This is a genomic window from Pollutimonas bauzanensis (genome assembly GCF_900129885.1).
Taxonomy (GTDB): Bacteria; Pseudomonadota; Gammaproteobacteria; order Burkholderiales; family Burkholderiaceae_B; genus Pollutimonas; species Pollutimonas bauzanensis.
In genome coordinates this window covers 230,687-342,749 of the sequence record NZ_FQXE01000003.1, presented here as the reverse complement: position 1 = coordinate 342,749, position 112,063 = coordinate 230,687, and the positions used below count along the sequence as shown (strand labels likewise).

Here is a 112,063-nt window from a genome sequence, read left to right as displayed (position 1 = left end):
GCCAGGGTGCTGGCCGCCAATCCGAATATCGCCGTCATCATATTGGACATCGTCATGGAGACCGACGATGCGGGCTTGCGGCTGGTGCGCAGCGTGCGGGAGGTATTGGGCAATGCCGAGGTACGGATAGTCCTGGTCACGGGGCAGCCCGGCATGGCGCCCATGAAGAAATCCCTGGGCCAGCTCGACATCAGCGATTATTGGCTCAAGACCGATCTGACTTTCGAGCGCTTGCATGGCGTGGTGACAAGCAATCTCAGGACCTGGCAGCAGATCCGCGCCCTCAGCCAGGCGCGCCGGGGGCTGCAGACCATCGTCGAGGCCAGCAACTGCCTGACGCGCGCCCGCAGCCTGGCGGATTTCTCGCAGCGCATGATCCTCGAATTGTCCCGCCTGCTCGGGCTGGACCCCGAAGGCCTGGTATGCGTCCAGGAAGACGGAATCGCGCACGACCCGCTGGCGGCGCGCGTCGTGGCGGCGGCGGGCCAGCTTGCGCACGCGGTCGACCGGCCGCTGGGCGCCCTCGAAAACAGCCCGATCCGCGACTCGCTGCTGCAGGCCCTGACGCAGCGGGCCAATATCGAAACCGGAACGAGCCAGGTGCTGTTCTTCCACGGCAGCGACCAGGGGCCGCACGCGGCAACCTACATCGCCACGGAAAGGGCCCTGGACCCGACCGAGCGGGAACTGCTGCACGTCTTCGCTTCCAATATCAATTCCGGCCTCATCAATGTCTCGCTCACGAGCCGCCTGGACCGCATCGCCTACGAGGACAGCCTGCTGTCCATGCCCAATGCCAATGCGCTGCTGCGCGCCCTGGCGGCGATTCTCGAAGCCGAGGCGCCGCGCGGCCGTTCCCTGCTCTTTATCGAGCTGGACCAGTATTCCGCCAGCTGCCTGTCCCTGGGGATAGAACAGGGCGATCTCATGCTGCAGAAGATGGCGAAGCGGCTGCGCGCGGTGTTTCCCGCGCCGACGATGGTGGCGCGCCTGCATGGCGACACCTTCGCCATACTCGGCCAGAGCGCGCTGCTGCGGCAAGACCACATCAACGAACTGGAGTCGCTGGACGCCGAAGACCCGACACATCCGCCCTTCATCAGCGTGCGCGCGGCCAGCCTCGATCTCGACAGCTATGCCGGGTCCGCGCGCGGCGCCATGGAAATCGGCGCCTTGCTGCTGCGCCGCGCCCAGTCCCGGGGCGCCATTGAAATACTCGCCTATGAGCCGGAACTCGAAGCCGAGACCAGCCAGCGCTTCACCCGCTCCCGCGACCTCTATCGCGCCCTGCACGGCAACGAAATCAGCATCGAGCTGCAAGCCCAGGTGGACCTGCGCAGCGGCCGCATCATCGGCGCCGAGGCCCTGGCCCGATGGACGCGCCCCGACGGCACCCGCATCCCGCCCGGCGAATTCATCCCCATGGCCGAAGCCAATGGCCTCATCGTCCCGATAGGCAGGCAGGTACTGCATCTGGCCTGCCAGGCGCTGGAGCGGCTCAGGGCTGGCGGCTTCCCCGATATTTCCGTTGCCGTGAACGTTTCCCCCCTTCAACTGGGGCAGCGCAATTTCATGCAGGAGTTCATCGCGACCGCCCGGGACTATCGCATTTCCCCCGAGCTGCTGGAAGTCGAGATCACCGAGACAGCCGCCATGGGCGACTACGAAGCCAAGGGGCAATTGCTGCGGGGACTGCGCGATGCCGGCTTCCCGATTGCAATAGACGATTTCGGCACGGGCTATTCCTCGCTGGCCCATTTGCGGTCCATGCCCGCCACCACCCTCAAGATAGACCGCCACTTCGTCAGCGAGATCAGCGCCAATTCCGGCGAGCACATGATTGCCGACATGATTATCGGCCTGGGGCGCGGCCTCGACATGCAGGTGCTCGCCGAAGGCGTCGAATCCCAGGAACAGGCGCAGTGGCTGCTGGAGCATTCCTGCATGCAGGCGCAGGGCTATTTCTTCGCCCGGCCGGAGCCGCTCGACGCTTTCATACAGCGCCTTTCCATCGTGCATGCTTAGCCGGCCAGCGCAGACATTGCTGCAGCGCGGCCGGGCCTTCGCCGCCCTGCCGGCGCCCGTGCGGCGGCGCTTCCTCATCATGGCGGCTCCGTGGCTGCTGACCTTCCTGGTCGGCTTCCCGCTGCTGTGGATCGAGTTCAACGCCGTGGCTCAGGCGCCGTTGTGGCGGGCCCGCGATAGCCTGCTCAATGAATCGGCCGAGATCCTGCGCAGAACGCTGGACAGCCTGGAGCATGATGTAACGTTCCTGAGCGAGCTCTCCTCGCAATTGGACCGCGCGGACATTTCCGAAGAATCGGCATTGGCCAAACTCTTCCTCAACTTCGCCAAGAGCGCGGGCGCCTTCGACCAGGTCCGATGGCTGGACGGCAAGGGCAACGAGCGGCTGCGCGTCAACATGCAAGCCGGCGCGCCTGTGCTGGTCAAACACGCGGAACTGCAGAACCAGCGCAGCCAGCCTTTCTTCAGGGATACCGCCAGCCTGCCGCCCGGCGCGATCTACTTGTCGGAAATCAATCTCAACACGGAGCATGGCGCGCTCCAGCGGCCTATCACCCCGACCTTGCGTATTGCCACGCCGCTATACGAAGCCGGCCAGGCGCGCGGGGTCATCGCCATCAACTACCGCGCCTCCCGCCTGCTGAACAGGCTCGCCGGGCTAAGCGGGCGGCAGGGCATCGGCGTGTACCTCGTCAACGAACAGGGCTATTGGCTGCAAGGGCCGACGCCGCAGGAAAGCTGGGCATGGCAGCTGGATGCGCCGCAGTCTGCTTTCAAACGCAGCAATCCCGCCTTGTGGCGGGCCATGCAGCAAAGCGACGCCGGCCGCTACAGCGATGCGTCGGGGGACTGGGCCTTTCGCCGCTACACGCTGGCGGACGAAACGCTCGTCGACCAGAACACCGCGGTCCCGCGGGTCAGCAGGCTGGACCTCAGGATAGTGGTGCACAGCAGCCTGGAGCAGGCGACGCTGTCCAGCCCCCGCTGGCAGTTCCTGCTGGCCGCGCTGATGGCGGTGGTCATGTTCCTGGCCATCCGTTATGGCTGGCAGACATTGATCAGTCTCATAGAAGAAGACAGGCAGACGCGCGAACTGCACGCCGCCAACCGCGCCCTGCTGCAGGCCAATGACAATCTGCGCAGCGTGCAGGCCGATCTCGCTCGCGCCGAACGCCTTTCCTCGCTGGGGCTCATGGTCGCCGGGGTGGCCCATGAGCTGAACACACCTTTGGGCAGCGCCAATCTTTCGCTCAGCACCTTGCAGCAGGCCCTCGCCACCCTGCTGGCGCAATTGGACAGCGGTTTGCGCCGGTCGGATCTGGACCGATTCCTGTCCAGCGTCCAGCAGGCAGTCGAATTGACGCAAGCCGCGATCCAGCGCGCCGCCCGCCTGGTGCAGCGCTTCAAGCAGGTGGCGGTGGACCGCACAACGATGGAGCGGCGCCAGTTCGAGCTTGCCGAAATCATCCTGGACGCGGACCCGCGCCTGCGCAATTGGGATGCCGGTCTGACCATCGCGCTGCGGCTGGACCTGCAGGCCGGATTATGGATGAACAGCTATCCCGGCCCCCTGGAGCAGGTGATCGCCAATCTGCTGGGCAATGCGCTGGCCCATGCCTTCCAGGGACGCGACGGCGGCACCATCACCATCCGGGCCGCCGCCGACGGCCCGGACCATGCCATCGTCACCATCTCGGATAATGGCGTCGGCATCGACAGCGATAACCTGGGCCGCGTCTTCGATCCCTTCTTCACCACCAGCCGCCATGCCGGGGGTACGGGCCTGGGCCTGCACATCTCTTCCCAGTTGGTCGCCGAAGTGCTGGGCGGCACGATCAAAGTCCAGAATATCGCCGTCGACGGCGGCACGGGCGCGATGTTCACGCTGCGGCTGCCGCGGGACGCGCCCGCGCACCATCCCGCGCCGCAGCCCGCGCCCGCCGCCGCAAAAGCCGGGCCGCCGCCTTAAAACCGGTAGCTTGTGCTGGCCACGATGCTGCGCTTGGCGCCATACCAGCAATCGCCGCGGTCCAGGCAAGTGCTGACGTAGGTCTTGTCGAACAGGTTATTGGCGTTCAATGCATAGCGCCACGACGGCGTTTCGTAGGCGATCATGGCATCGACCAATGTCACGGAAGAGGTTTGCGGCGCGCCGCCGTCGCGGAATGAACTGAACCAGCGCGCTCCGGCCCCGACCGAAAAGCCGTGGGCCTGCCCGATGGAGAAACGATACTTGCCCCATACCGACGCCTGGTGCCGCGGAATGCCTTCGAGCTTTTCGTCCAGGTTGATATAGTTGTAGTTGGCGATCACATCGAACTGCCGCGCCAACTCCGCCTTGAGCTCCAGCTCGATGCCGGTGGTTTTGGTTTTCCCGACCTGGATCTGATTGCTCGGATTGGCGGGGTCGTTGACCTGCTGGTTCTCCTCGCGCAGGGAATACGTGGCCACATTGAAGTTGGTCTTGCCGTCCTGCGATTCATATTTGACGCCCGCCTCGACCTGCTTGCCGCGCAATGGCACGAAGCGCTGGTTGTAATCGTCCAGTCCCGGAATGGGGGTAAACGATTCGCTATAGCTGAGGTAGGGCGAAAAGCCGCTGTCGGCGGCATACATCAGCCCGAGCCGCTTGGTGGTGGCGGTGCTCACAGAATCGTCCTGGTCTTCCACGCCATTGACCGAACGATCGTAGCGCAGGCCTGCGACTACTATCCAGTTCTGGCCGAATTTCAATTGATCCTGGATATAGACGCCCGTATCGCGCTGGCGCGAAAGCGGGTCGTCGCTCATGGCGGGCGGCGTGAAGCGCCCATAGACGGGGTTGTAGACGTCGATCAGCGGCACGGTCCCGCCTTCCATATACACCGGCAAATCCAGGCCGGATTGCTTTTCCTCGCGCGCATAGGCCGCGTCGAACCCGAGCAATACCTGGTGCTTGACGGCGCCCGTCTGGAATTTCCCCTCCAGGTGCTGGTCGGCGGTCAGCATATTGACTTTGGTGATGGTGGCGTCGGCATAGCGCCCGAGCAGCCGCTTGTTGACCGGGTCGCCCGCCCAGCCGCCGGGCAAGGTGAAGGAATCGCCATACACGCTGCGATAGTCGACCTCGTTCTTCGCCCAGCGGAAATTCTGGCGCACCGTCCAGTTGTCGTTGAAGCTGTGTTCGAACAGCCAGCCGAAGGAGGACCGCTTGGAATTGTAGCGGTCCCAGTCGGGTTCGCCGATGAAGCGCGAGACCGGGATGTCGCCGTTGGGATTGTCCAGGGCCACGCCTTCCCAGGGGAAGAACTGCGCGGTCGATCCCGATTTATCGTCCTGCCACAAGCCTTGCAAGGTCAGGGAGGTGCTCGCGCTGGGGCGCCAGGTCAGCGACGGCGCCACCAGCAGGCGGTCGTCCGGCACATGGTCCACCTGGGTATCCGCCTTCCTGCCGACCGCCACCAGGCGGTACAGCCATGTCCCGTCCTCCGTCAAAGGCCCCGTCAGGTCCGTCTGTATCTGCTTGCGGTTGTTGCTGCCATATGAAATCCCGATTTCGCGCTGCGCCTCCGGCAGCGGCCGCTTGCTCACCATGTTCACCACCCCGGCGGTGCTGCCCTGGCCATACAGCATGGACGCCGGCCCGCGCAGGACTTCGACGCGTTCCAGCGTGTAGGGCTCCGTGCGCGTCGTGCTGGTGTACCAGTTATAGTTTTGCCGCAGGCCGTCCAGGTAAACGCTGGGCTCCGAGCCGCGGGTCCGGAAAGAGTCGCTGCGCGAATCCAGGCCGTATGCGTCGGAGCGCACGCCTGCCGCGTAGTTCAGGGCATCCTGCAGGCCTTGCGCGCCCTGGTCGGCCATTTCGTCGCGCGTGACTATCGTGACGGACTGGGGCGTTTCCAGCAGCGGCGTGTCGGTTTTGCTGGCCGTGACCGCATTCCTGGCGATATAGCCATCCACCGGGGTGGCTGCCGTTTCGCGCCCTGGCTGGGCGGTCACGGTAATGGTTTCCAGCGTGGACGGGCGGGCCGCGGCCCCTGGGCTGCCGCCCTGCGCAGGCGCCTGCGATTGCGCGGCGGCGGGCGGGCCGGACAGGGCCAGCATTGAAAAAACACCGGCAAGCGCCAGGATAGGCGGCTTGGCGCGGACGATCGCTATGATTTGCATGTAATCTCCCTTTTTTGAATTCATTGCGGCGGCGTGCCTGCCTACTGCCGGGGGGCGAGCCAATAGCGCAAGGACACCGCAATGGGAATGGCCAGGCTGAACCAGGCGGCCCAATGCCACCACCCGGTGCCGAGCAGGGCGGCGAGCAAGCCGAAAGCCGTCAGCAGGCCCAGAACGATAGGCGCGCCCCACAGCCGCATGAAAGCCGAACGCCCGCTCATATCGCCTCCCGCGCTTGCCGCAGGGCATCGTCCGACTGCCGCGCCAAGGCGGCGATGCGCGCATCGGCCGCCTTGCGCCGCGCCACCCACAAATACAGGCCGCTGGCCAACACCACGATGGTCAGCAGGTCCAGCAGCGCCCAGAGAATCTTCAAAGGCATCCCGCCGTAATCGCCAAAATGCAGCGGCCGCGACAGCTCCAGCGCCGTCAGGTACCAGGGGGGATGGGCGACCGTCGTGACCTGGCCCGTGCCGGCGTCGACCAGCACGGGCGTGAACAAGTGCGACGTCAAAGGCGTCGCGCCTTTGGTCCACACCATATAGTGATGCGGAGTCGCAAACCGGTTGCCGGGAAAATTCATGCTGATCACCGTGTTGCCGGGCAAGGCCTTGGCGGCCGCCTCGGTGGCGCCCTGGACGGAGGCGAGCCTCGCAGGGACGGCATCGTTCTTGTATGGCGCCATGATTTCGGCCACTTCGGTCGCCTGCCACAAGCCGAACAGCGGCGTGGCCAGCTCGTTGATCACGCCCGTCAGGCCCACCACACTGCCCCACACCAGTGTGACGACGCCCAGCAAATTGTGCAGGTCCAGCCACTTCAGGCGCCTCGACCGCGAGGCGCGCACGGCGCCAAAGGGCAGCTTCTTCATGAAGGGGCCGTACAACACCACGCCCGAGACAATGGCCACGACGAACAGCAGCCCCATGAAACCGATGAAAAGTTCGCCGGGCAGGCCGGCGAACCAGTCGACGTGCAAGGCCAGCATGATCCCCATGAAGGTCAGCTTTTCCTCCGAGGCGAGGCGCCCGTCCTTCAACAGCTCGCCCGTGTGCGCGTCGAACTTCACGAAGTGGCTGAGCCCCGGATCGGCACCGTAGGACGGCGCCATGCCCACCAGCACCTGCGGCTCGTCGTCGTCCATGAAAACGAAATCGATGACCTCGCGCGGGTACATGGCGCGCGCCTTTTCCACGATCAGATCGAGGCTGGCGGGCGGCGTGCCGTCGGGAACCGCCGCATACGGCTTGCCGTCATCGAGCCAATGCTCGATTTCCTCGTGGAATACCAGGGGCAAGCCGGTCAGACAGATGACCAGCAAAAACAGGGTGCAAACGAGGCTGGTCCATTTGTGGATCCAATACCAGCTCTTCAAGGTGGAAGCAACAGTCATAAACTCGCCCGGCCGGCCATTCCTGATAAAAAACGAAAACGAATGATAATGGTTATCATTAGAATCGGCAAAAATAAAGTGTATCCAGACGAGAACCGGGCGCGCCAGCCATCATAAAAAAAACATTCGTTTCTTGTTTTCCACTGTGGTAAATTCCAGCGAGATAGACGGCACCTCAAAACCGGGCCGCTGAAATTGATAATCAAAAATAAACCTTATGCGGCTATGTTTATCGTCGGTCGGACTTCGTACCCGCTTGCTGCTGCTGATTCTGGCGGCGTCGCTGCCGGCCATCGCCATGCTGGCTTTCCTCGAGTACCGCGGCGCCCGCGATTTCCTGGTGGTCGCCGCGGGGTCGCTATCGGCCCTCGCCGCGTTGTGGTCGCTGGGCAACTGGCTGGTATTGAGGCCGATAGGCGAGCTCAACAGCAAGGCGGCGCAATTGGGCCAGAGCGACCTGAGCGTCCGCACGGGCCTGGGCGGCAGCGGCGGCGAAGTGGGCGTCCTGGCGCGCCGGCTGGACAACATGGCCGAACAGCTGCAGCACCAGCGCGAAGCCCTGCTGCGGATAGGGCGTGTGCAGGCCGTGCGCAGCGCCACCAGCAGCGCCATGCTGCGCGCGTACACCGAAGAAGGCCTCTTGCAGGACATCTGCCGCGTGGTCCGGGAAATTGGCGGCTACGAGCTGGCATGGGTAGGCTACGCTCCCGGCGAACCATCCGGCGCCCTGCTCGCCCAGGCGGATTCCGGCGCCGGCGGCGAACTCCTGTCCAGCTTCGGCCCCGCGGACTGGGATAGCCCCCATCCCGACGCGGGGCCGGTCGCCAAGGCGATCCGCCTGGGCAGTCCGCAGGTTTTCCAGGACCTTGCGGCCGATAGCGGCCGGTCGCCGTGGCGCACAGAGGCCGCTGCGCGGGGCTGCGCTTCGGCCATCGGGCTGCCGCTACAGGTGGAGAACAGAATCATCGGGGCGCTGGGCATCTTTTCCACCGATCCGCAGGCATTCGGTTCCGCGGAAATCCGGCTATTGACCGAAATCGCCAATGACGTGTCATTTGCCATTGCGGCCCTGCGCACGACCAGCGAAGTGCGCCGCAGCCAGGAATTCCTGGAGCTGATCGTCAGCCACATGCCCAGCATGGTGTTCATCAAAGAAGCGCAGAGCCTGCGCTTTGCCAGCCTGAACCCGGCCGGCGAGGCGCTTACCGGCTTCAGGGAGGAAGACATCATAGGCAAGACCGATTATGACCTTTTCCCTCCCGAGCAGGCCGACCACTTCGTCGCCAAGGATCGCGAAGCCCTGCAGGGACTGGGCGCATTGGTGGCGCGGGACGAATCCATCGTCATCAAATCGGGCGAGGAAAGGATATTGCACACCAAAAAACTCGCCTTGCTGGACGCCGACGGACAGCCGAAATACCTGCTGGGGATATCCGAGGACATCACCGAGCAAAAGAAAATCGATGAGCGGCTGATCTATCTGGCGACGCGTGACGCGCTGACCGGCCTTCCCAACCGCGGTCTGTTGTTGGACAAGCTGGCGCAAGCCTTATTGCAGGCCAACGACAACGCGCGGTCCCTGGCGCTGCTCTACCTCGAGCTCGACGGGTTCAAGGAAATCAACGATACGCTGGGCCACCGGACCGGCGACGAAGCGCTCAGGACCGTGGCCCTGTTATTGAAAGACGCCATGCCGGATGTCGATATCATTGCCCGCGTGGGCGGCGACGAGTTCGTGCTGGTGCTGGAAAACATATCGGCCAGGTCAGAGATCACCGCCGCCGCGGACCGGCTGAAGGGCTGCTTCCAGGCGCCGGTCAATGCGGCGGGCAGGGAAATCTTCCTTACGGCCAGCATAGGCATCAGCGTCTATCCCGACGACAGCGACGACGGCGAGACACTGTTGCGGATCGCCGACATCGCCATGTACCAGGCCAAGTCCGTAGGACGCAACACTTACGCGCACTACTCGCCGGCGCTGGAGGCGCGGGCCTCCGAGAGGCTGGAAATGCGCAATCAGCTGCACCACGCCATCGCCAGGAACGAACTGATACTGCACTACCAGCCCAAGGTATCGATGCGGACCGGGGAAATCATCGGCGCCGAGGCGCTGATCCGCTGGAACAGCGCCGAGCGCGGCATGATTTCGCCCGCGCAATTCATACCCCTGGCCGAAGAAAGCGGCCTGATCGTCCCGATAGGCGAATGGGTCTTGCGCAGCGCATGCGCCCAGGCGATGCGCTGGCAACGGCTGGGGTTGCCGCCGATGATCATGGCCGTCAATTTATCGCCGCGCCAGTTCCGCCAGGGCGACCTGCGCGAACGCCTGCGGCAAATCCTGGCCGACACCGGGCTGCGCCCGGAACACCTGGAACTGGAAGTCACGGAAAGCGCCATCATGGAAAACGCCGCCAGCGCGATCCGCCTGCTTGGCGACATACACGACATGGGCGTGCATCTGGCCATCGACGACTTCGGCACCGGCTACTCCAGCCTGGCCTATCTGAAGCAATTGCCGGTAAGCATATTGAAGGTCGACCAGTCGTTCGTGAAGGGGCTTACATCGGAAGCCGATGACGCCGCCATTGTGACCGCGATCATCGCCATGGCCAAGTCATTGCGTCTCGCCGTGACCGCCGAAGGCGTCGAAACCCTGGAACAGCTCGAGGCCCTGAAAAAACTGGGCTGCGACAACTACCAGGGCTATTTCTTCAGCAGGCCCGTGCCGGCAGGCGAGTTCACCGCCCTGCTGCGGCACACCGCCAGCCCTGCGGACCCGCCGTAGCGCTCAGTTCAAGGCGTCCAGCTTCTTTTGCAAGGCATCCAGCGGCAACGCGCCATTGACCCGGCTGCCGTCGGCGAAAATGATCGCGGGCGTTCCCTGCACCATCAGCTTCTTGCCCAGGGCCAGCACGGTTTCGACAGGCGTTTCGCAATCGGCGTCGGGCGGCGTCCTGCCGTCCAGCATCCAGCCGCGCCAGGCGGCCGCCTGGTCCTTGGCGCACCAGATATTGCGCGCCTTCACCTCCGAATCGGGCGACAGGATGGGGAACAGGAAGGTATAAATAGTGGTGTCGTCGATGCCTTTCAAGGTCTGGTGCAGGCGTTTGCAATAGCCGCAATTCGGATCCTCGAATATCGCCATTTTACGGGCGCCGCTGCCTTTTACCTGCTTGACGGCGAGCTGCAGCGGCAAGGCCGAGAAAGAAACCTGGGCCAGCTGTTCCAGGCGCTGCGCGGTCAAATCAGTGCGCGACCTGGCGTCCACCAGCGAGCCCTGCAGTATGTAGTCCACCTTGGCATCGGTATACAGCAGGTCCATGCCTATCTGCACTTCGAACAGGCCGGGGAACGGGGTGGGCTTCACATCGGTGATATCTATGCCCGGAAAGCGCTGCGCAAAGCCCTTGCGTATGCTTTCGGTGGACAGCACCTCGGCGGGCGGCGCCGCGTCGCTGCCGCGGGTCGACAGCACCCGGGCGTCGGCATGCGCAGGGCCGCCGACGAAGGGCAGGCTGGCAAGCAAGGCTGTGGCCAGCAGGCCGGTGAAACTCGAACGCATAAAAAAAACTCCTGATTAATTCGCCATTGATGCCGGACTGCGCGCCTGCGGCGCCAATCCGGCTGCTTCATTGCCCCGACGCGCCGCCGATGAGAAAGCGCTTGATGAACGGCAGGCGGTCGGCGCACTGCATGCCTGCGTTGCGGGCCCAGGCCACTGGCGCGGCTTGCGCCGCAAACAGGCGATGCAAACCATCGGTAGCGACACGCATGGCCAACAGGGGTTCGGCGCGCGCCCGCCGATAGCGGTGCAATACGCGCAGGTCGCCCGCTTTCCGGTACGCTTCTTTGGCGCCCAGGACGCGCAATAGTTCCTCCACGTCGGCCAGGCCGAGATTCAGGCCCTGCCCGGCCAGGGGATGGACGCGATGCGCGGCATCGCTGACCAGCGCCACGCCGGGCGCGACCATGCCGCTATGTTCCAGGAACAGCGGAAAGCCAAACAGCGGACTGCGCACCCGCAAGCGCCCCAGCCGCCCGCCGCTGGCCGCCGCCAGCCGGGTTTCCAGGACGCCGTCGCGCCGCGCTTCAGGCAGCGCCATCAATTCCTTGGCCATGGACTCGGGCATGGACCACACCATGGACACCTGATGCCCCTCGGCGGTATCCGGCAGCGGCAGCAGCGCCAGGATGGAGTCGCCGGTAAACCACTGCAGCGCCACGTTCTGATGCGGCAACTCGGCGTTCAGATGCACCACCAGCCCCATGTCGCCATACGGCCTGGACTCATGCGGGATGCCCGCGGCCGAGCGCACCGGGGACTGGGCGCCATCGGCCCCGACCAGCAGATCGGCTTTCAGCGCGCGGCCCGTATCGGTGAAGACCATGCCGGACTCCAGGCGCTGGAACTTTTCCGCATGCCAGGTAACGCCGAATACCTGCACCGCCTGCCGCAGCGCATATTCCATCGCGCTGGACTCGACTATCCATGCCAGGGCGGGCTGGGCGGCCTGCCAGGCGTGCAGGTTCAGCGCGCCGCCGCCATCGCCATGGATTTCCATAGCCTCCACGGCCGTCAGGCGGCGGGCGTCCATCATGTCCCATACGCCCAGCCTGGCCAGGAAGGCCTGGCTAGCGCAGGAAATGGCATATACCCTGGGACAATAGACATCGTCCGGCGCGGGCGCGGGCGCCGCCCGCGGACCGATCAGCGCCGTGTCGAAGCCCCCCCTGGCCAGCCCGAGCGCCGCGGCCAGGCCGGCGATCCCGCTGCCGCATACCAGTACAGATGCTTTACTCATCGCGCCGACGGGACCCCCGCCTGCTTGGGCCACAACAGCCACATTTCGCCGCGCTGCTTCATGCGCCCGGCCATTGCCCCGGCCTCGTCGCCGGAGCCCCAGTAAAAATCAGTGCGCGCCGCGCCCTTGATGGCCGCGCCGGTGTCCTGCGCGAATACAAGGCGTTCAAGCCGCTGGCTGGACGCCGGATAATCGGTGGCCAGATACACTGGCGTGCCCAGCGGCACGAAAGTCGTATCGACCGCCACGGCCCGCTGCCCGAGCAGGGGGATGCCGTAAGCGCCCTTGGGCCCGAGCTCGGGGTCGGTGATGGCCTCTTCGTTGAAGAACACCATGGCGGGGTTGGCGTTGAGCATCTGCTGGACGCGGTCCGGATTGCGCTTGGCCCAGGCCTTGATGTTCTGCATGGAGGTCTGGGCCAAAGGCAGCTCGCCCTGTTTGGCCAGCCACTGGCCTATGGACGCATAAGGCCGCCCATTGTGATCGGCATAGGCCAGCCGTATCGTTTCGCCGTTATCGAGCAAGGCGCGGCCCGAACCCTGGACCTGCAGGAAGAAGGCCTCGACAGGGTCGTCGACCCAGACGATGGCCGGCGGCTGGCGCTCGGCCGACGCGGCGATCTCGGCGCGGGTGTCATAGGGTATGACGCGCTTGCCCGCCAGTTTGCCGCGCACCCGCTTGCCGGCAAGCTCGGGGTAGACCGTTCCCAGGTCTATGGTAAGCAGATCGGCGGGAGCGGCATACAAAGGCCATTGATAGGCGCCCTGGCGCTTGCGCGAAGCGCACACCAGCGGTTCGTAGTAGCCCGTCACGGTATTCTGCGCGGGCTTGCCGCCCGCATCGAGCAGACGCCAGGGCTGCAGCTGGGCCTGCAGAAACTGGCGAACGGCGGGCCCTGTGGCGGTATCGGCGGCCAGCCCGGACTGGGCCGCGGCCGCGCACACCGGCTGCCACGCGCGCGGCGTAGCGCGCGCCTGCATGGCAAGAGACCCGGAGACCGGCCGCATGAGGCCCTTGCAATTATTGATGAACGCTTTCCAGACATGATCCAGGCCGTCATTCTGCCAGCCGGGCAAACCGGCCCAGGATGCCTGCTGGAACTTGCCCGCCAGCGCGCGGGGCGTGGTGTCGCGCATGGATTCCAGCGCCGGCACGCGCAGCGGCTGTTCGGCGATGTTTTCGGCGGGGGCGGCGGTTTCGGGCGAAGGCGCCCGCGGCGCGGTGCCGCAAGCCGCCAGAAGCGCGAGCAGCAATGAAGAAAGCAGGATTCTTTTCATAAAATGGCCAGGCTACGGATTAATGCAGAGTGCGCGGCATTGCAAGGACGAATTCCTGGATGGGCACCTCGAACGGAACGCCATTTTCGCCGACGCAGTGATAAGTGCCGCGCATGGTGCCCACCGGCGTGGGCAGGGGACAGCCGCTGGTGTATTCGAAGGTTTCCCCCGGGCCCAGCAAAGGCTGCTGCCCGACCACGCCCAGGCCGCGCACCTCCTGGGTATGCTGCTGGCCGTCGGTGATGATCCAGTGGCGGCTGATCACCTGCGCGGCATGCTCGCCCTTGTTGGTGATGCGCACGGTATAGGCGAACACGAACTGCTGCTCATTGGGTTCGGATTGCTCGGGCAGGTACTGCGGGGTGACGGTGACTGCAATGTCGTAAGGTTTCATGTCCAGGTTCCAGATGAGATGGCCGCCGCGATATCCGGGAACGGGCCGGACGAGCCCGCGCGGGGCGCATTCAGGCCACCCTTGAAAGGAAAGTCGGCGCTAACCTGCAATAATGGCATATTCGCTGCTTTGGTTCTTGTTTAACAACCGGTGTACTCCCATGCCATTGACTCAACCTACCCGTATCGCCCCCAGCCTGCTGGCGGCCGACTTCGCCCGATTGGGCGAAGAAGTAAAGAACGTCGTTGCCAGCGGCGCCGACTGGATCCATTTCGATGTAATGGACAACCACTACGTGCCGAATCTGACGATGGGCCCCATGGTCTGCTCCGCCTTGCGGCCCCATACCGAAGCGCCCATAGACGTGCATCTGATGATCGAGCCCGTTGACGCCATTATCCCGCAATTTGCCAAGGCAGGCGCCAATATTATTACTTTCCATCCGGAAGCGTCGCGCCACCCCGACCGGACCTTGTCGCTGATCAGGGACCACGGCTGCCAGGCGGGGCTGGTGTTCAACCCCGCCACGTCGCTGGACTGGATGGACTATGTCATGGACAAGCTGGATGTGGTGCTGATCATGTCGATCAACCCCGGCTTCGGCGGGCAGCAATTCATACCGGGCACGCTGCCCAAGCTTGCGCAGGCGCGCCGCAAGATCGACGCCTGGGTCAACGCCGGGGGGCAAAGCATCGCGCTGGAAGTGGACGGCGGGGTCAAGGTCGACAATATCGCCGCCATACGCGCGGCCGGCGCCGACACCTTTGTCGCCGGAACCGCCATCTTCGGCCATCCCGACTACAAAGCCGTCATCGATGCGCTGCGCGCCGGGATCGCCAAGGGCGAATCCCTTTCCGTTTAGGCGCGCCGGCCGGCCAGCCCGCTTGCTTCAGCCATCCTGCGCCGGCAGGGCTCCCAACAGCGAGCGCCGTTCGACAAACAGCGAATTGCCGGAAATCTTCTTGGCTTCGCTCTTGGCCAGGGCGGCGAACTCGGCGATGTGATGGCTGGAATACGGCAAGGCCATGTTGACTTCGACGACGCCCAGCGAAATGCTGATCAGCCCGTGAAAGACCTCGATGCCCTGCCGGTTTTCGGCGATGTAGCCGCCTTGCGCCAGATGGACGGGCTTGTACAGGTGCGACATGGCCGCGTAGTAGCAGTCCAGTATCCGCTGGCAGCGCTCGCGCCAGTTCCTGCTTTTGAACACCACGATGAAGTCGTCGCCGCCTATGTGGCCGACGAAGTCCGAATTGGGATCTATGTGCTCGCGCAACAGGTTGGCGGTTATCTGTATGGCCTCGTCGCCCTTGCGATAGCTGTACAAGTCGTTGAAGGCCTTGAAATGATCCAGGTCGCAATAACATACGGCGAAGGGCTCTTCGCGCGCCAGCAAGGCCTCGATATGTTCGTTGATGGGAACATTGCCCGGCAGCTGCGTCAAGGGGTTGGCATAGCGCGCGGCATGGATCTGCATCTGGGTGATTTCGCGTATCAGGTCAAAGCCCGTTCCCACGCCTATGAACCGCCCCTCCTCGGTAATGATGAAACCGTCTGACAGATGATGCGGGTTCGCCTCGGTGAACAGGTATCCCAGGTCCTGCAGGCTGGTCTGGTGGTCGACGATGAGCGGCTGATTCTCGATGAACTGATCGCAGGGCTTATTGCCATAGAGCTCGCGATGATAAGGGCGCGCCAGGCGATCGAGCATGCGCAGCCGGTGTATCAGGCCCACCGGCAGCCCCTCGCGCAAGACCGCCAGCACCTGCAGCTCGGGCTGCTTCTTGAAGATGTCGTAGACGTCATTGGTCAGGATCGTATCGGCGACGGCGGGCACCGGACGCAGGATCTTGCGCGCCGTCGCCACGCTTTTGTAGGCGTCATTCATCAGCGGCCGCTTGCTGGGAGCCGGCGCCAGCAGCCGCAGCGTTGCCTGCGGCAACACGGCCATGGGGGCCGCGGCGGGCCGGGCCAGCAAATAGCCCTGGCCATACTGGATGCCCAGGCTAAGCACCGCCGCGAGTTCCGCCTCGGTTTCTATGCCTTCGGCGATGACCTCGGACCTGGATTGCTGCGCCATCTCGAAAATCGACCGCACGAACTGCCGCTTGACCGCGTCGTTGTCGATGCCCTGCACGAAGTATTTGTCTATCTTGACGTATTCCGGGCGCAGCTCGGACCAGCGCCGCAAGCTGGAAAAACCCTCGCCCAGGTCGTCGATGGCGATTTGCAGGCCGAATCCGCGGTAATCCGAGGCGGCCTGGCGCAGCAGGGAGTAATTCGACGTCGCCTCGGACTCGGTCAGCTCGATGACGATATTCTCGGCGGGCATGCCCACTATCTGCGAATACATCAAGGATGCGCCGACGTCGCCGGCGGGCATCATCAAGGCGTCGGGACTCATGTTCAGGAACAGTTTGCCCGCCAGGCCCAGCGCCAGGAATTGGTCTATGTGTATCCGGCGGCACAGGCGTTCGAGCTCTATCGTCTTCCCATCCAGGCGGGCCACGCTGAAGAGCTTGGTGGGGGCATGCAAAGGGGAATCCGAAGGGCCCCGGATCAGTCCTTCATAGCCTATGATCTGGCCCGACTGCAGATTCACAATAGGTTGGTATAAGGGAGTCAAGGCCTTGTCCAGCAAAACCTTGCGAAAACTTGCCAGCATTTGCACGCTCTCATCGTGTTGTGTCTCGCTATGCGAACTTACCACCTTGCACCCTGTCAGTGTTGCCATCATTCATGCTCGAGTTCGGGTCAGCGCAAAATTTAACAGTCCGATATTACAAGAAGGTGTCGCCGTACGCTCTACAATTCCATGTTTTATTCAAGCAAGGGACGCCATATGCCGTTTGCCGCCGTACTCCTAGACCTCGATGGCACGCTGCTCGACACCATACCCGACCTGGCCAACGCCTCCAATGGCATGCGCCTGGAACTGGGCCTGCCGCCGCTATCGCGGGAAACCATCGCGAGCTATGTCGGCAAGGGCACGGAAAACCTGGTGCTGCGCACGCTTTCGAACAATCCCGACGGGTCGACGCCCGATGCCGGCGATGTCAGGCAGGGCCTGGAAATCTTCGGCCGCCACTATCACGCGGTAAACGGCGATCAGGCCGTCCTGTACCCTGGCGTCGTGGAAGGGCTGAATGCATTCAAGGCGGCGGGCCTGAGAATGGCCGTCGTCACCAACAAGCCCACCGAATTCACACTGCCTTTGCTGGCGCGCTCGGGCATTGCCGGCTTTTTCGAACACATTGTGTGCGGCGACACCTGCGAGCGGAAAAAACCCGATCCCATGCCCCTGCTGCATGCCTGCGAACTGCTGCGGGTGGATCCGGCGCAGGTCCTGGCCATAGGCGATTCGGTCAATGACGCGCTGGCGGCGCGCGCGGCCAACATGGCCGTGCTGGCCGTCCCTTACGGCTACAACGAAGGAATGGACGTGCGAACTCTGGAAGTAGATGATATAGTTATGTCCATTAAGGAAGCCGCCCGGTGGGCGCTACGCAACCACACGAACAACGAGCCATGATCGCTGCCGCCTATTACCGCATTACGCCCTGCGCCAACTGGCGCTGGTGGCGTTTGTGTTCTGGGTAGCGGTAATCCACTCCCGGCACCAAAGACCTCGTCTTTCACGTGTCGTCGGCATTACTAAAAAGCACAGCCCGGAACCGACTAATGGCCGGGCTTTTTTGATTCCTGTCCCGGCCTCTATGTAAACATCTCACAGAGACCACTATGACGGAAATCGAATTCAACGCCCTGGCGGCACAAGGCTACAACCGCATCCCCCTGATCGCGGAAACCTACGCCGACCTGGACACCCCCCTGGCGATCTACCTGAAGCTGGCGCACAACGGCCCCGAGGGCGGACGCAACAGCTGCCTGCTTGAATCCGTCGTCGGCGGGGAACGCTTCGGCCGCTATTCCTTCATCGGCCTGCCCGCCAAGACCGTCATCCGCTCCAGCGGCTCCACCACCGAAGTCGTGCATCTGGGCAAAGTGGTCGAAACGCACGAAGGCGACCCTTTAAGCTTCATCGAATCCTACCAGCGGCGCTTCAAGGTCGCCATACGGCCCGGCATGCCGCGCTTCGCGGGCGGCCTGGCCGGCTATTTCGGCTACGACACCGTGCGCAACATCGAGCCGCGCCTGGGGCCCGCCGTCAAGCCCTTTCCCGCCGGCCAGGACGAGGGCACGCCCGATATCATGCTGCTGCAGGTCGACGAACTGGTGATCGTCGACAACCTCGCCGGCCGCACCTATCTATTGGTGTACGCCGATCCCGCGCAGGCCGAAAGCTACGCCCTGGCCAAGCGCCGCCTGAAAATACTGCGCGAAAAACTGCGCACGCCGGTCGTGATTCCCTACGCCTATGCCAGCATGCAAACCGCCAGCCGCCGCGATTTCGCCAAGGAAGACTACATCGCCGCGGTGCTCAAGGCCAAGGAATACATCGCCGCGGGAGACCTGATGCAGGTGCAGATCGGCCAGGTCATTACCAAGCCATTCCGCGATTCGCCCCTGTCGCTCTACCGCTCCCTGCGCTCGCTGAACCCCTCCCCCTACATGTACTACTGGAATTTCGACAACTTCCAGGTGGTCGGCTCCTCACCCGAGATCCTGGTCCGCCAGGAAATCGTCACCGAAGCCCAGAAGCAGAAAACCATGGTCACGATCCGCCCGCTGGCTGGCACCCGCAAGCGCGGCGCCACCCCGGAAGAAGACGCGCAGCTGGCCGAGGAGCTGCTGGCCGATCCCAAGGAGCGCGCCGAGCATGTCATGCTTATCGACCTGGCCCGCAACGACGTGGGCCGCGTCGCCAAGACCGGGACGGTCAAGGTCACCGACACGATGACCATAGAACGCTATTCCCACGTCATGCACCTGGTGTCCAATGTCTGCGGCGAACTGCACGACGGCATGAGCAATATGGACGTGCTGCGCGCCGCCTTCCCGGCCGGCACCCTGACCGGCGCCCCGAAGGTGCGCGCCATGGAAATCATCGACGAACTGGAACCCGTGCGCCGCGGCATCTACGGCGGCGCGGCCGGCTACCTCAGCTATGGGGGCGAAATGGATGTCGCCATTGCGATACGCACCGGCATCATCAAGGACGGCATGCTCTACGTGCAGGCCGCGGCCGGCATCGTGGCCGACTCCGACCCTGAAAAAGAATGGCAGGAAACCGAAGCCAAGGCGCGCGCGGTGTTGCGCGCCGCCGAGCAGGTACAGTTCGGCCTGGACGAACCCATCTGACGCATAGCATCAACCCAAGGAGAAAGGCATGTTATTGATGCTAGACAATTACGACTCGTTTACCTACAACCTGGTCCAGTACTTCGGCGAGCTGGGGCAGGAGGTCGAAGTCCGCCGCAACGACCAGGTCAGCGTGGCCGATATCGCGGCAATGAAGCCGGAGCGCATATGCGTGTCGCCCGGGCCCTGCTCGCCCGCCGAGGCGGGCATATCGGTCGAGCTGATCCGGCACTTCGCCGGCAAAGTGCCCATACTGGGCGTATGCCTGGGCCACCAGGCCATAGGCGCCGCCTACGGCGGCGACATCGTCCGCGCCCGGCAAATCATGCATGGCAAGGTGTCCGACGTGACCCACAGCGGCAGCGACGTCTTCAGCGGCCTGCCCTCGCCCTTCGTGGTCACGCGCTATCATTCGCTCGCCGTCAGGCGCGACACGCTGCCCGATTGCCTGGAAATCACCGCCGAGACCGCGGACGGCGAGATCATGGGATTGCGCCACAAAACCCTGCCCGTATACGGCGTGCAGTTCCATCCCGAATCGGTATTGAGCGAGCACGGCCACGCTTTATTGAAAAATTTCCTGAATATATAAAAAGCAGAGGAACAATAATGACCATCACACCGACCGAAGCGCTGTCGCGCTGCATCGAGCACCGCGAGATATTCCACGACGAGATGCTGCACCTGATGCGCATGCTGATGCGCGGCGAAGTGTCGCCGCAGATCGCCAGCGCGCTGATCATGGGCTTGCGGGTCAAAAAGGAAACCGTCGGCGAAATCACCGCGGCAGCCCAGGTCATGCGCGAATTCGCCCTGCCGGTGCACACATCCGGCAGCGATGATTTGCTCGATATGTGCGGCACCGGCGGCGATGGCTCCAACACCTTCAACATTTCAACCGCGTCCATGTTCGTGGCCGCCGCGGCGGGCGTGAAAATCGCCAAGCACGGCAATCGCAGCGCATCGTCTTCATCCGGCAGCGCCGACGTGCTCGAAGCGCTGGGGGCCAATGTCATGCTCAACCCTGAACAGGTCGCCGAAAGCATAGACCGCATCGGCATAGGCTTCATGTTCGCCCCTTCGCACCATGGGGCCATGAAAAACGTCGCCGCCGTGCGCAAGGAACTGGCCGTGCGGACCATATTCAATATTCTCGGCCCGCTCACCAACCCGGCCAATGCCGCCAACCAGCTGATGGGCGTATTCCACCCCGATCTGGTCGGCATACAGGTGCGGGTGCTGCAGCGCCTGGGCTCGAAGCATGTGCTGATCGTGCACGGCAAGGACGGCATGGACGAGGCATCGCTGGGCGCGGCCACCCTGGTGGGCGAATTGAAAGACGGCCAGGTGCGCGAATACGAAATCCACCCCGAGGACTATGGCATGGCCATGGTGTCCAACCGCTCCATCAAGGTCGGCAACCGCGAGGAATCGGCCAGGATGGTGCTGGCCGCGCTCGATGATGCCGACGGCCCCGCCCGCGATATCGTCGGCTTCAACGCGGGCCTGGCCATCTATGCGGGCAACAAGGCCGGCTCTATCGAAGATGGCCTGAAGCTGGCTTTCGAATCCCTGGCCAGCGGCGCCGCGCGGGCCAAGCTCGATGAATTCTGCGCCTACACCCGGACGCTTTCCGCATGAGCGGCGTCCCCCCGCAAGGGGTGTCGCGCCATACCGGCCTGCAGTAATATGGCAGCTTCGATGAATTCGCCCGGCGATCCCCGCCTCGTATGTTCATGTCCACCAACGACTCCGATCATCACTATCCCGCGATACAGAACGCCTTCCAGGGCGGCCTGGGCGCCCACCTGCAGGCCCTGCCGCAAGCCTGGCAAGACGCGCTGGCCGACGAGCCCACGCGGCGGGTCCTCCAGGAAATGGACGCTTTCCTCGACGAACGTCTGGCCCAGGGCCTGCGGATATTCCCCCTGCGTCCTTTTCGCGCCTTGCTGGAAGTCGCCCCCCAGGATGTGCAGGTCGTGATCCTGGGGCAGGATCCCTACCACGGTCCCAACCAGGCGCAGGGCCTGGCGTTCTCGGTGCCGGATCGCTGCCCCGCTCCGCCCAGCCTGCTCAATATGTTCGCCGAACTTTCCCGCGAGTACCCGGACACGTTCACCCGCCAGCGCAACAGCCTGATCCGCTGGGCGCGGCGGGGAGCGCTGCTGCTGAACACGTCGCTGACGGTCGAGGCCCACAAGCCGGCATCCCATGCCAAGCGCGGCTGGGAAGCCGTAACCGACGCCATTCTGGCGCGGGTGCTGCGCGAACCGCGCCCCAAGGCATTCCTGCTGTGGGGCTCGCATGCGCAATCGAAGCAGGCCCTGCTGGACAGCCATCCGCCCCAAGGGCCTTTGCTGGTGCTCAAAGCCAATCATCCCTCGCCGCTGTCGGCGCTGCGCCCGCCAAGGCCCTTCATAGGCTGCGGCCATTTCCTGAAGGCCAACGAATGGCTGCGGGAACACGGGGAAACAGGCATAGACTGGCTGGAAAACCGCGTGCCGCCCGAGCCGCCTCCCGTCAGCCAGGATTGCCCGCCCGCTCCCGCTCCCGCCCCGGCCCCGGCCCCGGCCCCGGCCGCTCCGGACCAGCCGGCCGCGCGGGCGGAACAGGCTGGCCCCTTGCCCGAGCCCAGGCAGGGTGCCCTTTGGTGAAATGGTGTCTAATCGCCCTATCAAGGTCAACAACCGCGAAAAGCCCCGGATGCCGCGACGCCCCGGCAATGCCAACAGCCTTCCTCATGAGATCTTGGGGCACGGCGCGGGCTGGCCGCCTGGCTTGACTAACTCTGCACCCTATACCCGGACACTTTCCGCATGAACGACATTCTGGCAAAAATACTGGATATCAAGAAAATCGAGATCGCCACGGCGCGGCAGATGCGCAGTGAATCCGATATGCTGCGCGAGGCCAAAAGCCGCAAGGACCTGCGCGGCTTCGCCCGCGCCATAGAAGAAAAAATCGCCCAGGGCAAGCCCGGCGTCATTGCCGAGATCAAGAAGGCATCCCCTTCCAAGGGCGTCATCCGCGAAAATTTCAACGCGGTTGAAATCGCCACTTCCTATGCCGCGCATGGCGCGGCCTGCCTTTCCGTCCTGACCGACGTGCAGTTTTTCCAGGGCTCGTACGACTATCTGCGCCAGGCGCGCGCCGCCTGCACCTTGCCGGTATTGCGCAAGGACTTCATGATCGACCCCTACCAGATCGTCCATGCCCGCGCCATCGGCGCCGATTGCATCCTGCTGATCGTGGCCGCTCTCGCGCCCCAGCAACTGCGCGAATTCGAAGGCATCGCCGCCGAACTGGGCATGGACGTCCTGGTCGAAGTGCACGACCGCGCCGAACTGGATATCGCGCTCGAGCTGAACACCTCGCTGGTGGGCATCAACAACCGCAATCTGCGCAGCTTCGAAACCTCTTTGCAGACCACCCTGGACCTGCTGGCCGCCGTTCCCGAGGGCAAGCGCGTCATCACCGAAAGCGGCATCCTGACCCAGGACGACGTCAAGCTGATGCGCGACAACAATGTCGATGCCTTCCTGGTGGGCGAAGCCTTTATGCGGGCGCCCGAGCCCGGCGCAGCGCTGCAAAAGCTGTTCTTTGGCGCCTGATGCGGGCCGCGGCGCCCGGCTTTCCCCGTAAACCCGCTGGAAAATCTTGCGACAAGGCCTATGTTCGACACTGCTGAATCCGACCCCCGGCTCACTAAAGAGCAAGCCAGGCCGCTGGAGGCCAAGCTGCGCGCGGCCCTGCTCAAAGCGCAATATGCGCGGCTGAAAAAGGCGCAGCGGTCCTTGCTGATCGTCGTCGCCGGCATTGACGGCGCCGGCAAGGGCGCCTCCGTCAGCCTGCTGAACGAATGGATGGACGCGCGCCATATCCGGACCATGGCCTTCGGCGCGCCCACGGCCGAGGAAAAGGATCACCCTTTCCTCTGGCGCTACTGGCGGCAACTGCCGGCCGGCGGCAAGATAGGCATAGTCTTCGGCTCCTGGTACCAGCCCCTGTTCCAGGAAGCCGCCAGGAAAAGGCCCGACCAGGCGGCCATCCAGGCCCACGCCCAGGATATCCGCCACTTCGAAAACCTGCTGTCGAACGACGGCGTCCAGATCATCAAGCTCTGGTATCACCTGTCGCAGGATGCCCAGCGGGCGCGCATAGACCAGTTGCTGTCCGACCCCAGGACCGCATGGCAGGTGCGCCCCGAGGAAATCAAGGCAAGGAAAAAATTCTCCCGCTTGCGCGACGCCGGGGCGCTGGGCATTTCCCTGACTCATAGCGATCATGCGCCATGGCAGGTCATACCCAGCGCCGACGAGCAGATGCGCTCCATCGCCACCGGCCAGGCGGTGCTTGCCGCCTTGCGGCGCGCGGCGCACAAGCCTGTCGCCGATTTGCCCGACAGCGGCGCCATGGAGGCCAGCGGCCAGGCATTGAGAGCCGCCGAAATAAAAGCCGCCTTGCGCGGCGCGGCGCAGCGCAAGGCGGTCAGGCTGGAAGACCTGGACTATCGCGCCACCCTGAGCGACAAGGAATACGAAGAGCAGCTCGCCATGTGGCAAGGCCGCCTGGCCGAACTGGCCCGTAGCAAGAAGTTCAGCAGGCTGCCGCTGATCCTGGTTTTCGAAGGCAATGACGCCGCCGGAAAAGGCGGGGCGATACGGCGCATCACCCATGCGCTGGACGCCAGGCAATTCCACGCCATCCCGATTTCCGCTCCCAGTCCTGAAGAATCGGCGCACCCTTATTTATGGCGCTTCTGGCGCGACCTGCCGCGCCCGGGAAACGTGGCCATCTATGATCGCTCCTGGTACGGGCGGGTCCTGGTCGAGCGCGTGGAAAACTATGCCAAGGCGGCGGAATGGCAGCGCGCCTATGCCGAGATCAACCAGTTCGAAGCCCAGTTGCGCGGCAGCGGCGCCCTGGTCGTCAAGTTCTGGCTGGCCATCACCAAGGAAGAGCAGCTCAAGCGCTTCCGCGAACGCGAAGCGTCGCCGTTCAAATCGTTCAAAATCACCGCCGACGACTGGCGCAACCGCAAGAAATGGGACGCCTACCAACTGGCGGCCAACGACATGTTCGCCCGCAGCGACACGGCCGATTGCCCGTGGCTCGTGCTGCCGGCCAACGACAAGCAGCACGCCCGCGTCGCCGTACTGGAACACATCGTGCAGGCGGTGGAAAAAGCGCTATGACATCATCCGGCAATTGCCCCTTGTGCGCCAACCCGGGCGGCGACGTGCTTTGGCGCAACAGCCGGCTGCGGGTCGTCAAGGTGGACGACGCCTCGCATCCCGGCTTCACCCGCGTCATCTGGCAGGACCACGTCGGCGAAATGAGCGAGCTGCGGGCCGCTGAACGCGATGAAATCATGTCCGTCGTCTGGCAGGTCGAGCAGGCGCAGCGCCAGGTCCTGCGGCCCGGCAAAATCAATCTCGCGCAACTGGGCAATATGGTGCCCCACCTGCACTGGCATGTCATCCCGCGCTGGGCCGACGACAGCCATTTCCCGCAAGCCATCTGGGCGCCCGCGCCCCCGCGTCCGCCCGCGGCCGAGCAGGCCTGGCAGGCGCACAAGGCGCGGATCCTGGCGCTGCTGCCGGACTTCCACACTGAACTGGCCGCGGCGCTATCGCGGCGCTGACCCTGGACCACCAACATGCCAACCAAGCCCATCGCGCAAGACAGCCTGTTTTCCGCGGCCGACAACACCCTGCTCGAACCGCCCCAGGCGCAACTGGCGCGCCTGTCGCCCGCCTGGCGGCAAACGCTGCAGGAAACCGGCACGCAGGAGACCTTGAAAAGCCTGTCGGCCTTCCTGGCCGGCAGGCTGGCAAGCGGTGCCGTCATCTACCCGCGCCTGGTCTTTCGCGCGCTGGAGTACGTGGAACCCGATAGCGTGCGCGTCGTCATCCTGGGCCAGGATCCCTACCACGGCCCCAACCAGGCGCAGGGTCTGGCTTTTTCCGTGCCCGACGCCTGCCCCTGCCCGCCCAGCCTGCGCAATATCTTCAAAGAACTGGCGCTGGAATATCCCGGCGCGCCGCGCCGCAAAGCCCACTACCTGGGCGACTGGGCCAGGCAGGGCGTGCTGCTCTTGAACACCTCGCTGACTGTCGAGGCCGGCAGCCCCGGATCGCATGCCAAGAGGGGCTGGGAAGAAATCACCGACGCCATCATCCGGCGCGTGGCGCAATCGCCGCAGGCCAAAGTCTTCATGCTGTGGGGCGCGCATGCGCAGAGCAAGCAAGCCTTGCTGGCTGATACCCGCGGCGGCCCCCTGAAGGTATTGACCGCGAATCACCCATCGCCGCTGTCGGCGCAGCGGCCGCCCAAGCCTTTCATAGGCTGCGGGCACTTCGCCCAGGCCAACGCCTGGCTGGAGCAGCAGCGGGAGGCAGCCATAGACTGGATAGGCGGCGCAAGCGCGCCATGAAAGCGTCATGGCGCGTGAACGGCATAAATATTCGGCGCCCGTTGCAATGCAACAACGATAGGGGTTTCCCCGGATGCGGAAATAAGGTTATACTCCTGGCACTGCATTAATCAATGCGTCGACATTTTCATACAGCGCATGCTGTATACAGCAGTTGACTGACTTCTCAGCACCCATGTCGAACGCCATCGCTCCCTGACCCCCGAGCCTTACGCTGCGTCTTCCAAGACACTACGCTGCACTTTAGGTTGATTCGGTCGGCACGATGCTCCAATCAACCAGCGCCTCGGGCTCACATATCTGCCCTCGCTAGTGTATGCCGTTAGCACGGCAAAGGATCACGCATGTCTTTTGATACTTTAGGTCTCACCCCCTCCCTGTTGTCCGCCGTCCTGAAAGCCGGCTTTACCGAGCCGACTCCCGTCCAGGCAGCCGCCATTCCCAAGGCGCTGGCGGGTAGCGACCTGATGGTTTCCGCACAAACCGGCAGCGGCAAGACCGCCGCCTTCATGCTTCCCGCCCTGAACCGCATTTCAAGCATGCCGGCCAACAAGGGTACGGGCGTGCAAGTGCTGGTATTGACCCCCACCCGCGAACTCGCGATGCAAGTTGCCGAAGCCACCAAGCTCTATGGCGCGCATCTCAAGGACTTGCGCATTGCCGTCGTGGTTGGCGGCATGCCTTACGGCGCCCAGCTCAAGGCCCTGTCACGCCGCGTAGACGTGCTGGTCGCCACGCCCGGCCGCCTGATTGACCACCTGCAAGCCAAGCGCGTCAACCTGTCGACGGTTCACACCCTCGTCCTGGACGAAGCCGACCGCATGCTGGACATGGGCTTCATCGAAGACATCGAAACGATAGTCGGCAGCACGCCCAAAGAACGCCAGACACTGCTGTTCTCGGCCACCCTGGACGGCACCATCGCCCGCCTCGCCTCCAAGATGATGCGCAATCCCGAGCAGATCCAGCTGTCCAGCCAGAAAGAAAAGCACTCCAACATTACGCAGAGCCTGCTGTACGCCGATGACAACGGCCACAAAATGCGCTTGCTCGACCACGTGTTGCGCGATGCCAATCTGGACCAGGCCATTGTATTCACCTCGACCAAGCGCGGCGCCGACGATCTGGCCGACCGCCTGAACGATCAAGGCTTCGCAGCCGCCGCCTTGCATGGCGACATGAATCAGCGCCAGCGCACCCGCACGCTGGGCATGCTGCAGAAAGGCCAGTTGCGCATCCTGGTGGCCACCGACGTGGCCTCCCGCGGCATCGACGTGCAGGGCATCAGCCACGCCGTCAACTACGACCTGCCCATGCAGGCCGAAGACTACGTTCACCGTATCGGCCGCACCGGCCGCGCCGGACGCAACGGCCAGGCCTTCACGCTGGCTACGCATTCGGAACGCCATAAAGTGCGCCGCATCGAACATTTCATCGGCCAGCCTATTCCGTCGCAGGAAATCGAAGGCCTGGAGCCCAAGAAAACGGCGCGTCCCACTTATACGGACCGCAAGGGCAGCGGCAAGAGTTTTGCGCCTCGCGCCGGCTTCGGCGGCGGCAAGCCCAGCTATGCACGCAAGCCAGGCGCCGATCGCGGCGGTTTCGGCGACAAGCCCGCCTACGAAGGCAAGCCGCGCTTCGGCGACAAGCCTGCCTTCGGCGACAAGCCGCGCTTTGGCGACAAGCCTGCCTACGAAGGCCGTCCTGCGCGCAGCAGCGATCGCCCAGCCTACGAAGGCCGCCCGTCATATGACCGCGCCGCCGACAGCCGCAAGAGCTTTGGCGGTGAAGAGCGCAGCGGCGGCTATAAAGGCCGCAGCGAGCACGCAGGCGCCGATACCCGTCCAGTGCGCAGCGAACGCCCCCAGTCCGACCGGCCCGCGTTCAGCGACCGTCCGGCATTCGGCGACCGCCCGGTCCGCGCCGCCCGCCCCGACTTCGCCCACAAGGGTCCGGGCGCCAAGCCCGGCGCGCGCCCCGGCTTTGCCGGCAAGCCGACTTCGACCCGCGGCAAAAGCGCGGCACGCCGCGACTTCGCATCGTAAGCAGCCCACGCAGCATGTGGCCGGGCCGGCTTTGCCGGCCTGACCAGCGAACCCCGCCTTGCGCGGGATTTTTTTTGCACTTCCCGACCAAGGTGGACATGATGCTCACTGCGCATAAGACCGCAGCGATATTCCTGCGTTATGTTCTTACCGAGGATGCCTCGGGGCGCCAGGTGGCTGAAGCAATGGCGAACCGCCGCAAGGCAATCTCTGGAACAGAGCGCAGCCAAGAGACCACGGCATGAACAAGCGCGCTGCCGTCTGCGCAATTAACCTACTTGCCTAATTTAACCTATTGGGTTAGCATTTACATGGAAAAAAGCACGCCCCCATTGCAGACTATGGGTGCTCAAAGCGCTGATCGAGGCTGGCCAAGTCAGAGCCACTTTCTCGGCGCTGTCCGGCGGTGCTGCCCTGGGGCTGGATTTCAGCGGAATGATTGAAGTCATCATGGCGCTGACGCCTCGAGACTTCTACAAAAGCATGGCCACGCACGCCGACCACCGTATTTGGCAAGACGTATACCGAACCAGGACGGTCGCGGGCACGATCTACCTGAAACTGACGGTCATCGATGACGTACTCATCGTGTCCTTCAAGGAGCTGTGAACATGAAATGCCCCATTTGCGCCGCAGCCGAGCTGGTGCATGACACACGCGACCTGCCATATATCTACAAGGGCCAGACAAGCACCATACAGGCTGTGGCCGGCAACTACTGCCCGGCCTGCGGTGAAAGCGTCCTGGATGCCGCTGAGTCCGCACGCGCCACTGCCGCGATGCTGGAATTCAATAAACAGGTGAATGCCTCTATCATCGATCCCGGCTTCATCGCCGCCGTACGCAAGAAGCTGGCGCTGGATCAGCGCGAGGCAGCGGAGATTTTCGGTGGCGGAGTCAATGCATTCTCGCGCTACGAGAACGGCAAGACCAAGCCACCATTGGCGCTGATCAAGCTGCTCAAGGTGCTGGATCGTCATCCGGAATTGCTGATCGAAGTCAGGGCAGCCTAAAGGTCCTTTCTGCAAAGATCTTCAGGCCTTGCACCCGGCGCACTGCCTTGCGCCATACAGCATTTTTCCGCTTGGCCAGAATGGCTACAATGAGGCCTTGCCCTTATCCCGCGCGCCCGCCAGGCGATGCCTGACACCATGAAACAGCTTCTGCGCAAGCCACTTGCGTTCGCCTTGCTACTCTCGCTGCCTCTATGGGTAGTCTTCAACAACTATCTTGTCGCAATCATGGTTGCGCTGCTGGTCGCCTTCCTGCTGTCCATGTGCTACGCCCTTTATATACTGAAAAAACGCAAGCCGGACTGAGGCCTGCCCGCCGCGGGGCGCCCCGCCTTGAAACCGCTGATCCAGGCCATCGGCACCCGCTTTCGTAATATACAATCAAATATAACGTGTTCTCCCGGATCATGGTCCATGACGATAGCCAAGATAGATTTTGCCGAGCTTTACCGCCAGCATATGCGCCGCGGCAATCGGGCGCCCAAGCCCGCCAGCGCCTGGGATGCGCGCGCCAAGGACATGAGCCGCAAGGTCCTGCACAGCAACTATGTGGATGACTTCATCAAGCGCATGGATCTGCGCGGGGCCAGCACGCTGCTGGACGTCGGCTGCGGGCCCGGCACGGTCTGCCTGCCCCTTGCCGCCGGAATGCAGCGCGTCTATGGGCTGGACTACAGCAAGAAGATGCTGGACTGCCTGATGGCGAACGCCAAGGCCCGCCATCTGGATAATGTGGTGCCGCTGCGCTGCGCCTGGGAGGACGATTGGTCGCAGGTCCCCGTGTGCGACATTGCCATTGCCTCGCGCTCCACGGCGGTGGACGATATCGAGCAAGCCATAATCAAGCTCAATTCGCATGCCCGCAAGCGCGTCTACATGACCCATCTGGTAGGCGGATACTTCGTGGACAAGCAGATCGCAACCTTGCTGGGCAGGCACCACCAGACTGTTCCCGATTACATCTATGTCGTCAACATCCTGCACGCGCTGGGCATCCATCCGCGACTGGACTACATCGAAACCCCCAGCCGCCTGGCCGGCGCCAAGGATTTCGCCACCTTCGCCGAAAAAGTGGCCTGGTCCTTCGGCACCCTGAAAACATCCGAACTCGACGCCCTGCGCACATGGTACGAGGACGACCCGCAGCGCGCATGCGAAGGCGGCGGCCCCATGCGCTGGGCCTTCATGTCATGGGAACCAAGGCCATGAAGCGGGCGGCGCCGTGCCCGCCCACGAGGACGGATTCATAGGCCCGCCCGCGGCAGGAGCCGCCGCGGCTCCGGACGCGTTATGCTATCGGCTGGCACTGATCAGCGATCAGGCCGATGGCACTATGAACGATATCCTTTCCATCCGGAGGTGGAATATGAAAACCAGCGCGCGCAATCAATTCTTTGGCAAAATAAGCGCCATGAAAAAAGGGGCGGTCAACGACGAAATCCAGCTGGAAACCGCCGAGGGCCATCGCCTGACCGCCATCATTACCCGCGAGAGCTCCGAAGACCTCGGCCTGCAGGTGGGCGGCTCGGCCTTCGCCCTGATCAAGGCGTCCTGGATCATTATCGTATCCGAGGATGATAACGTGCGCTTCTCGGCGCGCAACCGGATGAGGGGGCAAATTTCCCGCCTGCAGCCGGGCGCGGTCAACACAGAGGTCGTGGTGGACCTCGAAGGCGGCGGCAGCATCGCGGCCATCGTCACGAATGAAAGCGCCAGGACGCTGGAACTGGCCGAAGGCGGCCGCGTCGGCGCAATCTTCAAGGCATCCAGCGTGATTATCGGCGCGCCCGCCTGAGGCCCGCGGCGCAACATGTCTTCCCCGATTCAAACTCTTGCCCCTTCCGGCCTGCCCGGCCTGGACCGCGATTCCGCCGCCCACAAGCAGGCGATGGAATCTTTCCTGGTCCGGCAGATCGTCGGCATGGAGCAGGGCTTCATGCCTTTCGAGCAATGGATGAACCTGACGCTTTATGCGCCAGGCCTGGGCTATTACGCCGCGGGCAACACCAAATTCGGCGCGGCCCTGCCTACCGGCGACTTCACCACGGCGCCCGAAATGACGCCGCTGTTCGGCCAGACCCTGGCGCGGCAGGTCGCGCAGGTGCTCGAGGCCAGCAATGACACCCATGTGCTGGAGTTCGGCGCCGGATCGGGCGCGCTGGCGGAGGCCATGATTCCAGCCCTGCGCGGGCTGGGCATCGAGCCCGTCTACCAAATACTCGAAGTATCGGCCGATTTGCGGGCGCGGCAGCGGCAGCGGCTTGCCGGCTTCGGCGCAAGCGTAAGCTGGCTCGACGCCCTGCCGGAAGCCTTTTGCGGCTGTGTACTGGCCAACGAAGTCCTGGACGCCATGCCGGCCACCCTGTTTCGCTGGAGCGATGACGGCCGGGTCATGGAGATCGGCGTTCGCGCCGGGCCAGGCCTGCCTGCAAGAGGCCTCGCCGGATACGGCGCGGGCTCCGGGAGCGAGGGATCCCCCTTTGAACTGGCGCAGCGCCTGGCCAGCCAGCCGCTGCAGGACGCCATCGCCGGCCGCATGCCGCCGCTGCCCGGCTATCAGTCGGAAATCAACCGCCAGGCCGAAACCTGGGTGGCGCAGATGGGCTCCTGGCTGAAGCGGGGGGCGGCCTTGCTGATCGATTACGGCTTTCCGCAACGCGAGTATTATCACCCTCAACGCAACGAGGGCACGCTGATGTGCCATTTTCGCCACCACGCCCATAGCCAGCCCCTGGTTTACGCGGGCCTGCAGGACATCACCACCCATGTCGACTTCACCGCGATGGCCGATGCCGCCCTGGAAGGCGGCCTGGATGTGCTGGGCTATACCTCGCAGGCGCGCTTCCTGATGAACGCCGGCATGCCCGAGCTGCTGGCGCAAGCCGATACGGCGGCCCAGGCGCGGACCTTGTCCGCGGCGCAGAAATTGCTGTCCGAAGCCGAGATGGGCGAATTGTTCAAGGTGCTGGCCATAGGCCGCGGCATCGACGGGCCGCTGGTCGGCTTTGTCCGCGGCGACAGGCGCGACCGCCTGTAGGACCGGTGTCCCGCAGGCTTACGGCGCGGCCCCGGATAAGGATTCCAGCGCGCGCAAACGGGCGCCGTGCAATGCTTCCTTGATGCGCAGCGGCTCGCCCTGCATGCGCCTGGCAATGGCGCCGGCGTCTATGGACCGGATGGCGGCTACCCGCGCGCGCCATGCCCCCTGGTCAGCCTCGCGCGCGCAGGCGGCGGCCGCGATCAGGTCGAGAAAGCGCTCGGGCTTGCGCAAGGCGTCGCAGCGCTCCATCAGGTCCAGGCAGGCTTGCGCGCAGTGCCGGGCATCCCGCGCCGCGCCGCGGCGCTGCGCTTCGATACCGGCCAGCACCATGGGCAAAAGCCGGGCGTAGTCCTGGCAGTCGCCGGGAGCGCGCACGTGCCTGCCTATGCTCTCTGGCGCGTCCGACAAGCGGCACAGCAATGCAAAGCGCGCGGGCAGGCCCAGCCCGGCCCGCGCCGCAATCGCCAGTTCGTCGGCTATCGGCGCCTCGAACCGCAGGCCCGGCAGGACGCGCGGCAGCGCGCCGGTGGCCGCCAGCACATCGAACATGCGGCCGGGCCTGTCGGCCATCAGGCCTTTGGCCATTTCGCGCCAGACACGCTCGGGAACCAGCGCATCGACCTCGCCCTGGTCCACCAGCCGGCACGCCAGTTCCAGCGTTTCGGGCGCAATGGAAAAATCGTGGAAGCGCGCGGCGAAGCGGGCCAGGCGCAGCAAGCGCACCGGGTCCTCGGCAAAGGCCTGCCCGACATGCCTGAGCACCTTGTGCCTGATATCGGCCTGGCCATCCAGCGGGTCGACCAGGCGCCCGTCGGGCGCCTGGGCAATCGCGTTGATCGTCAGGTCCCGCCGCTGCAGGTCGGCTTCCAGGCTGACATCAGGGCCGGTATAGAAGGTGAAGCCCTTGTAGCCCCGCCCCGATTTGCGCTCGGTGCGCGCCAGCGCGTATTCCTCCTTGTTGCCGGGATGCAGGAAGACTGGAAAATCGCCGCCCACCGGAATGAAGCCGCGCCTGGCCATTTGCTCGGGAGTCGCGCCCACGACCACCCAGTCGCGGTCCCCGGCGGGCAGGCCAAGCAGCGCGTCCCGGACCGCTCCGCCCACGATATATACATCCAGCCCCTGGATGGCGGGGTCGCTCATGGCAGATCGATACGCTTCTGCGGCAGGGGCGACACCGTGCCCAGGCGCTCTTTCAGCGAATGCGGCTTGCCTGTGAACAGCATGGCGTAATACGTGGCGTTGGACATGACGTTCTTGACGTACAAGCGCGTTTCGGTAAACGGTATGGTCTCGGCGAAGATCGCGCCTTCCACCGGCGCGGCAAGCTTGGAGCGCCACTGCACCGGGCGCCCGGGGCCCGCGTTATAACCCGCCGTGGCCAGTACCTGGGAACCGTTGAGGTTGCTGAGCACCATGCTGAGATAATTGGTGCCCAGCACGGTGTTGGTGTCGAAGTCGTTGACCGAGGACGGTGAGAAGTCCTTCATGCCTATCTTCTTGGCGACCCAGCGCGCGGTGGCCGGCATCAACTGCATCAGGCCCGATGCGCCGACGCGCGAGCGCGCATCGGTAATGAAGCGCGACTCCTGGCGGATCAGGCCGTACACCCACGCGGGATCCAGGTTGATCAGGCGCGCTTTCTCGGCGACCCGGCCTTCGAACGGCGCGATGAAGCGCTGCGTGAAGTCGATTTCCTTCTCGGTGCGCAGCGACGTGTTGACCACGCGGTCGTAGATGTGTTCCTGGCGCGCAAGCTCGGCGGCGGCAAGCAGCTGGCGGTCGCTCATATCCTTGATGGCGAAATTCCATTCGGGCACGGCCTCGGGGCGCCAGCCCAGGTCGAACAATTGAATGGCGCGCTGCAGGCCAGGATTGGACTTGGCCGCCTGCAATTCAGCGGCGCTGACCACCGCGGGCGCTGGCGGCAAGACCGGGGTTTTGCCGAGCTCCTCGCTGGCCAGCTGGCCATAAAAGCTGAGTTCGCCGGCGATCGATTCATAGTGCTGGGCGGCCGCCTTTTGATTGCCTTGCGCCGCCAGGGCGCGGGCGTACCAATAGACCCACACCGGCTCCGCGGCCTGGCCGGCCGACATCCTGCGTATCGACTTGGCCACCCAGTCCCAGTCTATGCGCGGCTGGCGCAGTTCCGCGCGGACCTGCCAGGCGTGGTTGTAATCGGTCAGCCGGGCATTGCCGGAGCGACGGTACCAGGCCGCGGCGTCCTGCTCGACATTCAGGGCGGCAACCAGGCCGAACTGGCTCCATACCCATTCGATATTCGGCTTCGGGATGGACTTGGACCACGCGCTTTCCACATAGGCCGCGTTCTCGCTGCGCTCTTTGCCGTAGGCCAGCCGCGACAGGGCAATGGTGACCAGCTCGATATCGGCGCGCGACCGGGGAGGCTTGCGGCCGGCCAGCCACTTCTTGGGGTTCTTCATCAGGGCGGCGTAGGCCACCATGTCTGTCGTGTCGAACATGACGGCGGCCAGGCGCTGGGCGTCGCCCGTCTTGTTGGTCTCCAGCGTGGCGCGCAGCAGCGGCTCCAGTTCTTTCCAGCCCACCACCTTGCTGCTTTCCATCTGGTCCAGCATGCTCCAGCAGGCGCGGTTGGGCTGGAACGCCGCCATGACCTGGACCGATTTCACGCGCTCCCCGGCCATGTGCTGGGACAGCAGGCGCGAACACTCCACATGGGCATTGCTGTTGACCACAGGCCCCAATCGATTGACCAGCGCATAGTTGCCGGAGCGCGCCGCGGCCACGATCCAGTCGGCCTTGAGCTTGTCGGCCAGATAGGCGTCCTGATTGACCGCCATGAACCGCTGCAGCCGGGCGTCCGGCACCGGCTGGCTGCTGTCTTGCAGCTGCTGGCGCAACAGCCAGTACTCGGCGTATGCGCCCAGCACCGGGTCGGCCTGGGCGAGCGGCGCCAGGCCTTCCAGGCGGGACCATTGTTTCTTTTGCATGGCCTCGCGCGCATCGAGCACGGCCTGGCGCGCCACGGGTGGCGTAATCAAGGTGACGGTGGCTGGGGCCGCGCCACCCTCGGCAGCCGGCAGGCCGGCCTGTTGCGGCGGGCCAGGGGCAAGCAGAGACTGCCGCAGCTCGGCATTGGCCAGGCCTGGCGCGGCCGTTGCGCTTGAGGCGTCGGCCGCCGTGGCCGAATGGACCGGCCGCTCGGCGCCGGCACAGCCCACCAGGCCGACCGAAAGCGCCAGCCAAAGGGCGGCCCGCGAACAATGGGCGGGAGCCATAGCAGAAAAGTTCCTGGTTTTCTGATACCGTTGCCTATTGTCTACCATCTTGTCTTGACCCCACATAACACCGCCATGAATAACAGCACAGAGAATAACGCAGTCCCGCTACGCGTGCGACTAAAACAGCTGCGGGCAGCCCAGAGCCCCATAGACCGCAACCGCGGCGGGCTGCTGATACGGGGCCGGTTGTTTACCTGGCTGGCGACCAACCGCAGCAAATTGCTGGAAGCCGGCAAGCCCCTGCCGCGCCACATCGCGGCATTCTGGTCGACAGAGGATGAACCCCAGTTGCAGCCGCTGCTGCGGCAATGGGTGGAAGAAGAAGGATACCGCGTATCGCTGCCCGTCGTGGCAAGCCCGAACGCCCCTCTCGAATTCAGGCTGTGGCAACCGGACGCCCCCATGCAGGAAGGCGCCTACGGCATACGCGAACCGATAGGCGAACCCGCGCCGCTGCCCGACATCATCCTGGTGCCCACGCTGGGCTACACCCGCCAGGGCGACCGCGTCGGCTACGGCAAAGGATACTATGACCGCACCCTGGCGGCCATGAAGGAACAGAACCATTCCTATATCAGCATAGGCATAGCCTGGGCCACCGGGGACTTGTCCGGCGAACCGCATACGCCCGCCCCCCACGACGTAAAGCTCGACGGCATCCTGACCGACAAGGGCTGGGCTGTGCCCGCGCCGGTGTTGGCGTAATGGCGGCGCCGGCGGGCCAGGCCCCCGGCGCGGGCCGGACCGGCGCGCGTCAATCCAGGCGCAGTTGCCGCCATATCGCCATGGTCACTTCGGCGTTGTTGAGCGTATAGAAATGCAGCCCCGGCGCGCCGTTGTCGAGCAGGTCCTGCGACAGGCGCGAAATGACTTCCACGCCAAACGCCTTGATCGAAGCCTTGTCGTCGCCGAAATCGGCCAGCCGCAAGCGTATCCAGCGCGGGATCTCCGCGCCGCACATATTCGAAAAGCGCGCCAGCTGCGCATAGTTGGTGATGGGCATGATGCCCGGCACGATAGGAATATCGACGCCCTTGGCGCGGCTGCGGTCGACAAAGTCGAAATACGCGTCGGCGTTGAAGAAGTACTGGGTGATCGCGCTATTGGCGCCCGCCCGGACCTTGTTCACGAAGTGGTCGAGATCCGCGGCGGCGCCCGGCGCCTGCGGGTGCATCTCGGGATAGCCGGCCACTTCGATGTGGAACCAGTCGCCGCTGTGCTGGCGGATGAACGCCACCAGTTCGCTCGCGTAGTGCAATTCGCCCTGGTCGCCGCCCATGCCCGAAGGCAAATCGCCGCGCAGCGCCACTATGCGCCTGATGCCCTGCTCGCGATAGCTATCCAGTATATCGGCCAGCACCGCGCGGGTCGCCCCTATGCACGACAAATGCGGCGCGGCGTCGCAGCCCAGGTTCTGCAGCAGGCGCACCGTATCGGCAGTGCCGGTGCGGGTCGAGCCGCCGGCGCCGAAGGTTACGCTGACGTAGGCCGGATGCAGGGCCAGCAACTGCTTGGCCGATCGCACCAGCTTTTCCTGGGCCGCAATGTCGCGGGGCGGGAAAAACTCCAGACTGATCGCCTTCGTGGAGCTCATTGGACCAACAGCCTCGACAAAAGCCCGGACACCACGCTATAGACAAAAGCGCCCAGCAAGGCCCACCAGAATCCGCTGACCTGGAAGCCCTTGAGCACCGAGCCGGCGAACCAGAACACCAGCGCATTGAGCACCAGCAGGAACAGGCCCAGCGTAACGATGGTGATAGGCAGGGTCAGCAAGATGAGCAGCGGCTTGACCAGGGTGTTGAGCAAGCCGAGCACCAGGGCCGCGATCAGCGCCGACCCGAACGATGCCACCGTGATGCCGGGCAATATATAAGCCACGACCAGCAAGGCCACGGCATTCAAAATCCAGACAAGTATCAGTTCCATAGCGTAATGCTCCTTTGGTAAGCCCTGCAGGCTGGATTAATAACGGTAGTGTTCGGGTTTGTAGGGTCCGGCCACCGGCACGTTGATGTAGTCGGCCTGGTCCTGGCGCAGCTCGGTCAAGCGCACGCCCAGCTTCTTCAGGTGCAGGCGCGCCACTTTTTCGTCCAGATGCTTGGGCAGCACATAGACCTGGCCTTTCTCGTAGGCTTCGCCGCGCGTGTAGAGCTCGATTTGCGCAATGGTCTGGTTGGTGAACGATGCCGACATGACGAATGAAGGATGGCCGGTGGCGCAGCCCAGGTTCACCAGGCGGCCCTTGGCCAGCAGGATGATGCGCTTGCCGTCGGGGAAAATCACATGGTCGACCTGGGGCTTGACTTCTTCCCATTGCAGGCCCTCGATGGAGGCGACGTCGATTTCATTGTCGAAGTGGCCGATATTGCAAACGATGGCCTGGTCTTTCATCAGGTCCATGTGTTCGCGCGTGATCACATGGTAGTTGCCGGTGGCGGTGACGAAGATATCCGCCTTGTCGGCGGCTTCCTCGATGGTGACGACTTTATAGCCTTCCATGGAGGCCTGCAGGGCGCAAATGGGGTCGACTTCCGTGACCCAGACCTGGGCGCGCAAGGCCGACAGCGCCTGGGCGCAACCCTTGCCGACATCGCCAAAACCGCAAACCACGGCAACCTTGCCGGCGACCATGACGTCGGTCGCGCGCTTGATGCCGTCGACCAGGGATTCGCGGCAGCCATACAGGTTGTCGAATTTGGATTTGGTCACCGAATCGTTGACGTTGATGCCGGGGAAGGCCAGCTCGCCCTTCTTGGACATTTGATACAGGCGATGCACGCCGGTGGTGGTTTCCTCGGTAACGCCCTTGACCTGCGCCAGGCGAGTGGAATACCACTTGGGATCGCGCGCCAGCTGCGCCTTGATGGCGGCGAACAGCACGCGCTCTTCTTCGCTCGTGGGCTTGTCCAGCACCGATATGTCGCCTTCGGCCTTGGCGCCCAGGTGCAGCAGCACCGTGGCGTCGCCGCCGTCGTCGAGGATCATGTTGGCATGCTGGCCATTGGGCCACTGGAAAATCTGGTGAGTGTATTTCCAGTAGTCCTCGAGCGTTTCGCCCTTGATGGCGAACACCGGAGTCCCGGTGGCGGCGATGGCCGCCGCGGCATGGTCCTGGGTGGAAAAAATATTGCACGATGCCCAGCGCACCTCGGCGCCCAGCGCTTGCAGGGTTTCGATCAGCACGGCCGTCTGGATCGTCATGTGCAGGCTGCCCGCAATGCGCGCGCCTTTCAAGGGTTGAGATGCGGCGTATTCTTCGCGCGTGGACATCAGGCCGGGCATTTCGGTTTCGGCGATCGCGATTTCGCGACGACCCCAGCCGGCCAGGCCGATATCGGCAATCTTGTAATCGGTAAATGCAGCGTCAGCGACAGTGTTCATGGTTTTATCCCAATAAACCTGCACCAGCGCAAGCCTCGCAACAACAACAGCTCATCTTCGCCCGTACAGGAAATGATGAGCGCCGTTGAAACAAAAGATGATCCTGAGCCTAGCGGGTGTTACTGAAAAGCCTGTCGGCCCAATCCCAGCCCCGTCGCAGCGCCCCTCAGGAAGGAGCAATTGTAGCGCAATTATGCGCCCGCCCGCCGAGAACGGCCCCGGCCGGCGCCGCTAGCCTTTGCGGCGCGGATAGCCCTGCGCGGTGATGCGCTGCCATATCTGTCTTTTTTGCTCGTCGTCGAAAAAGACCCAATTGGCCACTTCCATGGCGGTGCGCCCGCAGCCCCGGCAGATATCGTCGTACAGCGTAGAGCAAACCGCCACGCAAGGGGAGTCGGTGACCCGCAAGGCGTGGCTGTCGTCGCGTTCGGAAACTGGATTATCCATAGGCGTGCATGGTAGCACTGCGCGGCGCGGGCATGGGAATAGCCCCTATCGCAAGCAGGCTCTTGCGCATGCCCGCGCCGCGCCCGCAGTATGTATTGATCGCCATCAAGGCCATATGGTCATATATTATCTAATATATGAAACCGGCTTGCTCATCGCTGCAGCCCAGTTTCGCCCCCCTCCGCGGCAAAATCCCGGCCAGGCCCTGCGCCGTACCGGGGAATACAGACAAAAGCGGCCTTTCGGAAGCAAGCCACCATGACCATCCCCAGCGACACGCCATCCCTCCTCGCCGACCTGCATCAGCACATATGCGCAAGGCTGGGCCCCGCAATAGAAGACCTGTTCCTCGAAAGAGTCGTGGTCGGCATTTTCTTTACCGGCGTCAAGCTCAACAATGGCCATGGCGGAATGAGCGCCACGCCGATCAAGAGCGTGCCGTATGCGGTTTGCTGCCCCAGCTCGGCCATGGCATTGCCCTCGTCGGGCAAACTGCGCGGCAAGCCCGTCACCCAGGCGCTCGAAGACCTGTATCGGCCCCAGGACATGCGCCGCGCGCTGGCCATCGCCACGCTCAACGCCCTGGCCGAAACCCTCTGGCTGCGCGATGGGCCGCCGCAGGATGCGGTGCTCAGCCATGGCGACGCCTTCCAGCAAATTCCCATGCATCCCGGCGACCGGGTCGTCCTGGTCGGCGCATTCCCTCCCTTCATGCGCGAACTGCGCAAGCGCGGCGTGGAGTTCAAAGTGCTGGAGCTCGACCCCGCCACGCTCAAGCCCGATGAAATGCCCTACTACGCCCCCGCCGATAGCGCCGCGGCTGTCATTCCCTGGGCCAATATACTGATCTCGACCGGCACCACCCTGATCAACGGCAGCGTGGACGACCTGCTGGCGCTCGTCGCCCCCGGCGCGCAAGTGGCCCTGATAGGCCCCACCGCGACGCTGGCGGCGCAGCCTTATGCAAGGCACGGCGTCACGCTGATCGGGGGCACGCGGGTCAGGCAGCCCGACCCTTTGCTGGACCTCCTGGCCGAAGGCGGCTCGGGCTATCATTTTTTTGAAAAGACCGTCGAACGCGTAACATTGCATCTGCCGCAGGCCCCGCTCGAAGCCTCGCAGTTCCAATCCGGAATCCGCCTACATGAACGATGAATACACCGGCATTCCCGCCGCCGCCATCCTCCACGACAGCCAGGACCACAGCGATGAACTGCTGCTGCGCTTCGCAATGCAGCTCAAGCGCCAGGGCTTGAGGGTCCATGGCGTCGTACAGGCGCCGCAGACCCTCAGCGCCACCGGCGCGCGGCAAATGGGCATCATAGACCTGGCCGACGGCTCGCGCCTGTCCATCTCCCAGGACCGCGGCGCCGGCGCGCGGGGCTGCTGCGTCGATCCGGGCGCGCTGGCAGAAGCCAGCATCATATTGCGCCGGGCGTGCGAGCAGGGCGCGGACCTGGTGGTGGTCAACCGTTTTGGCACGCTGGAAACCGAGGGCGGCGGCTTTGCAAGCGACCTGCTGGCCCTCATGAGCGCCGATATCCCCGTGCTGACTGTGGTCGAACGGAAATACCTGGCCGGCTGGCGCCGCTTTACCGGCGGCATGGCGGCGGAATTGCCGCCCAGCGCGGAATCACTGCGGGAATGGTATGCCAGCCTGCCCCGCGAATGCGAGGCAGGCCTGGAACAGGCCGGCGAACCGTCGATCAGGCCGCTTTCTTGAGGACCTGCACCTTGTCGGTGGCTTCCCAGCTGAACTCGGGTTCGCTGCGGCCGAAATGCCCGTAAGCGGCGGTTTTGGCGTAGATGGGACGCAGCAGGTCCAGCATGTTGATGATGCCCTTGGGACGCAGGTCGAAATGCTCGCGCACCAGGCGGGCGATCTGGTCATCCGGGATGACGCCCGTGCCTTCCGTGTACACCGTGATATTGATCGGGTCGGCTACGCCGATGGCATAGCTGACCTGCAGCTGGCATTGGCGCGCCAGCCCGGAGGCCACGATGTTCTTGGCCACGTAGCGCGCGGCATAGGCGGCCGAGCGGTCCACTTTGGAAGGATCCTTGCCCGAAAAAGCCCCGCCGCCATGGGGGCAGGCGCCGCCGTAGGTATCGACAATGATCTTGCGGCCGGTAAGCCCGCAATCGCCCTGCGGGCCGCCGATGACGAACACCCCCGTGGGGTTGACCATGAATTTGGTCTGGGGCGTGAGCAGGCCGTCGGGGAAGCTGGGCCTGATGATGTGCTCGATCACCGCTTCCCTGATGTCGCTCTGGGAAATTTCCGGGGCATGCTGGGTCGACAGCACGACGGTGTCGACTTCCACGGGCTTGCCGTTGACATAGCGGAAGGTGACCTGCGACTTGGCGTCGGGACGCAGCCATGGCAGGCGGCCGTCTTTGCGCAGTTCGCTTTGGCGCTGCACCAGGCGGTGCGCATACCAGATCGGGGCGGGCATGAGGTCCGGGGTTTCGTCGCACGCGTAGCCGAACATCAGGCCCTGGTCGCCGGCGCCCTGGTTGAGGATTTCCTCTTGGCTGCGGTCCACGCCCTGCGCAATATCGGGCGACTGCTTGTCGTAGGCCACCAGTACGGCGCAGCCTTTGTAATCAATGCCGTATTCGGTGTTGTCGTAGCCTATGCGCTTGATCGTGTCGCGCGCGACCTGGATGTAATCGACATTGGCTGTCGTGGTGATTTCACCCGCCAGGACGACCAGGCCGGTGTTGCACAGCGTTTCGGCGGCGACACGGGCGTTGGGGTCCTGGGTGAAAATGGCATCCAGAATGGAATCGGAGATCTGGTCGGCGACTTTGTCGGGATGACCTTCGGATACGGATTCGGATGTGAACAGAAAATCGTTATTTGCCACGGCGATACGTCCTGTAAAAGCACTGGTTGCCCAGCATGGAGGTTGAACGAAACGCGTTGCACCTCGGATGCCTGCAGAGCAGTGTTGATCAGGGCGCGACGCTTTAGCGGGTTTTGTACACCCCGTTCCTGGAAACGGCGTGCGATCGCTCCGCAAGTTGTCGGTTAACTCAGCGATGAACAGTATTTTAAGCGAAAATACGCCAGCGCATCTTTTTACACTTCTTGCATAAGGGTTATGACCGCCTCATGTTCCTGGTTTTCTTCCGTTTTCTGGCATGGCTGCCGCTGCCGATACTGCATGGCGTGGGCAATCTCGCGGGGCGCGCCGTCTACGCCTGGCCAGGCAAGTATCGCCAGCGCCTGCGCGCCAATGCCAGCCAGGCCGGCTACGCCGGCGCGGCCTTCGCGCGCAAATCGGCCGGCCAGGCCGGCAAGATGATCCTCGAAATGCCCAAGGTCTGGCTGCGGAACGAACAATGCCTGCAAAAGGTGCAAAGCGACGACAATGCCGTCGTGCACGAGGCGCTGGCCGAAGGCCGCGGCATTCTCTACCTCACGCCCCACCTGGGCTGCTTTGAAATCACCGCGCGCTACCTGATCCAGCACGGCCCCATCACGGTGATGTACCGGCCGCCGCGCCAGGCTTTCCTGGAGCCCGTCATGGAACAGGCGCGCAATACTTCGGGGCTCAAGGCCGTGCCCGCCAATATGCAGGGGGTGCGCGAATTCGTGCGTGCCTTGAAACGCGGCGAAGCCGTGGGCATGCTGCCCGACCAAGTCCCCGGCAGCGGCGATGGCGTCTGGGCGCCTTTCTTCGGCAGGCAGGCCTACACCATGACCCTGGCGGGCAAGCTGGCCGCGCAGACCGGCGTCGCGGTGATCCTGACGGCGGGCGAGCGCCTGCCCGCCGGCAAGGGCTGGCGCATCCACTATGTCAGGCTGCCCGAACCGCTGCCCGCCGAGCCGCAGGCCCAGGCCAGCGCCATCAACAGCGCCATGGAAACGCTGATCCGGCGCTTTCCCCAGCAGTATCTATGGAGCTACAACCGCTACAAAACCCCACCAGGAGCGCCGCCTCGTCCCGCGGATACGCTGTAATGACGTCCAATAAAAAATTATCCCTGCTTCGTTCCCTTTTTTCCTACTTCGGCCGCAGTTCCCTGCCCACCCGGCAGCGCTGGGCGCGCGCCCTGGGCTGGCTGGCGGCCAGGCTGATGCGATCACGCGCCCATATCGTGCGCACCAACCTGGCGCTGTGCTTTCCCGAACGCTCGCCCCAGGAGCGCGAAGCCTGGCTCCGGCGGCATTTTGACTTGCTGGCGCTGTCCATCGTCGACCGCGGGCTGTTCTGGTTCGGCGCGCCCTCGGCCATACTCGCCGCCACGCCCATCACGGGGCTGGAGCACCTGGACGGGCTGCTCAAGGCCAGGCGCAGAATCATCCTGCTGGCGCCGCATTTCATCGGACTGGATGCCGCCGCCACCCGGCTGACCATGTTCCTGCACGAGTCGGCCACCATGTACACGCGCCAGAGCAGTCCCGCCATCGACCAGTTGGTGAGGGAAGGACGCGGCCGCTTCAACCGGGTCAACCTGGTGAGCCGCCACGACGGCGTCCGCGGGCTGATCCGGCATCTGCGCAACGGCATACCCGTGTACTACCTGCCCGACATGGATTTCGGCGTCGCCGGCGCCGCCTTCATACCGTTTTTCAATGTGCCGGCGGCCACCCTGCTGGCCACCGCCCAGATCGCCAAAGCCTGGGATGCCGCCGTCGTGCCCATCATCAGCCAGCTCGATGCCGCCACCGGCCAGTACCACGTGAGCGTATTGCCGCCTCTGGATGACTTCCCGGGAGAACAGACGCCGGAGCAGGCCACCTTGCGCCTGAATCGGCTGATAGAAGACTGGGTGCGCAGCGATCCGCCCCAATACTACTGGGTGCACCGCCGCTTCAAGTCGCGGCCCGAAGGCGAGGCCCGGCTTTATTAGCGGCCCGCCGCAACAAAGTGTGCGGACAAATTCCCCGTTATCCGGGATAATTGGCACCATGATCTGGAACTTCGCAAAAATGCATGGCGCCGGCAACGATTTCGTTGTGCTGGACGGCGTGCGGCAATCGATAGAAATGACGCCCGAGCGGGCGCGCGCGCTGGCGGACCGCCACTTCGGCATAGGCGCCGACCAGTTGCTGCTGGTCGAAACGCCGCTGCATCCGGAAGCCGATTTCCGCTATCGTATTTTCAACGCCGATGGCGGCGAAGTCGAACACTGCGGCAACGGCGCCCGCTGCTTCATGCAGTTTGTGCAGGAACAGGGCCTGTCCGGGCGCAATCCCCTGCGTGCCGAAATATGCAGCGGCCTGATCACCCTGACCCGCTCCGACACCGGAGAAGTCTCGGTCGAAATGGGCCAGACCCGCTACGAACCCGAGGCGCTGGCCTTCGACACCCGCGGCCTGCAGTCGGCCCCCTGCGGCGCCGACACCCTCTGGACGCTGCCCCTGCCGGGCCACGCCGACGCGCAGCTTTCGCTGGTGGCCATTTCCAACCCCCATGCCGTGCAAGTGCTTGCCGATGTCGACGGCGCGGCCGTCGCCGAAACCGGCCCCCTGATCGAATCGCATCCGCGTTTCGCGCAACGCGTCAACGCCGGGTTCATGCAAGTCGTCGACCGGCACACCATCAAGCTGCGCGTCTACGAGCGCGGGGCGGGCGAAACCCTGGCCTGCGGCACGGGAGCCTGCGCCGCGGTCGTCGCCGGCATACGGCGCGGCCTGCTCGACAGCCCCGTGCGCGTGCATACCCGCGGCGGCCTGCTTACGGTGGCATGGGACGACAATATCCTGCGCATGAGCGGCCCGGCTGTCACGGTATACACCGGCCAGGTCGACATCGACGCGCTTACCCGCCAGTTCAACTCCAAGGATTCACCACACCCATGACCGCAAGCAGCCTTTCCGCCGACGATATCGCGCATTTCCTGAAAGACCACCCCGCGTTTTTCCAGGAGCATGCCGAGTTGTTTGCCAATCTGCGTGTGCCTCATCCCAACGAAACACGCGCCATTTCGCTGGGCGAGCGGCAGATCATGACCTTGCGCGCACGCGCCAAAGACCTGGAATGGAAGCTTTCCGGCCTGGTTCACAACGCCAGCGGCAATGAAAAAATCAGCACCGCCCTTACCAAATGGTGCTGCCGCATGCTGGCCGAGGACGATGCCTTGCAGATCCCGGCGCATATCGTGCGCAGCCTGGGCGACCTGTTCGACCTCCCCACGATAGCCTTGCGCGTCTGGGACTTGTCCCGGCTGGGAGACAGCGAATTCGCCCAGGACGTCACCGACTCCATCCGCAGCTATGCCCGCGACCTGGTCAAACCGTACTGCGGTCCGCTGAAAGACCAGGAAGCCGCATCCTGGCTGGGCACGCCGCCCGCCACGCTGGCCATCATCGCGCTGCGCCCCGCCGGCCGCGTCGAGCCCATAGGCCTGCTGGTGCTGGGCTCGGACGACGCCGAGCGCTTCACCTCGGACATGGGCACCGCCTTTCTCGACACGATCAACGAACTGGCCAGCGCCAGCCTGCTGCGCCTGCAAGGGCCGGCCGCTCAAGAATACGCTTAGGCCCCGCCATGCACGCCTTGCCCGAGCCCATGGAGCAATGGCTGGCCCACCTGCGGGCCAATCGCCGCTATTCGCCGCACACGCTGGCGGGCTACCGCCAGGATCTGCGGCACTTGCTCGAATGCCATCCCGGGACGGCGCTGGACAGCCTGGCTGAAAGCCACATACGCCATGCCATCGCCCGCATGCACGGCCAGGGGCTCAAGCCGCGCAGCCTGGCGCGGGCCCTGGCGGCCTGGCGCGGGTTTTTCCAGTGGTGGGCGCCGGCCGCGGGCCTGGCCGCCAATCCCGCCGCCGGCGTGCGCGCGCCCAAGGCGCCGCGCGGCCTGCCCAAGGCCCTGTCGGTCGAGCAGGCGCAAGTCCTGCTGGACCGCCCCGGCCTGCCCGAGCCGCGCGGCGCCATCGATTGCCGCGACCAGGCCATGTTCGAGGTCCTGTATTCCAGCGGCCTGCGGCTGGCCGAACTGGTCAGCCTGGACTGGCGCTACAGCCGTCAAGGCGGGTACGAATCGCAAAGCTGGATACAACTGCCCGAACAGGAAGCCATCGTCAAAGGCAAGGGCAATAAAACCCGCAGCGTGCCGCTGGGCGGCAAGGCGATAGCCGCCATAGAGCGCTGGCTGGCGCTAAGGCACCAACTGCTGTCGGGCGGCCAGGCCCAGGACGCGGATACGGCCGCGGCGCTGTTCCTGGGCGCGCGCGGCAAGCGCATCAGCCCGCGCGTCGTGCAGTTGCAGTTGAACAGGCTGGCCGCCCTGGTGGGGCTGCCGGTCCATGTGCACCCGCACAGCCTGCGCCACAGCTTCGCCAGCCATATGCTGCAATCGGCCCAGGACCTGCGGGCCGTGCAGGAACTGCTGGGCCACGCCAATATTTCCACCACGCAAATCTATACCCGGCTCGACTTCCAGCACCTGGCCCAGGCCTATGACCAGGCCCATCCACGCGCCACCCGCAAACGCTGAGGAGGCGCCGCCCGGCCCGCCGGCGCATGCGCCGGCGCGGCCTCAGCGGCCTGGCTCGAGCACATAGATCAATTGCCCGGCGTTCCAGCTGAACATGCCCAGGTAGGTCGCCGCAGGCTGGTCCGGCGGCGCGAGCGCGTCGGAATACAAGGTTCCGCCCACCCTGGCCTTGGTTTCCCGGGCGATCTGCTGGATCACTTTCGAATTCGTCGTGTTCTCGATGAACACTCCGGAAATATGCTCCTTTCTGGCCCGGTCTATGATCGCCGCCACTTCCCTGGCCGAGGGCTCGGCCTCGTTGGAAAAGCCGGCCACCGACAGGAACTGTATGCCGTAGGCCTGCGCGAAGTAGCCGAAAGCGTCGTGCGAAGTGATCACTTTGCGCCTGCTCTCGGGAATGTCCGCGAAGGCCTGCTTGATCTCGCTGTCCAGCTTTTTCATCTGGGCGATATAGCCCTGCGCACGCTCCTGATAATAGGCCCGGCGCTTGGGGTCGGCCAGCGACAGGCCGTCGGCGATATTCTTCGCATAGATCATGCCATTGCTCAGGCTTTGCCACGCATGCGGATCGACATCGCCGTGATCATGCCCGGCATGCGCCGCGCCCTGGTCCTGCGCGCCATGCCCGGCGCCCGGCCCGGGTTCATGCCCATGCCCGCCCAGCACTTCGCCGGCCCGTTCGGCGTCGCTCAGATGGCGCAGCGCGACGCCCCGCGAAGCAAGCACTTGCGCGCCGCTGAAGCCCGAGGCCTGTATGAGGCGCGGCAGCCATCCTTCGAAGTCCAGGCCGTTTATCACCAGCACCTGAGCCTGCTCCAGGGCTTTTGCATCCTTGGGAGCCGGCTCGAACGAGTGCGCATCCCCGTTGGGGCCCACTATCGTCGTCAAGGACACGTGCTCTCCGCCGATTTCCCTGACCATGTCGCCCAGGATAGAGAAACTGGCCACCACCCGCAAAGGCGGCGCGGCCGCCGCAAACCCTGAAGGCGCCGCCATGACCAGTACGCCGCCGGCAAGCAAGGCAAGCAGATTGCGGCGGGAAAATCGAAAAGCATGCTCAACGCTACGGGCTTTCAACATTAAAGTCGCTCCGAAATTTGAGATAAACGCTGATGGCGGGCATGCGCCTGTCTTGCGGCCTGCAACAGCCCGCCCAGCGGACCAAAGAACACCGATAGAAAATACACTGCTCCCGCTGACAAGATGATGGAAGGCGAAGCCGGCACGTTCGCATAATACGAGAACAGCAGCCCCACATATGAAGAGAAACTGCCGATGGCGGCGGCCAGCACCATCTGGCGCCCCACGGACCGGACCCAGAAGCGCGCCGCCGTGGCGGGCAGCATCATGATGCCCACCACCATGAGCGTGCCCAGCACCTGGAAGCCCGCCACCAGGGTCATGACCAGCAGCACCAGGAAGACCATGTGGATGACGGAGCCCGCCTTGCCCTCGCCCCGCAGGAACAAGGGGTCCAGGCATTCCAGCACCAGCGGCCGGAAGATCAGGGCCAGCGCCAGCAAGGTGACGGTGGAAGTCGCGCTGACCAGCAGCAGCGAGCCATCGTCCAGCCCCAGGACGGTGCCGAACAGGACGTGGATCAAGTCCATGTTCGAGCCGCGCAAGGACACCAGCAGCACGCCCAGCCCCAGCGAAACCAGGTAGAACGCCGCGAAGCTCGCGTCTTCGCGCTGCGGCGTCAGGCGCGCGACCGCGCCCGCCAGCATGGCCACGACCAGCCCGGTGACCATGCCGCCTATCGTCATGGCGCTCAAGGACAGCCCGGCCGTCAGGAAACCCACGGCCACGCCCGGCAGAATTGCATGGGCCATGGCGTCGCCCATCAGGCTCATGCGGCGCAGCACCAGGAATACGCCCAGGGGGCCCGCCGCGAATGCCAGGGCCAGAGCGCCGGCCAGCGCGCGGCGCATGAAGCCGTAGTCGATGAAGGGCGCGAACAGCCAGTCGAAAAGCCAGGTCACAGGTAGTCTCCTGCGCACAGGTGGCGCGCCAGATGCAGATTCTCGGGCGTCAGGACTTCGGCGGTGGGCCCCCACGCAACGGCTTGCCCGGCCAGCAGCAAGGCCTGCGGAAAATAGGCGCGCACCATTTCCAGATCGTGCAGCACGGCAATCACCGTGCGCCCCTCGCGGTGCCAATCCCGCAGCAGCGCCATCAAGTCCTCGGTCGTGTGCCGGTCCACCGCCGCAAAGGGCTCGTCCAGCAGGAGGGTGTGCGCGTCATGCAGCAGCAGCCGCGCGAAAAGCGCGCGCTGCATCTGGCCGCCGGACAGCGTGCCTATGATGCGCGGCCCGAAATCGGCCAGCCCCACCATGGCCAGGGCCGCCTGCACCCGTTCGTGTTCGGACTGGTCGAAACGCCTCCAGGCGCCGACCCGCCGCCACGCCCCCATGGCGACCAGGTCATAGGTGCTGATCGGGAAGCTGCGATCGAGCTCGCCGAGCTGGGGCAGGCAGGCCATCTGGCGGCGCGAATCGCCCGCCAGCCGGATTTGCCCGCGCAAGGGGCTGACCAGGCCCATGATGCCCTTGACCAGAGTCGATTTTCCGGCGCCGTTGGGGCCCACTATGGCCGTCAGCGAACCCCGCGCAAAAGCGCCGGTGACATCGCGCACCGCGATGCGATCGCGCCAGCCCAGCGAAAGCTGGTCCAGTTCTATGACGGCGCTCGTCATGCCGCGGGCCCTACCACCATCCCATGGCCCATCCGGTAAGCGCCCACAGAAAGGCCACGGCGAACAATACGTGAGCCAGCCGCCTGGCGCAGGACGCAAGCAGGGCGGAACCGCGATAGGGCCGTGGCCCGCGGGAAGAGGCGAAAAAGACTGGGCGCATGAGTCCGGGAAGGGGGCAGGAATGTGAAAACGGGGCTGGTATGTTATAACATACAGAAGGTGTCTGCACAGCCTAGCCTGCAAGATAGACACAATCGTGTACCCATAGCCAGGACCGCCCCGCGCCATGCCAGCCAAACATTCGTCCTCGCCGCCGGCCATCGCGGCAACGCTACGCACCGCCGAATCGCTGTGCTCGCAGCGCGGCAAGCGCCTTACGCCCATACGGCGCAAGGTGCTGGAAATCCTGCTTGCGCAGCGGCGCAGCCTGAAAGCCTATGAATTGCTCGATCTGATACGCGACGACCAGCAGGGCGCGGCGCCGCCGACCGTCTACCGCGCGCTGGACTTCCTCGTCGACGAAGGCCTGGTGCACAGGCTGGATGCGATCAACGCCTGGACAGCATGCCTGGACGCGGCGGGCGAGCCCCACGACCTGCTGGTGGTTTGCACGCAATGCGGCGCCGTCGCCGAATTGAGCGATCCCGCCCTGAGCCGCCAACTGGCCAGCAAGGTGGCCGCCGCCGGGTTCGTGCTCTCCGGCCACGAAACCGAGCTCCGGGCGCTTTGCGGCAAATGCCGCCTGTCCGCCGCGCCCCAAGCCCATAGCCATTCCCACGCCCACAGCGCCTGAGCGCCCAGGCGATATATTCGCCCGTCTGCGCCTATTCCCCCCCGCGAAGACAAGTTTTTCACTTCATGTTTGCTCTAAAGCGTATGCTGTGATGTAATCGCACGTTATGTTTTTCTGCGCGGTATGAACTATGGTATGGCCGCCATCCTTGCGGCGGCCTGCATATTTGACCCGCGCCATGCGAGGCCTACGATGAAACCCGCTATTAGCCCAGACAAAATGGTGCCGGTGACAATACTTACCGGATTCCTCGGGGCAGGCAAGACCACCCTGCTCAAACGCATTCTTTCCGAATACCACGGACGCCGGATTGCAGTCATCGAAAATGAATTCGGGCCGGAAAGCATAGACAACGAATTGCTGGTCCAGGACAGCGAAGAAGAAATCGTCGAACTGAGCAATGGCTGCGTCTGCTGCACGATACGCGGCGACCTGATGCGCACGCTGAACGATCTGCGCGTCAAGCGCCAGGCTGGCCAATTGAACTTCGAGCGCATCATCATCGAGACCACCGGCATGGCCAACCCGGGGCCCGTCTGCCAGACCTTCTTCATGGACGACGAAATCGCCGACTACTACCGGCTCGACGCCGTCATCACCGTGGTCGACGCCAAGCACGGCATGGAAACCCTGGACAAGCAGGAAGAAGCGCAAAAGCAGGTGGGTTTCGCCGACCGCATCCTGATATCCAAGAAAGACCTCGTCAACGATGTCGACTATCAGGGCCTGCGCGCCCGCCTCGTGCGCATCAATCCGCGCGCGTCGATCACGCCGGTCGACTTCGGTGAAACCGACCTGAAAGTGCTGCTGGATATCAGCGGCTTCAACCTGAATACCATCCTGGACATCGACCCGGATTTCCTGGATGAGGAACACCCGGACGCCGCGCATGGCCACGATCACGGCCATGATCACGGCCACGATCATGATCATGATCATGAGCACGAAGGCGCGTGCGATGACCATTGCGGCCACCATCACCACGATCATCATCACGCGCATCACGATGACGAAATCGGCGCTTTCGTATTCCGCTCCAAAAAGGCCTTCGACCCCGAAAGGCTGGAAGAATTCCTGGGCGGGATAGTGCAGGTGTACGGGCCCGACCTGCTGCGCTATAAGGGGATTTTGTATCTGAAAGGAGTCAACCGCCGAATGCTTTTCCAGGGCGTGCACATGATGATGGGCGCTGAACCCGGAAAACCTTGGCTATCCGGTGAAAAGCCTAATACCAAAATGGTGTTCATTGGCCGTAAACTCCCCCAGGAAATTTTCACCCGGGGCCTGGAACAATGCTTGGTCTGATAGCGAACCCAGTCGCGTAAAGAACGCCACTTCGGTTCCAAGCACCAACACGACAATAAAAGGACATATCATGGCAAGCAAATCAGCAGCCGCAAAGAGTCAGACCCATTTGCCGACAGAAAAAGAACTGTTGGCGATGCCGGAATCCGACTACATGAACGACATCCAGCTGGCCTTCTTCAGGAATCGCCTGAAGGAGCTCGAGCAGGAAATCCTGACCAACGCCGGCACCACGACCGAGAATCTGCGCGAGACCCAGTTCGTGCCCGATCCGGCCGATCGCGCCACCATCGAAGAAGAGCATGCGCTGGAACTGCGCACGCGCGACCGCGAGCGCAAGCTGCTCAAGAAAGTGCAGCAGTCCATCACGCGCATCGATTCGGGCGATTACGGCTGGTGCGAAGAAACCGGCGAGCCCATCGGGATTCCGCGGCTTCTGGCGCGTCCGACGGCGACCTTGTCGCTGGAGGCGCAGGAACGCCGCGAAATGCGCCAGAAACTGTACGGGGACTAGGGCGGCCCCGCTCCATGGGCTTCCTCTTGAACTTTCTGGCATTGCCCCCAGCTACTGAGTTCAAAGGAAGAATCCATGGAACAATTTCACGCCACTACCATTATCTGCGTCCGCCGCGGCGACCAGGTCGCCCTGGGCGGCGACGGCCAGGTCACCCTGGGCAACATCGTCATCAAGGCCACCGCGCGTAAAATCCGGCGCCTCTACAACGACAGGATCCTCGCCGGCTTTGCCGGCGCCACGGCCGATGCCTTCACGCTGCAGGAACGCTTCGAGGCGAAGCTGGAAAAGTACCAGGGCAACCTGATGCGCTCGGCGGTCGAGCTGACCAAGGACTGGCGCACCGATCGCATTCTGCGCCGCCTGGAAGCCATGCTGATCGTGGCCGATCGCGAACATACCCTGGTCCTTACCGGCAACGGCGATGTGCTCGAGCCCGAGCACGGCCTGGCCGCCATCGGTTCCGGCGGCGCGTATGCGCAGTCCGCCGCGCTGGCGCTATTGCAGAACACCGATATGGCGCCGGACGACATCGTCAAGAAGTCGCTGGAAATCGCCGGCGGCCTGTGCATTTACACCAACCAGAATCACATCGTCGAAACGCTGTAGGCACAGCGCGCGCCCATTCCCGCACCCAATACATAGACCATCATGTCCGCTACCAATATGACTCCCGGGGAAATTGTTTCCGAGCTCGACAAGAACATCGTCGGGCAGAATCGCGCCAAGCGCTCCGTGGCCGTGGCCCTGCGCAATCGCTGGCGCCGCCAGCAAGTGCCCGAGCCTTTGCGCACCGAAATCGTGCCCAAGAACATTCTGATGATAGGCCCCACCGGCGTGGGAAAAACCGAGATCGCGCGCCGCCTGGCCAAGCTGGCCCATGCGCCGTTCATCAAGATCGAGGCCACCAAGTTCACGGAAGTCGGCTATGTGGGCCGCGATGTCGACACCATTATCCGCGACCTGGTCGAAATCTCGGTCAAGCAGACGCGCGACGTGGAAATGCGGCGCGTCAGGACACAGGCCGAAGACGCCGCCGAAGACCGCATACTGGATGTCCTGGTATCGCCCGCGCGCAACGCCCAGGGCGAGCCCGCCCGCGAAGAGAACAGCGCGCGCCAGACCTTCCGCAAGCGGCTGCGCGAGGGCAAGATCGACGACCTGCAGATCGAGGTCGAGGTCGCCCAGGCGGCGCCCCAGATGGAAATCATGGCGCCCCCTGGCATGGAAGAAATGACCGAGCAGCTCAAAGGCATGTTCGCCGGGCTGGGGCGCGACAAGAAAAAGACGCGCAAAATGTCGGTCAAGGAAGCCTTCAAGCTGCTGACCGAAGAAGAAGCCGGCCGCCGCATCAACGAGGAAGACCTGCGCACGGCCGCGGTATTCAACGCCGAGCAGAACGGCATCGTTTTCCTGGACGAGATCGACAAGATAGCCACCCGCCAGGAACACCAGGGCGGCGATGTATCGCGCCAGGGGGTCCAGCGCGACCTGCTGCCCCTGGTGGAAGGCACCACCGTCAATACCAAGTACGGCGTCGTGCGCACCGACCATATCCTGTTCATCGCCTCGGGCGCTTTCCACCTGTCGCGGCCATCGGACCTGATTCCCGAACTGCAAGGGCGCTTCCCGATACGCGTCGAGCTGGATTCGCTGACCGCCGAAGATTTCGTGCGCATCCTGTGCGACACGGATTCGTCGCTGACCAAGCAGTACCGGGCCTTGCTGGCCACCGAAGACGTCACGCTCGACTTCACCGAAGAAGGCATACAGCGCATGGCCGAGCTGGCCTTCGAAGTCAACGAGCGCACTGAAAACATCGGCGCGCGCCGTCTTTACACAGTAATGGAAAAACTGCTGGAAGACCTGTCGTTCGATGCATCGGCCAGCAGCGGGCAGACCATCATCATCGACGCGGCATATGTCAATGCCAAGCTCGAGGAAGCCGCGGGCAACCAGGACCTTTCCCGCTACGTCCTCTAGGCGGCCCGGGCGCCGGCGCGGCATGCGCCGGCGGGTGCCGCGCTACTTCGAGATCGCGGTCACGACATATTGGCCGGCTTCCCGCCTGGCGGTGAACCTCACCTGATCCCCGGGCTTGACGTCCTTGAGCAGCGCGGGATCTATCCGGTACACCAGCGTCATGGCCGGCAGTTGCAGGTCGGAAATGGCGCCGTGCTTGATGGTTATCTTGCCGGCCGCCGCATCCACGCGGCGCACCTCGCCGGAAGCGCTCGCTTCCTGCGCAATGGCGCCCGCGGAATAGCAGGCGGTCAAGGCCAGCATGGCCGCAAGGGCCGGCAATGATCGCTGGTTGGCACTGGCCATAAGCTAAACTCCCTATATCGGATTCACCTTCCCAGCATAACGCCAAACCAGGGAACAAGCTTGAGCGACGCCAGAAAACCTTACCACTTGCGCCCGGCAAGCGCGCAGGATATTCCGCAAATACTCGGCCTGATGCGCGAAATGGCCGAGTTCGAAAAGCTGACGGACATCTTCCAGGCCACCGAAGCCAGCCTGCGCGAGAGCTTTTTCGGCGCCCGGCCGGCGGCCAATTGCCTGGTGGCGCATACCGAAGACCAGCCACAATTGCCCGTGGCCTATATCATGTGGTTCCACAACTACTCCAGCTTCCTGGACAAGCGCGGGCTGTACCTCGAGGATATCTACGTCCAGCCCGGGCATCGCGGCAAGGGCCTGGGCAAAATGGCGCTCAAGCACCTGGCCAGGCTGGCCGTCGAACTGGATTGCGGCCGCTTCGAATGGACGGTGCTGGACTGGAACCAGAGCGCCATCGACTTCTATGAACACCACGGCGCGGAAGTCCTGCCGCAATGGCGTATCGTGCGCCTTACCGGCGACGCGCTGCAGCGGCTCGCTTCGTCCATGCCCCCGTCGTCCTGCACCTGAATCGCTTGTCGGACCCGTGTTTCCTGCGGGGCCTCCATCCTCGCGCTCAGGCGGGCAATACCTGGCTTACCGTGGCGGCAAAGCGCGCGACGATTTCGCTGATGTCGGCATCGGTGCAAATGAAGGGCGGCGCCAGCAGGACATGATCGCCGCGCACGCCGTCGATAGTGCCGCCCATGGGGTACATCAGCAGGCCGTTATGCATGGCCTGCGTCTTGAGCCTGGCGTGGGTTTTTTGCGCGGGGTCCAGCGCGGCCTTGCCCGCCCTGTCCTGCACGAACTCGACGCCCACGAACAAGCCCCGCCCGCGTATGTCGCCGACATTGCGATGCTGGCCCAGCGCGCTGCGCAATTCGCCGCGCAATTGTTCGCCGCGTGCCAGCACGTTGGCCAGCAGATGGTCCCGCTCGATGACTTCTTGCACCGCCAGGGCGGCGGCGCACGCCGTGGCATGCCCCATATAGGTATGGCCGTGCTGGAAGAAGCCGCTGCCGGCCACTATGGCGTCGTAGATCCTGCCGCTGGCCAGCATCGCGCCTATGGGCTGATAACCGGCTCCCAGCCCCTTGGCGATGGCGATGATATCGGGAACGACATCGTCTTCGGCGCAGGCGAACAGATGCCCGCTGCGGCCCATGCCCGACATGACTTCGTCCAGTATCAAAAGCACGCCATGGCGGTCGCATACCTCGCGCATGCGCCGCCAATAGGTTTTTACGGGGGCCAGCGCCCCCGCCGTTGCCCCGACCACGGTTTCCGCCACGAAGGCGGCGACATTGCCGGCGCCCAGTTCCAGGATTTTCTGCTCGAGCTCCTGCGCCAGGCGCTCGGCGTACTGTTCCTCGCTTTCACCGGGCAATTGATCGCGGTACGCGTAGCAAGGCGCGACATGATGGGCCGGCACCAGCAGGGGCAGGAAGGGTTCGCGCCGCCAGGCATTGCCGCCTATCGCGAGGGCGCCCAGGGTATTGCCATGGTAGCTCTGGCGGCGCGCTATGAAGTGCCGGCGCGCGGGCTGGCCGGTCTCCACGAAGTATTGGCGCGCCAGCTTCAGGGCGGCCTCCACCGCTTCGGAGCCGCCCGACAGGAAATATACGTGATCCAGATCGCCCGGCGCGCGTTCGGCCAGGAAATCGGCGAGGTCCTCGGCGGCTTGCGTGGTAAAAAACGAGGAATGGGCGTATGCGATCCGGTCGAGCTGATCTTTGATGGCCTGGATGACGACGGGGTGGCCATGCCCGAGGCACGACACCGCCGCCCCGCCCGATGCATCGATATAGCCCTTGCCGTTCTGGTCGAACAGTTCGATTCCCTGGCCGCGCATGGCAAAATCGAGATGCTGGCGGGGATTGCGGTGGAATACGTGTGTCATGGCGCTCTTGTATCGCAAGTTTCAACAAATGGTTCCTGTATCATATACCATGCAACAAATAAATCAATGCGCCGCCCGGGCCGTGGTCCCCGCGCCCGTGTATGCGCCCACGGTGGATCGCAGCGGACGGGCGCCTGTTTATATAGCCGATAGGATGGGTCATGTTGTCATTGATTGAATTGTCCGGCTCGCCATTTGAAATGGGACGGGCCCTGGGCAGGTTTGGCGCGCAAGCCGCGCATTCCCACCTGCTGTCTTCATCGTCCTGGAATAGCGTCATGGCGTGGCGCGGCAGCGACGCCGCCAGCGCCATGCAGATGCTGGTCGAACGGCATTTTCCGCTGATCCACCAGGAATTGCTGGGCCTGGCCGCCGGGCTCGAGCTTCCCGCCCAGGAGGTGTTTCTGTGGAACTGCCGGGGCGATGTCTGGTCCATGGCGCCTGATGGATGCACCACGGTGCAGCTGCCGCTGGCCGCCGGCCCGCGCATCGCGCACAATGAAGACGGCGACCCCGGCTTTGCGGGCTATTGCGGCATCGGCCAGTTCGCCCCCGACGACGGTCCGCGCTTTGCGTCCTTTGTATATCCGGCTTCCATCCCGGGCCATACCTTCGCCGTCAATGAGCATGGTCTCGCCATGACGGTCAATAACCTGCGCGCACGCCAGGCCGCCGCGGGCGTGCCGCGCATGGTGCTGGCGCGCGCGCTGCTGAACCAGTCCGGGCTGCCGCAGGCGGTGGAACTGCTGCGCAGCATGCCGCGGGCCGGAGGCTTTCACCTGAGCCTGGCCCAGCGCGGCCACCCGGAGCTGTTGAGCGTGGAATTCACCGCGATGGGGGTGTCGGCCCAGGCCGTACGGGCGCCGGCCCTGCATGCGAACCATGCCGTGCATGACTCCATGCTCGGCTTCCCTCAGGTGATCACCGATTCCTCGCTGCACCGCCAGCGCCGCGGCAATGACTTGCTGCGCGCCCGGACGGCCGGCGGCGCAGACCCCGCCGATATCGATCCCTTTTCCATCCTGGCCGACCAGGGCGACAAGCCATATCCGATATACCGCGACGCGCCCGACGACAGCGATGCCGAGAACACCATGGCCACGGCCGACATCCATGTGGGCGCCCGCCGCGTGGCCTGGGATGTCTATGAACGCCCCATCCAATCAGCGCGCTACCGTCTGATCGACGCGCGCCTGGTCTGAGGCGCCACGGGTCAGATCAGCGACTTCACGAAGTCGGCCACCCTGGCGCTCAACTGCGCCAGGTCCTTCTGCAGCGATGCGAAATTGGCCGACTTCTCGTAGCTTTCCTCGTCCATGTACAGCGCCCGGTTGACTTCGATCTGCAGGCTATGGCGATTTTCCTCGGGGCGGCCGATGCGGGCGATCAAGGCGACTCCCTTGAACGGATCATTGCGCGCCACCGTGTACCCGCACTCGAGCAGGAAATCCTCGATGATGCCCGTCAATGTCGGATCGCAGGTCGTGCCATCGCGGTCTCCGAGCACGAAATCCGCCAGCGGCTTGTCCGTCTCGATTTCCAGCGCCTCGTAGGAGTCCGACGGCATCGAATGCAGGTTCAGGTGCCACACGCCGCCGAAGCGCTCATAGGCCGCCTCGATCTGCCGGTTCAACGCGGCGTGGTAAGGCTGATGATACGTGCCTATGCGGTTCTCCACCTCCGCCACCCACAGCTTGCGGTCATAGACCGCCTGCTTGCGCGCGCGGCTCCATATCAGGCCATGGCCCAGCCGCGACTTCTCGGTGGGATGCAGTTCCGTCGTCCAGGGTTCGGCCAGTATGTTCGGATCGATATCGTCCACCTCGCGGTTGGGATCGATGTAGGTGCGCGGAAAATTGGCCGCCAGCAAGACCGCGCCCACCGCGGGAAGCGCCTGCCAAAGCTCTTCGACATAGGTGTCTTCACCCGAACGCAATACCGATGCCGGCAGGCAGCTGAGGAAGTCGGCCGGATAGATCACCCCGCTATGCGGTGAATCGCACACCAGCGGAATGGCGGTGGCTGTGGGCATGGACAATGCATAGGGTTCGAAGTCTTCGTCGGCGAATTTCATCTTGTCTCCATAGGGCTGAGGTCGTTCAAATGACAGGCGCTCTGATGCGGGCCATTGCCCGCGTCCAGCAAACCATATTCCTGTTGCCGCCGCGGAACGGGCTTGAGCAGCGGGCGCTCCGCTACGCAGCGGTCCATGGCATGCGGGCAACGGGGGTGAAAGGGGCAGCCCGAAGGCGGATCGATGGGCGAGGGCAACTCGCCCTTGATGGGATCGAACTGCCGCCTGTCGGTGCGCAGCGCCGGCAACTCCTTGATGAGCGCCTGCGTGTAGGGGTGGTTCGCGCGGCTGAAAATGGCCTCGGTGCCGGCGATCTCGACGATGCGCCCCAAATACATGATGGCGACGCGGTCGGCGATATGGCTGACCACGCCCAGGTTGTGGCTGATGAAGAAATACGTCAGGCCCAATTCGCGGCGCAGCTGTATGAACAGATTGAGCACCTGCGCCTGGATGGACACATCGAGCGCCGCCACCGCCTCGTCGCACACAATCAGCGCGGGCCGCAGCGCCAGGGCGCGCGCGACCCCTATGCGCTGGCGCTGCCCGCCGGAAAACTGATGCGGATAGCGGAATCGGTATGCCGGGTCCAGCCCCACCTTCCGCATGAGTTCGGCCACATAGGCTTCCTTCGCGCCGCGCCTGACCATGCCGTGCACGACCGGCGCCTCGCCGATGATATCGATCACGCGCATGCGCGGGTTGAGCGATGAAAAGGGATCCTGGAAGATCATTTGCACGCCCAGTTCGTAATCGCGCCTGGCGGCCCCGGCCATCTGGCCGACGGCCCGCCCCTTGTAGACGACCTCGCCCGAGGTGGGCGGCAGAATGCCGGTGATCATGCGGCCCAGGGTGGACTTGCCGCAGCCCGATTCGCCCACGATGCCTATCACCTCGCCGGCCATCACATCCAGGTCCACGCCGGCCACGGCCTGCACCGAATGGGGCTTGCCGCGCCCTTTCAGCAGCGAGCCCAGCCGTTCGAGCAAATCCACAGGCTGGGTGTAATGCCGCTGCAGGCCGCGCAGGCTCAGGATGGGCTCTTCGCCCTGCGCGGCCGCGCCGCTGGCGCCGTGGTCCGCCGGCAAGACCGCGCCGCCGGATGGCGCGCTCATGCCTGCACCCCTTTATGCCAGCAGCTTACCCAGTGCCCCGGCGCTGTTTCCTCCAGCAAGGGGTCGTTCTGGCACTGCGCGGTGGCGCGATAACAGCGTGTACGGAATGGGCAGCCGCCGGGAAGGTTCAGCAGCGACGGCGTGGAGCCCGGAATCTGGAACAGTTCGCGGCCGCGGGTCTGGATCGACGGAATCGAAGAGATCAGCCCGTGCGTGTAGGGGTGTTGCGCCGCGCCTATGATCCGGCTGGCGGGAGCCGTTTCGACGATGCGGCCGGCATACATCACCGCCAGCCTGTCGGCCAGCCCGGACACGATGGCCAGGTCATGCGTGATCCAGATCAGCGCGGTTCCCGTCTCGCGGCAAAGCTTCTGCACCTCGTACAGGATCTGGCCCTGTATCGTCACATCCAGCGCCGTCGTGGGCTCGTCGGCGATGATCAGCCTGGGCGAATTCAGCAAGGCAATGGCGATGGCGATGCGCTGGCGCATGCCGCCCGACAAGTGTTGCGGATAGACCCGCAGGCGCTCTTCGGGCGCGGGGATGCCCACTTTCCTCAGCACCTCGAGCGCCCGCGCGCGGGCGGCCTGGCGCGAGACCCGGTTGTGCGCCTGCACCGCTTCTATCATTTGCGTATCGATGCGCAAGACGGGATTGAGCGTCGTGGATGGGTCCTGGAAAATCAGCGCCATGTCGCGCCCCCGCAAATGGCGGTATTCTTCCTCCGACAATCGCTGCAGGTCGCGGCCATTGAAAAACAGCCGGTCGGCCTGCATGCGGCCCGGCTCGTCCACCAGCCGCAGCAGCGAAAACCCGGTAATGCTCTTGCCTGACCCCGACTCGCCCACCAGCCCCAGGATCTCTCCCTGCCACAGCTGCAGGGCCACGCCGTCCACCGCCTTGACCACGCCCTCGCGCGTATGGAACCAGGTCCGCAGGCCTTGCACATCCAGCAGCGGTTCGCCGGAATGGGACGGCGGCGCATGGGTCGCGTTCACAGGCTGACCCCCTGGATATCGTTGCGCGGGTTCAGGATGTCGCGCAAATGGTCCCCCACCAGGTTGATGGCGACGACCACCAGCGCCAGCGCTATGCCGGGGAAAAAGGAAATCCAGTAGCTGCCCGACAGCAGGAACTCGAAGCCATTGGAAATCAGCATGCCCAGCGACGGCTCGGTGACCGGCACCCCCACGCCCAGGAAGGAAAGCGTGGCTTCCAGCGCAATGGCGTGCGCCAGATCGATGGTGGCGATCACCATGAGCGGCGGTATGCAATTGGGAAATACATGGCGCCACAGGATTCTGTGCCAGGACAGGGACATGCAGCGGGCCGCCTCGACATATTCCTTGTTGCGCTCGACGATGGCAGCCGCGCGCGCCGCGCGGGCGAAATAGGCCCACTGCACGGCGATCAGCGCATAAATCACTTTATCCACGCCTTTGCCCAGCACCGCCAGCAGGATCAAGGCCACCAGGATGGCCGGGAAAGACAGCTGGATATCCACCGTGCGCATCAACAAGGCATCGATGCGCCCGCCGAAGTAGGCCGACACCAGGCCCGCCGCCGAACCGATAAGAAAGGCCGCCGACACCGACACCAGGCCCACGAACAGGCTGATGCGCATGCCGTACAGAATGGCGGAAAAGATGTCGCGCGCCTGGCCGTCGGTGCCCAGCCAATAGGTCATGCCGCTGTCGATGCCGACGCTGCCCGGCGGCATCTTGGAATCCATGATGTCCAGGGTGCCGATGTCGAAGGGGTTTTGCGGGGCTATCCACGGCGCGAAAATGGCCAGGGCCAGGAACAGCAGCAGCATGGCCAAACCCATGACGGCAAGCTTGCTGGACAGGAATTGCGCCATGAAGACCCGCCACAGGCTTTCGTGCTCCGGCAGCACCGCCGCGCTGGCCAAGTGCGCCGTCATGCCGCGGCCCCTATGCGCACGCGCGGGTCCAGTATGGTGTAGGCAATGTCCACCGCCAGGTTGAGCAAGGCGAGGAACACCACGGTGAGCATCAGATACGCCACCACCACGGGCCGGTCCAGGGTGATGATGGAATCGATCAGCAGCTTGCCCATGCCAGGCCAGGAAAACACCGTTTCGGTCACCACCGCGAACGCGATCACCTGCCCGTATTCCAGGCCTCCTATGGTCACGATGGGTATCAGTATGTTCTTGAGCAGATGCACGCCCAGCACGCGCCGGCGGGTCAGGCCTTTGGCGCGCGCGTATTTGATGTAGTCCTGCGGCAGGCATTCGCGCGTGGCGGCCCGCGTCACGCGTATGATCAGCGCGCCCTTGGCCGTGGCTATGGTCGCCACGGGCAGGACCAGGCTTTGCAGGCCCTGCCAGTTGAAGACGCTCAGTTGGAACGGCCCCACCCATTGCACAGGCCCGCGCCCGCCCGCGGGAAACCAGCCCAGCATTACCGCGAAAAGCATGATAAGCATCAGCCCCACCCAGAAATTGGGCAAAGAAAAGCCCAGCACCGATCCGGCCATGATGGAGCGCGCGCCTGCGCCTTGCGGCTTGAGCCCGGCATAGACGCCCAGCGGCACGCCAACCAGCATGGAGCACAGCATGGCCAGCGTGGCCAGTTCGAGCGTGGCCGGCATGCGCTCGAGTATCAGTTGCATGGCCGGCTCGCCGGTCAGGAAGCTGTTGCCGAAATCCAGCTGCGCCGCCTTGCCCAGAAAGATGAAGTATTGCTGCCACAATGGCAGGTCCAGGCCCAGGCTCTGGCGTATGAGTTCCCGCTCGGCGTCGGTGGCTTCCGGGCTGGCCAGCATGGACACCGGGTCGCCGACCAGATAAAGGCCGGCAAACACCAGCGCCGACATGACCAGCACGACCAGCGCCGTCTGCAATAGACGGCGGATGATGGTTGGCAGCACAGGCTTGCCGCGGCCTATTCGGCCGGCGTCATGTACTGCGCCAGGGTCATCTGGTCGCTGCGGCCGCTATAGTGTATGTCCTTCTTCATGGCCCATACCGAGAGCTCGAACTGCAAGGGCAGGACACCGTAGTCCGCCATCACCATGGCGCCGGCCTCCTGCAGCATTTCGGAACGCTTGCCGTCGTCCAGCGTGCGGGAGGCCTCGAGGACCAGCTTGTCGAGCTCGGGGTTGGAATATTTGCTCCAGTTGGTCGTGCCCAGGCCCTTGGCCGGGTCCTTGGTCAGGACCAGCGCCATCAGCGGGTTGAGCATTTCGCCCGAGCTTGCCGCCCAGCCGGCCAGATAGGTGCTGAAGGCATAGCTGTCGCGCTTCTTGAAGAACACCGGGGGCGCCATGGTTTCGACATTGGCCTTGACGCCTATGCGCGCCCACATGGAAGCCACCACTTGGGCGATGCGCTGGTCATTGGTGTAGCGTCCGGCGGGCGACCCCAGCGACACGGTAAAGCCCTCGGGGTAGCCGGCGGCGGCCAGCAATTCCTTGGCCTTGGCGGGATCGGCGGGCGGCACTTTGGAAAGCGCCTCGGACGTGCCGAAGCCCGGATACGCCAGCAAGTTGGCGGCGGTTTGCGCCGCGCCGCCCATGACCCGCTCGACGATGGCCTTGCGGTCGATGGCCAGCGACAGCGCCTCGCGCACGCGCTTGTCGGCCAGGGGGTTCTTGCCCGACGTGCCCGACATGCCGGGGGGGACTTCCGCGCCCTGGTTCAGGGCGATATAAATGACGCGCACCGAAGGCGTTTCCTGGACGCGCAGGTTCTTGTCATTCTTCAATTTGGGCAGGTCGTCGGTGGGCGGGTCCTCGATGAGGTCGACATCGCCGGCCAGCAGCGCGGCGACGCGCGCGGCGGAATTGGAAATCGGCCGGTAGATGACTTTGTCCCAGGCCGGCTTCTCACCCCAGTAATGTTCATTGCGCTCGAAGACGATTTCCGCGCCGCGCTTCCAGGAAACGAATTTATAGGGGCCCGTGCCCACCAGGCCGTCGCCGCGGTTGAGCTCGACGGTGGTCTTGCCCTCCGGCGCCGGGCCCGACGCGGCTTTCTTGGACATGATGGGCACCATGGACAAATTCGGCAGCAGAACCGGCGAAGGGCCCTTGGTGGTGATCCTGACCGTCAGCGGATCCGGCGCTTCGACCTTTTCCACGGAGCTCAGGTACAGGGAATACGACGAGGGACTGTTGGGCACCTTGGGCACCCGGGCATAGGTGAACAGCACGTCTTCGGAGGTGAATGGCGAGCCATCGGCGAACTTGACATCGGGGCGCAGCTTGAAAGTCCAGACATCGCCGTCGACCTGCCAGGATTCGGCCAGCGAAGGAACGGGCTTGGCGTTGGCGTCGGTGCGCACGAGGGGATCGAAAAGGGTTTCGGACAGCTGGGTATTGGGCGTGAGCGAATGGAATTGCGGATCCATCGAACTGGGCTCGGAGCGCAAGGCGATGGTCAGGTCGCGCGCCTGCGCCGCGCCCGCGATACAGAAAAAGCTGGCAGCTAGCGCCGACAAGATCAGGTTTTTTCGTATTGACTTCATGTTTATGCTGCCCTTTTTACGTGTACGTTGGACGGGTAGGCTACTAAAACAACGAATGAAAAATGGCCCCCACGCACGTCCACTGCGTGGCCGCGCGGCCCGGCGATAAAAAAAAGACCCCATGCCTATGACATGGAGCCAGTGTATCCAGCTGATCGGGTTTAAATATCGGTATTTTCCCGAGGAACTGTGACAGCTTGCTTAGCGCCGCGGCAGCGGGCGGGCGCCAATTTCGCCGACCGCAGCGGGCTTATTGGGAGGACTGCACCATATATTCAATGGCGGCGCGCAGCGTGGCGTCGTCGGCCGAGGAAGCCCCGCGCGGAGGCATGGCGCCCTTGCCCTGGATCGCCACTTGCATCATGGCATCCATGCCTTGCGCAATCAGCGGGGCCCAAGCTTCTTTGTTGCCCAGCTTGGGGGCATTGGCCACGCCGGTGCTGTGGCAAGCGATACAGGCCGATTTGTAGAGTTTCTCGCCGGCGGGATTGACCGTGGCGGCAGCCTCGCCCGCTGCGGCAGCCACGGCCGGCGCCAGGCCGGCTCCCATGGCGATGGCCAAGGCAACGTAGGCAAGCTTCAACATAAGTATCTCCAATATTTTGTCTGGCGATGCGCCACGCGGCGCATCGTTTGCATCACTGCTTTTCCTGAAGCTGCCCGATACACCGGGCAGCTTTTTGCTACATGCGGATACCTTCGGCGGTATCCCGGCCCCGCCTTACGCGGTGATGGGGCCCGCAGGCTTGATCTGTTTCATCAGGTCGTCGTTCCATTTGCCTTCGACCACCACATGGCCAGCGGCCCCCAGCTCGAAGGCTTCGATCAGGTTGTGGTTCAGGTAGGCATAGACGCCGGGCTGCTTGAAGGTGTAGAGCGCCGCTGCCGCCGAACCGCCGCGGACGAACCAGGTTTCAAGGTCGCGTTCCGGCGGATTGTCGAACTTGCCCGTTTCCCAGACCCAGTCGCCATGCCCGCCGATGAGGTGCGGACGCGTGTCGCGGTTGGCCTGCGAGTGGATCAGCAGGATGGTTTCGCCGACCTTCGCCTTCAGGGCGCCGTCGCCCGTCAAGGCCCCCACCTTGCCGTTGAACACGACGTGGGTGGGTATCAGCTTGCGCATCACTTCCACCGTATCGCCATAGCTTTCGGCCAGGGTCTGGTATTCCTTGTACTTGCCGTTTTCATCCTTGGGGATGTACAGGTCGAATTCGCCTATGGTGTAGGCCCGGTCGTAGCGCAATGGATTGCCGGCGGGGTCCTTGAGGCCGCCGCGCGGCAGCACCATCAGGGTGCCGCTCATCCCCGATACGACGTGCCATGGCACCATTCCCGGAGGCGCGCAGTGATAAACAAAAGTGCCTGCGCGGTCCGCCTTGAAGCGCAGCGTGACTTGCTGGCCCGGGTTGACATCGGTCAGCTTGGCGCCGCCCAGGGCGCCGGTGGCGCCGTGGAAATCCACGTTGTGCGGCATGGCGTTGGTGGCCGGATTCACCAGGGTGAGTTCGACATAGTCGCCGGCATTGACCACCAGGGTGGGGCCGGGCATGGAGCCGTTGAACGTCATGGCCTGCAGGGTCGTGCCCTTGCTGTCGATGACCATTTTCTTTTCTTCGATGACCATGCGGAATTCGACGATGCGGGGCGTCGCGTCGACCACCTGGTCGTGCTTGTGCACGAACGGCGGAGCGACCAGGTCTACCTTGATGCGTTTGAGCTTGGCAATCTCGGGTTCCGACATGGGTTTGCCGGCGGTTGCTGGCGCGCCCTTTGCCAACGCCGGAGCTGCCATTGCGGCCGAACCTGCCATGGCGCCCAGGCCTGCTGTTTTAAGAAATGAACGACGTTCCATGATGAAGCTCCGTTTACAGAAAATGTTCGACTGATATCGAACGACGACAAAGGCCGGCTGAAATCCCGGAAAGCATGTCGCGTTTTTTTCGCTTTCCGGACCCGGTGCTATTGATCCATGTGTCCATTTGATACCAGCGCCCCTCCCTCTTCTTTGTTGCAGCGCAAACTCGGAAGCACATTTATACGGGTTTCCACCAATAAGACCCTCCCTGTGGTTTATCCGCACGCACGGAAGGGCGCCAAGACGCGCCAATGCGCGGCATACGGGGCACTTCCCCCGCCCGCCGATGGTAGAATCAAATTCCTGGTTACCAGCATGGATTTGCGATGACTTCACATCTGAATCGGTCCCTCATCAAAAACCTTGATCTGTTCAAGTCATTGCCGGACGCCGATCTGGATGCCGTTCTGCAGACTGCGCAGGTGTGCCGCCTGGCCGCCGGCGATGCCGCTTTCCGCCAGGGCGAAATCGCCGACCGTTTTTTCGTGCTGCTGCACGGCCACCTGAAAGTGGTGCAGGTAACCGCCGAAGGCGAACAAGTCGTGGTGCGATATGTCAACCCCGGCGATGTATTCGGCATCGCGCGCGCCATGCGCCGGCCCGACTACCCCGCCTCCACCATCGCCGTCCACGAAAGCCTCGCCCTGGCCTGGCCGTCGTCGGAATGGGACCAGTTCACCGCCACCAACCCGCACTTCGCCTCCAATGCCCTGCAAACCGTGGGGCAGCGCCTGCAGGACGCCCACACGCGCATACAGGAACTGTCCACGGAAGAAGTCGAGCAGCGCGTGGCGCGCGCCATTCTGCGGCTGGTCGACCAGTCCGGCCAGCAGACGCCCGAAGGCATCCTGATCGATTTCCCCATCACGCGCCAGGATATCGCCGAAATGACGGGCACGACCCTGCATACCGTCAGCCGCCTGATGAGCGCCTGGAAAGACCGCGGCCTGGTCACCAGCGGGCGCAAGCGCATCGTGGTTTGCGCCATAGACGATCTGATCCGCCTGGCCGAAGGGCCGCACACGCCAGCGACGCGCAGCGCGGGCATCAACGCCGAGTCGACCTGACTGGCGCGGGGCGCAGGGCGCTGGCCCGCGCCGCCAGCTACGATATGCCCAGCCGCGAGCGCGGGCTCTGGATGGCATTGCCGCCCTTGCCGTCCGCATCGCGCACCAGGCGCAGGCCCAGGTTGCTGGGCGGCACGCCGACCGAACACGCGCCGCCCTTGGGGTTGCGGATGAAGTCTGAAATATAGCTGCGGTGCTTGCCGGCCACCACGCGTATCCCGCAGTTCTCGCCCAGCGGCATGACGACGTTGCCGGCCTGGTCGACCTCCTGGCGAGTATGGCAGGTGTCGGTCCAGTCCCATACGTTGCCGGCCATGTCGGACAGGCCCGCCGGGTTGACCCCGAAGCTGCCAAAGGGCTGGGGGTCCTCGTCAGCCGTCGCCTGGCGCTGGGTTTCGATCTTGTACTCGAGCAGCCAGCGCTGGGCGGGGTCGCCGGGATCCGAGACATCGACAACGGCTTCTTCCTGGTAAGCCGAACCCGCCGCGTAGACCCACTCCGCGTAGCTGGGCAGGCGATAGTGATGGCCGGTGCGCGCCGACAGCCAGGCCGCATAGGCCGAGGCATCGCGCCAGCTGACGCCGACCACGGGCAGATCGGGCGCCACCGCGGCGCGCTGCGCCTTGTCCAGCGCCTTGCAGGCCCCGTCGCTTACGCAGGCGGCATACTCGGCCTGGCTGACCTGGCGCTTCATCATCTGGAAGCCGTGCTCGAAACGCATATTGCGCACCGCGGGGCTGACGGGGTTGCCATTGCGCAGATAGTCGCCCGCCGGGTAATAGCTGAATTCGCCCGCCTCGATGCTTGCCAGCTCGGTGGCATCCTGCGTCGCGGAGGCGCCGTCCAGCGAAAAATAAACCGCCGTGGCCGCCAGGGCCAGCCCGGCTATCGCCGTAATCTTGATCAGGGTGCCGCGCATGTTGCTACCTTCTGTGCTTGCCATGCAGGCCGGCAATCCGGTTCTGCACCCCCATTGAACGCGTTCGCGCCTCCGCCGTCTTTGTTGCAGCGCAAACTACATAAAAGAGAATAAAAAAACGCCCCTTGGAGGGGCGCTTTTTTGGGCGGCGGATGAGGGTCAGGCCACGCCCGCCGCGTGCGCCTGCTCGTCCGCATGGTAGGAAGAGCGCACCATGGCGCCCACGGCGGCGTGGCTGAAGCCCATGGCGTAGGCTTCGCGTTCCAGCATGGCGAAGACATCCGGATGCGCATAACGCAGCACCGGCAGATGGTGCTCGGAGGGCTGGAGGTACTGGCCTATCGTCAGCATATCGACGTTGTGCGCCCGCAGGTCGCGCATGACATCGAGGATTTCCTCGTCGGTTTCACCCAGGCCCAGCATCAGTCCGGACTTGGTGGGAACGTCGGGATGCAGGGCCTTGAAGTCCGACAGCAGCTTGAGCGAATGATGGTAGTCGGAGCCGGGGCGCGCCTGCTTGTACAAGCGGGGCACCGTTTCGAGGTTGTGGTTCATGACATCGGGCGGGCCTTCATTGAGGATGGCCAGCGCGCGGTCCAGGCGGCCGCGGAAATCGGGAACCAGGACCTCGATGCGCGTGGCGGGCGACAATTCGCGCACCTTGCTGATGCAGGAGACGAAATGGGCCGCGCCGCCGTCGCGCAGGTCGTCGCGGTCGACCGAAGTGATCACCACATATGACAGCTTCATGGCGGCGATGCTGCGCGCCAGATTGATGGGCTCGTCGGCATCCAGCGGGTCGGGGCGGCCATGGCCCACATCACAGAACGGGCAGCGGCGCGTGCATTTGTCGCCCATGATCATGAAGGTCGCCGTGCCTTTGCCGAAACATTCGCCGATATTGGGGCAGGAGGCTTCTTCGCAGACCGTGTGCAGATTATGCTCGCGCAGTATGCGTTTGATGTCGTAGAAGCGCGAGCCCGGCGCGGCGGCCTTGACGCGTATCCATTCGGGCTTCTTCAGGCGCTCGGCCGGCACCACCTTGATGGGTATGCGCGATGTCTTGTCGCCCGACTTCTGCTTTTGCGTGGGGTCGTAGGGGGCGGGACGTACAGTGGGTTTGCGCTCTGCAGACTGGTCTAGAGGAGTAGTCATACGGTTTCCTGCAACAAAGCATACGCTTCGTGCTCAAAGGCGGCGGCGTGCTTCACACCGCGCGCCATCTGGTGAAAATAAAAAACGGCGGGAACGCGCCATTTTAACGCGCGCGGCTCCAGCCTGCCTAATTCCCCCGAGGCCTCAGCGGCCTTTCCAGACCGGGTGGCGTTTTTGCATGAAGGCATCGATGCCTTCGCAGACGTCCTCGGCCATCATGTTCTGCGCCATGACCTGGCCGGCATAATCGTAGGCGTCGCTCAGGTTCATGCCGCGCTGGCGGTGATACATGGCCTTGCCGGTGCGCACCGCCAGCGGGCTCTTGGAACAAATGGTCTGCACCAGGGCGTCCAGCGCCGCATCGAGCTGGTCCGGAGCGACCGCATGGTTGACCAGGCCATTGTCCACCGCCTCGGCGGCGCTGATGAACTGGCCGGTGATCAGCATCTCGAATGCTTTCTTGGCCGGGACGTTGCGGGTCAAGGCCACCGCCGGCGTCGAGCAGAACAAGCCCACATTGATGCCGGACACCGCGAACTTGGCGCTTTCAGAGGCCACTGCCAGGTCGCAGCTGGCCACCAGCTGGCAGCCCGCGGCGGTGGCCGTGCCCTGCACTTTGGCAATGACCGGCACCGGCAGATTGACTATGCTTTGCATGACCCGGCCGCATTGCGCAAACAATTGCCGGTAATAGCGCTCGTCCGGATTGGCGCGCATTTGCTTCAAGTCGTGGCCGGCGCAAAACGCCCGGCCGGCGGCGGCCAGCACAACGCAGCGCAGCGCGTCGTCGCGGGCGGCGGCATCCAGCCGGCTTTGCAGTTCGCCCAGCAGCTCTTCCGACAAGGCATTGAACTGATCCGGCCGGTTGAGGGTCAGCGTCAGCACGCCGTCAACCTCGTCCGCCAATAGCAAAGCGCCTTCTGTAGTCATGGCTTGTCTCCTGTGTGATGGTAAGCGGCGAAAGCCTGCGCCAACCGCGCGGCGAGCAGCTCGCCCGCCTGTGCAACGTTAGCCTCTATCCCGCAGCATCGCAAATCGATGGTGCGCAGCCCCTCGTAGCCGCAAGGATTGATGCCGAGAAACGGCGCCAGGTCCATGTCGACGTTCAATGCCAGGCCATGATAGGCGCAGCCCTTGCGCACCTTGATTCCCAATGCGGCGATCTTGGCCAGGCCGTCCCCGGCCGCGCGGCTTTCAGCCTGCGCGGCCATGGGCACATAGACGCCCGGGGCGCCGGGCCTGAGGCAGGCGCCGGCGACGCCCAGCTCGGCCAGCGTCTGAATGGCGACGCCTTCAAGCAGCGCCACGTACTCCTTGACGAAGATTTTCATCCGGCGCAAATCGACCAGGCAGTAGGCCACGACCTGGCCGGGGCCGTGGTAGGTGACCTGCCCGCCCCGGTCTGACCGGACCACCGCGATGCCGCCGCTGGCGAGGATATGCTCGGGCCTGCCGGCCTGGCCCAGGGTGTAGACCGGCGGATGCTCGACCAGCCAGATCTCGTCGGCCGTTTGCGCGTCGCGCGCCTCGGTGAACTGGCGCATGGCCTGCCATACATCCAGATACGGCGCGGGCCGGGGCCACCATTTATGTTCGATCATCGCCGCGGCGCGCGCCTATAAAACAACGGAGACCATGTGGTGGCCATGCAAGGCGCGGTACAAGTCATCCAGCTGCTGGCGCGAGGTGGCGCGCACGGTGAAGGTCAGGCTCAGATAGTTGCCGCCCTTGCTGGGCCGCATTTCTATCGTGGCCGGATCGAACTGCGGGTCGAACTGCAGGACGATATCGGTCAGCGTCTGCGCGAAATCGGGACGCGTCCTGCCCATGACCTTGATGGGGAAGTCGCTCGGATATTCGATCAGGGAGTCTTCGGGCGGAATGTCGCGCATCTGCGGCCTGGGCGTCAAAGCGCTGCGATGGCCTGGTCGTAGCCAGCCCGCAGCAGGCCATAGACCTTGCCCGGCTTGCCGGCGCCGACAGGCTTGCCGTTATAGGTGGTGATGGGCAGGATTTCCTTGGTGGCCGAGGACAGCAGCAATTCGTCGGCGTTCTCGACTTCCCGCTCGGCGATCGGGCGGGCATTGAAGGGTATCCCGGCGCTGGCGGCCAATTCTTCCAGCAAACCGTAGCGTATGCCTTCCAGGATCAGGTTGCTGCGCGGCGGCGCCATCAGGACGCCGTCCTTGACCACCCAGATATTGCATGAAGCGCCTTCCGACAAATACCCGTCGCGAAACTGCACGACCTCGTCCACGCCGGCATCGACCGCGTGCTGCTTGGCCAGCACATTGCCCAGCAGCGAGACCGACTTGATTTCGCAGCGCAGCCAGCGGATGTCGGGCATGCCGACAACGCTGAGGCCCTGTTCGCGGGCGGCGGAGCCGGGGCGCGAGAATGGCGAGACCATGCAGAAAATGGTGGGCGTGGCGTTCTTGGGAAAGGCATGGTCGCGCTTGGCGACGCCGCGCGTCACCTGCACATACACCATGCAATCGCCCAGGCCGGAGCGCTTGATCAGGTCCAGCGCCAGTTGTTCCCAGTCGCGGCGCTTGAGGCCTACCTTGATATCGATGGCGGCCAGGCTGCGTTCCAGGCGGGCCAGGTGCCCGTCCATGCGAAACGGCTTGCCGCCATAGGCGGGCACCACGTCGTAAATGCCATCGCCAAAAATGAAGCCGCGATCCAGCACGGAAATCTTGGCATCCCCCAGACGCACGTAATCGCCGTCAAGGTAAACAATACTGTCGCAATCGACATCGGGAATCATCATTCCAGCCTTCTATTCAACTATTCAAACAACAAACGAATCTTGTCGTAGACGCGGCCAAAGAAGCCCGCTTCCTGCACGTCGCTGAGCACGTACAGGGGTTCCTGGCGCAGCACTTTGCCATCCAGCGACAGCGATACCTGGCCCACCTTGGCGCCTTTCTTCAAGGGCGCGATCAGGGGCTGGGTGTACTGCGCAACCGGCTTGACCTGCGGACCCTTGCCGCGCGGCACCGTGATCCATATGGGCTCGAGGCCGCCCAGGCCCACCGTCTCGGCCTGGCCTTCCCAGACCCGCGCGTTGACGGCGGGCTGGGTGTTGTCGAACAGCTTGATGGTGTCGAAATTCTGGAAGCTCCAGTTCAGGAGCTTCAGGCTGTTTTCGGTGCGCGCCGAATCGCTGCTGGCGCCGACGATGACCGACACCACGCGGCGCCCGTCGCGCAAGGCGGTGGCGACCAGGCAATACCCCGCCGACTGGGTATGGCCGGTTTTCAGGCCATCGATCGTGGGATCCGACCATAACAGCCGGTTGCGGTTGTGCTGCTTGATCTTGTTGTAGGTGAATTCTTTCTGGCTGTAATAGTGCATGTAGTGGGGATGCTTGGACACCAGATTCCTGGCCATGACGGCCAGATCGCGCACCGTGGTGAGATGGGTGGGATCGGGCAAGCCGGTGGAATTCACGAAATGCGTATCGCGCAAGCCTTCCTTGGCCGCTTCCTCGTTCATGAGGGCGGCAAAAGCCGATTCGCTGCCCGCCACCGCCTCGGCCAGCGCCACCGTGGCGTCGTTGCCCGATTGCACGACCAGGCCCTGCAGAAGTTCGTCGACCGACACCTGGGTGTTCGGCTTGACGAACATGCGCGAGCCTTCGGTCTTCCAGGCCTTTTCCGAAATATTGACCATTTGGTCCAGGGCCAGGCGTTTGTTGTCTATGGCTTCGAAAACCAGATAGGCCGACATCAGCTTGGTGAGCGAGGCGGGTTCGATTTTCTCGTCCGGATTCTGCGCGGCGATGATCTGGCCGCTGTTGACGTCCAGCGTCAGCCAGGCGCGCGCCGTGAGGTTGGGCGCGGGCACGGTGGCCAGTTCGCCGACGGTGGCGGTATTGTCCGAAGCGGGGCTGGCAACGGCTGCCGGCGCGCTGGCCGCCGGAGCCGGCGGGGCGGCTTGCGCAAAGGCGAAAACTGGCGAAACAAGGAATGCGAGCCCGGCCAGAAAACGGGGAAACCGGGGGGATTGAAAACTGGGTTTTTTGGGTATCATCGCCATATCGTAAAGAATATCCGCCGGGAAAACAAACAGCACAGAGCGCTTATTATAGGCAGAGCCGCCGCGCCGTTACCGCCGCGCACGTCCTGTTTCACTATTAAACCGCAAGCGAATGAAACCAGGCCTGATAAAACGTGACAAACCGGCGTATCGGGCTATCAAACCGAGGCCAGGCGCTGCTCCAGCAAGCGCCTGAGCACGATCAGCTTGCCATGGAAAAAATGCCCGGCGTCGGGCACGACCACCATGGGCAATTCGCGCTGCCGGGCGAAATCCATGGCTTCGGCCAGCGGCACGACCTCGTCGGCTTCGCCATGCACCAGAAAGGTATCGTCCGGCACCGTGATGTCGCGGAACTTGAAGCGGTCTACCGCCGAACCGGCAAGCAGCAAGGCGTCGGGCAGCTTGCCATGCTTTTCGGCCAGTTCGGAATACAGCTGCGCCGCCACCGATGTGCCGAAGGAAAAACCCGCCAGCACCCACTTGCCTGCCGCCGCCTCGGGATAAGCGTCGCCGAACTGTCGCACCAGTTCCAGCATATCGGCCGTTTCGCCGACGGCGCGGTCGAATTCGCCGGCCGATGCCCCCACGCCCCGGAAATTGGGCCGCAGGGCGATCAATCCATGCTGCACGCAGGCGCGCGCTATGGTGGTGACGATTTTGTTTTCCCGCGCGCCGCCATGCAGGGGGTGTGGATGCAGCACCAGCGCCCAGCCGCGCGCAGCGTCCATGGGCAGGTCCAGAACGCAATCGATGGCCCCGGCCACGCCCTGGAATGAAATTTTCTCGGTACGAGCAAGCATAATAGGCAGTTTGAGTTATAACGTAAGCCCTATCATTTTACGCTACGCCTCGTCGCCGAATTAATGCCTACTTCGTCTGCTCCGCTCCTGCCATCGCCCGGGCAATTGACGGCCGCCCTGTCGGCCGCCCTGCCCCACTTCAATCAGGTCGACTGGGTGGAACGCACCGTGTCCACCAATGCCGAACTGATGGCCAAGGCGCGCGCAAGCAGCGGGCAACTGGCGCGGCCCTGGCTGCTGGGGGCGCATTTGCAGGAACGCGGCCGGGGCCGCGCCGGCCGCACTTGGCAGAATCGCGCCGGCGCCAATTTGATGTTTTCCTGCGCATTCGACGTCTTCCTGCCATCGACGCAGTTGCCCACCCTGTCGCCGCTGGCCGGCCTGGCGGCGTGCGAAGCGCTGCGCCAGCTGATCAGCCCGGCCCTGCGCGGCCACCTGTGCATGAAATGGCCCAATGACGTGCAATGGCAATTTGCCAAGCTGGCGGGAATACTCGTGGAAGTCACGCGCGCCGGAACATCGCGGCTGTCATCCGACCATTACGTCGCGATCATAGGGATGGGCGTCAACCTGAGCGACGCGCGCGCGCTGAGCCAGTCCCTCAATCGCCAGGTGGCGGACTGGTCGGAAATCGCCCGCCAGGACGAAAACGCGGCGGCCGCCAGCGCGGCGGATATCGTGGCGCGCATCGCCCAGGCCTGGTATGCCAGCCTGAACGAGGCCACCGCGCACGGCTTTGGCGACCTGCCAGCCCGCTATGGCAAGGTCGACTTCCTGGCGGGGCAGCACATCAATGTGCTCGACAATGGCCGTATCGCGCAGGCGGGCATCGCCTGCGGCATCAATACCCTGGGCCAGCTGATGCTGCGCACGCACGATGGCGTCACCCCCATTTCCATCGGCGAGATTTCGATACGCCCCCAACAGGATTCAAGGCCATGATCGTGCTGATAGACGCCGGCAACACCCGCATCAAGGCGGGCTGGGTCGACGCCGCCACCGGCGAGCGCGAAGCCAGCGCCCTCGCCCTGCGCCATGCCGACATCGACCTGCTGCCCTCCTGGCTCGGGCGGCTCGCCGGCGCGCCCATTGCCGCGATCGGCGTGAACGTCGCCGGGCCGGCCGTCGCGCGCAGCCTCGATGCGGTCTTCCAGCGCCGCCATTCCTTCGGCGTGCGATGGGTCGGCAGCCAGGCGCATGCCGCCGGCGTGCGCAACGCCTATGACGTCGCCGCGCAATTGGGCGCCGACCGCTGGGTCTCCATGATAGGGCTGGCGCAGCATGCCGACAGCGATAGCGCGGCGATATTGGCCAGCTTCGGCACCGCGACGACCATCGATACGCTGGGACCGGAGGCGGCGGGAGGCCAGGCCCGGCCGGCCGGCCGGCTTTTCCATGGCGGCCTGATCTTCCCGGGCCCCGCGCTGATGCGCTCTTCGCTGGCCGCGGGCACCGCGAACCTGCCCGAAGCCGACGGCCCCGCGGCGGCCTATCCCACCCACACCCACCAGGCTATTGCCAGCGGCATCGCCGCCGCGCAGGCCGGCGCATTGCTGCGGCAATGGCGCGAAGGGCTGGATGAATTCGGCCGGCCGCCGCTGGTTTTCAGCACCGGCGGAGGCTGGAGCGCAATAGAAGACGAGGCGCGGCGGCTGCTTGCCAGGGCCCAGGCCGACCTGGGCCTGCCGCAACAGCCCATCCAGTGGCTGTCCGCCCCGGTGCTGGACGGCCTGGCGCGCCTGGCGCTCGCGCCCCTTTAGCGCGCCCTTTTAGCGCAACTGCCCGGCGGCCAGGGGCGCGCCCAAGGTGATGGTGTGCTGGTTTCTTTCCGAGAGCTGGCGCGGCTCGCGCCCCCGTTCACTGGGAGGAGTCCCGAAAAAACCCTGGCCGTAGGCCAGCAGGGCCACATTCAGCATCAAAACAATCAAGAAAAGAAAACGCATAAAGGCAGGGGCTCCGGCCACGGATCAAAGCGGCCACATGACCGACGTATTCTAATCAGCCGGCGGCAATATATCAAAGCGTCGTCCCGACGGCGGATACCTGTCTGCCGGCATTTATGGCATATTGCCGTCTATCCGGAGCTGACAGGCATGCCGATTGCTTGAGAAAGGCATCGCTACTCCCGCGATAGCGTATGATTTTGCAGTTCCTTGCATAAACCTCCAAGAAAAAGTCAGCGACCATGAAACCAATTCGCAAAGCCGTTTTCCCCGTTGCAGGCATGGGCACCCGTTTTCTGCCCGCCACCAAAGCCATGCCCAAGGAAATGTTGCCCATCGTCGACAAGCCGCTTATCCAGTATGCGGTCGAGGAAGCCATCGCCGCGGGCATCACCGACCTGATTTTCATCACCGGGCGCAACAAGCGCGCCATCGAGGATCATTTCGACAGCGTTCCGGAACTCGAAGCCAATCTCGAGGCCAAGAACAAGATGGAACTGCTCGAAGCCGTGCGCAACGTCATTCCGTCGTATGTGAATTGCATTTATACGCGCCAGGCCGCGCCGCTGGGCCTGGGGCACGCCGTGCTGTGCGCCGCCCCCATCGTCGGCAGCGAACCCTTTGTGGTGCTGCTGGCCGATGACCTGATCGACGCCAAGACCTCGGTCACACAGCAGCTGGTCGAAGCGGCGCACCAGCAGAACGGCAGCGTGCTGGCCATTCAGGACATCGAGCGCGCGCACACCAACCGCTACGGCATCATTTCGGGCGAAGCCGTGAATGACAAAACCATGCGCCTGCGCGGCATCATCGAGAAGCCCGATCCATCGGTCGCGCCATCGACGCTGGCCGTGGTGGGCCGCTATGTGCTGGAGCCGGAAATTTTCGAGCACTTGCGCCAGACCCAGGCGGGCGTGGGCGGCGAAATCCAGCTTACCGACGGCATAGCCAGCCTGCTCAAGGCCCGCGCCGTATTTGGCCTGCAGTACGAAGGCATACGCTACGACTGCGGCAGCAAGGAAGGGTTTTTCCAGGCGACGCTGGAACTGGGCCGGAAATACCACGGCCTGTGAGGCGGCGCGCGCCCTTCAGTTTTTTATTTCGTTCAGGCCCGCCAATACGCGCAGGACAGCGCCGGTATGCTTTTGCACCCAGTGCGCCCCGGCCTCGCCCATGCGGGCCAGGCGCTGCGGGTCATTGAGCAGTTGCAAGGCCGTCTGCAGGGCGGCATCCGCGTCGGGCACGCGCATGGCGGCGCCTTCGTCCATGGCGTCGACCACGGCCTGCTCGAAGTTGCGCGTGTGCGGCCCCACCAGCACAGGCACGCCTATGGCGCAGGCCTCGATGAGATTCTGCCCGCCCAGGGGCGCGAAACTGCCGGCCACGATGGCAAGCTGGGCGCTGGCGTAATAGCGCGGCATCTCGCCCAGGCTGTCGCCCAGCAGCACCGCCGCCTGGCTGCAGGCGCGCAAGGCGGTAGCCGTGCAATCGCCCATCTCGATGAACTGCGAGCGCCTGACAAAGGCCAGCCCGGCCTTGTGCAGCAAATCCGCCGCCAGGTCGAAACGCTCGGGATGGCGCGGAATCAGGCAATACAGCACCTGCTCGTCGATATCCACGCCTTGCGCCAGGGCGCGCTTGACCTGGCGCGCGATGGCCTGGACGAACATTTCGTCTTCGCCCTCGCGCGTGCTGGCAATGACGATGATCTTGCGCGACAGGCCGGCCGAAAACTGGCGGCCCCGCAGTATCTTGTCCTGCGGCAAGGAAATGTCGAACTTGAAATTGCCCGAAACCCTGACCGCCGACGCCCCGGCCTGCTCCAGGCGCTGGGCGTCATGCAGTGTCTGCGCATACACCGCCTCGAAGCTGGAGTAGGCGTTGCGCATCACGCTGCCGGCCCGCAGGCTTTGGCGCAGGGAGTTATCGGAAAACCGCGCGCTGGCCAGCAGCATGGGCACCTGCGCGCGCCGCGCCGCGGCAAGCAGGTTGGGCCACACCTCGCGTTCGATCAGCACGCCTGCGCGCGGGCGATAATGCGCCATGAAGCGGCGCGTGCTGCCGGGAAAATCGTAGGGCAGCCACTGCTGCGCCAGCCGTCCCTGCGCGATTGCCTGCGCAAAGGCGCGCTTGCCTTCGGCCCGCCCGGTGACCGTCATGTGGGTGAGCAATACACTTTCCCCCTGATCCAGCAAGGCCTGGATGAAAGGCTCGGCGGCCCTGGTTTCGCCCAGGCTCACCGCATGCACCCATACGGGGCGCCGCAAGGCGCTGGGCTGCGCGTAGCGCCCGAAGCGCGCGCCCGAAGCCACGCCCCAGTCGCCGCCGGAGCGCCGCGCGCGCAGGGCCATCCAGCCCAGCAGAGCCGGCGACAACAGCCTGACAATCGCGGTGTAGAAGTAACGGTTCAAAAAAATACGCCAATGGCTGTAGCACGAACTGCCAGTTTCAAAAGTCTAGCCCAAGTAGAAGCCGCAAGTCATTCGGTCGAAAGACGGGGGATGGCGCTTTATGCCGGTGCGGCGCCGCCGGGGAAGTCGGCGTGAGCCGAGACGTCGAAGGCCAGCGCCTGGTCCACGGCGCTCAATACGGTCTCGGCCGACGGAGCATTGCCGCGCTCGCCCAGGCTGGCCGTGTACGCCGGCCCTTCCAGCGGCGTGCGCACGGGCGTGGACGCCTTGTAAATGCCGATAGTGGGGCGGCCCAGGCCGGCCGACAAATGTGTCAGCCCGCTGTCGAGCCCGACCATGATCTGTGCGCCGGCAAGCACCTTGGCGACAGCGGTCAGGCCCATGCGCGGCAGGACTTCCGCCCGAGGGTTGCCGGCGACGAGCTGCCTTGCCCTGTCGGTCTCGGCCGGACTGCCCGACAAGAGCTTGAGGTCGAGGCCATGTTCGTGCAGGCGGCCGAACACCTTTTGCCAGTCGGCCTCCGGCCATAGTTTGTCGTCGCGGCTGGCCGACGGCATGATGACGGCATAGGGCTGTATTTCAACACCGTCGGTAATGCTATTCAGACCGAAGTCCGGTTCGCCGTCGTAAGCATATCCCAAAGCCGCCGCGGCCAGCTCGCGCTGGCGCGTGACCGCCGGCTGCCAGAAATTGACGGTATGCTTTACATCATAAAAAAACGAGGCCAGGGGCTCGCGCGCCGATTGGCGGTCCAGCCCATGGCGCACCCCGTGAGTCTGCCGCAGCACCCATACCGACTTCATCAAGCCCTGCATATCGAGCACGATGTCGTAGCGGCGCGCATCCAGGTCGGCGCGCAGGGCGGCGCGCGCCGCGCGCGTTTCGGAAGCCCACCAGTGCTTGCGCCAGCGCCTGTGCGCCACCGGTATGACTTCATGCACGGCCGGATGCCAGGTCGGGATCTCGGCAAAGCTTTCTTCGACTATCCAATCGATTTGCGCATCCGTCACGTGCCGGGCGATATCGGAGATGGCCGGAAGCATATGCACCAGGTCCCCCAGCGAAGAGGTGCGGACAATGAGGATTTTTTTCGTCATGCGGGGATTATAAAGCGCCCGGCCCTATTGCCGCTTGCGGCCATGCCATTCCCAGACGCCCAGCGATACCCCGCTGGCGCTGATGATAACAATGCCCAGCCAGGTGAGCGCATCCGGAAACTGGCCCCAGATCAGCCATCCCAAGGTGGCGGCGCTGATGATCTGCAGGTAGATGAAAGGGGCCAGCATGGATGCCGGCGCGCGGTGGTAGGCCTGGATTTGCAGCAGATGCCCGGCCGCCCCCCAGAAGCCCGTGGAAACCAGCACCAGCCAATGCCAGGGGTCGAGGACGGCCATCAATGGCCAGGCAGTCGGCAGGATGAAGGGCAAGGCCGCGGTCAGGCACAAGCTGCCGATCGCGCCGCTCCAGATCAGCGTCGTCAAGGGGTCGTCGACCGCCACGCGCCGCGTGGCAATGTACTGGCCCGCGAACAGGATGGCGGTAATCAGGCCCGACACCGTGCCGACCGGGTCCAGGCCGCCGCCGGGCCGGATGATGATCAGCACGCCAAGAAAGCCGACGCCCGCCGCCACCCAGCGCGCAACCCGCGCCGGCTCTTTGAGCAGCCATGGGGCCAGCGACAGCATGATCAGGGGCGCCAGGAAGTTGATGGCCGTGGCCTCCGCCTGGGGCAGGAGGCGCAAAGTATTGAAGAAGGAAAAGGTTGCCAGCAGCATGATGCCGCCGCGCAAAAGCTGGGCGCGCGGGCGCACGCTGCGCAGCACCTTGGCGCCGCGCGCCGGCAGCACCAGGCCCAGGACCAGCAGCAAATGCACGACATAGCGCACCCAGCACAGCATCAGCAAGGAAACGCCGGCGCCCATCACCCATTTGCCGCTGGCGTCCAGCCCCGACAGCGCCCATGCCGAGAGCACGAGCAGCACAATGCCCGCCAGCGGCCGCGTGGCGCCATAAGCGGGCGCGATCCGCGCCGCGGCCTGGCCGGCCGGGGCGCTAAAGGAAGCGCGGTCCGGCCCGGCGTCGGGCCGCGGCATCAGCCGGGCCCCTGGGCTGCGAACATATTGGATCAGCCTCGCGGCTGCACATCGGGGTTGGCCAGGTTGGCCGGCTTGCCGGCCGCGAACGCCAATAGGTTATCGAAGGCCGTGCCCAGATAAAGCTCGTAATTTTCGCGTTCCACATAACCTATATGGGGCGTGCACAAGGCGTTGGGGCGGTTGAGAAGAGGATGGCGGGCGCCCAGCACCGGCTCTTCTTCGTACACATCGACCGCCGCGTAGCCGGGCCGGCCGGCGTCCAGGGCCGAGGCCAGGGCGCCCGCGGCGACCAGTTCGGCGCGGCTGGTATTGACCAGCAGCGCCGTCTTTTTCATGAGGGCCAGGTCGGCCGGCGTCACCATGCCCGCGGTATCCGCGTTCAGGCGCACATGTAGCGTAAGCACATCGCTGTCGGCAAAAAACCGTTCGCGCGACGGCGCGGCCTCGAAGCCATCGGCCTGCGCCCGGGCGACGGACCCGCTGCGGCCCCAGACCCAGACCTTCATGCCGAACGCCCTGCCGTAGTGCGCCACCAGCTTGCCGATGCGGCCATAGCTCCACACGCCCAGCGTTTGCCCGTGCAACTGCTGCCCCAGGTGCCCTTGCCATTGCCCGCCATTCAGGCGGTTGACCTCGTCCACCAGATACCGGCGGCTGGCCATGATCAGGGCCCAGGTAAGCTCGGCCGTGGCCGTGGGACTGCCGGCGCCTTCCGCGACCGCGATGCCGCGCGCGGTGCACGCCGCGATATCGATATTGCCGGATACCTTGCCCGTCTGGCTGATCAGGCGCAGATCGGGCAGCCTGTCCAGCAGTTCGGCCGTGATGCGCGTGCGCTCGCGTATCAGCACCAGCGCCTGCGCGCCGGCAAAGCGCCCCGCCAGTTCGTCGACGCCGGCGACGCTGTCATTGAACACCTTGACATCGTGCTCCGCCAGCTTGGCGTAGCAGTCCAGGCGGCGGACGCAATCCTGATAATCATCGGGTATAACGATAAGCATAACAATCCTTTGACAATGATCCTTTACTATTAGGCCATGACTACCTGGTATATATTGCCCAACGGCAACATCAAGCACGCAAACGGGCTGGAGCTGCAGCCCGAGCAAGACTGGTTTCCCACTACCGAAAGCATGGAACGCTTTACCGAGCGGGGACGCGGCCAGGGACTATCAGATGTGCAAATCATCAAGCACATGATGGATCTGGCCCGCGACTGCGAAAAATGGGTGCAAGACAACCTGCGCTAAAGGCCGCAAGCGCTATAGCGCGACGAGATCGGTCTTGTAGCGCGCGGCGCGCTCGGCGTAGCCCCTGGCGTTCGTCTGCAGATTGGCGATGTCTTCATCGCTCAAGGTGCGCACCACCCTGGCGGGAGCGCCCAGGATGAGCGAACGTTCCGGAAAGACCTTGCCTTCGGTTACCACGGCGCCGGCGCCCACCAGGCTATTCTTGCCTATGACGGCCTTGTTCAGCACGATCGCCTGGATGCCCACCAGCGCGCCATCTTCGATGGTACAGCCATGCAGCATGGCCTGGTGGCCGACGGTCACGTTCTCGCCTATGGTCAGCGGGCAGCCCGGATCGGTATGCAGGACCGCGCCTTCCTGTATATTGGAGCCCCTGCCTACCACGATAGGCTCGTTGTCGCCGCGGATGACCGCGCCGGGCCATACGCTGCTATTGGCGGCCAGCGTGACCAGCCCGATAACGGTGGCTTCTACGGCGACAAAAGCGGAATCGTGCACGGCGGGGGTCAGGTCGCCTAATTTGTAGCAGGTCATATCATGGGGTTCCGGGTGGTTGAGGGCCTCGGGGGATCGTAGCACAAGGCGCCGGCCCGGGCGATGGCCTGGCATTGACCTTACACCCGAAAAAAAGTTACACTAAGTTTCGAATGAAACGGGGACGAAACAGCAGATCAACGCCCTTCCCCCAGCGCCTCCCACGAGCATTCATGCCTACCAGACCCGTCCCGCCAAAACCCGCAGTCCATGTAGTAAGCCTGGAAACCGCCCAAGACCGCAGGGCCTTCATGCGTGCGCAAATGGACAGGATGGGCATTCCCTTTGAATTCTTCGATGCCATCCATGGCGCCCGGAATCCGGATCACTACCTGTTCAAAAAATATAACGACAAGAAGCGGCTGTCGCTGCGGGGAGCCGGCGCTTCGCTGCGGCTGCCCCAGCTGGGCTGCTTCGCCAGCCATTACCTGCTGTGGGAAAAATGCGCGCAGGCGGACGCCCCCATCATCGTGCTGGAGGACGACGCCATACTGCTGCCGCCGTTTTTGTCGTTTTATGAACACGCCGCGGGCTTCGCCGAAGAACACGGCCTGGTCTGGCTGCAGCCCAGCAGGAAGGTCGCCAATCAGGCGGGCCGCAGCATAGGAAAGGTCGGCTCCCTGACGGTCAAGAAGTTCGCGAAGGGCTTCGCCGGCACGACCGGCTACATGATTGCCCCGCGCACCGCCCGGATCTTGCTGGAATACTGCTCGGAATGGATCTACCCGGTCGACAACACCATGGACCGCTTTTACGACCACAAGATCGAGGCAATAGGGCTGGACCCGGTCTGCGTGGCTCAGGATGACGATTTCGAATCATCCATCAATATCGCCCCGGCCGGCCGCAAGCGCTCCGTGTCCGATTCGCTGCGGCGCGAATGGGTCAGCCTGAAAGACACGGTCAACCGGACGGCGCACAATCTGGCCTTCCACATCAAATTCACATTGCGCTAGGGCTGGCCTGACCACGGCTTGCGCCACACGCTGGCCAGCCAGGACTGCTGCTCGCGCGGCAGGCCCGCGGGGCGATAGTAGTGTTCCAGTTCGGTGAAGCCGGCGGCGGCCAGCAAGGCCTGCCAGGCTGTGAAATCGTGATACGCCCCATAGCGCCCGCCATTCCAGCCTTCCTGGTTCTGCCCGCGCGGATTGGAACTGAACAATACGCCGCCGGGCTTGAGGCTGGCATACAGCTGCCCCAATACGCGCGGCAAGTCTAGCGTGGGCACATGAAACAGGGAGGCGTTCGCGAAAATGCCGTCGAAAGCGCCCGCCGGCAAATCCAGAGCCAGGAAATCCTGCTGCCACACCTCGCAGCCCGACTCGGCCCGCGCCATCGCCACAAAGGACGCGCTGCCGTCCAGGCCGATGGCGCTATGGCCCATACGGGCGAATGCCCGCAAGTCGCGGCCCGGCCCGCAGCCGAAATCCAGGATGCGATAAGGCGGCTCCCCGCGCATGTGCCGCAGCAAGGCGGCAATGTTCTGGCTGACGTCGTGGTCCTGGGTGCCGGCCTTGAAGCCGGCGGCGTTCCGATTGTAATAATCCAGGGTCAGCGCCGAAATGCCGGCCGGGCCTGAAACCTTGTCCACCATTGCGGGCCCCCGCCTAACGGCTTTGCCAGCCCTGGACAAAGGCGGCGACGTGCTGGCGTTTGCCGCCGGCTTTTTGCAGCTCCAGCAGGCGCAACACGCCGTCGGCGGTGGCGATATCGATGCCCGACGCGCCGGCGTGCAGCACCTGGCCTGGCGCGGGCGCCCCGCCCCCCGCGGCCGACGCCGTTTGCGGCGCGTCGATCGCCTGCGCCTTCCAGACCTTGACCGGTGCGGACAGGCCGGGCAGCATCAGGCTTGCGCCCGGCGCCGGATCGAAGGCCCGGATGCGCCGCTCCAGCAGGGCCGCGGGCTGGGTGAAATCGAGCGGCGCTTCGGCCTTGTCCAGCTTGGCGGCGTAGGTGACGCCCTCCCCGGGCTGGGGCTGCGAGACCAGGGTGCCGAGCTGCAATTCTTCAATGGCCTGGACTATGGCGCGGGCGCCCAGCGCGGCGAGTTCGTCATGCAGGCTGGCGGCGTTGTGCTCCGGGGTGATCGGCAGGGCGCGGGTGAACAGCATGGCGCCGGTATCCAGCCCCGCATCCATCAGCATGATGGTGACGCCGGTTTGCGCATCGCCGGCCTCGATGGCCCGCTGTATCGGGGCCGCCCCGCGCCAGCGCGGCAAGAGGCTGGCATGGATGTTGAAGCAGCCATAGCTCGGCAAGGACAGCAGCCACTGCGGCAGGATCAGGCCATAGGCGGCCACGACCAGCAGTTCGGGTTCGGCGGCAAGCAGCGCCTGGCGCGCCGCTTGCGCCTCCTGTGGGTATTTGCCGTCAAGCCGCAGGCTGCGCGGCTGGCATACGGGGATATTGGCCGCCAGCGCCGCCTGCTTGACCGCGCTGGGAGTCAGCTTGAGGCCGCGCCCGGAGGGCCGGTCCGGCTGGGTCAGCACCAGAGGGACCTGGTGCCCCGCGGCAATGATGGCGTCCAGCGCCAAACGTGCGAACTCAGGGGTGCCAGCAAATACAATACGCATAGAAAAGCCAATTCAGAGGTGGAATCGGCATGATACCAAGTGATGGCGCCGGGGGTCAGGCCTTCATGGCTTCGCGCTCTTGCTTGCGCAGGCGCGTGCGGATGCGATTCTGTTTCAGAACGGACAGATATTCGACGAATACCTTGCCCATGAGGTGGTCGAGTTCGTGCTGCACGCACACGGCCAGCAGGCCTTCGGCGTCGAATTCGATGCTTACGCCTTGTTCATTCAAGGTACGCACGCGGATGCGGGCCGCGCGCTGCACCTCGTCGTAGACGCCCGGCACCGACAGGCAGCCCTCTTCATAAACCTGGGTTTCTTCGCTTTTCCAGATGATTTCGGGATTGATCAATACGCGCAGATCATTGCCGTCCTCGGACACATCGATGACCACCACCCGCTCGTGCACGTCCACCTGGGTGGCGGCCAGGCCCACGCCCGGCGCGTCGTACATGGTTTCGGCCATGTCGCGAACCAGGCTGCGGATGCGGTCGTCGACGGCCTGAACCGGCTTGGCAACCTTGTGCAAGCGCGGATCGGGATATCGAAGAATAGGAAGCAAAGCCATGAAAACTGATCCAAAATTCGTGTAAGTCTCTATGATAAAACAAATTTTGGCGCAAGGACGATTTGATCCATGACTTTTCGCCACACGGCCTTCCCGAAAGCTGTCGCGCCATGCCACACTAACGCATGCACCCGACCTTATCCACCGAAGAGCTCAGCGCCTGGATACGCCTGTCGCTGGAACCCGGCCTGGGCCCGGCCAGCGCCCGCAACCTGCTGGCCGCCATCGGGCTGCCGCAAGACATCTACGCCCTGTCCACCTCCGCGCTGCGGCAGTTCCTGCCTGACGAACTGGCGCGCCAGCTCAGGCAAGCCCCCGGCGATGATGTCCTGGCGGCGGTGCAAAATACGCTGAAGTGGCTGGAGCATCCCGGCCACCATCTGCTTACCCTGGCCGACCCGGCCTACCCCCTTACGCTGCTCGATATCCACGATCCGCCCCTCCTGCTTTACGCCAACGGCGATCCGGCCCGCCTGGACCAGCCCGTCATTTCCATCGTGGGCGCGCGCAGCGCCAGCGCGGGCGGCGCCGACAACGCCCGGGCATTCGCCCGGCACTTGGCCGAGCAAGGCTGGTGCATTGCCAGCGGCCTTGCCTTGGGCATAGACACCGCGGCCCACGAGGGCGCCTTGCTGGCCGGCCCCGCCGGCGCGGGAACGATAGCCGTTCTTGGCACGGGCATAGACATCGTCTATCCCGCCCGCAACCGCGAACTGGCCCGACGCATTGCGCAGGAAGGCGTCCTGATCTCCGAATTCCCCATGGGCAGGGGCCCGCTGCCCCGCCAGTTTCCGCAGCGCAACCGCCTGGTCGCCGGCCTGGCCCGCGGCGTGCTGGTGGTCGAAGCCGCCAGGCATAGCGGATCGCTGATCACCGCCAGGCTGGCCTCGGAAATGGGGCGCGAGGTCTTCGCGATCCCCGGTTCCATCCATTCGCCCCTGTCGCGCGGCTGCCATGCCCTGATCCGGCAAGGCGCCAAGCTGGTGGAGTCCGCCCAGGACATACGCGAGGAGCTGGGGTCATCCGGCGTCGCGGCGGCGCCCCCGGCGCAAGGCCAGCCGCGGCGCAAGGGGCCGGCCGCCGGCCCCGCGGCCCAGGCGGTTCTGGAAGCGCTGGGTTATGATCCCGTACATCTAGATACCTTGCACGAACGCAGCCAGCTCGATCTGGCGACCTTGACCACCCGCCTGCTGGAGCTGGAGCTGCAGGAAATTGTCGTACGCCTGGACGACGGCCGCTACCAGCGCCGTTGACAAGAGTGGTGCCACGCCGCGGCACGCTTTATGATATCCGCCATTGCCTGCAACCATACCAAGGAATATTTCCATGTCTTTGCCGAGTAAAGTCAAAATCGTCGAGGTCTCTCCGCGCGATGGGCTGCAAAATGAAAAAGAATTCATCGCCACGCCGGTGAAAATCGAACTCATCGACCGCTTGTCGCAGGCCGGTTTTCCCAATATCGAGGCCGTGTCTTTCGTTTCGCCCAAATGGGTGCCGCAAATGGCTGACGGCGCCGAGGTCATGGCGGGCATCCAGCGCCGGCCCGGCACCATTTATTCCGCCCTCACGCCCAATCTGCGCGGTTTCGAAGGCGCCCTGGCCGCCGGCATCGATGAAGTGGTGATTTTCGGCGCCGCCAGCGAAGCCTTTTCGCAGAAGAATATCAATTGCTCGATCGCCGAGTCGATCACCCGCTTCGAGCCCGTGGCCCAGGCGGCCAAGGCCGCCGGGCTGCGCCTGCGCGGCAGCATCAGCTGCGCCCTGGGCTGCCCTTACCAGGGCGAAACTCCCATAGCGTCGGTGGTCGACGTCGCCAGGCGCATGCTGGCCTTGGGCTGCGATGAAATCGATGTCGCCGACACCATAGGGGTCGGCACCGCGCTGCGCGTCGGGCAGGTCATGCGCGCCGTCACCGAAATCGTCGATCCGGCCCGCATATCGGGCCATTTCCACGATACCTACGGCCAGTCGCTGGCCAATATCCTGGCGGCGATGGAAGCCGGAATCTCGATTTTCCATTCCTCGGTCGGCGGCCTGGGCGGCTGTCCCTACGCCAAGGGCGCGACCGGCAATGTCGCCACCGAAGACGTGCTCTATATGCTGCGCGGGCTGGATATCGATACCGGCATAGATCTCGATGCCGTCGTCGATACCGGGCAATGGATCTCCGGCCATATCGGGCACAAGTCTTCGAGCCGCGCGGGCAATGCCCTGGCCGCGCGCAAGGCTGCCTAGTGATATTTTCGACGCAACATACGCCCAGCGAGGAAGAGCGCTCGCAGCTTCTTGAGGCCATCGGCCCCCTGCCCCTGCGGGGCGTCGCATGGCCCGCATGGATCAAGATCCTGGCCTGGCTGGTTCTTGGCTTCATCGGCCTGATGATCGCCCACACCGCGGCCGGCCCGGCCGGAAAAACGGTGAGCCCCATGGTCGCGGGCAGCATTCTGCTGTGTTTCGTGGCATTGGTCGTGCTGGCGCGCTATATGCTGGTTTCCGAAACGCGCATTACGCACCGCGGCATAGAGCAGACATGGATTTCGCGGCGCGAAGTCGCCTGGGAAGACATCCAGTTCGCCAAGTTCATTCCGCTGGTGGCGTCCAAGCGCCTGGTGTGCTTCACCAGCAAGGGGCGGCCGGTCGTATTCCAGGCTGGCACGCGGGAACTGCAGGTGGCCTTCGCACGCATCGCGCTGGTATACCGGCGCCAGAAGTAGACGCCCGCCCCGGTCTCATTTACACTTGCCGGATAATTCCGTCAAGCACGGGATTACCCTAGGCGGCGTTCGCGCCGCCCTTGTTATTTTTTCCACTAGCTTTCAAGAGAAACAAATGTCTTTTTTCAAGAAAATGGGCGCAACCGCCCTGCTCGGCACGCTGTGCGCTGCCTTGGCGCCCGGCCTGTCCCATGCCGATGAAGCATGGCCGTCCAAGCCCATTACCTTCGTCGTGCCCTATGCCGCGGGCGGTTTCGCGGATACGCGCATGCGTTTGCTCGCGCGCGAACTGGCCGATGAGCTCAAGACCAGCGTGGTTGTCGAAAACAAGGCCGGCGCCGGCGGCGTCATCGGCACAGCCTATGTTGCCAAGTCCAAGCCTGATGGCTACACCATAGGCAGCGGCAATCTCGCGCCCCTGTCGGTGAATCCGACCCTAATGCCGAAAAACGTGCCTTACAACGTCCAGAAAGACCTCGTTCCGGTCATTCTGGTGGAAGAAAGCCCTTTGATCCTGAGCGTCAACAACGAGGTTCCGGTGAAGTCCGTGCAGGATCTGGTGGAACTGGCCAAGAAGGATCCGGGCCGCCTTACGTTCGGGTCGTCGGGCGTGGGCGGGGCTCACCATTTGTCGGGCGAGCTGTTCGCCTCGGAAGCGGGCATCCAGCTATCGCATGTGCCCTATAAGGGCGGCGCCCCGGCATCGACGGACCTGATGGCCGGCCATATCGATATGATGTTTGAAATGGGCTATGCCGCCATGCCGGCGATTGACGCCAAGAAGGTTCACCCGCTGGCGGTGACGAGCGCCAAGCGCCTGGCCTTGCTGCCCAATGTGCCGACGATGGCGGAATCCGGGCTCGCCGGCTTCGAGTCGTACAACTGGCAAGGCGTGATCGCCCCCGCCGGCACGCCGGACGCCATTGTCCAGAAGCTCAATGTCGCGTTCAACAATATCCTCAAGAAGCCCGAGGTGTTGAAGGCGTTCGAGATGACGGGCGGCCAGGCAGCGGGCGGCACGTCCGAAGACTTCGCCAAGTTCATCCAGAGCGAAACCGAAAAATGGGCCAAGGTGATTACTTCGGCCAAGGTATCGGTGGATTGATTCGAGGTTCTTGAGATGTGTTCTTGAATCGGGGCTCTTGGATTGGTGCGAGTTGCTTTTCTCCAACCCGGCGCCGTGGGTTAGTGGATTTTTTGACCCGGCGCCGTGGGGTTGTATGGGTGGTCTAGTTCTTAACCCGTCGCCGTGGGCGGGTGTGGGTTGGGCTCAATATCGCTGCGGTCCCGGGCTTCGCCCGTGACTGCCCGCGCAGTCAACCTGTTTCGGGGCGCCCGCGAACTCGCGGAACGGACAGCCCCCGGCTGTCCGTAAGCGTCCCGCTCACACAAGCGCGGGCTTGCCTCCCCGAAACAGGCCGCCTGCGCGGCTTGCTCAAACTTTCGCCCAACCCACACCCGCCCACGGCGCCTGGACAATTGGTTGACTGGACGGACGCTGGTATCGGGCTTGGCAATCGGGTTTGTCGGACAGCGGCTCGTATCGGGCCTGGTATCGGTTGTGTCGGATGGCGGCTGATATCGGGCCTGGCAATCGGCTTATTGGACGAGCGCTGGTATCTTACGGCCGGCACGTTTACATTTTTTTTGGGTCAGTGTTCACTGGCGGTGCTTGGCGGTTGCCGCCATCTGGCTGCGTGAACGCAGCCATTCAAGTGTCAGCAGCAGGCCGGTCGAGAAGACGATCAATATCGTTGCAACGGCGGCGATTATCGGGCTGATGTTCTCGCGTATGCCGGTGAACATCTGGCGCGGCAGAGTGACCTGTTCAGGCCCCGCGAGAAAGAGCGTTACCACGACTTCATCGAACGAGGTGGCGAATGCGAAGAGCGCGCCGGCAATCACGCCCGGCGCGATCATCGGCAGGGTCACCGTGAAGAATGCCTTGATCGGGTTCGCGCCCAGGCTATAGGCGGCGCGCAGCAGATTGTCGTCGAAGACCTGCAGTGTGGCCAGCACGGTCGTGAGAACGAAAGGGGCCCCCAGCGCGGCATGGGCTAGGATCAGGCCGGTGTAGGAGCTCGCGATGCCATACGGAGCGTAGAACAGGTATATACCGAGTCCGACTACGACTAGCGGCACAATCATCGGGGAAATCAATATAGCCATCAGCAGGCTTTTTCCCATGAATTGCACTTTATGCAGGCCGACCGCTGCCAGTGTACCGAGCACTGTCGCGATGATGGTCGCGCTGGGCGCCACAATAAAGCTGTTTTTTGCCGCCCGCATCCAGGAATCCGATTCGAACAGGGCGTGATACCACTTGAGCGAGAACGCGGGTATCGGATAGAGCAGCAAGGTGCTGTCGCTGAACGACAGTGGGATGATGACGAGGATGGGCAGCAACAGGAACACCAGCACCAGCGCGCAAAAGGCGCGATGAAGGTAGTACCACAGGCGCTCGGCCGGAGAGGTGTGTGGCGGAAACAGCGGTGTGCGCATATTCATGGCTCAGCCCAGCCCCAGTTCACGACCTGAAAGCCGCCGGTAGAGGAAATACAGCAGCAATGTGCCCACCAGCAGCAGAAAGCCGAGCGCGCTGGCCATACCCCAATTGATGGTCTGGTTGGTGAAATAAGCGACGTAATAGCTGATCATCTGGTCGTCCGCGCCGCCCAGCAGCGCCGGCGTGATGTAGTACCCCACGGCAATGATGAAAACCAGCAGCGTGCCCGCGCCGATTCCGGGATAGGTTTGTGGCACATAGACCCGCCAGAACGCCGAGAAGGGATGGCTGCCCAGCGACACGGCGGCGCGCTGATAAGTGGAAGGCACGGATTGCATCACGCTGTACAGAGGCAGGATCATGAAGGGCAGCAGGATATGCGTCATGGCAATGTAGACGCCCGTGCGGTTGAACAGCAGTTCCACCGGGGTATCGGTGGCGCCCAGCCCCATCAAGGTCTTGTTCACCAGCCCCTGGCGCTGGAGCAAAACGATCCAGGCCGCGATGCGAACCAGTATCGATGTCCAGAATGGAATGAGGATAAAGATCATGACCAGATTGGCCTTGCGCTTGGGCAGGGAGGCGATCCAATAGGCCAGCGGAAAGCCCAGGGCCAGTGTCAGCAGGGTTACGATGGCGCTGATCGCGAAAGTGCGCCGGAATATTTCAAGGAATGCAGACGTTGCGGGCGGTACCCTGGCGATTGAACCATCCGGTTCTTTTTTCAGGTCCAGCGACGCCAACAGATAATAGCTGGAGTAGGACGATTTGTTATTCGCGATCGCCTGCCAGTATTCCGGTTCACCCCAGCGTTTGTCGATATCGAGCATCCTGCCCTTTATTTCATTGCTGCCGAGAGCGTGATCTGTGTCGAAGGGCAGGTGCCGTATGGTTTTGAAGATAAGGCTGCGATAGCCGGCGATCTCGTAATTCAGCCTGCGCGCAAGGCTGCCTGTGCCTGACCGGTCCTTTGCCTGCAGGAGGTCTTCCATCAGCGCCGCATAGCAGTCCGCGCCGGGCGTGCTTTCACCACGCCAGTTTTCGAGCGCGGTCAATGTGCGCGGGAGCTGCTGAATGACTTCGGGATTGTCCACCGCACGGTGCAATAGCATGGAAATGGGAATAATGAAGATCGCCAGCAGAAAAATCGCCAGCGGCGAGATCAGCGCGAAGGCTTTCCATTTCCGTCTTCTGTCCGTTGCCGCCATGGCTCTTTTAGTTGCCAGCACGGCGCTGCTTGTCATTGTTGCGGTCATGATAGTCCCTGGTTGGCTGTCCTTGCTCATGGCAAGGACAGGCCCCGGCCCGGAGATGCGCTGGCCTGTCAACGGGTAGACCAGGCCGAGAAGCGCTGATCCAGCTCTTCGCCGTGATCGGCCCAGAAGTCATAGCTCGAGAGCAGAGCGCTCTTCATGTTTTCCGGCGCGGTAGGCATATCGGCCAGGAGCTTGGGGTCGACCTTCTCGATGGCATGTTTGTTTATGGGGCCATAGGCAATGTGCTGGGCGTAGACGGCCTGCGCAGGCGCCGAAGAGGCGTATTGAATGAATTGCTCCGCCAGCGCTTTATTGGGACTGCCCTTTGGGATGACCCAGTAGTCCAGGTCATAGATACTCTCATTCCAGACGACTTTCATGGCCTGGCCTTCGCGGTTGGCCGCGTCAATTCGTCCGTTGTAGGCCGTGGACATAACGACATCTCCCGCCGCGAGCATCTGCACAGGCTGCGCGCCCGCCTCCCACCACTGGATGCTGGGCTTGAGCTCGTCCAGTTTCTTGAACGCGCGATCCACGCCTTCGGGTGTTGAAAGCACGGTATAGACATCGTTGGGCGCGACGCCGTCCGCCATGAGGGCGAATTCAAGGTTGTAGCGCGCTCCCTTGCGCATGCCGCGCTTGCCCGGAAACTTCTTCACATCCCAGAAATCCGCCCAGCTATTGGGGTTAGCCTTGAGCGCCTTGGTGTTGTAGGCCAGCGCGGTCGACCAGACAAATGCGCCCACGCCACAGTCGTGAATGGCTTCAGGAATGAAGTCGTCCTTGTTGCCGATTTTCGACCAATCCAGCCGTTCATACAGGCCCTCGTCGCAACCGCGCCCGAGGTCGGCCGTTTCCACTTCAACGGCGTCCCAGACGACGTTGTTGGTTTCGACCATGGCTTTGACCTTGGCCTGTTCGCCGTTATAGGCAACGGAGATTATATTGATGCCCAATTCTTTTTGCACCGGTTCGACGAATGCGATTTTCTGCGCATCGCCATTGGCGCCGCCAAAGTTGACGACGGTCAAATCGCGCGCGGCGGCGATATTGCAGCCGGCGATCATCAGCACGGCGGCGAGGCCGCCGCGATAGAGGTTTGCTCGTGTTGTCATGTTTGTCTCCGTGAGTTGCTATTATTGACAAGAACGTCCCTGGAAAGGACTTTAAGGGCGAGGCTGGCGCTCTGGCCCGTGGTCAAGGGCTGAACACCCTGATATGCTGCGGCGCCGCCTGCAGGAATACAGGCGCGCCTCGATCGAGCGAGGAATTGTCTGCGTGGTCGTCGAGCGCCAGCTTGACGAATACCGAGGGCTCGCCGCCCGCCTGGCAGCGCAGGCGGATATGATCGCCAAAATAGACCTTGTCCAGCGTCTTCGCCGGCAATGTGTTGGGCTGCGGCTGCGCCACGATGCGCAGGCGTTCGGGGCGTATTGCCACCACACAGGAAGCCCCTGCCGACAAGCCGTTGATGTTCATCGCGGTAAGTATGACTTGGTCGGCCAGCCGCACGGCGCACTGCCCGGCCTGCACCGATACGACGACGCCGCTGAATTTATTGCAGTCGCCGACGAAGCTCGAAACAAAAGCATTGCATGGCGACTCGTACAGCGTATCCACGCTGGAAACCTGCTGGATGATGCCCTGGTCAAACACGGCGACGCGGTCGGACATGGTCAAGGCTTCGCTTTGATCATGGGTCACATAGACAAAAGTGATGCCCAGCGCGCGGTGCAGGGCTTTCAGTTCAAGCTGCATGTGCTCGCGCAACTGCTTGTCCAGCGCGCCAAGCGGCTCGTCCATGAGCACCAGTTTCGGGTTGAACACCAGTGCCCGCGCCAGGGCGATGCGTTGCTGCTGCCCTCCGGATAGCTGCCTGGGATAGCGCCTGGAAAACGAACCCATTTGCACCATCTCCAGCGCTTTTGCAATGCGTTCCCCGCGCTCCTTGGCAGGCATTTTGCGAACGGACAGGGGATACTCGAGATTCTTCTCTACCGTCAGGTGCGGAAAGAGGGCATAGTTCTGGAAAACCATGCCGATATTGCGCTTGTGCGGAGGCACGCGATTCAGGCTCTGGCCGTCGAGCATGATTTCGCCGCTGGTCGGGAACTCGAAGCCGGCCAGCATCATGAGACAGGTCGTTTTTCCTGAGCCGGAGGGCCCCAGCAAAGACAGAAACTCGCCGTGGCGGATATCCAGATTCAGATCCTTGACGACCAGCGTTTCGCCATCGTAGGACTTTTGCACGTTGCGAAAGCTGACGAGCGGCGTGCTGTCGTCTGCTTCAGAAGGGCTGCTTTGATGCTCCATCTTGGGATGTCCCCCGATATCATTTTCTACACACGTATGGCCGTGGACAGGATATGCAAGCCTTCTGTCAACAAGTCTTCTTCTATTGTGAGCGGGAACAGGAAGCGCACGACATTGGCATGCGTGCCGCAGGTCAGCAGGATCAGCCCCTGTTCCAGTGCTTTCTCCTGGACCTTGCGCGCAAATGCGGGGTTTGGTTCGCCGCTTCCGGCATCCTGGAATTCTACCGCTATCATGGCGCCCAGTCCGCGTATTTCGGCGATCTCCGGGGTGACCTCTTTGAGCGATGCCAGTGTTTCGCGCAGTCGTTCACCGAGCTGCTTGGCCCGCTCGGCCAGGTGCTCGGTTTCGATGATCTCCAGCACAGCCTGCGCGGCCGCCAAAGCCAGAGGGTTGCCGGCATAGGTGCCGCCCAATGCTCCGGGCGGCGGAGCGTCCATGATCCCGGCGCGGCCGCAAACTGCCGATAGCGGCATGCCGCCCGCCAGACTCTTGGCCATGATAATGAGGTCGGGCACGACGCCGGCGTGTTCGATGGCAAACATCTTTCCCGTGCGCGCAAAGCCCGTCTGCACTTCATCGGCGATGAACAAAATGCCGTGGCGATCGCATAATTCCCGCAGCGCATGCAGCAACTCGGGCGGCGCCACATTGAAGCCGCCTTCGCCCTGGACCGGTTCGATGATGATGGCCGCCACACGCTGCGGATCCAGATCGGCCTTGAAGAGATTCTCGATGGCGCGCAGGGAGTCTTGCGTCGAAATGCCATGCAGCGCGGATGGGAAAGGCACATGGTAGACCTCGGCCGGCATGGGGCCGAAGCCCGCCTTGTAGGGCTGAACCTTGCCGGTCAGCGCCATGGCCATGAATGTGCGGCCGTGGAAGGCGCCCGAGAATGCGATAACGCCGCTGCGGCCAGTCGCACAGCGCGCAATCTTGATCGCGTTTTCAACCGCTTCGGCGCCAGTGGTGAAAAAGGCGGTCTTCTTTGCATGGCCGCCTGGCGTGAGCTGATTTATTTTCTCGGCCAGATCGATATACGAGCTATAGGGCGCAACCTGGAAGGCGGTATGCGTGAATTTTTCGAGTTGACGGGAGATGGCGGCGACGACCCGCGGGTGCCTGTGTCCGGTGTTGGTGACCGCAATACCCGCTGCGAAATCGATATAGCGGCGCCCTTCCTGATCCCAAAGCAGCGCGTTCTCCGCGCGATCGGTAAAAAAATCGCACATGATGCTGATGCCCCTGGGTATCGCTTGCGCCTTGCGCTGCTGCCATGTTTGCCTGGCCATTGTCATCCTCTCGTTATCGGTGTGCATGGGATAGCGACCAATATAACCAGGAGTTGGTTTACTATGTAGGCCCATTTCTGAATTTTTAATGGAGCCATTTTGAAACCTATCGCGCTCGCTGACTGGTTGCAACAGTGGCTGAATACAGGCAGTGGCGAACCCGCCTATCGCCAGCTTTATCGTTTGTTGCGGCAGGCCATCCTTGACGGCCGCCTCCCATCGGGCGTGCGGCTGCCATCGTCCCGCGAGCTGGCCCGGGACCTGTCCATAGCGCGCAATACGGTGATTCAGGTCTACGAGCAGCTTGCCATCGAGGGCTATGTCCATGCCGCATCGGGCAAAGGCACTTTTGTCGAGGATACCAGCCAGGATACCGTCGATAGCGCGAGCTCCGCCGCATGGGGCGATCATGCACAGGCAACAGGAGAGTCCAACCGTGGTTTGTCCATGCGCGGCCGCCGTCTGATGGACAGGCTCGGGTTTTCCAGAAGGCAATACGGCGCGTTCATGGCGGGACTGCCCGATGTCGCCGAGTTTCCCGCCAAAGCCTGGCTGCGCATCCAGAACAAACATTGGCGCAGCTCACCCGGCCGCCTGTTATCTTATGCCGCGGCGGGAGGATACCCGCCCTTGCGCCAGGCTATCTCGGCCTATCTGAACAGTTCCCGCTCGGTCAACAGCAAGGCGGAGCAGGTCGTAGTGACCACGGGCATACACCAGGCCCTGGATGTCGCCACGCGGCTGCTCTGCGAAATCGGGGACACTGTGTGGATAGAAGATCCTTCGTATTGGGGCCTGCGCAATCTGTTGATTTCATCGGGCCTCAATGTAGAGCCCATTCCGGTCGACGGCGAGGGGATACGTCCATCGCAGCGCGACCTCAGGCGGCCTCCCCGGCTAATCGTTGTAACGCCATCGCACCAGTACCCCCTCGGCATGGTCATGAGCCTGGCGCGGCGGCGCATGCTGCTGGACTATGCGCGCAAGCATGGCTGCTGGATAGTAGAAGACGACTACGACAGCGATTTTCGCTATGAAAGCCGGCCTTTGCCCAGCCTGCAGGGCCTGGATAGCGCGGGCCAGGTTTTATACGTGGGCAGTTTCAGCAAAACCATGTATCCAGGCCTGCGTATCGGCTATATGGTCGTGCCCGAGCGCATAGCCCCGGCATTTGCATCGGCGGTTGCCGAACTCTATCGCGAAGGGCAGATGATGACGCAGTCCGTCACGGCCGAATTTGTGCGCGAAGGGTATCTCAGCTCCCATGTGCGGCGCGTTCGCAATCTTTATGCCCAAAGGCGCGCGCTGCTGATCGATGCCATTCGCAGCCATTATCAAGACAGCCTGGACATCATTGGCGATGAAGCCGGCTTGCACCTTGTGCTGGCGCTTCCCGATCATGTCGACGATGTCGAAATCTGCCGCCAGGCGTTCGATCGCGGCATCATGGTGCGGCCGCTGAGCGACTATTACCTGATCAAGCCGCGAATGCGCCGCGGCCTGCTTCTGGGATATGCCCAGGTACAGCAGGAACAGATTGGACCCGCATTCAGGATACTGGCCAGCGTGCTCGATGCCCACATCGCTGAAGGCCAGCATCCCGCGCCAGGCGTCAGCGCACCGGCAGGGCGTACATGAGGCCGCCATCCGTCCATTGCGCATTCAGGCCGCGCTGGATTTTCAGCGGGCTGCCCTGCCCCACATTGCGTTCAAAGCTTTCGCCGTAGTTGCCGACCTGCTTGACGATGTTATAAGCCCACTTCTCGTCCACGCCCATGTTCTTGCCCGCGCCGGCGGTCACGCCCAGCAGGCGCAGGATATTGGGATTGGCGCTTTTCAGTTCCTCGTCGACATTCTTCGAAGTGACCCCGAGTTCCTCGGCGCCTATCATGGCGTGCAAAGACCACTTGACGATATTCAGCCACCGGTCGTCGCCCTGGCGCACGAAAGGCCCCAGCGGTTCCTTGGAAATGATCTCGGGCAGCACCACGTAGTCGTCGGGTTTTTCGAGCTTGGAGATGCGGATCGACGCCAGGCCCGAGGCGTCGGTGCTGAAGACATCGCAACGGCCGGAGGCGAAGGCGTTGACCACTTCATTGAACTGCTCGATGACGACAGGCTTGTATTTGACTTTATTGGCGCGCGCCCAGTCGGCCATGGTGTTCTCGTTGGACGTGCCGGTCTGCATGCAGACCGTGGCGCCGTCGAGTTCCTTGGCGCTTTTCACGCCCAGCGACTTCGGCACCAGGAAACCCTGGCCATCATAGAAATTGATGCCGGCGTGCACCGCGCCCAGCGCGGTATCGCGCTGCTGGGTGACCGTGGTGTTGCGCGCCAGCAGATCGATTTCGCCTGATTGCAGGGCCGTAAAGCGCTGCTGCGAATTCAGGGGCACCGCCTTGAACTTGGAGGCATCGCCCAGCACGGCGGCGGCCACGGCGCGGCACATGTCGACATCCAGGCCTTGCCATGCGCCCTTGGAGTCGGGCGCCGAGAAACCGGCAAAGCCCGTCGTGACGCCGCACTGCACGAAGCCGCGCTTCTTGACGATATCGAGCGTATCGGCGTGTACGAGCTGCATGCCGGCCAGCATGGCGAAGGCGCCGACGGCGTACTTGAATTTGCGCATAACATTCCTCTTGCGGTAATTATTCGTGGTCACTTTTTTGGCATGTTACTGCAATCGGTGAGCGCAAAAAACAAATAAGCTTATTCGTAGCTGCGAATATCGTCGATCACCTTCCCATCATTGGGCAGGCTGCCCGGCTCGACTGCCTCGATGTCGGCGCGCAGCTTGGTCAATTCGCGCACCGAGGCGGCGATACCGAGCAGCAGGTCCGCCGCCGGGTCGGCCACTTCGGCCTTGAGCACCATGACGTCGCTGCCCACCTTGCCGCTGACCACCAGCCTGGCCTTGCCCACTTCGGGATGCCGTTTTACTACCTGGGCGATCTGGCCGGGATGCACGAACATGCCGCGCACCTTGGTGGTCTGGTCCGCGCGCCCCATCCAGCCCCTGATGCGCAAATTGGTGCGGCCGCAAGGCGACACGCCCGGCAAAATGGCCGACAGGTCGCCCGTGCCGAAGCGCAGCAGCGGGTAGTCGGGATTGAGCGTCGTCACCACGACTTCGCCCACCTCGCCTTGCGGCAGCGCCTGGCTGCCGCCCGGCCGCACGATCTCCAGAATGATGTCCTCGTTGAGCACCAGGCCCTCGCGGGCCGGTGTCTCGTAGGCGATCATGCCCAGGTCGGCGCTGCCATAGGCCTGGTAGCCGGCGATGCCGCGCCCGGCAAACCACTTGCACAATGACGGCGGGAAGGCCTCCCCGGAAAACAGCGCGCGCGTGAGCGAGGGCAGCTTCACGCCCATTTCGTCGGCCTTTTCCAGGATGATCTTCAGGAAGCTGGGCGTGCCGGTGTAGCCGGCCGGCGCCAGGTCGGCGATGGCCTGCACCTGCTGCTCGGTCTGGCCCACGCCGCCTGGAAACACGGTGCAGCCCAGAGCGTGCGCCGCCGTTTCCATCATCGAGCCGGCCGGCGTGAAGTGGTAGGAGAAACAGTTGTAGACCAGTTCGCCGGAACGAAAGCCCGCGGCGTAGAGCGCGCGCGCGAAGCCCCAATAATCGGGGCGCTTGCTTTCCGGCTCGTAGATGGGCCCGGGCGAAGCGAAGACCCGCGCCGCCTCGCCCCAGCCTATGGCGGAGTAGCCGCCGAATATCCGGCTGACCGCCGGCAGATCCTGGCCGGTCCGGCCCTGCCGCATGGCAAGCTGGGCCTGCAGCAGTTCGCTTTTCCTGACGACCGGAATGCGCTCCAGATCGGATCGCCCGCGGATGCCGTCCGGATCCAGCCCCTGCAACTGCGCGGCGATGGCCGGCGCGCGTTCGCGCGCGCTTTTCAGGGCCGCCGGCAGCCTTCCCAGCAAAGCTTGCTCTCGCTCGGGCGCGGACGCCCGCTCGCGTTCCTCGAAATATGTGGTCATGGTGGGTTTTGCCTCTAGGCCAGCCAGCGTTTGCGCCGCCGGTAGAATTTGTTGTCGCGGAAGCTCTTTCTTTCGCCGCTCGATACGCCCAGATAAAATTCCTTGACGTCCTCGTTCTCGGCCAGGGCCTGCGCCGCGCCGTCCATCATGACGCGCCCGTTTTCCAGGATATAGCCGTAATCGGCATAGCGCAGGGCGATATTGGTATTCTGTTCGGCCAGCAGGAAGCTGACGCCTTCGCGCTGGTTCAGGTCGCGCACGATCTCGAAGATTTCCTCCACGATTTGCGGCGCCAGGCCCATGGAAGGCTCATCGAGCAAAATCATATTGGGGTTGGCCATCAAGGCCCGGCCGATGGCCGTCATCTGCTGCTCGCCGCCCGAGGTGTATCCCGCCTGGCTGCCGCGGCGCTGCTTGAGCCGCGGAAAGTACTGATACACCTTGTCGAGCGACGCGTTCAATTCGCCGCGCTTGATATTGCGGGTATAGGCGCCCGTCATCAGGTTTTCTTCTATCGTCAGGTGGGCGAAGCAATGGCGCCCTTCCATGACCTGCACCACGCCCCGCTTGACCAGGTCCGCGGGGGTAAGCCGCTCGATGCGTTCGCCGCGATAGTCGATATGGCCTTTGGTGACATCGCCGCGCTCCGCTTTGAGCAGGTTGGAGACGGCGCGCAAGGTGGTCGTCTTGCCGGCTCCGTTGGCGCCCAGCAGCGCCACGATCTTGCCTTCGGGCACGCACAGCGACACGCCCTTGAGCACCAGGATAACGTGGTTGTATATGACCTCGATCCCGTTCACATTCAGAAGAATCTTGGGGGCTTGGGCCTCGGCACTGGCATTCATAAATTTTCCCTGCAATCGGTTGGCTCCGGCCGCTGTCCCGCGACAGCGGCCGCAAGCGCTACCCTGTTACGAACCTTCGCAGGTACGAGGGGTGATTTTCTTCTCGCTGGCGTATTTGGCCGCCAGGTCCTTGACCAGAGGGTCCACATACTTCTTGTCGGACTGATACCAATCGGAAACGATATCGAATTTGGCGCCGTTCCACTGGATGATGCGCGCCCAGTCGTCGCCCATGTGGTTGCTGCACGACGTCTTGACGGGGCGCATCAGCTCGGCGAAGCCCAGTTCTTCCAGGCGCTCCTTGGTGAGGTTGAGGTTCTCGAAGCCCCACTGGACTTGCTCGCGCGTCATGTGCTTGCCCTTGCCATATTTTTCCTGGGCCGCGCGTATGGCCTCGACCTGCAGCATGGAAATCATCATGCCGCGCGTATGGGCGATGGTGCCTACGTATTTGCCATTGGTGTCGGTGCCCTGGCCCTTGTCGTAGACGTATTTCTTGAGCTCGTCGTGCACTTTGCCATGGTCGGCGCTATTGTGGATGGTGATGCCGTTATAGCCCTTGGCCACCTGGCCCAGGTCCTGGACGTCATTCTCGGAGCTCGCCCACCATATGCCATACATCTTGTCGCGCGGATAGCCGACCGCCTGGGCTTCGCGGATGGCGGTCGGCGTCATGATGCCGGCGCTCCACAGCAGCAGGAAGTCGGGCTTGTTCTGGCGAATCTGCAGCCAGGTCGATTTTTGCTGGACGCCAGGGGCGGTGACGGGATACAGCAGCAGTTCGAAGCCATTGGCCTTGGCGCGCTCCTGCAGCAGGGCGATGGGCTCTTTTCCGTAAGGCGAGTCATGATAGACTAGGGCAATCTTCTTGCCCTTGAGCTTGTCTTCGCCGCCCAGCTTCTTGGCGATGTCCTGGATCATGACATCGGCCGCCGTCCAGTAGGTTCCCAGCAGCGGAAAATTCCATTTGAACACCGCGCCATTGGCGGCTTGAGACAAGCCATAGCCCACGGTTTCAATCGACACGCCGTCGACGATCGCCTTGTCGGTCACGGCGAAAGTAATGCCGGTGGACTGCGTGTCGAAGCCCGATGCGCCGCCGCTCTTGTCCTTCAGGCGCTCGTAGCACTCCACGCCGCGGTCCGTGGCGTAGGCGGTTTCGCACTCTTCATAGACTATCTTCACGCCGTTGATGCCGCCATCGCGTTCATTGACCAGCTTGAGGTAATCCATCTTGCCGTCGGCCCATGGAATGCCCAGCGGCGCGAACGAACCGGTGCGATACGCCAGCAACGGTATGAATTGCTCTTCGGCCGCGGCGGCCGGCAAGGATGCCGCGGCCAGAGTGCCGGCCACGGCAATCATGGCTGCGGCCAATTTAAAGGAACGTTTCATCTCCAAGTCCTCCTGATGGTGTCTGTCTGCACCGTTTGTGATTCGGCATGGCCCGAATAGGCCAGCCGAGCTTACTGATTTGTCCGATAAAAACTTTGTTCGGTAAAACTTTGTCCGATAAGACCGGGCTAATGCGGGAATGGCCAGATGCGCAGCTTTTCCTTGCCTATGCTCCACAGGCGCGCCAGGCCGTGCGGCTCGACGATCAGGAAAAACACGATGAGCGCGCCAAACACCATGTGTTCGATATGCGACGCCGTATCGACCGCCAGCGGCAGGCCGAGCATGTGCGGAACATTGGTGAGCAGCACCGGCACCAGCACCATGAAGGCTGCGCCGAAGAAGCTGCCGACGATCGAGCCCAGGCCGCCGATAATGACAATGAAGAGCAACTGCAGCGAGCGTGTCAGGTCGAACGCCAGCGGCTCCCAGGAACCCAGGTGGACGTAGGCCCACAAGGCGCCGGCCACGCCGATAATGAATGAGCTGACGGCGAAGGCGGTCAGCTTGGCATAGACCGGCCGGATGCCGATCACCGACGCGGCCACGTCCATGTCGCGTATCGCCATCCATTGCCGCCCGATGGCGCCGCGCACCAGGTTCTTGGCCAGCAGGGCGAACACCGCGACGAAAATCAATACGAACAGGTAGCGCTGGACCGGCGTCTGCACCGGCAGCCCGAAGGCTTCGAGGGCCGGCACCGACACATTGCCCGACGATGAATAATTGGTGAAATAGGGGATGCGCAGGAAGGCCCAGTCGACGAAGAACTGCGCCGCCAGCGTGGTGACCGCCAGGTACAGGCCGCGGATGCGCAGGCTGGGAACGCCGAACACGACCCCGACCAGCGTGGCGAAGACGCCCCCCAGAAGAATCTGCACAACCAGGGGGGTGGCCGGCATGCGCACGCCGAAATTCCAGGCGGCGTAAGCGCCCACCGCCATGAAGGCGCCCGAGCCTATGGAAATCTGGCCGCAGTAGCCCACCAATATATTCAGGCCTATGGCGGCCAGAGACAGGATCAGGAAGGGTATGAGGATGGCCTGCAGGAAATAATTCGACGCGAGCAGCGGGGTCAGCACGAAGGCGACAAGCAGCACGCCCAGGATGAAGATGCGGTCCTGGCGTATCGGGAAGATCTGCTGATCCGCCCGGTAAGTGCTTTTGAACTGGCCGTTTTCACGATAAAACATAGTGGATACCCGATCTTCTTTTCGTTAACGCTCAAACGCGGTCGATGATTTTTTCACCGAACAAACCTTGCGGACGGAACAGCAGGAACACCAGCGCCAGCACGTAGGCAAACCAGATTTCTATCCCGCCGCCGACAAACGGCCCCAGATAGACCTCCGAGATTTTCTCGCCCACGCCTATGATCAGGCCGCCTATGATCGCCCCGGGCACCGAGGTCAGGCCGCCCAGGATGACCACAGGCAGGGCGCGCAGGGCCGCGGTGGACAGCGTGAACTGGACGCCGAACTTGGACCCCCAGATGACGCCGGCGACCAGCGCCACCACGCCCGCCACCGTCCACACCACCACCCAGATGCGGTTCAGCGGAATGCCTATGGACTGCGCCGCCTGGTGGTCGTCGGCCACGGCCCGCAAGGCGCGCCCCACCGAGGTGTACTGGAAGAAGACGGCCAGCACGGCGACCAGCAATGCCGACACGCCGGCCGCGGTGAGGTCCTCGAGGCTGATCAGCACGCCGCCTTCGAATATCGTGTCGAGAATGAAGACCGGGTCTTTGGGCATGCCGACATCTATCGAATAAACGTTGCTGCCGAAGATGATCTGGCCCATGCCGTCGAGGAAGTAGCTAATGCCTATGGTGGCCATGAGCAGCGTGGTGCCTTCCTGGTTGACCAGGTAGCGCAGCACCCAGCGCTCGATGACGATGGCGATCAGCCACATGAACAGGCCGCTGATGATGAAGGCCAGTATATTGGCGAGAATCAGGCTGTCCATCCCCAGCCATTGGGGTATCCATTCGGAGAAGCGGGCCATCGACAAGGCGGCGATCAGCACCATGGCGCCCTGGGCGAAGTTGAATACGCCCGAGGCTTTGAAAATCAGGACGAAACCCAGCGCCACCAGCGAATACAGCATGCCCGTCATCAGGCCGCCGAACAGGGTTTCCAGGAAAAATGCCATTTCTGTCTTCCTTGTTTAATGGCTGGCGCCAAGATAGGCGCGTATCACTTCAGGGTTCTGGCGGACTTCATCGGGCATGCCGTCGCCGATTTTCTTGCCGTAATCCAGCACCACAACCCGGTCGGAAATATCCATCACGACGCCCATATCGTGCTCGATCAGCACGATGGTGGTGCCGTATTCCTCGTTGACATCCAGGATGAAGCGGCTCATGTCCTGCTTCTCCTCGATGTTCATGCCCGCCATGGGTTCGTCCAGCAGCAGAATGCGCGGTTCCATGGCCAGGGCGCGGCCCAGGTCCACGCGCTTTTGCAGGCCGTAGGGCAGGCGCCCCACCGGCGTCTTGCGGTAGGCCTGGATTTCCAGGAAATCGATCAGGTTTTCCACGAATTCGCGATTGGCGATTTCCTCGCGTTCCGCCGAGCCCAGACGAAAGGCCTGGGCGAGGATGCCGCTGGTCATGCGCAGATTGCGGCCTGTCATGATGTTGTCCAGCACGCTCATGCCCTTGAACAGGGCCAGGTTCTGGAAAGTGCGCGCTATCCCCATTTCGGCGGCGCGCCGGGAGTTCATTCTGGAAAACTTGACGCCGGCCAGGGTGATCTCTCCCTGTTGCGGTGTATAGACGCCGTTGATCACATTGAGCATGGAGCTTTTGCCGGCGCCGTTCGGCCCGATGATGGCCCGGATCTCGTGCTCCCGCACATCGAAAGAGATATCGGTCAAGGCCTTTACGCCGCCAAAGGCGAGCGAAATATTTTGCAAATCAAGAATCGTTGCGCCGATTCGTTGCTCGCGAGCAGCTTGAGTCATTACGCAGCCTTCTTCGTGTTGCCGGGGAATACTTTTGCATCGGCAAGCTTCAGGTCCGCCGAGATCGTGCCCTTGCGGCCGTCCTCGAACTTCACCTCGGTTTCGATGAATTGCCTGGCTTTGCCTTGGAACAGCGCCTCGACCAGGATGTCGTACTTCTGGGCGATGAAAGCCCGCCGGACTTTGCGCGTGCGGGTCAGTTCGTCGTCGTCGGGGTCGAGTTCCTTGTGCAGGACCAGGAAGCGCGACACTTGCGAACCGCACAGTTTGGGGTCGCTGGCCAGATCGGCATTCACTTCTTCGACGCACTTGCGGATCAGCTCGTAGACCTCGGGCTTCTGCGCCAGGTCGGTATATCCGGCATAGGGCAGGCCCTGGCGCTCCGCCCAGTTGCCCACGGCTTCCAGGTCGATATTGATGAATGCGCAAACCTGGGTCTTGCCGGCGCCGAAGGCCACCACTTCCTTGATGTACTGAAAGAACTTGAGCTTGTTTTCAATGTATTTGGGCGCGAACAGGCTGCCATCGGCAAGCTTGCCGACATCCTTGGCGCGGTCGATGATCTTCAGCTGGCCATCGGCATCCAGGTAGCCGGCGTCGCCCGTGTGATACCAGCCGTCGGCGGTATAGGATTCGGCGGTGGCTTCGGGGTTGCGATAGTATTCCTTGAAGAGGCCCGGGCTCTTGACCTGGATTTCGCCGTTTTCGGCGACCCGGATCTCGACCCCTTTTACCGGGGGGCCGACCGTGTCGGCGCGCACATGCCCGTCGGCCTGTACGCATACGAATACCGAAGTTTCGGTGGAGCCATAGAGCTGCTTCAGATTGATGCCGATGGATCGGTAGAACACGAACAGGTCGGGCCCTATGGCCTCCCCGGCGGTATAGGCCACCCGGACGCGGCTCATGCCCAGGGCATTGCGCAGGGGTCCATACATGACCATATTGCCGATGCCGTACTTGAAGCGGTCCCAGGCGCCGACGGCGGGGTCTTTGTCGAGTATGCGCACGCCCACGCGGCGCGCCAGGCCCATGAAGGAATGAAACAGCTTGCGCTTGAGGGCGCTGGCGTCTTCCATGCGTATCATCACATGGGTCAGCAGGCCTTCGAGCACGCGCGGCGGCGCGAAATAATAGGTCGGGCCGATATCGTGCATGTCTATGGACACGGTGCTGGGCGACTCGGGGTGGTTGACGGTGAAGCCCGTGACCAGGAACTGGGTATACGAAAACATGTTCTGCCCTATCCAGGCCGGCGGCAGGTATGCCAGCACTTCTTCCCGGTCGGTCAGGTTTTCGAGTTCCTGGATGGCCAGGCCGCGGTCGATCAGGGCGTGGTGCGTGAGCACCACGCCCTTGGGCTTGCCCGTGGTGCCCGAGGTATAGAACATGGCGGCGGTGTCGCCGGGCTTGACGGCCGCAATGGCGTCGTCGACATAGGCGGGATGGCGCGCGGCATGCTCGCGGCCGCGCTCCAGCAGGCGATCGAATGCCAGCAGGTTTTCCTTGGTGTAATTGCGCAAGCCGCGCGGATCGTCGTAGACCAGATAGCGCAATGCCGGGCAGTCCTCGGCGATTTCCAGCATTTTGTCGACCTGTTCCTGGTCTTCGACTATCGCCACGCGGATCTCCGCATCCTGGAATACATAGAGCATTTCGGCCGCGATGGCGTCCTGGTACAGGGGCACCGGTATGGCTCCGATGCACTGCGCCGCCATCATGGACAGGTACAGGCGCGGCCGATTCTCGCCTACAATTGCGATGTGCTGGCCTGCCTGCACGCCCAATGCGGCCAGCCCGCTGGCCAGCTCGTGCATTTGGCGGGCAAGCTGGCTCCAGGTGCTGGTTTGCCAGATGCCCAGATCTTTCTCGCGCATTGCCGGGCGCTCGCCGCGCACTCGCGCATGGTGCAGCACCAGAGCGGGAAACGTGTCCGGTTCCGCGGGTATCCTTTGCGTAGGCAGATTTTGCGCCACGGTGTCTCCTTCAGCCAGTATCATGTCCCCTTTCGCAGGGGGGCTTATGGTTATATTTGTATCTAGCGGTTATTCAGCCAGGTGTAAAGGTATAGGGTCGCACTCCATTGAACTGTCACGGATATGACATTCCTGCTTTTCCTAGGGTAAATCCTCATGAAAGTGAAAGACTCACTGCAAGAAGCCGCCGCGTGGTTCGCGCTGCTGTCGGCTGACCAGCAGGAGCGAGTACAGCGAGACGTTTCGTTCACCCAGTATCCCGCTGGAGCCATGATAGAGCGCAAAGGCGAAAAAGCCTACGCCTGGCTGGGTGTATTGAGCGGCCTGGTCAAGGTCTCGGTGGGTACTTCCGATGGCAAGCTTGCCTCCCTGACCGGCGTGCCCGCCGGCGGGTGGATAGGCGAAGGCTCTTTGCTCAAGAGCGAACGGCGCAAGTACGATGTGGTGGCCTTGCGCGAATCCACGATTATCCGGCTGCCGGTCGCCACCTTCGACTGGCTGCTGGACATCAGCATTCCCTTCAACCGCTATCTGCTGCACCAACTGAACGAGCGCGTGGCCCAGTTCATCGGCAAGGCGGAATACGATCGCCTGCTGGCGCCCGACGCGCGGGTGGCGCGCTGCCTGGCCGAACTGTTCAACCCTTTGCTATACCCGTGCAAGACCATGCGCCTGGACATTACCCAGGAAGAGATCGGCTATCTTGCCCGCATATCGCGGCAGCGCACCAACCAGGCCTTGCGCACGCTGGAGGCGGCGCAATTGCTGAAGGTCGAGTACGGGGCCGTGCAGGTCCTGAACCTGGACGGCCTCAAGCACTATGGCCTGTAGCTCAGATCAGTCCAGCTTTATGCCGGCGGCCTTGATCACGCCGCCCCATTCCTCGCGCTGCTTGTCGGCATAGGCTTTGAACGCGGAGGCCGACATGGGCATGGGCTCGACTCCCATGCCTGTTATCCTGGCCTGGACATCCTCCGACTTGAGCGCGGCCTGCAGGTCGGCGTTCAGCCTGTCCACGGCGTCCTCGGGCATGCCGGCCGGCCCGACCAGGCCCTGCCAGGCATAGGCGTTGAAATCCTTGACGCCGGCTTCGGCCATAGTGGGAACATCGGGCAGCAAGGCCAGGCGCTCGGGGGTGGCGACCGCCAGCACGCGCAGTTTGCCGGCCTTGATATTGGACAGCGCGGCGGCGGAGTCGACGAAGCCGGCGCTGACTTGCCCGCCGATCAGGTCCTGGATGGCTGGCGCCGCGCCTTTGTAGGGTACGTGCGCGATGTCGGCGCCGGCGCGCTGCTTGAACATTTCGAGGGCGAGGTGGTGCGGGGAACCGGCGCCGGCTGACGATGCGGTCAGTTTGCCGGGGTCTTTGCGCGCCGCGGCGATCAGGTCTTGCACTGTCTTGTAAGGGGAGTCCTGGTTGACCGCGAGCATGAGGGGGAAGCGCGCCAGGCCGCCGATGTAGGTGAATTTCAGAGGGTCGTACTGGAGGGTGGAATAGAGCCAGGGGTTGAAGGCCAGGGTGCCGGAGTCGGCTGTGCCGAAGACATAGCCGTCCGGCTTGGCGTTCTGTATGTAGCTGGCGCCGATGATGGTTCCGGCGCCGGGCTTGTTTTCGACGACTACGGTCTGGCCCAGGGCCTTTTCCAGGCTGGTGGCGACAAGGCGGGCGATCACGTCCGATCCGCCGCCGGCGGGATAAGGAACCACCCATTGAACGGAGCGTTCGGGCCAGGCGGCGTGGGCAAGGCCGGCGACGCCGGTTGCGGACAGGATCAGCATTGCCCTTAATAGTTTAAGCATAAATGTTATCTCCGTAGAATATCGAGGCATATATTTATTGCCTGATTATGCTACGGGTGGAGCGTTTTTGAAATAAGGATAATGGCGATCTGAGGCCGAATTGTTCTTAACACGCCGCTATCGCGCCTCGGCGGATTGTTTTATTTATTAACATGCCGCTGTCGTGCATTGGCGAGTGTTTTTGTGTTTGACACGCTACTGTCGTGCCTCGACAGATTGTTTTACCTCGGCAGATTGTTTTACCTCGGCAGATTGTTTTACCTCGGCAGATTGTTTTACCTCGGCAGATTGTTTTACCTCGGCAGATTGTTTTATTAACACGCCGCTGCCGCGGTGGGGGAAGGTAGCGGTCCGCGTGGCCTGGTCCGGCGCCCAGCGCGCCGGACCCCGCATCGCCTCGCTCGTTCGCCCCCTCCGGGGCTGCCTTCGCGGCCGGCTCGCTCGGCCCCGGACGGACCGCTACCTTCCCCCACCGCGCCAACGGCTGCGCCTTGGTTTTTGCACCTCTGCCGGGACGAGTTGCGTGCTTGGCATTCTTGCTGTGTTTGGGGTTACCAAGAAAGAGGTCTTGCGCTCGCCCTGCCCGGGCCGCCAGCCGGCCCGCTTGGGCATCGGGGGTGGTATGACCCGATACCAGCAGCCGTCCCATCAACCCGATGTCCAGGCGCCGTGGGCGGGTGTGGGTTGGGCGAAAGTTTGAGCAAGCCGCGCAGGCGGCCTGTTTCCGGGAGGCAAGCCCGCGCTTGTCTGAGCGCCCATCCAATAAACCGATTGCCAGGCCCGATACGAGCCGCCGTCCGCCAAACCCGATCGCCAAGCCCGATACCAGCGCCCGTCCAATAACCGATTGCCAGATCCAATACCAGCGCCCGTCCCATCAACCCGATGTTCAGGCGCCGTGGGCGGGTGTGGGTTGGGCGAAATGTTGAGCAAGCCGCGCAGGCGGCCTGTTTCCGGGAGGCAAGCCCGCGCTTGTCTGAGCGGGACGCTTACGGACAGCCGGGGGCTGTCCGTTCCGCGAGTTCGCGGGCGCCCGGAAACAGGTTGACTGCGCGGGCAGTCACGGGCGAAGCCCGGGACCGCAGCGATATTGAGCCCAGCCCACACCCGCCCACGGCGACGGGTTAAGAACAATATGATCCACACACCCCATGGCGCCGGGTTAAGAACAACATGATCCACACCCCGCCCACGGCAACGGTTTAAAACACGATCCCACTGCGCCGGGTTAAGAACATGACCACGGCGCCGGGTTAAGAACACGACCACGGCGCCGGGCTTAAAACACAACCACGGCGCCAGGTTTATAACCCCCCAGGGCTTCTAAAGAAAAGAATTACCGCACCATACCCGCGGCGGCGGTCTGGTGGGTGGCGGCGTCGATCAGAATGAACGCCCCGGTTGCGGCCTGCTCCGCATAAGGATCCAGCGCCAGAAAATCCCTGGAAACCAGCGTCACCCGGCCGATATCATTCATGCCCAGCCCGCCGCCGGCCTCCACATGCTGCAACTCGTGCATATCGCGGCGCGTATGCACCGCCTTGACCTTCGCCTGCGTCAGCCGCGTACCCTGCTTCAGCCAATACTGGCGCAGCGGATTGAGCGGCTGCTGGTCCAGCCAGCACAGTTCCGCCTCGAATTCCTTGGCCACCCGGACCTCGGCATCCGACTGCACGATCAGATCGCCGCGCGACACATCGATATCGCGGTCCAGCACCAGCGTCGCCGTGTCGCCGGCAAGCACCGACTCCACATCGCGGTCGAACTGCACCAGGCGCGCCACCTTGGCGACCTGGCCGCCCGGCAGCACCTTGATCTCGTCGCCCACGCTCAGCCTGCCGCCCGCCAGCTGGCCCGCATAGCCGCGGAAATCGTTCACATCGTGGCCGCCATGGCGTATCACCCACTGCACAAAGAAACGCGAAGAAGAGCCCTCATCGACAGCCGTCGCGACAGGCAGGCCTTCCAGCAGCGCCAGCAGCGGCGGGCCGCTATACCAGGGCGTGTGCTCCGAGCGCTCCACCACATTGTCGCCCTTGAGGGCCGAAATGGGCAGGATATGGAATTCGGCTATCCCCAACTGTTGCGCCAGCTTCGCATACGCCTCGCGTATGCCTTCGAAAAGCGCCGGGTCCCAGCCCACCAGATCCATTTTATTGACCGCTACAACGATGTGCTTCAGGCCGAGCAGCTGCGCCAGCGCGCTATGGCGCTTGGTTTGCGCCAGCAACTGGCCATCCTGCACCCGGCTGGCGTCGATCAGGATGATGGCCACCTCGGCGGTCGAGGCGCCCGTGACCATATTGCGTGTGTACTGCTCGTGCCCGGGGGCGTCGGCCACGATGAACTTGCGCAGCGGCGTGGCGAAATAGCGGTAGGCCACATCTATGGTGATGCCTTGCTCGCGCTCGGCTTCCAGGCCGTCGGTCAATAGCGACAGATCGATTTCGCTGGCGGCTACGCGCTTGTACTTGGAGCGCGTGATGGACGCCAGCTGATCGGCGAACACGCCCTTGCTGTCGTACAGCAAGCGGCCTATCAGGGTGGACTTGCCGTCATCGACGGAGCCGGCGGTGATCAGGCGCAACACGCCGGTGTCGACCGCCGAAATCCAGGACTCATTGACTGCGTTCATCAGAAATACCCCAGTTTTTTCCGGCGTTCCATGGAAGCTTCGGAAGTTTGATCATCCATGCGGGTGGCGCCGCGCTCGGTAATCGTGGTGATGGCCGTCTCGGCGATGATCGCCTCGGGACTGTCGGCGCCGGACTCCACCGGGCAAGTGCAGGAAATATCGCCCACGGTGCGAAAGCGCACGGTCGCGGTTTCCGGCGACTCCCCCGCCTTGGGCGGGGTGAGCGGCGTCACCGGCACCAGCAGGCCGCTGCGCCTGATGACCTGGCGTTCATGCGCGTAGTAGATGGACGGCAGGTCCAGCTTTTCACGGGCGATGTATTGCCAGACGTCCAGTTCCGTCCAGTTGGAGATGGGGAAGACGCGCATGTTCTCGCCGGGGTGGACTTTGGTATTGAACAGGTTCCAGAGCTCGGGGCGCTGGGCCTTGGGATCCCATTGCCCGAACTCGTTGCGGAAGGAAAACACGCGCTCCTTGGCCCTGGCCTTTTCTTCGTCGCGCCGGGCCCCGCCTATGCAGGCATCGAAGCCGAACTCTTCTATGGCCTCGAGCAGCGTCGTGGCTTGCGCCGCGTTGCGCGAGTCGGTTTCGCGTCGCAGCACCACGGTGCCCCGCGCGATGGAGTCCTCGACGCGGCGCACGATCAGTTCTTCGCCCAGCTTGGCGACATGGCGGTCGCGAAACTCGATGACTTCGTTGAAATTGTGGCCGGTGTCGATGTGCATCAGGGGAAAAGGAAAGCCGGCCGGACGAAACGCCTTTTCGGCGAGGCGCAGCAGCACGACGGAATCCTTGCCGCCCGAAAACAGCAGCACGGGCCGCTCGCATTCCGCCGCCACCTCGCGCATGATGTAGATGGCCTCGGACTCCAGCCAGTCCAGGTGCGTGCGTGCGGAAATTTGACCCATAGTCCTATCCTTTTGAATCCTGTAGATTGCCGGCGTGCAGGCCGCATTCTTTCGATAATTTCTGTTCCCACCACCAGCGGCCGGCGCGCAAATCCTCGCCAGGCCGGATCGCCCGGGTACAGGGATCGCAACCGATGGAGGGATAACCCTGGTCGTGCAAAGGGTTGTAGGGAATGTCCAGCGCCCGGATGACCTCCCACACCTGCTTGTCGGACCAGGCCGCCAGGGGGTTGTATTTCTGCAGGCCGAACACCGGGTCGTATTCGGCCTCGGGCAATTCTGTGCGGGTAAGCGATTGCTCGCGCCGCTGGCCGGTCAGCCAGGCCGAATGCCCCCGCAATGCGGCGCGCAGGGGTTCCACCTTGCGCAGCGCGCAGCAGGCCTTGCGCAGATCCACGCTTTCGTAAAAGCCGAATTCGCCATGTTCGGCGACATGGGCGCGCACCGCGGCGGCGTCCGGACTGACCACCCGGACCGCGACGCCATAGCGCTGCTCGACCACGGTTATCATGCCCAAGGTCTCGGCGGGCAGGCGTCCGGTATCCAGCGTGAACACCTGGATGGGCAGGCCGCCGCTGAAGATGGCGTGCGAC

At 63.5% G+C, this 112,063-nt stretch carries 110 protein-coding genes and 1 riboswitch (2 of these 111 cut by a window edge); of the genes, 48 read left to right on the top strand and 62 right to left on the bottom strand.

The features are described from left to right. A protein-coding gene (locus BUB23_RS07505) for an EAL domain-containing protein (protein ID WP_073102472.1) crosses the window boundary here: on the top strand, positions 1-2,025 show its 3' portion. 240 nt of this gene lie to the left of the window's left edge; 2,025 of the gene's 2,265 nt are visible here — the last part of the coding sequence; its start codon lies beyond the left edge, outside the window; its stop codon occupies positions 2,023-2,025. After that, positions 2,018-3,994, top strand: a complete 1,977-nt coding sequence (locus BUB23_RS07500) for a sensor histidine kinase (protein ID WP_073102471.1) — start codon at positions 2,018-2,020, stop codon at positions 3,992-3,994. The genes BUB23_RS07505 and BUB23_RS07500 overlap by 8 nt, the downstream gene beginning before the upstream one ends. Here the strand turns inward: BUB23_RS07500 and BUB23_RS07495 are convergent. From BUB23_RS07495 to BUB23_RS07485, 3 genes are all read right to left on the bottom strand, one after another. After that, positions 3,991-6,108 (bottom strand): TonB-dependent siderophore receptor, encoded by a 2,118-nt coding sequence (locus BUB23_RS07495; RefSeq protein WP_073102685.1) that lies wholly within the window; start codon positions 6,106-6,108, stop codon positions 3,991-3,993. The two genes, BUB23_RS07500 and BUB23_RS07495, sit on opposite strands and share 4 nt — an antisense overlap. Positions 6,109-6,212: 104 nt before the next feature. Continuing rightward, a complete protein-coding gene (locus BUB23_RS07490; protein WP_073102470.1) occupies positions 6,213-6,392 on the bottom strand; it encodes a hypothetical protein in 180 nt (59 codons plus the stop codon). Further along, positions 6,389-7,564: a PepSY-associated TM helix domain-containing protein gene (locus BUB23_RS07485; protein WP_073102469.1), complete on the bottom strand. Its 1,176-nt coding sequence runs from the start codon at positions 7,562-7,564 to the stop codon at positions 6,389-6,391. Before BUB23_RS07485 ends, BUB23_RS07490 begins: the two co-directional genes overlap by 4 nt. Before the next feature lie 217 nt (positions 7,565-7,781). Here BUB23_RS07485 and BUB23_RS07480 point away from each other — a divergent pair, with 217 nt between their 5' ends. Next, positions 7,782-10,349 (top strand): putative bifunctional diguanylate cyclase/phosphodiesterase, encoded by a 2,568-nt coding sequence (locus BUB23_RS07480; protein ID WP_084135865.1) that lies wholly within the window; start codon positions 7,782-7,784, stop codon positions 10,347-10,349. Positions 10,350-10,352: 3 nt separating this feature from the next. Here BUB23_RS07480 and BUB23_RS07475 read toward each other — a convergent pair whose 3' ends face one another. The 4 genes from BUB23_RS07475 to apaG all read right to left on the bottom strand — a co-directional run bounded on the left by BUB23_RS07475 (position 10,353) and on the right by apaG (position 14,037). Further along, positions 10,353-11,126 (bottom strand): DsbC family protein, encoded by a 774-nt coding sequence (locus tag BUB23_RS07475; protein WP_073102467.1) that lies wholly within the window; start codon positions 11,124-11,126, stop codon positions 10,353-10,355. Positions 11,127-11,193: 67 nt separating this feature from the next. Then, complete coding sequence (locus tag BUB23_RS07470; protein ID WP_073102466.1) at positions 11,194-12,366, bottom strand: FAD-dependent monooxygenase; 1,173 nt, start codon at positions 12,364-12,366, stop codon at positions 11,194-11,196. Further along, entirely contained in the window at positions 12,363-13,643 is a 1,281-nt protein-coding gene (gene mltA / locus BUB23_RS07465) for a murein transglycosylase A (protein WP_073102465.1), read from the bottom strand. The genes BUB23_RS07470 and mltA overlap by 4 nt, the downstream gene beginning before the upstream one ends. A 19-nt stretch (positions 13,644-13,662) precedes the next feature. Beyond that, positions 13,663-14,037 carry a Co2+/Mg2+ efflux protein ApaG gene (gene apaG, locus BUB23_RS07460; RefSeq protein ID WP_073102464.1) on the bottom strand — a complete coding sequence of 125 codons (375 nt, stop codon included), beginning with the start codon at positions 14,035-14,037 and terminating at the stop codon, positions 13,663-13,665. Positions 14,038-14,197: 160 nt separating this feature from the next. Between apaG and rpe the strand changes: the two genes are divergently transcribed. Continuing rightward, positions 14,198-14,899, top strand: coding sequence for a ribulose-phosphate 3-epimerase (rpe, locus tag BUB23_RS07455; protein WP_073102684.1), 702 nt, complete (start codon positions 14,198-14,200; stop codon positions 14,897-14,899). A 27-nt stretch (positions 14,900-14,926) separates the two neighbouring features. Here rpe and BUB23_RS07450 read toward each other — a convergent pair whose 3' ends face one another. Then, positions 14,927-16,702 (bottom strand): GGDEF domain-containing protein, encoded by a 1,776-nt coding sequence (locus BUB23_RS07450; RefSeq protein ID WP_073102463.1) that lies wholly within the window; start codon positions 16,700-16,702, stop codon positions 14,927-14,929. Between the two features lie 177 nt (positions 16,703-16,879). Between BUB23_RS07450 and BUB23_RS07445 the strand changes: the two genes are divergently transcribed. The 17 genes from BUB23_RS07445 (at position 16,880) to BUB23_RS07375 (ending at position 31,830) form a co-directional block, all read left to right on the top strand. Continuing rightward, positions 16,880-17,569 carry a phosphoglycolate phosphatase gene (locus BUB23_RS07445; RefSeq protein ID WP_073102462.1) on the top strand — a complete coding sequence of 230 codons (690 nt, stop codon included), beginning with the start codon at positions 16,880-16,882 and terminating at the stop codon, positions 17,567-17,569. Positions 17,570-17,778: 209 nt separating this feature from the next. Further along, entirely contained in the window at positions 17,779-19,299 is a 1,521-nt protein-coding gene (trpE, locus tag BUB23_RS07440) for an anthranilate synthase component I (RefSeq protein WP_073102461.1), read from the top strand. 28 nt (positions 19,300-19,327) lie between these two features. Beyond that, positions 19,328-19,891 (top strand): anthranilate synthase component II, encoded by a 564-nt coding sequence (locus BUB23_RS07435; RefSeq protein WP_073102460.1) that lies wholly within the window; start codon positions 19,328-19,330, stop codon positions 19,889-19,891. A gap of 17 nt (positions 19,892-19,908) precedes the next feature. Continuing rightward, positions 19,909-20,940 (top strand): anthranilate phosphoribosyltransferase, encoded by a 1,032-nt coding sequence (gene trpD / locus BUB23_RS07430; protein WP_073102459.1) that lies wholly within the window; start codon positions 19,909-19,911, stop codon positions 20,938-20,940. 95 nt (positions 20,941-21,035) lie between these two features. Next, a complete protein-coding gene (locus BUB23_RS07425; RefSeq protein ID WP_084135899.1) occupies positions 21,036-21,953 on the top strand; it encodes a uracil-DNA glycosylase in 918 nt (305 codons plus the stop codon). A 162-nt stretch (positions 21,954-22,115) separates the two neighbouring features. Then, on the top strand, positions 22,116-22,910 hold the full coding sequence (gene trpC / locus BUB23_RS07420; RefSeq protein WP_073102458.1) for an indole-3-glycerol phosphate synthase TrpC: 795 nt from the start codon (positions 22,116-22,118) through the stop codon (positions 22,908-22,910). 60 nt (positions 22,911-22,970) lie between these two features. Next, the gene (pap, locus tag BUB23_RS07415) at positions 22,971-24,494 is read left to right on the top strand and encodes a polyphosphate:AMP phosphotransferase (RefSeq protein WP_073102457.1); all 1,524 of its coding nucleotides are present in this window, start codon (positions 22,971-22,973) and stop codon (positions 24,492-24,494) included. Further along, positions 24,491-24,943 (top strand): HIT family protein, encoded by a 453-nt coding sequence (locus BUB23_RS07410; protein WP_073102456.1) that lies wholly within the window; start codon positions 24,491-24,493, stop codon positions 24,941-24,943. Before pap ends, BUB23_RS07410 begins: the two co-directional genes overlap by 4 nt. Positions 24,944-24,958: 15 nt before the next feature. Further along, entirely contained in the window at positions 24,959-25,735 is a 777-nt protein-coding gene (locus tag BUB23_RS07405; RefSeq protein ID WP_073102455.1) for a uracil-DNA glycosylase, read from the top strand. Positions 25,736-26,079: 344 nt separating this feature from the next. Then, complete coding sequence (locus BUB23_RS07400; protein WP_073102454.1) at positions 26,080-27,780, top strand: DEAD/DEAH box helicase; 1,701 nt, start codon at positions 26,080-26,082, stop codon at positions 27,778-27,780. Between the two features lie 74 nt (positions 27,781-27,854). Continuing rightward, positions 27,855-28,025 carry a hypothetical protein gene (locus BUB23_RS26995; RefSeq protein ID WP_178372285.1) on the top strand — a complete coding sequence of 57 codons (171 nt, stop codon included), beginning with the start codon at positions 27,855-27,857 and terminating at the stop codon, positions 28,023-28,025. A gap of 49 nt (positions 28,026-28,074) precedes the next feature. Next, positions 28,075-28,389, top strand: coding sequence for a type II toxin-antitoxin system MqsR family toxin (locus BUB23_RS07395; protein WP_073102453.1), 315 nt, complete (start codon positions 28,075-28,077; stop codon positions 28,387-28,389). Positions 28,390-28,391: 2 nt separating this feature from the next. Next, on the top strand, positions 28,392-28,793 hold the full coding sequence (locus tag BUB23_RS07390; RefSeq protein WP_073102452.1) for a type II toxin-antitoxin system MqsA family antitoxin: 402 nt from the start codon (positions 28,392-28,394) through the stop codon (positions 28,791-28,793). Between the two features lie 138 nt (positions 28,794-28,931). Further along, complete coding sequence (locus tag BUB23_RS26990) at positions 28,932-29,099, top strand: hypothetical protein (protein ID WP_178372284.1); 168 nt, start codon at positions 28,932-28,934, stop codon at positions 29,097-29,099. Between the two features lie 108 nt (positions 29,100-29,207). Next, a complete protein-coding gene (locus tag BUB23_RS07385) occupies positions 29,208-30,002 on the top strand; it encodes a class I SAM-dependent methyltransferase (RefSeq protein ID WP_073102451.1) in 795 nt (264 codons plus the stop codon). Positions 30,003-30,159: 157 nt separating this feature from the next. Continuing rightward, entirely contained in the window at positions 30,160-30,588 is a 429-nt protein-coding gene (locus tag BUB23_RS07380) for a TOBE domain-containing protein (protein ID WP_245801193.1), read from the top strand. A 15-nt stretch (positions 30,589-30,603) separates the two neighbouring features. After that, positions 30,604-31,830: a class I SAM-dependent methyltransferase gene (locus BUB23_RS07375; RefSeq protein WP_084135864.1), complete on the top strand. Its 1,227-nt coding sequence runs from the start codon at positions 30,604-30,606 to the stop codon at positions 31,828-31,830. A gap of 18 nt (positions 31,831-31,848) precedes the next feature. Here the strand turns inward: BUB23_RS07375 and BUB23_RS07370 are convergent, their stop codons facing one another. Both BUB23_RS07370 and BUB23_RS07365 read right to left on the bottom strand, forming a co-directional pair. After that, the gene (locus BUB23_RS07370) at positions 31,849-32,976 is read right to left on the bottom strand and encodes a tRNA nucleotidyltransferase/poly(A) polymerase-related protein (RefSeq protein ID WP_073102449.1); all 1,128 of its coding nucleotides are present in this window, start codon (positions 32,974-32,976) and stop codon (positions 31,849-31,851) included. Then, complete coding sequence (locus BUB23_RS07365; protein WP_245801192.1) at positions 32,973-35,093, bottom strand: lytic transglycosylase domain-containing protein; 2,121 nt, start codon at positions 35,091-35,093, stop codon at positions 32,973-32,975. Before BUB23_RS07365 ends, BUB23_RS07370 begins: the two co-directional genes overlap by 4 nt. A 75-nt stretch (positions 35,094-35,168) precedes the next feature. Between BUB23_RS07365 and BUB23_RS07360 the strand changes: the two genes are divergently transcribed. Next, positions 35,169-35,801, top strand: coding sequence for a 5-formyltetrahydrofolate cyclo-ligase (locus tag BUB23_RS07360; protein ID WP_073102448.1), 633 nt, complete (start codon positions 35,169-35,171; stop codon positions 35,799-35,801). A gap of 49 nt (positions 35,802-35,850) precedes the next feature. On the opposite strand, the gene metF is transcribed toward BUB23_RS07360, so the two are convergent. From metF to BUB23_RS07340, 4 genes are all read right to left on the bottom strand, one after another. Further along, a complete protein-coding gene (metF, locus tag BUB23_RS07355; protein WP_073102447.1) occupies positions 35,851-36,690 on the bottom strand; it encodes a methylenetetrahydrofolate reductase [NAD(P)H] in 840 nt (279 codons plus the stop codon). Continuing rightward, the gene (locus BUB23_RS07350) at positions 36,687-37,025 is read right to left on the bottom strand and encodes a phage holin family protein (RefSeq protein ID WP_073102446.1); all 339 of its coding nucleotides are present in this window, start codon (positions 37,023-37,025) and stop codon (positions 36,687-36,689) included. Before BUB23_RS07350 ends, metF begins: the two co-directional genes overlap by 4 nt. A 36-nt stretch (positions 37,026-37,061) precedes the next feature. Next, positions 37,062-38,480: an adenosylhomocysteinase gene (gene ahcY / locus BUB23_RS07345; RefSeq protein WP_073102445.1), complete on the bottom strand. Its 1,419-nt coding sequence runs from the start codon at positions 38,478-38,480 to the stop codon at positions 37,062-37,064. A gap of 70 nt (positions 38,481-38,550) precedes the next feature. Continuing rightward, positions 38,551-38,654, bottom strand: a riboswitch (S-adenosyl-L-homocysteine riboswitch). A gap of 57 nt (positions 38,655-38,711) precedes the next feature. Beyond that, positions 38,712-38,927 carry a DUF1289 domain-containing protein gene (locus tag BUB23_RS07340; protein ID WP_073102444.1) on the bottom strand — a complete coding sequence of 72 codons (216 nt, stop codon included), beginning with the start codon at positions 38,925-38,927 and terminating at the stop codon, positions 38,712-38,714. A 258-nt stretch (positions 38,928-39,185) separates the two neighbouring features. Between BUB23_RS07340 and BUB23_RS07335 the strand changes: the two genes are divergently transcribed. Both BUB23_RS07335 and BUB23_RS07330 read left to right on the top strand, forming a co-directional pair. After that, positions 39,186-40,082: a DUF364 domain-containing protein gene (locus BUB23_RS07335; protein WP_073102443.1), complete on the top strand. Its 897-nt coding sequence runs from the start codon at positions 39,186-39,188 to the stop codon at positions 40,080-40,082. After that, complete coding sequence (locus BUB23_RS07330; RefSeq protein ID WP_073102442.1) at positions 40,072-40,650, top strand: DUF2478 domain-containing protein; 579 nt, start codon at positions 40,072-40,074, stop codon at positions 40,648-40,650. The genes BUB23_RS07335 and BUB23_RS07330 overlap by 11 nt, the downstream gene beginning before the upstream one ends. On the opposite strand, the gene metK is transcribed toward BUB23_RS07330, so the two are convergent. After that, positions 40,634-41,797, bottom strand: a complete 1,164-nt coding sequence (metK, locus tag BUB23_RS07325; RefSeq protein WP_073102441.1) for a methionine adenosyltransferase — start codon at positions 41,795-41,797, stop codon at positions 40,634-40,636. The two genes, BUB23_RS07330 and metK, sit on opposite strands and share 17 nt — an antisense overlap. Positions 41,798-42,045: 248 nt before the next feature. Between metK and BUB23_RS07320 the strand changes: the two genes are divergently transcribed. From BUB23_RS07320 to xerC, 5 genes are read left to right on the top strand one after another with little or no spacing between them, the layout of a single operon-like run. After that, positions 42,046-42,897: a lysophospholipid acyltransferase family protein gene (locus BUB23_RS07320; RefSeq protein WP_073102440.1), complete on the top strand. Its 852-nt coding sequence runs from the start codon at positions 42,046-42,048 to the stop codon at positions 42,895-42,897. Then, on the top strand, positions 42,897-43,790 hold the full coding sequence (locus BUB23_RS07315) for a lysophospholipid acyltransferase family protein (RefSeq protein ID WP_073102439.1): 894 nt from the start codon (positions 42,897-42,899) through the stop codon (positions 43,788-43,790). Before BUB23_RS07320 ends, BUB23_RS07315 begins: the two co-directional genes overlap by 1 nt. 58 nt (positions 43,791-43,848) lie before the next feature. Beyond that, positions 43,849-44,742: a diaminopimelate epimerase gene (dapF, locus tag BUB23_RS07310; protein WP_073102438.1), complete on the top strand. Its 894-nt coding sequence runs from the start codon at positions 43,849-43,851 to the stop codon at positions 44,740-44,742. After that, positions 44,739-45,422 carry a DUF484 family protein gene (locus BUB23_RS07305; protein WP_073102437.1) on the top strand — a complete coding sequence of 228 codons (684 nt, stop codon included), beginning with the start codon at positions 44,739-44,741 and terminating at the stop codon, positions 45,420-45,422. The genes dapF and BUB23_RS07305 overlap by 4 nt, the downstream gene beginning before the upstream one ends. Further along, positions 45,413-46,387 (top strand): tyrosine recombinase XerC, encoded by a 975-nt coding sequence (gene xerC, locus BUB23_RS07300; RefSeq protein ID WP_425439531.1) that lies wholly within the window; start codon positions 45,413-45,415, stop codon positions 46,385-46,387. The genes BUB23_RS07305 and xerC overlap by 10 nt, the downstream gene beginning before the upstream one ends. 42 nt (positions 46,388-46,429) lie before the next feature. On the opposite strand, the gene BUB23_RS07295 is transcribed toward xerC, so the two are convergent. From BUB23_RS07295 to BUB23_RS07285, 3 genes are read right to left on the bottom strand one after another with little or no spacing between them, the layout of a single operon-like run. After that, complete coding sequence (locus BUB23_RS07295; protein ID WP_073102435.1) at positions 46,430-47,467, bottom strand: metal ABC transporter substrate-binding protein; 1,038 nt, start codon at positions 47,465-47,467, stop codon at positions 46,430-46,432. Beyond that, complete coding sequence (locus tag BUB23_RS07290) at positions 47,467-48,318, bottom strand: metal ABC transporter permease (RefSeq protein WP_073102681.1); 852 nt, start codon at positions 48,316-48,318, stop codon at positions 47,467-47,469. The genes BUB23_RS07295 and BUB23_RS07290 overlap by 1 nt, the downstream gene beginning before the upstream one ends. A gap of 47 nt (positions 48,319-48,365) precedes the next feature. Then, on the bottom strand, positions 48,366-49,082 hold the full coding sequence (locus BUB23_RS07285; protein ID WP_073102434.1) for a metal ABC transporter ATP-binding protein: 717 nt from the start codon (positions 49,080-49,082) through the stop codon (positions 48,366-48,368). Between the two features lie 286 nt (positions 49,083-49,368). Here BUB23_RS07285 and BUB23_RS07280 point away from each other — a divergent pair, with 286 nt between their 5' ends. The 5 genes from BUB23_RS07280 to hslU all read left to right on the top strand — a co-directional run bounded on the left by BUB23_RS07280 (position 49,369) and on the right by hslU (position 53,677). Further along, positions 49,369-49,875 carry a Fur family transcriptional regulator gene (locus tag BUB23_RS07280; RefSeq protein WP_073102433.1) on the top strand — a complete coding sequence of 169 codons (507 nt, stop codon included), beginning with the start codon at positions 49,369-49,371 and terminating at the stop codon, positions 49,873-49,875. Positions 49,876-50,067: 192 nt separating this feature from the next. Further along, positions 50,068-51,180, top strand: coding sequence for a CobW family GTP-binding protein (locus tag BUB23_RS07275; protein ID WP_073102680.1), 1,113 nt, complete (start codon positions 50,068-50,070; stop codon positions 51,178-51,180). A 70-nt stretch (positions 51,181-51,250) separates the two neighbouring features. After that, positions 51,251-51,694, top strand: a complete 444-nt coding sequence (gene dksA / locus BUB23_RS07270; protein WP_073102432.1) for an RNA polymerase-binding protein DksA — start codon at positions 51,251-51,253, stop codon at positions 51,692-51,694. A gap of 75 nt (positions 51,695-51,769) precedes the next feature. Next, positions 51,770-52,303 (top strand): ATP-dependent protease subunit HslV, encoded by a 534-nt coding sequence (gene hslV / locus BUB23_RS07265; protein WP_073102431.1) that lies wholly within the window; start codon positions 51,770-51,772, stop codon positions 52,301-52,303. Positions 52,304-52,345: 42 nt separating this feature from the next. Next, a complete protein-coding gene (gene hslU / locus BUB23_RS07260; RefSeq protein ID WP_073102430.1) occupies positions 52,346-53,677 on the top strand; it encodes an ATP-dependent protease ATPase subunit HslU in 1,332 nt (443 codons plus the stop codon). Between the two features lie 42 nt (positions 53,678-53,719). Here hslU and BUB23_RS07255 read toward each other — a convergent pair whose 3' ends face one another. Beyond that, entirely contained in the window at positions 53,720-53,980 is a 261-nt protein-coding gene (locus BUB23_RS07255; RefSeq protein WP_425439530.1) for a copper-binding protein, read from the bottom strand. A 174-nt stretch (positions 53,981-54,154) separates the two neighbouring features. Between BUB23_RS07255 and BUB23_RS07250 the strand changes: the two genes are divergently transcribed. Further along, positions 54,155-54,607 (top strand): GNAT family N-acetyltransferase, encoded by a 453-nt coding sequence (locus tag BUB23_RS07250; protein ID WP_084135896.1) that lies wholly within the window; start codon positions 54,155-54,157, stop codon positions 54,605-54,607. 46 nt (positions 54,608-54,653) lie between these two features. Here the strand turns inward: BUB23_RS07250 and BUB23_RS07245 are convergent, their stop codons facing one another. Then, positions 54,654-55,979 (bottom strand): aspartate aminotransferase family protein, encoded by a 1,326-nt coding sequence (locus BUB23_RS07245; protein WP_073102427.1) that lies wholly within the window; start codon positions 55,977-55,979, stop codon positions 54,654-54,656. Between the two features lie 161 nt (positions 55,980-56,140). On the opposite strand from BUB23_RS07245, the gene BUB23_RS07240 reads away from it, so the two are divergent. Further along, positions 56,141-57,181, top strand: coding sequence for a C45 family autoproteolytic acyltransferase/hydrolase (locus tag BUB23_RS07240; protein ID WP_073102426.1), 1,041 nt, complete (start codon positions 56,141-56,143; stop codon positions 57,179-57,181). An 11-nt stretch (positions 57,182-57,192) separates the two neighbouring features. Here the strand turns inward: BUB23_RS07240 and BUB23_RS07235 are convergent, their stop codons facing one another. The 8 genes from BUB23_RS07235 to nirK all read right to left on the bottom strand — a co-directional run bounded on the left by BUB23_RS07235 (position 57,193) and on the right by nirK (position 65,402). Then, positions 57,193-58,053 (bottom strand): N-formylglutamate amidohydrolase, encoded by an 861-nt coding sequence (locus BUB23_RS07235; RefSeq protein WP_073102425.1) that lies wholly within the window; start codon positions 58,051-58,053, stop codon positions 57,193-57,195. Further along, positions 58,050-59,168: an ABC transporter ATP-binding protein gene (locus BUB23_RS07230; protein WP_084135862.1), complete on the bottom strand. Its 1,119-nt coding sequence runs from the start codon at positions 59,166-59,168 to the stop codon at positions 58,050-58,052. The genes BUB23_RS07235 and BUB23_RS07230 overlap by 4 nt, the downstream gene beginning before the upstream one ends. Further along, complete coding sequence (locus BUB23_RS07225) at positions 59,165-60,166, bottom strand: ABC transporter ATP-binding protein (protein WP_073102424.1); 1,002 nt, start codon at positions 60,164-60,166, stop codon at positions 59,165-59,167. The genes BUB23_RS07230 and BUB23_RS07225 overlap by 4 nt, the downstream gene beginning before the upstream one ends. Beyond that, entirely contained in the window at positions 60,163-61,092 is a 930-nt protein-coding gene (locus tag BUB23_RS07220) for an ABC transporter permease (RefSeq protein WP_073102423.1), read from the bottom strand. The genes BUB23_RS07225 and BUB23_RS07220 overlap by 4 nt, the downstream gene beginning before the upstream one ends. Beyond that, positions 61,089-62,063, bottom strand: a complete 975-nt coding sequence (locus BUB23_RS07215) for an ABC transporter permease (protein WP_073102422.1) — start codon at positions 62,061-62,063, stop codon at positions 61,089-61,091. Before BUB23_RS07215 ends, BUB23_RS07220 begins: the two co-directional genes overlap by 4 nt. A gap of 14 nt (positions 62,064-62,077) precedes the next feature. Continuing rightward, on the bottom strand, positions 62,078-63,661 hold the full coding sequence (locus BUB23_RS07210) for an ABC transporter substrate-binding protein (protein WP_084135860.1): 1,584 nt from the start codon (positions 63,659-63,661) through the stop codon (positions 62,078-62,080). Positions 63,662-63,911: 250 nt separating this feature from the next. Then, positions 63,912-64,247 (bottom strand): c-type cytochrome, encoded by a 336-nt coding sequence (locus tag BUB23_RS07205; protein WP_073102421.1) that lies wholly within the window; start codon positions 64,245-64,247, stop codon positions 63,912-63,914. Positions 64,248-64,382: 135 nt separating this feature from the next. Continuing rightward, positions 64,383-65,402, bottom strand: coding sequence for a copper-containing nitrite reductase (gene nirK / locus BUB23_RS07200; RefSeq protein WP_342743831.1), 1,020 nt, complete (start codon positions 65,400-65,402; stop codon positions 64,383-64,385). Positions 65,403-65,842: 440 nt separating this feature from the next. Here nirK and BUB23_RS07195 point away from each other — a divergent pair, with 440 nt between their 5' ends. Next, positions 65,843-66,583, top strand: coding sequence for a Crp/Fnr family transcriptional regulator (locus tag BUB23_RS07195; protein ID WP_073102419.1), 741 nt, complete (start codon positions 65,843-65,845; stop codon positions 66,581-66,583). A gap of 37 nt (positions 66,584-66,620) precedes the next feature. Here the strand turns inward: BUB23_RS07195 and BUB23_RS07190 are convergent, their stop codons facing one another. The 8 genes from BUB23_RS07190 to BUB23_RS07155 form a co-directional block, all read right to left on the bottom strand. Next, on the bottom strand, positions 66,621-67,526 hold the full coding sequence (locus BUB23_RS07190) for a formylglycine-generating enzyme family protein (protein ID WP_084135895.1): 906 nt from the start codon (positions 67,524-67,526) through the stop codon (positions 66,621-66,623). 135 nt (positions 67,527-67,661) lie between these two features. After that, complete coding sequence (lipA, locus tag BUB23_RS07185; RefSeq protein ID WP_073102417.1) at positions 67,662-68,657, bottom strand: lipoyl synthase; 996 nt, start codon at positions 68,655-68,657, stop codon at positions 67,662-67,664. Between the two features lie 144 nt (positions 68,658-68,801). Continuing rightward, positions 68,802-69,587: an enoyl-CoA hydratase gene (locus BUB23_RS07180; RefSeq protein ID WP_073102416.1), complete on the bottom strand. Its 786-nt coding sequence runs from the start codon at positions 69,585-69,587 to the stop codon at positions 68,802-68,804. Then, complete coding sequence (gene lipB, locus BUB23_RS07175; RefSeq protein WP_073102415.1) at positions 69,584-70,258, bottom strand: lipoyl(octanoyl) transferase LipB; 675 nt, start codon at positions 70,256-70,258, stop codon at positions 69,584-69,586. The genes BUB23_RS07180 and lipB overlap by 4 nt, the downstream gene beginning before the upstream one ends. A 15-nt stretch (positions 70,259-70,273) precedes the next feature. Further along, positions 70,274-70,549 carry a DUF493 family protein gene (locus BUB23_RS07170; RefSeq protein ID WP_073102677.1) on the bottom strand — a complete coding sequence of 92 codons (276 nt, stop codon included), beginning with the start codon at positions 70,547-70,549 and terminating at the stop codon, positions 70,274-70,276. Between the two features lie 14 nt (positions 70,550-70,563). After that, positions 70,564-71,427: a D-amino acid aminotransferase gene (locus BUB23_RS07165; RefSeq protein ID WP_073102678.1), complete on the bottom strand. Its 864-nt coding sequence runs from the start codon at positions 71,425-71,427 to the stop codon at positions 70,564-70,566. A gap of 20 nt (positions 71,428-71,447) precedes the next feature. Further along, a complete protein-coding gene (locus BUB23_RS07160) occupies positions 71,448-72,701 on the bottom strand; it encodes a D-alanyl-D-alanine carboxypeptidase family protein (protein WP_143160908.1) in 1,254 nt (417 codons plus the stop codon). Positions 72,702-72,859: 158 nt separating this feature from the next. Beyond that, a complete protein-coding gene (locus BUB23_RS07155) occupies positions 72,860-73,504 on the bottom strand; it encodes an alpha/beta hydrolase (RefSeq protein WP_073102414.1) in 645 nt (214 codons plus the stop codon). Positions 73,505-73,567: 63 nt separating this feature from the next. Between BUB23_RS07155 and BUB23_RS07150 the strand changes: the two genes are divergently transcribed. Next, entirely contained in the window at positions 73,568-74,446 is an 879-nt protein-coding gene (locus tag BUB23_RS07150; protein WP_073102413.1) for a biotin--[acetyl-CoA-carboxylase] ligase, read from the top strand. Continuing rightward, positions 74,443-75,264: a type III pantothenate kinase gene (locus BUB23_RS07145; RefSeq protein WP_073102412.1), complete on the top strand. Its 822-nt coding sequence runs from the start codon at positions 74,443-74,445 to the stop codon at positions 75,262-75,264. The genes BUB23_RS07150 and BUB23_RS07145 overlap by 4 nt, the downstream gene beginning before the upstream one ends. Positions 75,265-75,273: 9 nt before the next feature. Here the strand turns inward: BUB23_RS07145 and BUB23_RS26985 are convergent, their stop codons facing one another. After that, positions 75,274-75,447 (bottom strand): hypothetical protein, encoded by a 174-nt coding sequence (locus BUB23_RS26985; protein ID WP_178372282.1) that lies wholly within the window; start codon positions 75,445-75,447, stop codon positions 75,274-75,276. Between the two features lie 242 nt (positions 75,448-75,689). Between BUB23_RS26985 and galU the strand changes: the two genes are divergently transcribed. After that, entirely contained in the window at positions 75,690-76,520 is an 831-nt protein-coding gene (gene galU / locus BUB23_RS07140; protein WP_073102411.1) for a UTP--glucose-1-phosphate uridylyltransferase GalU, read from the top strand. A gap of 15 nt (positions 76,521-76,535) precedes the next feature. Here galU and BUB23_RS07135 read toward each other — a convergent pair whose 3' ends face one another. The 4 genes from BUB23_RS07135 to BUB23_RS07120 form a co-directional block, all read right to left on the bottom strand. Next, entirely contained in the window at positions 76,536-77,858 is a 1,323-nt protein-coding gene (locus BUB23_RS07135) for a 3-deoxy-D-manno-octulosonic acid transferase (RefSeq protein WP_073102410.1), read from the bottom strand. Positions 77,859-77,956: 98 nt separating this feature from the next. After that, a complete protein-coding gene (gene waaC / locus BUB23_RS07130; RefSeq protein WP_073102409.1) occupies positions 77,957-78,955 on the bottom strand; it encodes a lipopolysaccharide heptosyltransferase I in 999 nt (332 codons plus the stop codon). A gap of 24 nt (positions 78,956-78,979) precedes the next feature. Continuing rightward, positions 78,980-79,951, bottom strand: a complete 972-nt coding sequence (locus BUB23_RS07125) for a DMT family transporter (protein WP_084135856.1) — start codon at positions 79,949-79,951, stop codon at positions 78,980-78,982. Between the two features lie 32 nt (positions 79,952-79,983). Further along, the gene (locus BUB23_RS07120; RefSeq protein ID WP_073102408.1) at positions 79,984-80,955 is read right to left on the bottom strand and encodes a D-2-hydroxyacid dehydrogenase family protein; all 972 of its coding nucleotides are present in this window, start codon (positions 80,953-80,955) and stop codon (positions 79,984-79,986) included. Between the two features lie 36 nt (positions 80,956-80,991). On the opposite strand from BUB23_RS07120, the gene BUB23_RS07115 reads away from it, so the two are divergent. Next, complete coding sequence (locus BUB23_RS07115) at positions 80,992-81,204, top strand: hypothetical protein (RefSeq protein WP_073102407.1); 213 nt, start codon at positions 80,992-80,994, stop codon at positions 81,202-81,204. 12 nt (positions 81,205-81,216) lie between these two features. On the opposite strand, the gene BUB23_RS07110 is transcribed toward BUB23_RS07115, so the two are convergent. Further along, complete coding sequence (locus tag BUB23_RS07110) at positions 81,217-81,738, bottom strand: gamma carbonic anhydrase family protein (RefSeq protein ID WP_073102406.1); 522 nt, start codon at positions 81,736-81,738, stop codon at positions 81,217-81,219. A 113-nt stretch (positions 81,739-81,851) separates the two neighbouring features. Between BUB23_RS07110 and BUB23_RS07105 the strand changes: the two genes are divergently transcribed. After that, positions 81,852-82,694 carry a glycosyltransferase family 25 protein gene (locus tag BUB23_RS07105; RefSeq protein ID WP_084135854.1) on the top strand — a complete coding sequence of 281 codons (843 nt, stop codon included), beginning with the start codon at positions 81,852-81,854 and terminating at the stop codon, positions 82,692-82,694. Here the strand turns inward: BUB23_RS07105 and BUB23_RS07100 are convergent. The 3 genes from BUB23_RS07100 to def are packed head-to-tail and all read right to left on the bottom strand — an operon-like array spanning position 82,691 to position 84,879. After that, positions 82,691-83,332 (bottom strand): class I SAM-dependent methyltransferase, encoded by a 642-nt coding sequence (locus tag BUB23_RS07100; RefSeq protein WP_073102404.1) that lies wholly within the window; start codon positions 83,330-83,332, stop codon positions 82,691-82,693. The genes BUB23_RS07105 and BUB23_RS07100 overlap by 4 nt on opposite strands. Before the next feature lie 13 nt (positions 83,333-83,345). After that, positions 83,346-84,311 (bottom strand): methionyl-tRNA formyltransferase, encoded by a 966-nt coding sequence (gene fmt, locus BUB23_RS07095; RefSeq protein WP_073102403.1) that lies wholly within the window; start codon positions 84,309-84,311, stop codon positions 83,346-83,348. A 55-nt stretch (positions 84,312-84,366) separates the two neighbouring features. Next, positions 84,367-84,879 (bottom strand): peptide deformylase, encoded by a 513-nt coding sequence (gene def / locus BUB23_RS07090; RefSeq protein WP_073102402.1) that lies wholly within the window; start codon positions 84,877-84,879, stop codon positions 84,367-84,369. A 125-nt stretch (positions 84,880-85,004) separates the two neighbouring features. Here def and dprA point away from each other — a divergent pair, with 125 nt between their 5' ends. From dprA to BUB23_RS07070, 4 genes are all read left to right on the top strand, one after another. After that, on the top strand, positions 85,005-86,132 hold the full coding sequence (gene dprA / locus BUB23_RS07085) for a DNA-processing protein DprA (protein ID WP_073102401.1): 1,128 nt from the start codon (positions 85,005-85,007) through the stop codon (positions 86,130-86,132). Positions 86,133-86,205: 73 nt separating this feature from the next. Continuing rightward, a complete protein-coding gene (locus BUB23_RS07080; protein WP_073102400.1) occupies positions 86,206-87,114 on the top strand; it encodes a hydroxymethylglutaryl-CoA lyase in 909 nt (302 codons plus the stop codon). 2 nt (positions 87,115-87,116) lie between these two features. After that, on the top strand, positions 87,117-87,593 hold the full coding sequence (locus tag BUB23_RS07075) for a hypothetical protein (RefSeq protein ID WP_073102674.1): 477 nt from the start codon (positions 87,117-87,119) through the stop codon (positions 87,591-87,593). 115 nt (positions 87,594-87,708) lie between these two features. Further along, positions 87,709-88,698, top strand: coding sequence for a Bug family tripartite tricarboxylate transporter substrate binding protein (locus BUB23_RS07070; protein WP_073102399.1), 990 nt, complete (start codon positions 87,709-87,711; stop codon positions 88,696-88,698). 554 nt (positions 88,699-89,252) lie between these two features. On the opposite strand, the gene BUB23_RS07065 is transcribed toward BUB23_RS07070, so the two are convergent. The 5 genes from BUB23_RS07065 to gabT form a co-directional block, all read right to left on the bottom strand. Next, positions 89,253-90,101 (bottom strand): ABC transporter permease, encoded by an 849-nt coding sequence (locus tag BUB23_RS07065; protein WP_073102398.1) that lies wholly within the window; start codon positions 90,099-90,101, stop codon positions 89,253-89,255. Positions 90,102-90,104: 3 nt separating this feature from the next. Next, a complete protein-coding gene (locus tag BUB23_RS07060) occupies positions 90,105-91,358 on the bottom strand; it encodes an ABC transporter permease (protein WP_425439529.1) in 1,254 nt (417 codons plus the stop codon). Positions 91,359-91,423: 65 nt separating this feature from the next. After that, a complete protein-coding gene (locus BUB23_RS07055) occupies positions 91,424-92,470 on the bottom strand; it encodes an ABC transporter substrate-binding protein (RefSeq protein WP_084135852.1) in 1,047 nt (348 codons plus the stop codon). Between the two features lie 82 nt (positions 92,471-92,552). After that, entirely contained in the window at positions 92,553-93,668 is a 1,116-nt protein-coding gene (locus BUB23_RS07050; protein ID WP_073102395.1) for an ABC transporter ATP-binding protein, read from the bottom strand. Between the two features lie 26 nt (positions 93,669-93,694). Beyond that, complete coding sequence (gabT, locus tag BUB23_RS07045) at positions 93,695-94,960, bottom strand: 4-aminobutyrate--2-oxoglutarate transaminase (protein WP_073102394.1); 1,266 nt, start codon at positions 94,958-94,960, stop codon at positions 93,695-93,697. Between the two features lie 99 nt (positions 94,961-95,059). Here gabT and pdxR point away from each other — a divergent pair, with 99 nt between their 5' ends. Beyond that, positions 95,060-96,598 carry a MocR-like pyridoxine biosynthesis transcription factor PdxR gene (gene pdxR / locus BUB23_RS07040; RefSeq protein ID WP_073102393.1) on the top strand — a complete coding sequence of 513 codons (1,539 nt, stop codon included), beginning with the start codon at positions 95,060-95,062 and terminating at the stop codon, positions 96,596-96,598. Here pdxR and BUB23_RS07035 read toward each other — a convergent pair. From BUB23_RS07035 to BUB23_RS07000, 8 genes are all read right to left on the bottom strand, one after another. Further along, the gene (locus BUB23_RS07035) at positions 96,573-97,589 is read right to left on the bottom strand and encodes an amino acid ABC transporter substrate-binding protein (protein ID WP_073102392.1); all 1,017 of its coding nucleotides are present in this window, start codon (positions 97,587-97,589) and stop codon (positions 96,573-96,575) included. The two genes, pdxR and BUB23_RS07035, sit on opposite strands and share 26 nt — an antisense overlap. 80 nt (positions 97,590-97,669) lie before the next feature. Further along, positions 97,670-98,944 carry a phenylacetate--CoA ligase family protein gene (locus BUB23_RS07030; RefSeq protein ID WP_073102391.1) on the bottom strand — a complete coding sequence of 425 codons (1,275 nt, stop codon included), beginning with the start codon at positions 98,942-98,944 and terminating at the stop codon, positions 97,670-97,672. A 14-nt stretch (positions 98,945-98,958) separates the two neighbouring features. Then, entirely contained in the window at positions 98,959-99,789 is an 831-nt protein-coding gene (locus BUB23_RS07025) for an ABC transporter ATP-binding protein (RefSeq protein WP_073102390.1), read from the bottom strand. Between the two features lie 66 nt (positions 99,790-99,855). Further along, the gene (locus BUB23_RS07020) at positions 99,856-101,184 is read right to left on the bottom strand and encodes an ABC transporter substrate-binding protein (protein WP_073102389.1); all 1,329 of its coding nucleotides are present in this window, start codon (positions 101,182-101,184) and stop codon (positions 99,856-99,858) included. A gap of 128 nt (positions 101,185-101,312) precedes the next feature. After that, positions 101,313-102,377 carry a branched-chain amino acid ABC transporter permease gene (locus BUB23_RS07015; RefSeq protein ID WP_073102388.1) on the bottom strand — a complete coding sequence of 355 codons (1,065 nt, stop codon included), beginning with the start codon at positions 102,375-102,377 and terminating at the stop codon, positions 101,313-101,315. A gap of 31 nt (positions 102,378-102,408) precedes the next feature. Beyond that, complete coding sequence (locus tag BUB23_RS07010; RefSeq protein WP_073102387.1) at positions 102,409-103,338, bottom strand: branched-chain amino acid ABC transporter permease; 930 nt, start codon at positions 103,336-103,338, stop codon at positions 102,409-102,411. 15 nt (positions 103,339-103,353) lie between these two features. Continuing rightward, positions 103,354-104,151, bottom strand: a complete 798-nt coding sequence (locus BUB23_RS07005) for an ABC transporter ATP-binding protein (RefSeq protein ID WP_073102386.1) — start codon at positions 104,149-104,151, stop codon at positions 103,354-103,356. Then, a complete protein-coding gene (locus BUB23_RS07000) occupies positions 104,151-106,151 on the bottom strand; it encodes an AMP-dependent synthetase/ligase (RefSeq protein WP_425439528.1) in 2,001 nt (666 codons plus the stop codon). Before BUB23_RS07000 ends, BUB23_RS07005 begins: the two co-directional genes overlap by 1 nt. A 132-nt stretch (positions 106,152-106,283) precedes the next feature. Between BUB23_RS07000 and BUB23_RS06995 the strand changes: the two genes are divergently transcribed. Further along, complete coding sequence (locus BUB23_RS06995) at positions 106,284-106,958, top strand: Crp/Fnr family transcriptional regulator (protein WP_073102385.1); 675 nt, start codon at positions 106,284-106,286, stop codon at positions 106,956-106,958. Between the two features lie 6 nt (positions 106,959-106,964). On the opposite strand, the gene BUB23_RS06990 is transcribed toward BUB23_RS06995, so the two are convergent. From BUB23_RS06990 to BUB23_RS06975, 4 genes are all read right to left on the bottom strand, one after another. After that, positions 106,965-107,927, bottom strand: coding sequence for a Bug family tripartite tricarboxylate transporter substrate binding protein (locus tag BUB23_RS06990; RefSeq protein ID WP_073102384.1), 963 nt, complete (start codon positions 107,925-107,927; stop codon positions 106,965-106,967). A 1,336-nt stretch (positions 107,928-109,263) separates the two neighbouring features. Continuing rightward, the gene (locus tag BUB23_RS06985; protein ID WP_073102383.1) at positions 109,264-110,562 is read right to left on the bottom strand and encodes a sulfate adenylyltransferase subunit 1; all 1,299 of its coding nucleotides are present in this window, start codon (positions 110,560-110,562) and stop codon (positions 109,264-109,266) included. Further along, complete coding sequence (gene cysD, locus BUB23_RS06980; RefSeq protein WP_073102382.1) at positions 110,562-111,470, bottom strand: sulfate adenylyltransferase subunit CysD; 909 nt, start codon at positions 111,468-111,470, stop codon at positions 110,562-110,564. Before cysD ends, BUB23_RS06985 begins: the two co-directional genes overlap by 1 nt. Positions 111,471-111,474: 4 nt before the next feature. Next, on the bottom strand, positions 111,475-112,063 hold the 3' portion of the coding sequence (locus BUB23_RS06975) for a phosphoadenylyl-sulfate reductase (protein ID WP_143160906.1). The gene runs 137 nt beyond the window's last position; 589 of the gene's 726 nt are visible here — the last part of the coding sequence; the start codon falls outside the window, past its right edge — the gene reads right to left on this strand; it ends in the stop codon at positions 111,475-111,477.

Excerpts from the sequence above, each read along its gene's own strand:
- BUB23_RS07500 (WP_073102471.1), top strand. The coding sequence starts at position 2,018 with ATGCTTAGCCGGCCAGCGCAGACATTGCTGCAGCGCGGCCGGGCCTTC.
- BUB23_RS07495 (WP_073102685.1), bottom strand. The coding sequence starts at position 6,108 with ATGCTGGCCCTGTCCGGCCCGCCCGCCGCCGCGCAATCGCAGGCGCCT.
- BUB23_RS07490 (WP_073102470.1), bottom strand. The coding sequence starts at position 6,392 with ATGAGCGGGCGTTCGGCTTTCATGCGGCTGTGGGGCGCGCCTATCGTT.
- BUB23_RS07485 (WP_073102469.1), bottom strand. The coding sequence starts at position 7,564 with ATGACTGTTGCTTCCACCTTGAAGAGCTGGTATTGGATCCACAAATGG.
- BUB23_RS07480 (WP_084135865.1), top strand. The coding sequence starts at position 7,782 with ATGCGGCTATGTTTATCGTCGGTCGGACTTCGTACCCGCTTGCTGCTG.
- BUB23_RS07475 (WP_073102467.1), bottom strand. The coding sequence starts at position 11,126 with ATGCGTTCGAGTTTCACCGGCCTGCTGGCCACAGCCTTGCTTGCCAGC.
- BUB23_RS07470 (WP_073102466.1), bottom strand. The coding sequence starts at position 12,366 with ATGAGTAAAGCATCTGTACTGGTATGCGGCAGCGGGATCGCCGGCCTG.
- mltA (WP_073102465.1), bottom strand. The coding sequence starts at position 13,643 with ATGAAAAGAATCCTGCTTTCTTCATTGCTGCTCGCGCTTCTGGCGGCT.
- apaG (WP_073102464.1), bottom strand. The coding sequence starts at position 14,037 with ATGAAACCTTACGACATTGCAGTCACCGTCACCCCGCAGTACCTGCCC.
- rpe (WP_073102684.1), top strand. The coding sequence starts at position 14,198 with ATGCCATTGACTCAACCTACCCGTATCGCCCCCAGCCTGCTGGCGGCC.
- BUB23_RS07450 (WP_073102463.1), bottom strand. The coding sequence starts at position 16,702 with ATGCTGGCAAGTTTTCGCAAGGTTTTGCTGGACAAGGCCTTGACTCCC.
- BUB23_RS07445 (WP_073102462.1), top strand. The coding sequence starts at position 16,880 with ATGCCGTTTGCCGCCGTACTCCTAGACCTCGATGGCACGCTGCTCGAC.
- trpE (WP_073102461.1), top strand. The coding sequence starts at position 17,779 with ATGACGGAAATCGAATTCAACGCCCTGGCGGCACAAGGCTACAACCGC.
- BUB23_RS07435 (WP_073102460.1), top strand. The coding sequence starts at position 19,328 with ATGTTATTGATGCTAGACAATTACGACTCGTTTACCTACAACCTGGTC.
- trpD (WP_073102459.1), top strand. The coding sequence starts at position 19,909 with ATGACCATCACACCGACCGAAGCGCTGTCGCGCTGCATCGAGCACCGC.
- BUB23_RS07425 (WP_084135899.1), top strand. The coding sequence starts at position 21,036 with ATGTCCACCAACGACTCCGATCATCACTATCCCGCGATACAGAACGCC.
- trpC (WP_073102458.1), top strand. The coding sequence starts at position 22,116 with ATGAACGACATTCTGGCAAAAATACTGGATATCAAGAAAATCGAGATC.
- pap (WP_073102457.1), top strand. The coding sequence starts at position 22,971 with ATGTTCGACACTGCTGAATCCGACCCCCGGCTCACTAAAGAGCAAGCC.
- BUB23_RS07410 (WP_073102456.1), top strand. The coding sequence starts at position 24,491 with ATGACATCATCCGGCAATTGCCCCTTGTGCGCCAACCCGGGCGGCGAC.
- BUB23_RS07405 (WP_073102455.1), top strand. The coding sequence starts at position 24,959 with ATGCCAACCAAGCCCATCGCGCAAGACAGCCTGTTTTCCGCGGCCGAC.
- BUB23_RS07400 (WP_073102454.1), top strand. The coding sequence starts at position 26,080 with ATGTCTTTTGATACTTTAGGTCTCACCCCCTCCCTGTTGTCCGCCGTC.
- BUB23_RS07390 (WP_073102452.1), top strand. The coding sequence starts at position 28,392 with ATGAAATGCCCCATTTGCGCCGCAGCCGAGCTGGTGCATGACACACGC.
- BUB23_RS26990 (WP_178372284.1), top strand. The coding sequence starts at position 28,932 with ATGAAACAGCTTCTGCGCAAGCCACTTGCGTTCGCCTTGCTACTCTCG.
- BUB23_RS07385 (WP_073102451.1), top strand. The coding sequence starts at position 29,208 with ATGACGATAGCCAAGATAGATTTTGCCGAGCTTTACCGCCAGCATATG.
- BUB23_RS07380 (WP_245801193.1), top strand. The coding sequence starts at position 30,160 with ATGAAAACCAGCGCGCGCAATCAATTCTTTGGCAAAATAAGCGCCATG.
- BUB23_RS07375 (WP_084135864.1), top strand. The coding sequence starts at position 30,604 with ATGTCTTCCCCGATTCAAACTCTTGCCCCTTCCGGCCTGCCCGGCCTG.
- BUB23_RS07370 (WP_073102449.1), bottom strand. The coding sequence starts at position 32,976 with ATGAGCGACCCCGCCATCCAGGGGCTGGATGTATATATCGTGGGCGGA.
- BUB23_RS07365 (WP_245801192.1), bottom strand. The coding sequence starts at position 35,093 with ATGGCTCCCGCCCATTGTTCGCGGGCCGCCCTTTGGCTGGCGCTTTCG.
- BUB23_RS07360 (WP_073102448.1), top strand. The coding sequence starts at position 35,169 with ATGAATAACAGCACAGAGAATAACGCAGTCCCGCTACGCGTGCGACTA.
- metF (WP_073102447.1), bottom strand. The coding sequence starts at position 36,690 with ATGAGCTCCACGAAGGCGATCAGTCTGGAGTTTTTCCCGCCCCGCGAC.
- BUB23_RS07350 (WP_073102446.1), bottom strand. The coding sequence starts at position 37,025 with ATGGAACTGATACTTGTCTGGATTTTGAATGCCGTGGCCTTGCTGGTC.
- ahcY (WP_073102445.1), bottom strand. The coding sequence starts at position 38,480 with ATGAACACTGTCGCTGACGCTGCATTTACCGATTACAAGATTGCCGAT.
- BUB23_RS07340 (WP_073102444.1), bottom strand. The coding sequence starts at position 38,927 with ATGGATAATCCAGTTTCCGAACGCGACGACAGCCACGCCTTGCGGGTC.
- BUB23_RS07335 (WP_073102443.1), top strand. The coding sequence starts at position 39,186 with ATGACCATCCCCAGCGACACGCCATCCCTCCTCGCCGACCTGCATCAG.
- BUB23_RS07330 (WP_073102442.1), top strand. The coding sequence starts at position 40,072 with ATGAACGATGAATACACCGGCATTCCCGCCGCCGCCATCCTCCACGAC.
- BUB23_RS07320 (WP_073102440.1), top strand. The coding sequence starts at position 42,046 with ATGTTCCTGGTTTTCTTCCGTTTTCTGGCATGGCTGCCGCTGCCGATA.
- BUB23_RS07315 (WP_073102439.1), top strand. The coding sequence starts at position 42,897 with ATGACGTCCAATAAAAAATTATCCCTGCTTCGTTCCCTTTTTTCCTAC.
- dapF (WP_073102438.1), top strand. The coding sequence starts at position 43,849 with ATGATCTGGAACTTCGCAAAAATGCATGGCGCCGGCAACGATTTCGTT.
- BUB23_RS07305 (WP_073102437.1), top strand. The coding sequence starts at position 44,739 with ATGACCGCAAGCAGCCTTTCCGCCGACGATATCGCGCATTTCCTGAAA.
- BUB23_RS07295 (WP_073102435.1), bottom strand. The coding sequence starts at position 47,467 with ATGTTGAAAGCCCGTAGCGTTGAGCATGCTTTTCGATTTTCCCGCCGC.
- BUB23_RS07290 (WP_073102681.1), bottom strand. The coding sequence starts at position 48,318 with ATGCGCCGCGCGCTGGCCGGCGCTCTGGCCCTGGCATTCGCGGCGGGC.
- BUB23_RS07285 (WP_073102434.1), bottom strand. The coding sequence starts at position 49,082 with ATGACGAGCGCCGTCATAGAACTGGACCAGCTTTCGCTGGGCTGGCGC.
- BUB23_RS07280 (WP_073102433.1), top strand. The coding sequence starts at position 49,369 with ATGCCAGCCAAACATTCGTCCTCGCCGCCGGCCATCGCGGCAACGCTA.
- BUB23_RS07275 (WP_073102680.1), top strand. The coding sequence starts at position 50,068 with ATGAAACCCGCTATTAGCCCAGACAAAATGGTGCCGGTGACAATACTT.
- dksA (WP_073102432.1), top strand. The coding sequence starts at position 51,251 with ATGGCAAGCAAATCAGCAGCCGCAAAGAGTCAGACCCATTTGCCGACA.
- hslV (WP_073102431.1), top strand. The coding sequence starts at position 51,770 with ATGGAACAATTTCACGCCACTACCATTATCTGCGTCCGCCGCGGCGAC.
- hslU (WP_073102430.1), top strand. The coding sequence starts at position 52,346 with ATGTCCGCTACCAATATGACTCCCGGGGAAATTGTTTCCGAGCTCGAC.
- BUB23_RS07255 (WP_425439530.1), bottom strand. The coding sequence starts at position 53,980 with ATGCTGGCCTTGACCGCCTGCTATTCCGCGGGCGCCATTGCGCAGGAA.
- BUB23_RS07250 (WP_084135896.1), top strand. The coding sequence starts at position 54,155 with ATGCGCGAAATGGCCGAGTTCGAAAAGCTGACGGACATCTTCCAGGCC.
- BUB23_RS07245 (WP_073102427.1), bottom strand. The coding sequence starts at position 55,979 with ATGACACACGTATTCCACCGCAATCCCCGCCAGCATCTCGATTTTGCC.
- BUB23_RS07240 (WP_073102426.1), top strand. The coding sequence starts at position 56,141 with ATGTTGTCATTGATTGAATTGTCCGGCTCGCCATTTGAAATGGGACGG.
- BUB23_RS07235 (WP_073102425.1), bottom strand. The coding sequence starts at position 58,053 with ATGAAATTCGCCGACGAAGACTTCGAACCCTATGCATTGTCCATGCCC.
- BUB23_RS07230 (WP_084135862.1), bottom strand. The coding sequence starts at position 59,168 with ATGAGCGCGCCATCCGGCGGCGCGGTCTTGCCGGCGGACCACGGCGCC.
- BUB23_RS07220 (WP_073102423.1), bottom strand. The coding sequence starts at position 61,092 with ATGACGGCGCACTTGGCCAGCGCGGCGGTGCTGCCGGAGCACGAAAGC.
- BUB23_RS07210 (WP_084135860.1), bottom strand. The coding sequence starts at position 63,661 with ATGAAGTCAATACGAAAAAACCTGATCTTGTCGGCGCTAGCTGCCAGC.
- BUB23_RS07205 (WP_073102421.1), bottom strand. The coding sequence starts at position 64,247 with ATGTTGAAGCTTGCCTACGTTGCCTTGGCCATCGCCATGGGAGCCGGC.
- nirK (WP_342743831.1), bottom strand. The coding sequence starts at position 65,402 with ATGTCGGAACCCGAGATTGCCAAGCTCAAACGCATCAAGGTAGACCTG.
- BUB23_RS07195 (WP_073102419.1), top strand. The coding sequence starts at position 65,843 with ATGACTTCACATCTGAATCGGTCCCTCATCAAAAACCTTGATCTGTTC.
- BUB23_RS07190 (WP_084135895.1), bottom strand. The coding sequence starts at position 67,526 with ATGGCAAGCACAGAAGGTAGCAACATGCGCGGCACCCTGATCAAGATT.
- lipA (WP_073102417.1), bottom strand. The coding sequence starts at position 68,657 with ATGACTACTCCTCTAGACCAGTCTGCAGAGCGCAAACCCACTGTACGT.
- BUB23_RS07180 (WP_073102416.1), bottom strand. The coding sequence starts at position 69,587 with ATGACTACAGAAGGCGCTTTGCTATTGGCGGACGAGGTTGACGGCGTG.
- lipB (WP_073102415.1), bottom strand. The coding sequence starts at position 70,258 with ATGATCGAACATAAATGGTGGCCCCGGCCCGCGCCGTATCTGGATGTA.
- BUB23_RS07170 (WP_073102677.1), bottom strand. The coding sequence starts at position 70,549 with ATGCGCGACATTCCGCCCGAAGACTCCCTGATCGAATATCCGAGCGAC.
- BUB23_RS07165 (WP_073102678.1), bottom strand. The coding sequence starts at position 71,427 with ATGATTCCCGATGTCGATTGCGACAGTATTGTTTACCTTGACGGCGAT.
- BUB23_RS07160 (WP_143160908.1), bottom strand. The coding sequence starts at position 72,701 with ATGGCGATGATACCCAAAAAACCCAGTTTTCAATCCCCCCGGTTTCCC.
- BUB23_RS07155 (WP_073102414.1), bottom strand. The coding sequence starts at position 73,504 with ATGCTTGCTCGTACCGAGAAAATTTCATTCCAGGGCGTGGCCGGGGCC.
- BUB23_RS07150 (WP_073102413.1), top strand. The coding sequence starts at position 73,568 with ATGCCTACTTCGTCTGCTCCGCTCCTGCCATCGCCCGGGCAATTGACG.
- BUB23_RS07145 (WP_073102412.1), top strand. The coding sequence starts at position 74,443 with ATGATCGTGCTGATAGACGCCGGCAACACCCGCATCAAGGCGGGCTGG.
- BUB23_RS26985 (WP_178372282.1), bottom strand. The coding sequence starts at position 75,447 with ATGCGTTTTCTTTTCTTGATTGTTTTGATGCTGAATGTGGCCCTGCTG.
- galU (WP_073102411.1), top strand. The coding sequence starts at position 75,690 with ATGAAACCAATTCGCAAAGCCGTTTTCCCCGTTGCAGGCATGGGCACC.
- waaC (WP_073102409.1), bottom strand. The coding sequence starts at position 78,955 with ATGACGAAAAAAATCCTCATTGTCCGCACCTCTTCGCTGGGGGACCTG.
- BUB23_RS07125 (WP_084135856.1), bottom strand. The coding sequence starts at position 79,951 with ATGCCGCGGCCCGACGCCGGGCCGGACCGCGCTTCCTTTAGCGCCCCG.
- BUB23_RS07120 (WP_073102408.1), bottom strand. The coding sequence starts at position 80,955 with ATGCTTATCGTTATACCCGATGATTATCAGGATTGCGTCCGCCGCCTG.
- BUB23_RS07115 (WP_073102407.1), top strand. The coding sequence starts at position 80,992 with ATGACTACCTGGTATATATTGCCCAACGGCAACATCAAGCACGCAAAC.
- BUB23_RS07110 (WP_073102406.1), bottom strand. The coding sequence starts at position 81,738 with ATGACCTGCTACAAATTAGGCGACCTGACCCCCGCCGTGCACGATTCC.
- BUB23_RS07105 (WP_084135854.1), top strand. The coding sequence starts at position 81,852 with ATGAAACGGGGACGAAACAGCAGATCAACGCCCTTCCCCCAGCGCCTC.
- BUB23_RS07100 (WP_073102404.1), bottom strand. The coding sequence starts at position 83,332 with ATGGTGGACAAGGTTTCAGGCCCGGCCGGCATTTCGGCGCTGACCCTG.
- fmt (WP_073102403.1), bottom strand. The coding sequence starts at position 84,311 with ATGCGTATTGTATTTGCTGGCACCCCTGAGTTCGCACGTTTGGCGCTG.
- def (WP_073102402.1), bottom strand. The coding sequence starts at position 84,879 with ATGGCTTTGCTTCCTATTCTTCGATATCCCGATCCGCGCTTGCACAAG.
- dprA (WP_073102401.1), top strand. The coding sequence starts at position 85,005 with ATGCACCCGACCTTATCCACCGAAGAGCTCAGCGCCTGGATACGCCTG.
- BUB23_RS07080 (WP_073102400.1), top strand. The coding sequence starts at position 86,206 with ATGTCTTTGCCGAGTAAAGTCAAAATCGTCGAGGTCTCTCCGCGCGAT.
- BUB23_RS07070 (WP_073102399.1), top strand. The coding sequence starts at position 87,709 with ATGTCTTTTTTCAAGAAAATGGGCGCAACCGCCCTGCTCGGCACGCTG.
- BUB23_RS07065 (WP_073102398.1), bottom strand. The coding sequence starts at position 90,101 with ATGAATATGCGCACACCGCTGTTTCCGCCACACACCTCTCCGGCCGAG.
- BUB23_RS07055 (WP_084135852.1), bottom strand. The coding sequence starts at position 92,470 with ATGACAACACGAGCAAACCTCTATCGCGGCGGCCTCGCCGCCGTGCTG.
- BUB23_RS07050 (WP_073102395.1), bottom strand. The coding sequence starts at position 93,668 with ATGGAGCATCAAAGCAGCCCTTCTGAAGCAGACGACAGCACGCCGCTC.
- gabT (WP_073102394.1), bottom strand. The coding sequence starts at position 94,960 with ATGGCCAGGCAAACATGGCAGCAGCGCAAGGCGCAAGCGATACCCAGG.
- BUB23_RS07035 (WP_073102392.1), bottom strand. The coding sequence starts at position 97,589 with ATGCGCAAATTCAAGTACGCCGTCGGCGCCTTCGCCATGCTGGCCGGC.
- BUB23_RS07030 (WP_073102391.1), bottom strand. The coding sequence starts at position 98,944 with ATGACCACATATTTCGAGGAACGCGAGCGGGCGTCCGCGCCCGAGCGA.
- BUB23_RS07025 (WP_073102390.1), bottom strand. The coding sequence starts at position 99,789 with ATGAATGCCAGTGCCGAGGCCCAAGCCCCCAAGATTCTTCTGAATGTG.
- BUB23_RS07020 (WP_073102389.1), bottom strand. The coding sequence starts at position 101,184 with ATGAAACGTTCCTTTAAATTGGCCGCAGCCATGATTGCCGTGGCCGGC.
- BUB23_RS07015 (WP_073102388.1), bottom strand. The coding sequence starts at position 102,377 with ATGTTTTATCGTGAAAACGGCCAGTTCAAAAGCACTTACCGGGCGGAT.
- BUB23_RS07010 (WP_073102387.1), bottom strand. The coding sequence starts at position 103,338 with ATGGCATTTTTCCTGGAAACCCTGTTCGGCGGCCTGATGACGGGCATG.
- BUB23_RS07005 (WP_073102386.1), bottom strand. The coding sequence starts at position 104,151 with ATGACTCAAGCTGCTCGCGAGCAACGAATCGGCGCAACGATTCTTGAT.
- BUB23_RS07000 (WP_425439528.1), bottom strand. The coding sequence starts at position 106,151 with ATGATACTGGCTGAAGGAGACACCGTGGCGCAAAATCTGCCTACGCAA.
- BUB23_RS06995 (WP_073102385.1), top strand. The coding sequence starts at position 106,284 with ATGAAAGTGAAAGACTCACTGCAAGAAGCCGCCGCGTGGTTCGCGCTG.
- BUB23_RS06990 (WP_073102384.1), bottom strand. The coding sequence starts at position 107,927 with ATGCTTAAACTATTAAGGGCAATGCTGATCCTGTCCGCAACCGGCGTC.
- BUB23_RS06985 (WP_073102383.1), bottom strand. The coding sequence starts at position 110,562 with ATGAACGCAGTCAATGAGTCCTGGATTTCGGCGGTCGACACCGGCGTG.
- cysD (WP_073102382.1), bottom strand. The coding sequence starts at position 111,470 with ATGGGTCAAATTTCCGCACGCACGCACCTGGACTGGCTGGAGTCCGAG.